The organism is Sphingomonas arabinosi (assembly GCF_036663715.1).
Lineage (GTDB): Bacteria > Pseudomonadota > Alphaproteobacteria > Sphingomonadales > Sphingomonadaceae > Sphingomonas.
Window position 1 is genome coordinate 345,793 of record NZ_JAXOJN010000002.1, and the last position, 115,343, is coordinate 461,135.

108 protein-coding genes and 1 riboswitch (2 of these 109 only partly in view) are annotated in these 115,343 nt (G+C 65.4%); of the genes, 68 read left to right on the forward strand and 40 right to left on the reverse strand.

The features are described 5' to 3' along the window. Positions 1-472: the 5' end (the start) of an MFS transporter gene (locus U1708_RS04465; protein ID WP_332743154.1), read on the reverse strand. Its footprint begins 734 nt before the window's first position; only the first 472 of its 1,206 coding nucleotides appear in the window; its start codon is at positions 470-472; its stop codon lies beyond the left edge, outside the window. 100 nt (positions 473-572) lie between these two features. Between U1708_RS04465 and U1708_RS04470 the strand changes: the two genes are divergently transcribed. Beyond that, the gene (locus tag U1708_RS04470; protein ID WP_332743156.1) at positions 573-1,481 is read left to right on the forward strand and encodes a LysR family transcriptional regulator; all 909 of its coding nucleotides are present in this window, start codon (positions 573-575) and stop codon (positions 1,479-1,481) included. A 44-nt stretch (positions 1,482-1,525) separates the two neighbouring features. Here the strand turns inward: U1708_RS04470 and U1708_RS04475 are convergent, their stop codons facing one another. After that, positions 1,526-1,747, reverse strand: a complete 222-nt coding sequence (locus U1708_RS04475; protein WP_332743159.1) for a hypothetical protein — start codon at positions 1,745-1,747, stop codon at positions 1,526-1,528. A 232-nt stretch (positions 1,748-1,979) separates the two neighbouring features. Here U1708_RS04475 and U1708_RS04480 point away from each other — a divergent pair, with 232 nt between their 5' ends. Then, the gene (locus U1708_RS04480; protein ID WP_332743161.1) at positions 1,980-2,477 is read left to right on the forward strand and encodes a DUF2141 domain-containing protein; all 498 of its coding nucleotides are present in this window, start codon (positions 1,980-1,982) and stop codon (positions 2,475-2,477) included. Positions 2,478-2,520: 43 nt separating this feature from the next. Here U1708_RS04480 and U1708_RS04485 read toward each other — a convergent pair whose 3' ends face one another. Further along, positions 2,521-3,324 carry a SirB1 family protein gene (locus U1708_RS04485; protein WP_332743163.1) on the reverse strand — a complete coding sequence of 268 codons (804 nt, stop codon included), beginning with the start codon at positions 3,322-3,324 and terminating at the stop codon, positions 2,521-2,523. A 140-nt stretch (positions 3,325-3,464) separates the two neighbouring features. Between U1708_RS04485 and U1708_RS04490 the strand changes: the two genes are divergently transcribed. The 3 genes from U1708_RS04490 (at position 3,465) to U1708_RS04500 (ending at position 7,185) form a co-directional block, all read left to right on the forward strand. Continuing rightward, the gene (locus U1708_RS04490; protein ID WP_332743165.1) at positions 3,465-4,049 is read left to right on the forward strand and encodes a glutathione S-transferase family protein; all 585 of its coding nucleotides are present in this window, start codon (positions 3,465-3,467) and stop codon (positions 4,047-4,049) included. 108 nt (positions 4,050-4,157) lie between these two features. Beyond that, complete coding sequence (locus U1708_RS04495; RefSeq protein ID WP_332743167.1) at positions 4,158-4,985, forward strand: aldo/keto reductase; 828 nt, start codon at positions 4,158-4,160, stop codon at positions 4,983-4,985. Positions 4,986-5,211: 226 nt separating this feature from the next. Further along, positions 5,212-7,185 carry a putative bifunctional diguanylate cyclase/phosphodiesterase gene (locus U1708_RS04500; RefSeq protein WP_332743169.1) on the forward strand — a complete coding sequence of 658 codons (1,974 nt, stop codon included), beginning with the start codon at positions 5,212-5,214 and terminating at the stop codon, positions 7,183-7,185. 7 nt (positions 7,186-7,192) lie between these two features. Here the strand turns inward: U1708_RS04500 and U1708_RS04505 are convergent, their stop codons facing one another. Together U1708_RS04505 and U1708_RS04510 are read right to left on the reverse strand one after the other, a co-directional pair. Beyond that, positions 7,193-8,104: a crotonase/enoyl-CoA hydratase family protein gene (locus tag U1708_RS04505; RefSeq protein ID WP_332743171.1), complete on the reverse strand. Its 912-nt coding sequence runs from the start codon at positions 8,102-8,104 to the stop codon at positions 7,193-7,195. A gap of 80 nt (positions 8,105-8,184) precedes the next feature. Continuing rightward, positions 8,185-8,505 carry a hypothetical protein gene (locus U1708_RS04510; RefSeq protein WP_332743173.1) on the reverse strand — a complete coding sequence of 107 codons (321 nt, stop codon included), beginning with the start codon at positions 8,503-8,505 and terminating at the stop codon, positions 8,185-8,187. Positions 8,506-8,743: 238 nt separating this feature from the next. On the opposite strand from U1708_RS04510, the gene U1708_RS04515 reads away from it, so the two are divergent. From U1708_RS04515 to U1708_RS04530, 4 genes are all read left to right on the forward strand, one after another. Beyond that, positions 8,744-10,726: a glycoside hydrolase family 84 protein gene (locus tag U1708_RS04515; RefSeq protein ID WP_332743175.1), complete on the forward strand. Its 1,983-nt coding sequence runs from the start codon at positions 8,744-8,746 to the stop codon at positions 10,724-10,726. 96 nt (positions 10,727-10,822) lie between these two features. Beyond that, positions 10,823-11,104 carry a GCN5-related N-acetyltransferase gene (locus tag U1708_RS04520; protein ID WP_332743177.1) on the forward strand — a complete coding sequence of 94 codons (282 nt, stop codon included), beginning with the start codon at positions 10,823-10,825 and terminating at the stop codon, positions 11,102-11,104. Between the two features lie 11 nt (positions 11,105-11,115). After that, the gene (locus U1708_RS04525) at positions 11,116-11,460 is read left to right on the forward strand and encodes an MmcQ/YjbR family DNA-binding protein (protein WP_332743178.1); all 345 of its coding nucleotides are present in this window, start codon (positions 11,116-11,118) and stop codon (positions 11,458-11,460) included. Positions 11,461-11,663: 203 nt separating this feature from the next. Further along, complete coding sequence (locus U1708_RS04530) at positions 11,664-13,100, forward strand: NAD-dependent succinate-semialdehyde dehydrogenase (RefSeq protein WP_332743179.1); 1,437 nt, start codon at positions 11,664-11,666, stop codon at positions 13,098-13,100. A gap of 65 nt (positions 13,101-13,165) precedes the next feature. On the opposite strand, the gene U1708_RS04535 is transcribed toward U1708_RS04530, so the two are convergent. Genes U1708_RS04535 through U1708_RS04550 form a run of 4 tightly spaced genes read right to left on the reverse strand, consistent with a single transcriptional unit; the run spans position 13,166 to position 17,032 of the window. Further along, entirely contained in the window at positions 13,166-13,468 is a 303-nt protein-coding gene (locus tag U1708_RS04535) for a cytochrome o ubiquinol oxidase subunit IV (protein WP_332743180.1), read from the reverse strand. Further along, on the reverse strand, positions 13,465-14,091 hold the full coding sequence (locus U1708_RS04540; protein ID WP_332743181.1) for a cytochrome c oxidase subunit 3: 627 nt from the start codon (positions 14,089-14,091) through the stop codon (positions 13,465-13,467). Before U1708_RS04540 ends, U1708_RS04535 begins: the two co-directional genes overlap by 4 nt. Beyond that, positions 14,088-16,187 (reverse strand): cbb3-type cytochrome c oxidase subunit I, encoded by a 2,100-nt coding sequence (locus tag U1708_RS04545; RefSeq protein ID WP_332743183.1) that lies wholly within the window; start codon positions 16,185-16,187, stop codon positions 14,088-14,090. Before U1708_RS04545 ends, U1708_RS04540 begins: the two co-directional genes overlap by 4 nt. Further along, entirely contained in the window at positions 16,184-17,032 is an 849-nt protein-coding gene (locus U1708_RS04550; RefSeq protein ID WP_332743185.1) for a cytochrome ubiquinol oxidase subunit II family protein, read from the reverse strand. Before U1708_RS04550 ends, U1708_RS04545 begins: the two co-directional genes overlap by 4 nt. Positions 17,033-17,245: 213 nt before the next feature. On the opposite strand from U1708_RS04550, the gene U1708_RS04555 reads away from it, so the two are divergent. From U1708_RS04555 to U1708_RS04575, 5 genes are all read left to right on the forward strand, one after another. Next, a complete protein-coding gene (locus tag U1708_RS04555; RefSeq protein WP_332743186.1) occupies positions 17,246-18,214 on the forward strand; it encodes an SDR family oxidoreductase in 969 nt (322 codons plus the stop codon). 106 nt (positions 18,215-18,320) lie between these two features. After that, entirely contained in the window at positions 18,321-18,638 is a 318-nt protein-coding gene (locus tag U1708_RS04560) for a hypothetical protein (RefSeq protein WP_332743187.1), read from the forward strand. A 167-nt stretch (positions 18,639-18,805) separates the two neighbouring features. Then, complete coding sequence (locus U1708_RS04565; RefSeq protein ID WP_332743188.1) at positions 18,806-19,339, forward strand: sterol desaturase family protein; 534 nt, start codon at positions 18,806-18,808, stop codon at positions 19,337-19,339. After that, positions 19,336-20,112 (forward strand): fatty acid desaturase, encoded by a 777-nt coding sequence (locus U1708_RS04570; protein ID WP_332743189.1) that lies wholly within the window; start codon positions 19,336-19,338, stop codon positions 20,110-20,112. The genes U1708_RS04565 and U1708_RS04570 overlap by 4 nt, the downstream gene beginning before the upstream one ends. A 42-nt stretch (positions 20,113-20,154) precedes the next feature. After that, entirely contained in the window at positions 20,155-21,501 is a 1,347-nt protein-coding gene (locus U1708_RS04575) for a glycosyltransferase (protein WP_332743190.1), read from the forward strand. Here the strand turns inward: U1708_RS04575 and U1708_RS04580 are convergent. Both U1708_RS04580 and U1708_RS04585 read right to left on the reverse strand, forming a co-directional pair. Next, the gene (locus U1708_RS04580) at positions 21,473-22,312 is read right to left on the reverse strand and encodes a phosphatase PAP2 family protein (protein ID WP_332743191.1); all 840 of its coding nucleotides are present in this window, start codon (positions 22,310-22,312) and stop codon (positions 21,473-21,475) included. The two genes, U1708_RS04575 and U1708_RS04580, sit on opposite strands and share 29 nt — an antisense overlap. 193 nt (positions 22,313-22,505) lie before the next feature. Then, positions 22,506-23,513, reverse strand: coding sequence for a zinc-dependent alcohol dehydrogenase family protein (locus tag U1708_RS04585; protein WP_332743577.1), 1,008 nt, complete (start codon positions 23,511-23,513; stop codon positions 22,506-22,508). A gap of 176 nt (positions 23,514-23,689) precedes the next feature. Here U1708_RS04585 and U1708_RS04590 point away from each other — a divergent pair, with 176 nt between their 5' ends. Then, positions 23,690-23,947, forward strand: coding sequence for a hypothetical protein (locus U1708_RS04590; RefSeq protein ID WP_307085319.1), 258 nt, complete (start codon positions 23,690-23,692; stop codon positions 23,945-23,947). 113 nt (positions 23,948-24,060) lie between these two features. After that, complete coding sequence (locus tag U1708_RS04595) at positions 24,061-24,426, forward strand: DUF4440 domain-containing protein (protein ID WP_332743192.1); 366 nt, start codon at positions 24,061-24,063, stop codon at positions 24,424-24,426. A 63-nt stretch (positions 24,427-24,489) separates the two neighbouring features. Here the strand turns inward: U1708_RS04595 and U1708_RS04600 are convergent, their stop codons facing one another. Together U1708_RS04600 and U1708_RS04605 are read right to left on the reverse strand one after the other, a co-directional pair. Then, the gene (locus U1708_RS04600) at positions 24,490-24,750 is read right to left on the reverse strand and encodes a DUF3253 domain-containing protein (RefSeq protein ID WP_332743193.1); all 261 of its coding nucleotides are present in this window, start codon (positions 24,748-24,750) and stop codon (positions 24,490-24,492) included. Positions 24,751-24,761: 11 nt separating this feature from the next. After that, on the reverse strand, positions 24,762-25,802 hold the full coding sequence (locus tag U1708_RS04605) for an NAD-dependent epimerase/dehydratase family protein (RefSeq protein WP_332743194.1): 1,041 nt from the start codon (positions 25,800-25,802) through the stop codon (positions 24,762-24,764). Between the two features lie 90 nt (positions 25,803-25,892). Here U1708_RS04605 and U1708_RS04610 point away from each other — a divergent pair, with 90 nt between their 5' ends. From U1708_RS04610 to U1708_RS04755, 30 genes are all read left to right on the forward strand, one after another. Next, positions 25,893-26,777 (forward strand): LysR family transcriptional regulator, encoded by an 885-nt coding sequence (locus U1708_RS04610; RefSeq protein ID WP_332743195.1) that lies wholly within the window; start codon positions 25,893-25,895, stop codon positions 26,775-26,777. Between the two features lie 82 nt (positions 26,778-26,859). After that, on the forward strand, positions 26,860-28,347 hold the full coding sequence (glpK, locus tag U1708_RS04615) for a glycerol kinase GlpK (protein ID WP_332743197.1): 1,488 nt from the start codon (positions 26,860-26,862) through the stop codon (positions 28,345-28,347). Further along, a complete protein-coding gene (gene glpD, locus U1708_RS04620; protein ID WP_332743199.1) occupies positions 28,344-29,837 on the forward strand; it encodes a glycerol-3-phosphate dehydrogenase in 1,494 nt (497 codons plus the stop codon). The genes glpK and glpD overlap by 4 nt, the downstream gene beginning before the upstream one ends. Before the next feature lie 54 nt (positions 29,838-29,891). Beyond that, positions 29,892-30,470: an ANTAR domain-containing response regulator gene (locus tag U1708_RS04625; protein ID WP_332743201.1), complete on the forward strand. Its 579-nt coding sequence runs from the start codon at positions 29,892-29,894 to the stop codon at positions 30,468-30,470. After that, positions 30,470-31,684, forward strand: a complete 1,215-nt coding sequence (locus U1708_RS04630; RefSeq protein ID WP_332743203.1) for a CmpA/NrtA family ABC transporter substrate-binding protein — start codon at positions 30,470-30,472, stop codon at positions 31,682-31,684. The genes U1708_RS04625 and U1708_RS04630 overlap by 1 nt, the downstream gene beginning before the upstream one ends. A 380-nt stretch (positions 31,685-32,064) precedes the next feature. Then, entirely contained in the window at positions 32,065-33,447 is a 1,383-nt protein-coding gene (locus tag U1708_RS04635) for an MFS transporter (RefSeq protein WP_332743205.1), read from the forward strand. A 37-nt stretch (positions 33,448-33,484) separates the two neighbouring features. After that, positions 33,485-35,971 (forward strand): nitrite reductase large subunit NirB, encoded by a 2,487-nt coding sequence (gene nirB, locus U1708_RS04640; protein ID WP_332743207.1) that lies wholly within the window; start codon positions 33,485-33,487, stop codon positions 35,969-35,971. After that, entirely contained in the window at positions 35,968-36,306 is a 339-nt protein-coding gene (nirD, locus tag U1708_RS04645) for a nitrite reductase small subunit NirD (protein ID WP_332743209.1), read from the forward strand. The genes nirB and nirD overlap by 4 nt, the downstream gene beginning before the upstream one ends. 115 nt (positions 36,307-36,421) lie before the next feature. Next, positions 36,422-39,016: a molybdopterin-dependent oxidoreductase gene (locus tag U1708_RS04650; protein WP_332743211.1), complete on the forward strand. Its 2,595-nt coding sequence runs from the start codon at positions 36,422-36,424 to the stop codon at positions 39,014-39,016. Next, the gene (gene cobA, locus U1708_RS04655) at positions 39,006-39,911 is read left to right on the forward strand and encodes a uroporphyrinogen-III C-methyltransferase (protein WP_332743213.1); all 906 of its coding nucleotides are present in this window, start codon (positions 39,006-39,008) and stop codon (positions 39,909-39,911) included. Before U1708_RS04650 ends, cobA begins: the two co-directional genes overlap by 11 nt. A 61-nt stretch (positions 39,912-39,972) precedes the next feature. Then, a complete protein-coding gene (locus U1708_RS04660; protein ID WP_332743215.1) occupies positions 39,973-40,365 on the forward strand; it encodes a barstar family protein in 393 nt (130 codons plus the stop codon). A 45-nt stretch (positions 40,366-40,410) separates the two neighbouring features. Next, on the forward strand, positions 40,411-40,923 hold the full coding sequence (locus tag U1708_RS04665; RefSeq protein ID WP_332743217.1) for a DUF6438 domain-containing protein: 513 nt from the start codon (positions 40,411-40,413) through the stop codon (positions 40,921-40,923). A 138-nt stretch (positions 40,924-41,061) separates the two neighbouring features. After that, positions 41,062-41,352 carry an I78 family peptidase inhibitor gene (locus U1708_RS04670; RefSeq protein ID WP_307085349.1) on the forward strand — a complete coding sequence of 97 codons (291 nt, stop codon included), beginning with the start codon at positions 41,062-41,064 and terminating at the stop codon, positions 41,350-41,352. After that, entirely contained in the window at positions 41,345-41,749 is a 405-nt protein-coding gene (locus tag U1708_RS04675) for a hypothetical protein (protein WP_332743221.1), read from the forward strand. Before U1708_RS04670 ends, U1708_RS04675 begins: the two co-directional genes overlap by 8 nt. A gap of 108 nt (positions 41,750-41,857) precedes the next feature. After that, positions 41,858-42,907, forward strand: a complete 1,050-nt coding sequence (locus U1708_RS04680; protein ID WP_332743223.1) for an FUSC family protein — start codon at positions 41,858-41,860, stop codon at positions 42,905-42,907. Positions 42,908-43,029: 122 nt separating this feature from the next. Continuing rightward, positions 43,030-44,034, forward strand: coding sequence for a sterol desaturase family protein (locus U1708_RS04685; RefSeq protein WP_332743225.1), 1,005 nt, complete (start codon positions 43,030-43,032; stop codon positions 44,032-44,034). Continuing rightward, positions 44,031-44,711, forward strand: coding sequence for a hypothetical protein (locus U1708_RS04690; protein ID WP_332743227.1), 681 nt, complete (start codon positions 44,031-44,033; stop codon positions 44,709-44,711). The genes U1708_RS04685 and U1708_RS04690 overlap by 4 nt, the downstream gene beginning before the upstream one ends. Positions 44,712-44,744: 33 nt before the next feature. After that, positions 44,745-45,752: a LysR family transcriptional regulator gene (locus tag U1708_RS04695; protein WP_443029941.1), complete on the forward strand. Its 1,008-nt coding sequence runs from the start codon at positions 44,745-44,747 to the stop codon at positions 45,750-45,752. A gap of 160 nt (positions 45,753-45,912) precedes the next feature. Beyond that, positions 45,913-47,007: a putative urea ABC transporter substrate-binding protein gene (locus tag U1708_RS04700; RefSeq protein ID WP_332743229.1), complete on the forward strand. Its 1,095-nt coding sequence runs from the start codon at positions 45,913-45,915 to the stop codon at positions 47,005-47,007. 166 nt (positions 47,008-47,173) lie between these two features. Beyond that, on the forward strand, positions 47,174-47,992 hold the full coding sequence (locus U1708_RS04705; protein WP_332743231.1) for an ABC transporter permease: 819 nt from the start codon (positions 47,174-47,176) through the stop codon (positions 47,990-47,992). Continuing rightward, positions 47,989-48,795 carry an ABC transporter ATP-binding protein gene (locus U1708_RS04710; RefSeq protein ID WP_332743233.1) on the forward strand — a complete coding sequence of 269 codons (807 nt, stop codon included), beginning with the start codon at positions 47,989-47,991 and terminating at the stop codon, positions 48,793-48,795. The genes U1708_RS04705 and U1708_RS04710 overlap by 4 nt, the downstream gene beginning before the upstream one ends. Beyond that, positions 48,792-49,601, forward strand: a complete 810-nt coding sequence (locus U1708_RS04715; protein WP_332743236.1) for an urea amidolyase associated protein UAAP1 — start codon at positions 48,792-48,794, stop codon at positions 49,599-49,601. The genes U1708_RS04710 and U1708_RS04715 overlap by 4 nt, the downstream gene beginning before the upstream one ends. A 9-nt stretch (positions 49,602-49,610) precedes the next feature. Beyond that, positions 49,611-50,234 (forward strand): urea amidolyase associated protein UAAP2, encoded by a 624-nt coding sequence (locus U1708_RS04720; protein WP_332743238.1) that lies wholly within the window; start codon positions 49,611-49,613, stop codon positions 50,232-50,234. Then, entirely contained in the window at positions 50,231-53,842 is a 3,612-nt protein-coding gene (gene uca / locus U1708_RS04725) for an urea carboxylase (RefSeq protein WP_332743239.1), read from the forward strand. The genes U1708_RS04720 and uca overlap by 4 nt, the downstream gene beginning before the upstream one ends. Then, positions 53,842-55,629 (forward strand): allophanate hydrolase, encoded by a 1,788-nt coding sequence (gene atzF, locus U1708_RS04730; RefSeq protein ID WP_332743580.1) that lies wholly within the window; start codon positions 53,842-53,844, stop codon positions 55,627-55,629. Before uca ends, atzF begins: the two co-directional genes overlap by 1 nt. Then, complete coding sequence (locus tag U1708_RS04735) at positions 55,626-57,053, forward strand: ATP-binding response regulator (RefSeq protein WP_332743240.1); 1,428 nt, start codon at positions 55,626-55,628, stop codon at positions 57,051-57,053. Before atzF ends, U1708_RS04735 begins: the two co-directional genes overlap by 4 nt. Then, entirely contained in the window at positions 57,040-57,969 is a 930-nt protein-coding gene (locus tag U1708_RS04740; protein WP_332743241.1) for a response regulator, read from the forward strand. The genes U1708_RS04735 and U1708_RS04740 overlap by 14 nt, the downstream gene beginning before the upstream one ends. Before the next feature lie 11 nt (positions 57,970-57,980). Continuing rightward, a complete protein-coding gene (locus U1708_RS04745) occupies positions 57,981-59,549 on the forward strand; it encodes a tetratricopeptide repeat-containing sulfotransferase family protein (RefSeq protein ID WP_332743243.1) in 1,569 nt (522 codons plus the stop codon). A 104-nt stretch (positions 59,550-59,653) separates the two neighbouring features. After that, positions 59,654-60,538: a sterol desaturase family protein gene (locus U1708_RS04750; RefSeq protein WP_332743245.1), complete on the forward strand. Its 885-nt coding sequence runs from the start codon at positions 59,654-59,656 to the stop codon at positions 60,536-60,538. Positions 60,539-60,611: 73 nt separating this feature from the next. Then, positions 60,612-61,514, forward strand: coding sequence for a Vgb family protein (locus U1708_RS04755; RefSeq protein WP_332743582.1), 903 nt, complete (start codon positions 60,612-60,614; stop codon positions 61,512-61,514). A gap of 31 nt (positions 61,515-61,545) precedes the next feature. On the opposite strand, the gene U1708_RS04760 is transcribed toward U1708_RS04755, so the two are convergent. The 3 genes from U1708_RS04760 to U1708_RS04770 form a co-directional block, all read right to left on the reverse strand. After that, the gene (locus tag U1708_RS04760) at positions 61,546-62,448 is read right to left on the reverse strand and encodes an MBL fold metallo-hydrolase (protein WP_332743247.1); all 903 of its coding nucleotides are present in this window, start codon (positions 62,446-62,448) and stop codon (positions 61,546-61,548) included. Positions 62,449-62,558: 110 nt separating this feature from the next. Then, complete coding sequence (locus U1708_RS04765; RefSeq protein ID WP_332743249.1) at positions 62,559-62,888, reverse strand: UrcA family protein; 330 nt, start codon at positions 62,886-62,888, stop codon at positions 62,559-62,561. Positions 62,889-62,991: 103 nt separating this feature from the next. Further along, entirely contained in the window at positions 62,992-63,222 is a 231-nt protein-coding gene (locus U1708_RS04770; RefSeq protein WP_332743251.1) for a hypothetical protein, read from the reverse strand. A gap of 389 nt (positions 63,223-63,611) precedes the next feature. Here U1708_RS04770 and U1708_RS04775 point away from each other — a divergent pair, with 389 nt between their 5' ends. The 9 genes from U1708_RS04775 (at position 63,612) to ahpF (ending at position 74,574) form a co-directional block, all read left to right on the forward strand. Then, the gene (locus tag U1708_RS04775; protein WP_332743253.1) at positions 63,612-66,077 is read left to right on the forward strand and encodes a TonB-dependent receptor; all 2,466 of its coding nucleotides are present in this window, start codon (positions 63,612-63,614) and stop codon (positions 66,075-66,077) included. A gap of 281 nt (positions 66,078-66,358) precedes the next feature. Next, on the forward strand, positions 66,359-66,676 hold the full coding sequence (locus tag U1708_RS04780; protein WP_332743254.1) for a 2Fe-2S iron-sulfur cluster-binding protein: 318 nt from the start codon (positions 66,359-66,361) through the stop codon (positions 66,674-66,676). A 110-nt stretch (positions 66,677-66,786) separates the two neighbouring features. Continuing rightward, positions 66,787-66,987 carry a 30S ribosomal protein S21 gene (gene rpsU, locus U1708_RS04785; RefSeq protein WP_031393196.1) on the forward strand — a complete coding sequence of 67 codons (201 nt, stop codon included), beginning with the start codon at positions 66,787-66,789 and terminating at the stop codon, positions 66,985-66,987. A gap of 819 nt (positions 66,988-67,806) precedes the next feature. Continuing rightward, positions 67,807-68,340, forward strand: a complete 534-nt coding sequence (locus tag U1708_RS04790) for a hypothetical protein (protein ID WP_332743256.1) — start codon at positions 67,807-67,809, stop codon at positions 68,338-68,340. A gap of 25 nt (positions 68,341-68,365) precedes the next feature. Continuing rightward, complete coding sequence (locus U1708_RS04795) at positions 68,366-68,860, forward strand: hypothetical protein (protein WP_332743258.1); 495 nt, start codon at positions 68,366-68,368, stop codon at positions 68,858-68,860. Positions 68,861-68,873: 13 nt separating this feature from the next. Next, the gene (locus tag U1708_RS04800) at positions 68,874-71,402 is read left to right on the forward strand and encodes a TcfC E-set like domain-containing protein (protein ID WP_332743260.1); all 2,529 of its coding nucleotides are present in this window, start codon (positions 68,874-68,876) and stop codon (positions 71,400-71,402) included. A gap of 20 nt (positions 71,403-71,422) precedes the next feature. After that, entirely contained in the window at positions 71,423-72,127 is a 705-nt protein-coding gene (locus U1708_RS04805) for a fimbrial biogenesis chaperone (protein WP_332743262.1), read from the forward strand. 172 nt (positions 72,128-72,299) lie between these two features. After that, complete coding sequence (gene ahpC, locus U1708_RS04810; protein WP_307085404.1) at positions 72,300-72,863, forward strand: alkyl hydroperoxide reductase subunit C; 564 nt, start codon at positions 72,300-72,302, stop codon at positions 72,861-72,863. Positions 72,864-72,987: 124 nt separating this feature from the next. Further along, positions 72,988-74,574: an alkyl hydroperoxide reductase subunit F gene (gene ahpF / locus U1708_RS04815; RefSeq protein WP_332743266.1), complete on the forward strand. Its 1,587-nt coding sequence runs from the start codon at positions 72,988-72,990 to the stop codon at positions 74,572-74,574. Positions 74,575-75,095: 521 nt separating this feature from the next. Here the strand turns inward: ahpF and U1708_RS04820 are convergent. Genes U1708_RS04820 through hisI form a run of 4 tightly spaced genes read right to left on the reverse strand, consistent with a single transcriptional unit; the run spans position 75,096 to position 78,231 of the window. After that, positions 75,096-76,898: an acyl-CoA dehydrogenase C-terminal domain-containing protein gene (locus tag U1708_RS04820; protein WP_332743268.1), complete on the reverse strand. Its 1,803-nt coding sequence runs from the start codon at positions 76,896-76,898 to the stop codon at positions 75,096-75,098. Between the two features lie 3 nt (positions 76,899-76,901). Further along, entirely contained in the window at positions 76,902-77,354 is a 453-nt protein-coding gene (locus tag U1708_RS04825; protein WP_332743270.1) for a MerR family transcriptional regulator, read from the reverse strand. A gap of 32 nt (positions 77,355-77,386) precedes the next feature. Beyond that, positions 77,387-77,809: a hypothetical protein gene (locus tag U1708_RS04830; protein ID WP_332743272.1), complete on the reverse strand. Its 423-nt coding sequence runs from the start codon at positions 77,807-77,809 to the stop codon at positions 77,387-77,389. Between the two features lie 59 nt (positions 77,810-77,868). Continuing rightward, positions 77,869-78,231: a phosphoribosyl-AMP cyclohydrolase gene (gene hisI / locus U1708_RS04835; RefSeq protein ID WP_332743274.1), complete on the reverse strand. Its 363-nt coding sequence runs from the start codon at positions 78,229-78,231 to the stop codon at positions 77,869-77,871. Between the two features lie 120 nt (positions 78,232-78,351). On the opposite strand from hisI, the gene purF reads away from it, so the two are divergent. Together purF and U1708_RS04845 are read left to right on the forward strand one after the other, a co-directional pair. Further along, positions 78,352-79,809, forward strand: coding sequence for an amidophosphoribosyltransferase (gene purF / locus U1708_RS04840; protein WP_307085415.1), 1,458 nt, complete (start codon positions 78,352-78,354; stop codon positions 79,807-79,809). Between the two features lie 16 nt (positions 79,810-79,825). Beyond that, positions 79,826-80,536: an SDR family NAD(P)-dependent oxidoreductase gene (locus U1708_RS04845; RefSeq protein WP_332743278.1), complete on the forward strand. Its 711-nt coding sequence runs from the start codon at positions 79,826-79,828 to the stop codon at positions 80,534-80,536. A gap of 124 nt (positions 80,537-80,660) precedes the next feature. Here U1708_RS04845 and U1708_RS04850 read toward each other — a convergent pair whose 3' ends face one another. From U1708_RS04850 to U1708_RS04860, 3 genes are all read right to left on the reverse strand, one after another. Beyond that, positions 80,661-81,905 carry a class I SAM-dependent methyltransferase gene (locus tag U1708_RS04850; protein ID WP_332743280.1) on the reverse strand — a complete coding sequence of 415 codons (1,245 nt, stop codon included), beginning with the start codon at positions 81,903-81,905 and terminating at the stop codon, positions 80,661-80,663. Positions 81,906-82,117: 212 nt separating this feature from the next. Continuing rightward, positions 82,118-83,476, reverse strand: coding sequence for a cryptochrome/photolyase family protein (locus tag U1708_RS04855; protein ID WP_332743282.1), 1,359 nt, complete (start codon positions 83,474-83,476; stop codon positions 82,118-82,120). Continuing rightward, the gene (locus U1708_RS04860) at positions 83,473-84,414 is read right to left on the reverse strand and encodes a histone deacetylase family protein (RefSeq protein WP_332743284.1); all 942 of its coding nucleotides are present in this window, start codon (positions 84,412-84,414) and stop codon (positions 83,473-83,475) included. The genes U1708_RS04855 and U1708_RS04860 overlap by 4 nt, the downstream gene beginning before the upstream one ends. A gap of 74 nt (positions 84,415-84,488) precedes the next feature. Here U1708_RS04860 and U1708_RS04865 point away from each other — a divergent pair, with 74 nt between their 5' ends. From U1708_RS04865 to U1708_RS04885, 5 genes are all read left to right on the forward strand, one after another. Further along, entirely contained in the window at positions 84,489-84,983 is a 495-nt protein-coding gene (locus U1708_RS04865; protein ID WP_332743286.1) for an RNA pyrophosphohydrolase, read from the forward strand. 39 nt (positions 84,984-85,022) lie between these two features. Then, entirely contained in the window at positions 85,023-85,925 is a 903-nt protein-coding gene (locus U1708_RS04870) for a DUF481 domain-containing protein (RefSeq protein ID WP_307085430.1), read from the forward strand. A gap of 40 nt (positions 85,926-85,965) precedes the next feature. After that, positions 85,966-87,171: a hydrolase gene (locus U1708_RS04875; RefSeq protein WP_332743289.1), complete on the forward strand. Its 1,206-nt coding sequence runs from the start codon at positions 85,966-85,968 to the stop codon at positions 87,169-87,171. Then, positions 87,168-88,184: an arginine N-succinyltransferase gene (locus U1708_RS04880; protein ID WP_332743291.1), complete on the forward strand. Its 1,017-nt coding sequence runs from the start codon at positions 87,168-87,170 to the stop codon at positions 88,182-88,184. Before U1708_RS04875 ends, U1708_RS04880 begins: the two co-directional genes overlap by 4 nt. 110 nt (positions 88,185-88,294) lie before the next feature. Then, positions 88,295-88,513: a hypothetical protein gene (locus U1708_RS04885; RefSeq protein WP_332743293.1), complete on the forward strand. Its 219-nt coding sequence runs from the start codon at positions 88,295-88,297 to the stop codon at positions 88,511-88,513. A gap of 9 nt (positions 88,514-88,522) precedes the next feature. Here U1708_RS04885 and U1708_RS04890 read toward each other — a convergent pair whose 3' ends face one another. Continuing rightward, complete coding sequence (locus tag U1708_RS04890) at positions 88,523-89,260, reverse strand: Crp/Fnr family transcriptional regulator (RefSeq protein WP_332743295.1); 738 nt, start codon at positions 89,258-89,260, stop codon at positions 88,523-88,525. 323 nt (positions 89,261-89,583) lie between these two features. After that, positions 89,584-90,153, reverse strand: a complete 570-nt coding sequence (cobU, locus tag U1708_RS04895) for a bifunctional adenosylcobinamide kinase/adenosylcobinamide-phosphate guanylyltransferase (RefSeq protein ID WP_332743297.1) — start codon at positions 90,151-90,153, stop codon at positions 89,584-89,586. Positions 90,154-90,247: 94 nt separating this feature from the next. Here cobU and U1708_RS04900 point away from each other — a divergent pair, with 94 nt between their 5' ends. The 3 genes from U1708_RS04900 to U1708_RS04910 are packed head-to-tail and all read left to right on the forward strand — an operon-like array spanning position 90,248 to position 93,610. After that, entirely contained in the window at positions 90,248-91,222 is a 975-nt protein-coding gene (locus tag U1708_RS04900; RefSeq protein WP_332743299.1) for a threonine-phosphate decarboxylase, read from the forward strand. Next, positions 91,173-92,153, forward strand: coding sequence for an adenosylcobinamide-phosphate synthase CbiB (gene cbiB, locus U1708_RS04905; protein WP_332743301.1), 981 nt, complete (start codon positions 91,173-91,175; stop codon positions 92,151-92,153). The genes U1708_RS04900 and cbiB overlap by 50 nt, the downstream gene beginning before the upstream one ends. Continuing rightward, the gene (locus tag U1708_RS04910) at positions 92,141-93,610 is read left to right on the forward strand and encodes a cobyric acid synthase (protein ID WP_332743303.1); all 1,470 of its coding nucleotides are present in this window, start codon (positions 92,141-92,143) and stop codon (positions 93,608-93,610) included. The genes cbiB and U1708_RS04910 overlap by 13 nt, the downstream gene beginning before the upstream one ends. Here U1708_RS04910 and cobS read toward each other — a convergent pair. The 5 genes from cobS to cobO all read right to left on the reverse strand — a co-directional run bounded on the left by cobS (position 93,575) and on the right by cobO (position 97,442). Further along, positions 93,575-94,288 (reverse strand): adenosylcobinamide-GDP ribazoletransferase, encoded by a 714-nt coding sequence (gene cobS, locus U1708_RS04915; protein WP_332743305.1) that lies wholly within the window; start codon positions 94,286-94,288, stop codon positions 93,575-93,577. The two genes, U1708_RS04910 and cobS, sit on opposite strands and share 36 nt — an antisense overlap. Then, positions 94,285-94,854: a histidine phosphatase family protein gene (locus U1708_RS04920; protein WP_332743307.1), complete on the reverse strand. Its 570-nt coding sequence runs from the start codon at positions 94,852-94,854 to the stop codon at positions 94,285-94,287. Before U1708_RS04920 ends, cobS begins: the two co-directional genes overlap by 4 nt. Next, the gene (cobT, locus tag U1708_RS04925; RefSeq protein WP_332743309.1) at positions 94,851-95,864 is read right to left on the reverse strand and encodes a nicotinate-nucleotide--dimethylbenzimidazole phosphoribosyltransferase; all 1,014 of its coding nucleotides are present in this window, start codon (positions 95,862-95,864) and stop codon (positions 94,851-94,853) included. Before cobT ends, U1708_RS04920 begins: the two co-directional genes overlap by 4 nt. Then, positions 95,861-96,268, reverse strand: coding sequence for a DUF1636 domain-containing protein (locus U1708_RS04930; RefSeq protein ID WP_332743311.1), 408 nt, complete (start codon positions 96,266-96,268; stop codon positions 95,861-95,863). Before U1708_RS04930 ends, cobT begins: the two co-directional genes overlap by 4 nt. 172 nt (positions 96,269-96,440) lie before the next feature. Next, positions 96,441-96,636, reverse strand: a riboswitch (cobalamin riboswitch). A 206-nt stretch (positions 96,637-96,842) separates the two neighbouring features. Beyond that, positions 96,843-97,442, reverse strand: coding sequence for a cob(I)yrinic acid a,c-diamide adenosyltransferase (cobO, locus tag U1708_RS04935; RefSeq protein WP_332743313.1), 600 nt, complete (start codon positions 97,440-97,442; stop codon positions 96,843-96,845). Positions 97,443-97,501: 59 nt separating this feature from the next. On the opposite strand from cobO, the gene U1708_RS04940 reads away from it, so the two are divergent. Further along, positions 97,502-99,124, forward strand: coding sequence for an NAD(P)/FAD-dependent oxidoreductase (locus U1708_RS04940; RefSeq protein ID WP_332743315.1), 1,623 nt, complete (start codon positions 97,502-97,504; stop codon positions 99,122-99,124). A gap of 367 nt (positions 99,125-99,491) precedes the next feature. Here U1708_RS04940 and U1708_RS04945 read toward each other — a convergent pair whose 3' ends face one another. The 8 genes from U1708_RS04945 to U1708_RS04980 form a co-directional block, all read right to left on the reverse strand. After that, entirely contained in the window at positions 99,492-100,181 is a 690-nt protein-coding gene (locus U1708_RS04945; protein ID WP_332743317.1) for a peptidylprolyl isomerase, read from the reverse strand. A 345-nt stretch (positions 100,182-100,526) separates the two neighbouring features. Then, positions 100,527-100,829 carry a UBP-type zinc finger domain-containing protein gene (locus U1708_RS04950; protein ID WP_332743319.1) on the reverse strand — a complete coding sequence of 101 codons (303 nt, stop codon included), beginning with the start codon at positions 100,827-100,829 and terminating at the stop codon, positions 100,527-100,529. Then, complete coding sequence (locus U1708_RS04955; protein WP_332743321.1) at positions 100,826-102,484, reverse strand: FAD-dependent oxidoreductase; 1,659 nt, start codon at positions 102,482-102,484, stop codon at positions 100,826-100,828. The genes U1708_RS04950 and U1708_RS04955 overlap by 4 nt, the downstream gene beginning before the upstream one ends. Then, a complete protein-coding gene (locus tag U1708_RS04960; RefSeq protein ID WP_332743584.1) occupies positions 102,481-103,863 on the reverse strand; it encodes an FAD-containing oxidoreductase in 1,383 nt (460 codons plus the stop codon). The genes U1708_RS04955 and U1708_RS04960 overlap by 4 nt, the downstream gene beginning before the upstream one ends. After that, a complete protein-coding gene (locus tag U1708_RS04965; RefSeq protein WP_332743586.1) occupies positions 103,860-104,339 on the reverse strand; it encodes a DUF4126 domain-containing protein in 480 nt (159 codons plus the stop codon). Before U1708_RS04965 ends, U1708_RS04960 begins: the two co-directional genes overlap by 4 nt. Positions 104,340-104,506: 167 nt before the next feature. Continuing rightward, positions 104,507-105,034, reverse strand: coding sequence for a RidA family protein (locus tag U1708_RS04970; RefSeq protein ID WP_332743323.1), 528 nt, complete (start codon positions 105,032-105,034; stop codon positions 104,507-104,509). A 67-nt stretch (positions 105,035-105,101) separates the two neighbouring features. Next, complete coding sequence (locus U1708_RS04975) at positions 105,102-107,672, reverse strand: TonB-dependent receptor plug domain-containing protein (RefSeq protein ID WP_332743325.1); 2,571 nt, start codon at positions 107,670-107,672, stop codon at positions 105,102-105,104. A 257-nt stretch (positions 107,673-107,929) separates the two neighbouring features. Beyond that, entirely contained in the window at positions 107,930-109,519 is a 1,590-nt protein-coding gene (locus U1708_RS04980) for a flavin monoamine oxidase family protein (protein WP_332743327.1), read from the reverse strand. A 419-nt stretch (positions 109,520-109,938) separates the two neighbouring features. Here U1708_RS04980 and htpG point away from each other — a divergent pair, with 419 nt between their 5' ends. Beyond that, positions 109,939-111,843 carry a molecular chaperone HtpG gene (htpG, locus tag U1708_RS04985; RefSeq protein WP_332743329.1) on the forward strand — a complete coding sequence of 635 codons (1,905 nt, stop codon included), beginning with the start codon at positions 109,939-109,941 and terminating at the stop codon, positions 111,841-111,843. A gap of 79 nt (positions 111,844-111,922) precedes the next feature. Further along, positions 111,923-114,160, forward strand: a complete 2,238-nt coding sequence (locus U1708_RS04990) for a glycoside hydrolase family 3 N-terminal domain-containing protein (protein WP_332743331.1) — start codon at positions 111,923-111,925, stop codon at positions 114,158-114,160. A 61-nt stretch (positions 114,161-114,221) separates the two neighbouring features. On the opposite strand, the gene U1708_RS04995 is transcribed toward U1708_RS04990, so the two are convergent. Next, on the reverse strand, positions 114,222-114,821 hold the full coding sequence (locus U1708_RS04995; protein ID WP_332743333.1) for an ATP-binding cassette domain-containing protein: 600 nt from the start codon (positions 114,819-114,821) through the stop codon (positions 114,222-114,224). Continuing rightward, a protein-coding gene (gene modB, locus U1708_RS05000; protein ID WP_332743334.1) for a molybdate ABC transporter permease subunit crosses the window boundary here: on the reverse strand, positions 114,811-115,343 show its 3' portion. 157 nt of this gene lie beyond the right edge of the window; only the last 533 of its 690 coding nucleotides appear in the window; its start codon lies beyond the right edge, outside the window; it ends in the stop codon at positions 114,811-114,813. Before modB ends, U1708_RS04995 begins: the two co-directional genes overlap by 11 nt.

Consider the following 115,343-nt stretch of genomic DNA (forward strand, 5'->3'; position numbering starts at 1 on the left):
CGCCGGAAATGCCGAGATAGACGTTGGCGACGGCCTTGCCCGCCTTCTCGGGACCGGCAAGTTCACCCGCGGTTTCGCTCGCCGTGCCCCAGAACACCGGGAGCGCGAGAGCCGGGAGGAAGCGTGCGAGACCCAGCACCCAGATATCGGGCGCCGCCGCGGCGAGTGCGTTCGCGCCCGCGAAGATCACGAGGATTACGACGAACAGCCGCTTGCGCTCAAAGTGCGACAGCATCGCGGTGAGGAACGGTCCTGCGAGCATCACGGTGAAAGCAAACAGCGTCACGAGCTGCCCGGCGACGGTGATAGAGATCCCGAGGTCGCGCGACAGGCTCGGGAGCAGGCCGACGATGATGAACTCGGTCGTGACGATCACGAAGGCTGAGATAGCCAGCAGCAGCACGGCCAGGCCATGCCCTGCGGACTTGGCGCTGGGTGGCGCGGCACTAAGAGGACGAACGGGGGACGACATTGGCAAACTCCTGTAGCTGCCGTCTCTACGCGCGACGAAAAGCGACGTCCTGCGGCATGTTTTCCCGTATGGCGGGACAATAATTCCAGAATGGACTCGCATGATCCCCTCCGAACGCCTCAAGGGCATCGAAGCTTTTGTCTGTACCGCCGACGCCGGAAGCTTCACCGCGGCCGGTGTACGGCTGAACCTGACCAACTCCGCGGTCAGCAAGAGCGTCGCGCGGCTGGAGGCTCGGCTCGGTAGCCGGTTGTTCGAACGTACCACCCGCCGGCTGACGCTGACCGACGTCGGCGCTGCCTTCTACGAGACGTGCGTCCGAGTGCTCGAAGACCTGGCCGACGCCGAAGCGGTGCTGGCGGCGCACCGGTCGGAGATCGTCGGGCGGCTGAAGGTCGACGTGCCGATCGCGTTCGGACGGATGCAGGCGATGCCGCTGCTGCTCGCCTTTGCCGAACGCCACCCCAATGTACGCCCGAGCATCACCTTCACCGATCGCAAGATCGACCTCGTCGAGGACGGCATCGACGTCGCAATCCGGATCGGCGCGTCGGAGCCATGGCCGGACAATCTCGGCCACCGCTACCTCGGCAGGGAGCGCGTCATAATCTGCGCCGCCCCCGCTTACCTGGAACGGCGTGGGATACCGGCATCGGCGGACGATCTCGCGCAGTTCGACTGCATTCTCTACGGGCGCGGTGACGGCAGCACGATCAAGTGGCGCTTTCCCGACGGGGCCAGCGGTATCGAAGAGCGCGCCATGGATGGCCGCATCGTCCTCGGCAGCGCGGAGGCCCAGGTCGGTGCGGTCAAGGCCGGATTCGGTATTGCGCAACTCGCGACTTGGCTGATCGAAGATGAGCTCGCGCGTGGCGACCTGATCGAGGTCCTTCCCGAACTGGCGACGGCAGGGTTGCCGCTGCATCTGGTCTGGCCTCGACGGCGACAGCTGAGCCCAAAGGTCGATGCGCTTCTCGACGCGCTGACCAACGGACTGCGGATTGCATGACGGAGACGCGGCGGACGGTACACCGTCCACCACGTCTCCGGTTTTCAGCCATGCGCGCGAACGGCCGCTTTCTGTGCGCGAGCCTGCTTGGCATAGTGGTGATGGGCGGCGACGCAACCAATGGCGGCGCCGGCGACCGCGTGTCCTTTACCCACGAAATGCCCACCGACCCCGCCGGCGGCCGCGCCCCGGATGCAACCCTTGGCCAATACGGGGGAGGCCGTCACCGCGAGGAACGGGAGAGCGACGAGGGGAATAAAGCGCATGTCGGCATCCTTGAAAGCGGTAGAGGAACACCTGAAATACAATCCGGGCGGCGCCCATGTTCCGTGAGAAATTCGTCATGAACGAAGGTGCGGGGCGGCTCAGGAACCGTGGCAACCGCATACCGTAAGATATTGAGTCTGCACCGATACCATAAGAACCGGCAAGTTCGCCGATGCCAGCGACGCGCGCTTACGTTGTATCCCAATCCGCAAAAGTCGAAAGCCATCAACCATGATTGCCCTGTATCTCGCGGCGTTGTCGATCACGCCCAACGTCACCTCGAAACCGATCGGTCCCGACGCGGCGCAATGCATGGCGGGCAGTACCCATCCGGCCATGCTGGTCGTGGTCGAAGGGTTCAAGGCACGGACCGGAACCGTGCGTGTCCGTACCTTCGGGGGCTCACCATCGACCTATTTCGACAAGAAAACGACGCTGTTGCGCACCGAAATTCCGACCCCGCGCGAAGGTCGGGTCGCGATCTGCATGCCGGTCGATCGGCCGGGCATCTATGCTGTCGACGTCCGCCACGATCTCAACGGGAACAACAAGACAGATCGAAGCGATGGCGGCGGGGCATCAGGCAACCCGCACGTGACGCTGTTTGACATGCTGTTCTCCCGCAAGCCGGATCCGAAGACCGTCCAGGTCCGTGTCGGCGCCGGCACCACCGTCGTTCCCGTCACCCTGACCTATCTCCAGGGCGGTTCGCTCAAGCCGATCGGTTAAGCGGTCGGCCGTTACGTCGGCGGCCCGTTACGTCGATGGCCCGCTATGTCGCCGGCAACGCCTTGAGCGTATCCGTCACGCGCCGCCGAAGGTCCGGATCCCGTGTAATTTCGAGCATGGCGCTTAGGCTTCCGCGCGCGGCGATTACGTCGCCGTCGACGAGTTCCAGCCGCGCTCGCTCCCACCAGGCATGCCCATAGTCGGGCGCCATCAACGTCATTCGCGTATAGAGTTCGAGCGCGCGCCTGCCCTGCCCATTATGCTCCGCGCGCGTCGCCTGGTTCAGCAACAGCCGGACGAGGATGGCGCGGTTCGGCATTGCTGCGATGTGACTGACGGCGGCGGCGGGCCCCGAGGTGGATGCCAGCAGGAGCGCGGCCAGCGCTTCGCGGTCTACCCGCCTCCCTTCGCGGAAAGGATCGACGATGACCGGCGCAGCTTCCGCGCCGACCATGACCAGCACATGCCCGGGGACGTCGAGTGCGTCCGCCTCCCAGCCGATCCGACGCGCCGCGCCGACATAGAGGATGGACAGGCTCACCGGCAGCCCCCGGCGGCGATCGACGACACGGATCAAGTCGGCGTTTGCGGGATCGTCATACGTGTCCCGGTCGCCGACAAAGCCGAATTCCTCATGAAGGACTTGCGACAATGCATCGGCACGATCGCTCGCGCCGCTCGCGTTCCGGCCGACTGCATCGAGACGGGTAGCCACTTCGTCGAGGAGCGTCCGGTAGGGAGTTGGATCGACGTCCGGGTGATCGAGCAGCGCCAGCGACAGCGCCGCCTCGTCCAGGATGATGTCGCCCTCGTCGAGAAGGCCGAGACGGATCAGGTTTTCGTTCATGGAACGGAGATGGGAGCGCCAGACGACGCTGCAATGCAGTCGCTCCGATTTCGACCAAGGCCCGTTGCCGGGAACCGCAAGCGCCGACCGCAGCTATTGACAGCCTTGCGCGTTGAAGGGGATCAATGTGGAGAAGACGGATGAAGCTGTATTATTCCCCCGGCGCGTGCAGCCTTGCAGATCACATCGCGCTGCATGAGGCGGGTCTTTCGTTCGAACACGAGAAGGTCGACCTCAAGTCCAAGCGCACCGAGAGCGGCATCGACTACACGACGATCAACCCGAAGGGATACGTCCCTGCCCTGACGCTGGATTCTGGTGAAACGGTGACGGAGAACATCGCGATCCTCGACTGGATCGCGCATCAGGATACGGCGCTGAAGCCGAACGGTACGATGGGGCATACGCATCTGCTGGTGGCGCTCGCCTTCATCTCGACCGAAATCCACAAGAGTTTCAAACCGTTCTTCGCCGGTGGCAGCGCGGAGGATAAAGCAAAAGCAGCCGAGGTGATCGTGAAACGGTTTGGATACCTCGCCGATACCATCGAGGGCGATTATCTGTTCGGCGACAAGGTCAGCGTCGCGGACTGCTACCTGTTCGTGATGCTGCTGTGGGCGGACAAGAACCAGATCGAAGTACCTGCGAAGCTTTCAGACTTTGCGCAACGAATGAAAGCGCGTCCCGCCGTCCGGAAGGCCATGGAGCATGAGAAACTGATCTGATCCTGCCGGCGTTTCACAGACCCGTTCGCGTATAGCCGCCGGTTTCGTGCGACGCCGCCGATCGCCTTCCGATTAGAACCGAGCCATGCCTCCTACGCGAGATCGACGATGAAAACCGTGATGCTGCCAAGTGGCGAGACGGTACCCGCCCTGGGACAGGGAACCTGGATGATGGGCGAACGCGCCGACCAGCGCGACGCGGAGATCGCCGCGCTGCGGGCTGGCGTCGAATGCGGGATGACACTGATCGACACCGCGGAGATGTACGGCGACGGCGCATCCGAAACGCTGGTAGCCGAGGCGCTATCCGACGTTCGCGACCGGATCTTCCTGGTAAGCAAGGCTTACCCGCAGAACGCATCGCGCAAACGCCTTCATCTTGCGTGCGAGGCCAGCCTGAAGCGGCTGAACACCGACCGGCTGGATCTGTATCTCCTGCACTGGCGTGGATCGGTTCCGCTTGCGGAGACGGTCGAGGCGATGGAAGCATTGAAAGCGGACGGCAAGATACGCCATTGGGGTGTAAGCAACCTCGATACCGACGACATGGACGAGTTGGTCGCAGCCGGTGGATCCGCCTGCGCCACCGACCAAATCCTGTTCAACCTCTCACGGCGCGGCCCCGAACACGACCTTCTCCCGTGGCTTCGGCGCGCGGAGATGCCTGCGATGGCGTATAGTCCGGTCGAACAAGGTAGACTGGTTTCCGACCCGACGCTGGTACGGATCGCCGCCAAGATCGGTGCGACTGCGGCACAGCTTGCCCTTGCCTGGGCCCTGAACCGTGAAGGCGTGATCGTCATCCCCAAGGCCGGCACCGTCGCTCATGTTCACGAGAACCGGCGTGCTGCCGACATCGCTCTATCGACCGAGGACCTCGCCACGCTCGATACGGCGTTTCCACGACCGAAACCGGGTCCGTTGGAAATGCTTTGAGCGCCGTGTTTGCCAGCGTCGGCTCCACGTGTGACGCGAAATTGGTCCTCGGAACAATCTCGACGGATACATCGACATCCCAAAACTGCTGTTTGGCCCGTCGAAGGATTATCCTTGAACCTTACCGGTCACGCCGTTGTCTTTGCCCGAGAAAATGCGACCGACGACGGCCATTAATCTACTTTTTTTCGTTTCTTTTATATCCCCGCCGTCCATGGACAGTCGTATGAGTGGCTTAATTTCCCGCCTCAGGCAGCTCCGGCATTCCGATCAGGCGATCGCGGCTTCGGTTCGCGCTACCCTGCTCGAGTCGCTCTATGCGTCTCCGCAATCGCTGGTGATCGGTGCGATCACCAGCAGCGGCATCATGGCGATCGTCGCTTTCGTCAGTGGCAACCGGTCGATGATCGCCTGCGCCTCGGCGATAGCGCTGGTTGCGGGATTTCGGGTGGTCGACGCTCTCAGGCGCCGGCGGGACGTTCCGAAAATCGAACGCGCCAAAGGTCGCTGGGCGAAGCGGCAGGAGCTCCTCTATCGCGCCGGCGCACTGGGGTATTCCGCGCTGCTCGGTACGTTCGGGCTGCTCACACTCGTACACAGCAACGACGGTGTCCTGCAACTGCTCGCGGTAACGACGACGATCGGATACGCGGCCGGCATCGCCGGGCGCAACGCCGGCCGCCCGTGGATCGCCTTGTCGCAGCTGTGTTTTGCTTCCCTACCGCTGACGGTCGGGCTAGTCGTATCGCTCCAGCCCCTCAAGATCGTGCTCGCGACCGTGATCGTGCTGTTCGTCGTTGCGATGATGGATATCACGTTGCAGACCTATGGCGTCATCCTGAAGGCAACGCTCGTCTCGCGCGAAAAGGCGGCGCTGGCCGAGCATCACGCCGCAGTCGCCCGTCGAGACGACCTGACGGGCGTGGCCAACCGCACTGCGTTTCGGGAGCAGTTCGAGGCCCGCTTGCAGGCGATCGACAACGGTCACCAGCAACTGGCCGTATACTGGATCGATCTGGACCGGTTCAAAGAGATCAACGATTCATACGGGCATCTGGCCGGCAACGCTCTGCTCGCGGGGGTGGCGCAGCGACTGGACGAGGCCTTCGGTGCGGCCGGTATCGTCGCGCGTCTGGGTGGCGACGAGTTCGCGGTGATTTGCGAACTCGTCGGACACCCCGACGCTGACGCTGACGCTGCGGCCACCGGCGAGCGGATCATCCATCTGGTTGAGCAACCCGTGCATCACGATGGGCGAACACTCCATGTCGGGGCGTCGCTCGGTATCGCGATCGCTCCTACCGACGGCACCGACGCGGACACGCTGTTGAAGAATGCGGACCTCGCCTTGTACCGAGCCAAGGACAGCGGCCGCGGCCAGATGCGGTTCTACGAACCGTTGATGGACGAGAAGATCGAGCGCACGCGTGATCTTGGCGCCGAAATGCAAAGTGCGCTGGAACGCGGCGAGTTCCACCTGGTCTTCCAACCGATCTTCGATCTGACGGGCGAGCAGGTGCTGTCGTGCGAAACATTGCTGCGCTGGACCAATCGCCGTTACGGCGCGATCTCGCCGGCCGAGTTCATTCCGATCGCCGAAGACAATGGACTGATCGTGGCGATCGGCGGCTGGGTTATCCGCGAGGCGTGCCGCATCGCCAGCGGGTGGCCGACCGACGTGACGATCGCGGTGAACCTATCCCCGATCCAGTTGCGGTCGGCGAACCTGCCGACGACGATCATGGGCGCGCTGGCCGCGAGCGGCTTTGCCGCGGACCGCCTCGAGCTCGAGGTGACCGAGTCCGTCCTGCTCGAAGACATCGAAGCATCGCTCGCGGCCTTGAACGCGATCAACCGTCTCAAGGTACGGACGACGCTGGACGATTTTGGGACGGGGTATTCGTCGCTGAGCTACCTGACCAAATTCCCCTTCCAGACGTTGAAGATCGATCGATCCTTCATCGCCGATTTCGAGCAGAGCCCCGCATCGGTGGCGATCGTCCAGACCGTGATCGAGCTGGCGGCGAAGCTGGGAATGCGGACGGTGGCCGAAGGGGTCGAGACGCAGGCGCAACTCGACCAGCTGCGGCGCATCCGCTGCGACGCGGTACAGGGGTTTCTGCTGGCGCATCCCATGCCGGCAAACATGGTGTCGACCATGCTTGCCGGCGCGGGGGTCAAAGCAATGCGGCGTTCCTGAACAGAACCTAGGCGGCCTTGTCCATCAACCGCGTCTGTGCCCCGACGAGACGACGCATCAGCTTCAGGTCGGCGTCGCTCAGTCGAAGAGCGGCATCCGCCCAGAGATCGACGACCGCTTCGAGTTCGCTCAGCGGCAGCGGATTCACCGAGCGCGATGCCTCATAGATCGCGCAGTGCCCGCTGTGCCGCCGCCGGTTCTGGCGGATATAGCGTTCGACTTCGGCACGGCCCTCCCCGGGATCGGCGAGGGCGTGGACGATACCCAGATCGTAGAGTTCTTCGGCGCTATAGGATCGCCCGCTGAGTATCATCTGCTCGGCGCGTGCCGCTCCGAGCCGACGCGACAGGAAGCAGTGCGCGCCCATCCCGGGAAACAGGCCGAAATTGGTTTCCGGGAGCCCGAAATGCGTTCCGCGTTCGGCGATCACGACGTTGAACGACAGCAACGCCTCGAACCCGCCGCCCAGGGCATCGCCTTCGACCAGACCGATCGTGATGATTGGTTGGTCGAGGCTCAGCATGTTGCGGTGAAGAATATGGACGCACGCACGTCCGTATCGGACAAGGGCATCGCGGTCCTGGTTGCGGATATGTGCCGCGAACAGATCCAGGTCGCCACCGAGCGAGAAAACGCCCGGAAAGCGCGACCCGAGCACCAGATACCGGACCGGCATCGCGCCCGACGATCGTGCCGCGACGATGTCGGTCTGCCACTGCGCAAATTCGCCGAGCAATTTGGGATTGAAGCTCGGTCGTGTCCGTTGCCGCATGTACGTCCACAACGTCTCCAACCCGGGATCGAACTGCGTTTCGAGGTCGACGAAATCGAAGGGGTGCCGTGGGGGAGTTTTGTCGATGGTGTGGATCGAGACCGCATCAGGCCGACGATCGCTGTCAGGAGAGAATTCCAAAGTCATTGCGACGTCCTTTTCAGGCAGCGGATTGCTGCGGGAAAAGTTTACGTCCGTTTTGCCGCGTAAGGCGCAGATTCTGGGTACTATATGTCGCTCTGGCATCGGTATGAATACGTGCCTGCGACGGTGTCGCTATCTCTCCTGGTTTTGGCGCGGCCGACATTCCTGGCCGTGGCGTGGTACAATCGTAGAACCGCCACCACGACGACCAGCACTACCGACACCGGCAAGACAATATAGAAAAGCGGGCAAAGCCAGGCAGATCGAACCTTTGCGACTGCGCCGACAAGCCGACCGTCAGCACTGAAATCGTAGACCGCGACGCGTTTGGCACGCTGCACGACCGCTACGGGAATCGGCGGTTCGGCAGCACTGTCATACTGTGAGATCGCCAGTGCCGACATGATCGTCTCCCCTCGCTAGAACCGCTTCGATACTCCTGTTTGGCGACTCCTTCGTGACGTCGCCGAGATGCCGCTGGACCGACGATCGCTGGTCGAGCCGGGGCAGTTTGACTGGGGTGGAACACGGATGGTTTGTGCGGTTGGGCTTGCATTACCATGCTTCCGTAGCGCTTGCTTGCCGTATTCGGACAGCTGCGGTATCCCGCTGGATAATACCATTATGATACCGGAGACGAGCATGACCCGACATATTGGCAAGTTCGGCGTAGCGCCCTCGCTGATGGTTGCCGCCAGTTTGGTGGGTCTGGCATCGGGATCGGCCTCGGCTGGTCCGGTCACGATGCCTGCGGTGTTCCCGGCACCGACCTCGATCGAACTCGGGACCGGGATGATCGCGCTGGGGCGTTCGGTATCGCTGATCGCAGCACCGGGCGTCGATCCCGACACGATCGCGCTGGTCCGCAGCATCCTGACGGCGTCGGGCGTGGAGACGATCACGACCGCACGGCGCCTGCCTTCGGTCATCGACGGGACGTATGTCGTGCTCGGAACCGGGACCGCGCCGATCGTTCGCGATGCGCTCGCCCGCAGTCGCGCGGCGGCCGACAGTCATGCAGAAGGCTACACGATCGCGAGCCTGGCCTCGGCATCGGGCGGTGTCGTCACTTTGGCCGGTAACGACGCGGACGGCCTGTTCCATGCCGTACAGACGTTTCGCCAGCTTGCCCGGCGGTCGGCGATCCCAGCCATGGTGATCCAGGATCATCCGGCGATGCCGATCCGGGGCACGATCGAGGGGTTCTACGGCGCGCCGTGGTCGATGGCGGACCGCACCAAGCACCTCGACTTCCTCGCCACGGTGAAGGCGAACACCTATGTCTACAGTCCGAAGGACGATCCGTATGCGCGCGATCGGTGGCGGGAGGCTTACCCGGCCGCAACGCTGAAGGCGCTGGGGACGCTCGCGACCGCCGCGCGGCGGAACCATGTCGACTTCGTCTATGCCGTATCGCCAGGTCCGTCGGTATGCTTCTCCGATCCGGCGGACGTGCAGGCGCTGGAGCGCAAGTTCGACGCGATGCGATCGATCGGCGTCGGCAGCTTCTACGTCGCGCTGGACGACATCGAATATACCAAGTGGAACTGCGAGAAGGACAAGGCGGCGTTCGGTCCGTCCGGCGCCGAGGCAGCGGGCGTCGCGCAGTCGCAATTGCTGAACGCGGTGCAGGAGAATCTAGCAGCCAAGGACCCTGCGGCACGCGCGCTGATCATGGTGCCGACCGAATATTACGACGCGAAGGAAACGCCGTACAAGGCGGCGTTGCGCAAGCATCTCGACCCGCGGATCGTCGTGCAGTGGACCGGTACCGATGTCGTACCGCCGGCGATCTCGATCCCCGACGCAAAGGCGGCGACCAAGGCGTTCGGCCGCAAGACGCTGTTGTGGGACAATTATCCGGTCAACGATTATGCGCAGACGACGGGTCGGCTACTGATGGCACCCTATGCGCGGCGCGAAGCTGGGCTGTCGGGCGAGCTGACCGGCATCCTCTCGAACCCGATGAACCAAGAAGCGCCGAGCCGCCCGGCGGTGACCGGCGTCGCCGCGTTCGGCTGGAACGACAAGGCGTACGACGCGGAGCGGACGTGGCATTTTTCCGCACGAGAACTGGCAGGTGGCGACGAGCGGGCAACCGCCGCGTTGCTGACGTTCTTCGACACGCAGCACATGGCGCCGACGTTCGGCAGCCAGCCGTGGCAGGAGCAGGCACCCCGATTGAAGGCGGTCTTGGACGGCGTGCGCGAGGCGATTGCCGGCGGCGACGAGGCGGCACGACATCGGGCTATCGCCGACCTGACCAAACACGCGGACGAGATCGCAAACGCGCCCGACATCATCCGGTCCGGGACGATCGAGCCGGGCTTCGCTGCGCAGTCGCGACCGTGGCTGGACGCGATGCAGCTTTGGGGGCGTGCACTCCAGTTGACGGCTGCCGGGCTCGACGCCGCCGACCACGGCAGCAGCGCGGCGGGACGATATTTCGCGGACGCGAAGCGGCTGGCGGCCGAAGCGGCGGCGATCCAGAGCATTCCTGGCGCCACCCGGTTCGACGGGCCGATGAAGATCGCCGATGGGGTGCTCGACCGGTTCGTCGCGGATGCGCCGACGCTGATCGCGTTCGATCGTCCCGCGGGAGCACCTCCCATCGCGGCGCGGTAACTGTCCGGTCCGGCAGCGGACGGCGCGACCTTCTCGGGTTTCAATCGTTCCTGCCGGATGGATGCAGACGACCGTTCCACTGCCGAAGCCCGGTGGTTGACTCTGACCCGCGACACCTTGCCGGGGATGGCCCGCACCCGCCGCTGGCCGGTCGAGGAGGACCATTGCTTCCAGCGCATCTTCCTCGACAATGCGTGCGACGGCGTGTGGTATGACCGCATAGCGGGCCGCCCCGCCTACGCGCATGCCGAACGCGCGGTACTGGACCGCGCTATCGACCTGGCCGAGGCAGCGATTGCAGGTGAGGTAGAGCTGAGCGTGCTGAACCAGCGCTCGCTGGCTTGGCGGAGGAAACGGAAGTCGGAAAGCAGAACATAGAAGGGACCAGGATGAAGGACTGGGACGCGGTCGTCGGGGTCGGGCTTGCGCTGCCGGGTGTCGAACTGGGAACGACGTACGGCAAACCCGCGCTGAAGGTTCGCGGCAAGATGATCGCTGCGACGACCGCGCCGGAACCGGGCAGCTTCGTCCTTCACGTCCCTATGGAGGACAAGGCCGTCCTGATCGAAACCGATCCCACAACGTTCTGGGAGACCGATCACTATCATGGCTGGCCTGCCATACTCGTCCGATATGGAACGCTCGAGACCGACCGCATCGCCGTCCTGCTTGCGCGCGCATGGTGGGACCGTTCCACGATCGGCGCACGTGCAGCCTATGGTGACCGCCCCTGATGCGCGCGGCGTAAAGCGGGTATCCGGGTTGAAGCGCTGACGCATAAGCATGACATAGTCGGAGCACCCTGCCCACGATCACGTAGTACCACGTGATCGCTCGACCTATGGCAGCACCCTGGTACGGTCTGGTCCTTGCGCCAGTCCTGCGAAGCGGACGCTCGACGTGATGCTTTCTTACCCGCCATCGACGGAGACGATCAATGACTACCGGCTATGACACGAAACTCGGGCTTTATATCGCCGGCGAATGGCTCGACGGCACTGGCCGCGACACGCGCGACGTGCTCAATCCGGCGACCGGCACCGGCCAGGCCGCGCTGCCACTGGCCAACGCCGCGGACCTGGATCGCGCACTCGAGGCTACGCAACGCGGGTTCATCGCATGGCGTGCCACCCCGCCGGAAAAGCGCGCCGCGATCCTGACGCGGACTGCGCAACTGCTTCGAGAGCGGGGCGACCATATCGCGCGGATCGCGACGCTCGAACAGGGCAAGATCCAGGCCGAGGCGAAAGGCGAGGTCGCGTTCGCGGCCGCGCTGCTCGATTTCCATGCCGCCGAGGCGCAGCGCATCTACGGTCGCGTCCTGCCCCGCCCGTCGGGGACTCGCGGCATGGTCCTGCATCAGCCGGTCGGCCCGGTCGCGGCATTCTGCGCGTGGAACTTCCCGATCATGAACGTCGTGCGCAAGATCGCCCCGGCGCTGGCGGCAGGCTGCTCGATCATCATCAAGCCGTCTGAGGAAACCGCCGGTAGCGCGGTTGAAGTGCTGCGGTGCTTCCAGGACGCGGGACTTCCGGGCGACGTTGCGCAGTGCGTGTTCGGGGTGCCGGACATGGTATCGCGGCAGCTCCTTGCGTCTCCCATCACGCGCAAACTGAGCTTCACCGGTTCGGTGCCGGTCGGGAAAGCCCTGATGAAGCTCGCGGCCGACACCATGATGCGGACGACGATGGAGCTTGGCGGGCACGGGCCGGTGCTGGTGTTCGACGACTGCGACCTGGAGAAAACGCTCGACACGCTGGTCGCGCACAAGTTTCGCAACGCGGGCCAGGTCTGTGTCGCGCCGACCCGCTTCCAGGTGCAGGACGGCATCTACGACCGCTTCGCCGCCGGCTTTGCGGAACGCACTCGTTCGCTGAAGATCGGCGACGGCATGGATTCGGCGAGCCAGATGGGACCGATGGCCAACGCCCGCCGACCGGACGCGATCGCCGAACTGGTCGGCGATGCGACGGGTCACGGTGCCAAGCTGCTCGCGGGTGGCGACTACGGTGGCGCAGGTGGGTTCTTCTTCCAGCCGACCGTGCTGTCGGACGTGCCGCTGTCGGCTCGGGCGATGAACGAGGAGCCGTTCGGCCCGGTGGCATTGCTGAGCCGCTTCGAGACCGACGAAGACGCGATCGCCGAGGCGAACCGCCTGCCGTTCGGGCTTGCCGCCTATTGCTTCACCGAGAATGGCCGACGCCAGAACATGCTGGGCGATGCGATCGAGGCGGGGATGATCGCGATCAACAACGTCCGGCTCAGCTATCCCGACAGCCCGTTCGGCGGCGTGAAGGACAGTGGGCATGGTTCCGAAGACGGCCCGGAAGGCGTTGCCGCGCATCTGATCACCAAGGCGGTTCACATCAACTGACGCGATGCACGGCGTTTGCTCGGCGGCGGGGGGGCACCGCCGTCGTCGGGCAACGCTTGATCGTGTCACATCATCCGGTCGCGCAGGTTGAACAGGATCACCAGCGTTCCCGACACCATCAGCGCGATGATGAGCGTGGAGAACAGGATCAGTTGCAGGTCGTGCCGTGACGAGCGCTTGAGGCTGATGTGGAGGAAGCAGCGGAACTGCACCGCCATCTGCACGAGGCCCAGCGCGAGCACGATCCCGAAGATCGCGCGTGCGCCGAAGGACGGCCAGCGGACCATCGCAAACGCCGCCGCGGTCAGCACGAGCGACAGGACATAGCCGATTGCATAGGTTCGCAGTTCGCGTGTGCGGTCGCTCATCCGATGTTCCCTTGCAGGCATACGACCGAAAAGATCGCGATCCAGACGATGTCGAGCAGATGCCAGAACAGCCCCAGCCGCAACAGGTTGATCCGCACGCGCGCATCGAGGCCATGGGCGCAGATCTGGCCGATCATCACGACCAGCCAGAAGCACGCGACCGCGACGTGCAGCCCGTGCAGCCCGACCAGCACGAAGAACGACGACAGGAAGCCGCTGCGCATCGGATAGGCCCCGTGCGCGAACATCGTCGCGAAGTCGTTCGCTTCGAGCGCGAGGAAGACGAGGCCGAGCCCCAGCGTCGCACCGAGCCAGCCGAACAGCACGCGGCGCGGTTCATCGTACTTCATGGCGATCGTCGCGCGGCCGAACGTCGCGCTGCTCGTCAACAGCAACAGCGTCTCGACGAACGCGGGCAGCAGCTTGAACTCGGACGCAGGCGTCGGGCCACCGACGGTGCTGGCGATCATCGTGCCGTAGGTGGCGAACAGCAGCGCGAAGATCACCGCGTCGCTCATCAGGAATATCCAGAAGCCGAAGATCGCGTTCTCCGCCTGATCCTGCGTCAGCGCGCCGGTGTCGCTGTGGTTGAGGCCCGCATGCGCCAGTTCGGGTTCGCTCACGCCACGATCTCCGCAAGGCCGCGATTGACGGCGGCGGTCTCCAACTGGCGCGGGATCGCCGGTGTCGCTCGGACGCGGGCGAGCCATGCCTCATGCTCTTGCGCGACCTCGGCGGCGGAGATGGTCCGGTGCTGGTCGCGACCGAAGCTCCGCGCCACGACCGCCGCGACGACGATCTGGAGCGCGACGATGGCCAGCCCCCATATCTCCCATATCAGGCCGAACGCGGCGACCGCGGCGGCGAGACCGATCACGACGCTGGTCGCGCTGCCCCGTGGCACGACGATGTCCTCGTACGAAGACGGTGAAGCGTACGGGTCGGGTTGGCCTTCGTCATGCTTGTGATCGTAGAACGGGTTGCGCCCGTCGATCAGCGGCAGGACCGCAAAGTTATACTCGGGCGGCGGTGCGCAGACCGACCATTCGAGTCCGCGGCCATCCCACGGATCGCCTGCCTCCACGCGGGTCGAGGCGCGGTCGCGGATGCTGACCCACAACTGGATGCCTAGCGACGTCAGCGCGGCCAGCAGGATGAACGCGCCGACACAGGCGACGTACAGCCAGGGCCGGAACGACGGTTCGAAGATCGCCTGCGTCCGCCGCGCCATCCCGCTCGCGCCAAGCACGTACAGCGGGAAGAAGGCGAGGTAGAAGCCGACCACCCAGCACCCAAACGCGATCCGCCCCCAGCGCTCGTCAAGGCGGAAGCCGAACGCCTTGGGAAACCAGTAATGATAGCCCGCGAGCATCCCGTAGAGCAGCCCCGGGATCAGCATGTTGTGGAAATGCGCGACCAGAAACAGCGTGTTGTGGACGAGGTAATCGAGCGGCGGCATCGCCAGGATGATACCGGTGAAGCCGCCCAGCACGAACGTCATCATGAACGCGAGCGCATACAGCATCGGCACGGTGAAGCGCACCTCGCCGCGAAACATCGTCCAGATCCAGTCGTAGATCTTGACCCCCGTCGGCACGCCGATTGTCATCGTCGCGATCCCGAACGCCGCATTGACGTTGGCCGACTGCCCCATCGTGAAGAAATGATGGACCCACACGGTGAAGCTCAGCACCGCGATCGCCATCGTCGCGATCACCAGCGACGTGTAGCCGTACAAATCCTTGGTCGAGAAGGTCGACACGACCTCCGAATACACGCCGAACGCAGGCAGGATCAGGATGTACACCTCGGGATGACCGAACAGCCAGAACATGTTGGCGTAGTTCATCATGTTGCCGCCAAGGTCGTTGGTGAAGAAATGGAACCCCAGATACCGGTCGAGCGCGAGCAGCAGCGTCGCGACGGTAAGCGGCGGCATCGCGAAGATCATCAGGATCGCCGTGCACAGGCTGGTCCACGAAAACATCTGCATCCGCATGAACCGCATCCCCGGCGCACGCAGCTTATAGACGGTGCAGGCGATATTGATCCCCGCCATCGTCGAGCCGATCGACCCCAATGTCACCGCCCAGATCCAGTAGTCGACACCGACGCCGGGACTGAACGCGCGCTCGGTATAGGGCGGGTAGCCGCTCCATCCGCCGGTCGAGAATTCGCCGACCACCAGGCTCGCCATCATCAGGCCCGCGGCACCGATGGTAAGCCACAACGCGATCGAATTCGCCCAGGGAAACGCCATGTCGCGCGCGCCGAGCTGTAGCGGCAGGACATAGTTGATCATCCCCGTCAGGAACGGCATCGCCATGAAGAAGATCATGATCGAGCCATGCGTCGAGAACAGCTGGCCGAAATGATCGGGCGAGAGGAAGCCGGGGTTTTCGATCGCCACCGCCTGCTGCATCCGCATCAGCACCGCCTCGACCAGCGCGCGCGACAGCATCACGAACGCGACGACGATATACATGATGCCGATCTTCTTGTGGTCGAGGCTGGTGAGCCACTCGGTCCACAGATACCGCCACTTGCCGTACCGCGTCAGCAACGCCGCCAACACGACCGCGCCGACCACCACCAGCGCGCCCGCAAACGCACCGATGAGCTCGCTGATAGTCGGGTTCTCCCACGCGCGCACGAACGGCAGGTCCTGCCAGCCGAACCGGCCGAACACCGCGGGCCAGAGGGGAACAGAAACGGTCATCGAGCGGCTTTCGGCAAAGAATGGGTCATGCCGCCGGTCGCGGCCAGCACGTGCTCGAACAGGTTCGGCGCGACGTGGGCGAACTCGACAGGGTGCATGATGATCGAACGCGCGGACAGCCGCCGCCAGGTCTGCGCATTCAAGGTGCGGTCACCGCGGCGTGCAGCCGCCGCCCAACGATCATAGTCAGCTGGCGACACGGCAACGACGTCGAACTTCTGATGCTGGAACCCGGCGCCGTTATACTGCGTGTTCTCACCGCGGAAGCGCCCTGCCCGGTGCGCCTGGATGTTGAGCTCGGTCGTCATGCCGCCCATCGCATAGATCTGGCCCGCGAGCTGTGGGATCAGCATCGACTGCATCACGGTGCCGCTGGTCAGCCGGAGATGCACCGGGCGCCCGGCGGGAATGACGAGCCGGTCGACCGCAGCAACGTCGAGGTCGGGATAGACGAACACCCATTTCCAATCGAGCGCGATCGCCTGCACTTCGATCGGCGCGGCACCCGGCAATCGCCGATACGGATCGTCGATCTGCGTCCAGTGCCACAGCAATATGGCGAGCCCGATCACGATGCCGGCCGGCGGAATCCAGATCAGCGCCTCGACCCACCAAGAGAAATTCCACTTCGGGCGGTACGCGTCGCCGCGGTTGGACAGCCGGTAATGCCATGCGAACAGCGGCGTCAGCAGCAACACGGGCCCCGCGACGAACAGCAGCACGATCGACACCGTGACGAACAGGTCGCGCTCATGCCCCGCAACTGGCCCCTGCGGATTGAGGAAGCCGTGCGACAGCGCGGTGCAGCCAGCGAGCCCGAGCATCAGGAACGAAGCCGAGGTCACACGCCGCAACCGTCGAAAGCATCCTACAAACACGAACGTCCCTTACCGCGCCGAGGAAACCCGCCTTCACTCGGTATAGCACCGACTCGTTTACTCGCAGATTTCCCAAGCATTCTCTACCCGGCATGCGAACCACGAGACAGCGCGGAGGCCAGCCATGGAACGCGCTTTCGTCCCATTCGTCCGGACGGGACGGGACGAGAGGAAAGCATCATGGCCAGGCACGACGGATTGCGCGTCATCATCACCGGCGCATCGAGCGGCATCGGTGCCGCGACCGCCATCGCATTCGCTAAAAAGGGAGCTAGACTGATGCTCGCAGCACGCGGCGAGGCCGGGCTTCGGGACATTGCCGAACGGTGTCGCAGGGTCGGTGCCTCCGCCGAAGTCCGCGTCGTCGACGTGACCGACGCCGCCGCAGTCGCGGCCTTCGCGTCCGAGGCCAATACGGCACTGGGTGGGATCGATCTGTGGTTCAGTTGCGTCGGCGTTGGCGTCGTCGGCAAGTATCACGATGTACCGATGCCGGATCATGCGCGCGTGATCGAGGCGAACCTGGTCTCGCATATGAACGAGGCGCACGCAGTCCTGCCAATTTTCCTGGCGCAGGACCACGGGACCTGGGTCAACATGATCTCGGTTGGCGGCTTCGTGGCGACGCCGTATGCCGCGGCCTATGCGGCGAGCAAGTTCGGCCTGCGCGGTTTCAGCGAAGCACTTCGCGGCGAGGTATCGAAGCATCCGCGGATCCACGTCTGCGACGTCTACCCGACCTTCGTCGACACGCCGGGCATCGATCATGCCGGCAACTATACCGGCGCGCGCCTCTCGTTGCCGCCGGGTGCGCTAGCGCCCCAGACCGTGGCGAAGGCAGTGGTGAGCCTTGCCCGCCGCCCGCGCAACACCGTGGTCGTCGGTGCACCGGCCATCGCGCTCAAGCTTGGCCAGTTCGCGGCACCCAATCTGATGGCGGCTATGATGAACGGCTTCATGGACGTGTGGTCCGCGAAGGCCGAGCCGGGAGAGGACACGCGCGGAGCGGTCTTCGACCCGCCTGCCCAGCCGAGCGGCCCCGATGGTGGTCGCCGTGATCCAAAGCGACGACGCAAGACCGCGATCGTCGGCACGGCAGCACTCGGTGTCGTCGGTCTTGGCGCCTGGCTATGGCAGCGGCGGCGGTGACCCGAGTCGGAGATAAACCTCGGCATCGGAGCGTGGGCAACCACGAGGACGACGAATCGTTCACGGAACCGCGCGACGGGCGCGAGAACGCTAGCAGGAAGTTCGTATGACCGACACGTTCAAGCCCACGGCCAAGATGGCGGCGAATGCGGAGAAGGGCCTCAAACTGCGCAAGGAATTCGGCCGTGGCGGCACGGACGTGGGCGTCAAACGTGCCGAACAGCTTGCTGCGCAGAAGTCGCTGTCCGCCGAAGACGTGAAGTCGATGCACAGTTATTTCGCACGTCACGAGGTCGACAAGAAGGGCAAGTCCCATGAATGGGGATCGGACAGCGACCCATCCGCCGGATACATCGCCTGGCTCCTCTGGGGCGGCGACGAAGGCAAGGACTGGGCTGACGGAAAAGCTGACACGCTGGATTGAACTCTACACTCCCCCGCACGATCTCCAACCCCGACGGCCCGGAACGGCGTCGACCGAGCGAAGCCCGAGGTGTCGCTATGGCTCGCGTCACGGCGTCAGAGGGCGTATAGAGGCATCATGTTGAGATCATTGTATCTGTCGACCTTGCGCTATCGGAGCGCCCGCTGATGGCATGGTTCGAAAAGCTCGCCATCGTCGTGTTCATGGTCCTGTTCATGGAATGCTTCGCGTGGGCGGCGCACAAATACATCATGCACGGCTGGGGCTGGGGCTGGCACAAGTCGCACCACGAGGAGCACGGCGGCTTGTTCGAGAAAAACGACCTGTATGCGGTCGTCTTCGCTGTCGTGCCGATCGTCCTGTTCGTCGTCGGTTTGCGGTGGGAGCCATTGTGGTGGGCTGCGCTCGGCATCACCGTCTATGGTGGCATCTACGCCTTCGTCCACGACATGCTCGTCCATCAGCGCGGCGGGTTTCGCTGGGTCCCCAAACAGGGGTATTTCAAGCAGTTGTTGCAAGCGCATCGTCTGCACCACGCCGTCGAGGGCAAGGACGGCACGGTCAGCCACGGCTTCCTGTTCGCCCGCAAGCCCGCAGTGCTGAAGGCGCAGTTGCGGGCGAACGCCGATCCGCAGCGGCGTGGTCCGCGACGGGACCAGCCGACCGCCGTTTCCGACATTTCGGCGCCGGCAGACCGTTGAGCACCGCGTCGCTCCCTCGAGCCGTTGCCGATCGACGGCAAGCGCATATCGGCCTGTCGCTAGCCGCGGCGATCGTCGTCGCTTGGCTGGCGATCCACGTCACCGGCATTTTCTTCTGGCGGTGGAGCGTCGGCACGGTTCCGATCGCGGTCGCGATGGTCCTCGTCCAGACCTGGCTCAGCACGGGGTTGTTCATCGTCGCGCACGACTCGATGCACGGCGCATTGGCCCCGGGTTATCCGCGACTGAACCGCGCGGCGGGCGCAACGTGCCTCGCGCTTTACGCTTGCTTGTCCTATGCGACGCTGCTGCCACAGCATCACCTCCATCATCGTCATGCCGGGTCCGAAGGCGATCCCGATTTTCATGGCGGCGATCCCCGCCTGATCGGATGGTTCGGCCAGTTCTTTCGGTCGTATTATTCGCACGGACAAATCGTTCGCATCACGCTGGTCGCGCTGGTCTACACGCTGCTGCTGGGCGCACCGCTTGGCAATATCGTCGTCTTCTGGGCGGTGCCCGCGTTGGGCGCGGTGGGGCAGTTGTTCGTGTTCGGTACGTGGCTGCCACACCGTGAGAGCGATGAGCCTTTCCCCGACACGCATCGCGCGCGGAGCGCACGGATCCCGCAGATTGTGTCGCTGCTCACATGCTTCCATTTCGGCGGCTACCATCATGAGCATCATCTTTCACCGGGGACCCCCTGGTGGGGGCTCCCTGCCCGCCGCCGTGCGCTTACCGACAGTCGGCAGGCGGACGTCCGCGGTTCGTAATACCCTCAATAGCTGACGCGTTTGCGGTAACAGTTGCTGGCGATGACGGCTATCGTCTTGCGTGACGCGTCTCCGACCGGCACGCGTCATGCTCCGGACAGTGCGATACCCCCTATGATACGCCCGAACGGCCATATCGCCGTTATTACCTCTCCCGTGCCCGGACATCTCAATCCGCTGCAGGTCCTCGGCGCGGAACTCGACGCGTTGGGCTGGCGCGTGACGATCGTCCATGTCCGCGGGACCGAGCGGTTCATCACGAACGACAGCATCGCTTTCGTCCCCCTGCCGGAACAGCTGGGGCGGGAACGCCTGGATTTATATAGAGAAAAGCTTGCCCGGCCGACGGGGCCGATTGGGCTTCGGCGGATGATCCGCGCGACTGCGGACATTACGGGCGCGCTGCTCGCCGACGCACCCGACGTTCTTCGACGGATCGGCGCGGATGCGGTGATCGCGGATGCGGTGGAGCCGGCCGGTCCGCTAATCGCCCAACACCTCGGCCTTCCCTATGTCATTGCCGCGACCGGGCTGCCGCTGATCCGCGAGGAGGGTGTTCCCCCGCCCTTCCTCGGCTGGCGTTTTCGGCCCGGCGCGCTGGGTCGGTTCCGCAATCGCGGCGGCTATGCGGTGTCAGACAGGCTGATGCGGCCGATCACAACCGTTCTGGATGCTGCACGCCTGGACTGGGGGATCGGCCCGGACGAACGCCCCCCGCTGGTGCAGGTCGCGCAATGTCCGAGAGAACTGGATTATCCGCGCGACCATCTGCCTGCCAATTTTCTGTACGGATCGCCGTGGCGGGAAGCCCGAGCAGAAGCTATGACGTTACCGGACGACGGACGACCTCTGGTTTTTTGCTCGCTCGGCACGTTGCAGGGGTCGAGGCGAGCCCTGTTCACGGTGATGGCGCAAGCTTGCGCGGCCCTCGGCGCCAGGGCGGTGATCGGGCATGGCGGCGGCCTGACGGCTGCCGAAGAGGCAATGTTGCCGGGCGATCCGCTCGTACGTGCCTTCTGGCCGCAGGAAGCCGTTTTGCGCCATTGTGCGGCGGCGGTGCTGCACGGCGGGTTCAACACCGTGCTCGACGCGCTGGCAGCAGGGGTCCCGATCGTGGCCCTGCCGATCGCCTTCGAACAGCCCGCGACCGCCGCGAGGCTCGCGAGGGTTGGTGCAGGGCGGGTAGTCTCGGCGCGATCGTTGACCGTACGCACCTTAGCAAATGCGCTCCACGAGGTGATGACCCATCCAACCTATCGTTCGGCCGCTCGCCGTATCGCGACTGCTATCGAGGCGGACGGTGGCGCCGCCCAGGCCGCAGCGGCGATCCACTCGGTTCTGGAACCGAGTACCCGACGGCTTACGGTGTCGTCGACCGCCTACGAGTAAGCGTGGGCGCAACCGCGATTCCCCCCACCGCCAAGCCGATCCCAGCCAGTACGTCCACCCCGTAGTGCCCGCCGAATACCGGCGTCGCCAGGATCGTCACCACGGCCCAGACCGGTGCGATGATACGCAGCCGTGTAACGTCGCGCTGCGCCCAGGCGAGAATGATCGGCAGCGTGGCGTGGTAGCTCGGGAAGGTCACGATCCCCATGAGCTGCGTGAGATCCAGCTTTCGGATCGATCCGTCGCGTAGTCCGGTGATGAGGTCGTGCTCCAACCACGCGACGGAGGGCCAGAGCGCGTGATAGCCCGCCGGATCGAAGACGTTGCCCATCGCTGGGACCGCTCCCGAAATCAGGATCGTAAGGATACCGCTCGAGACCGCTGCGGCCACCATCATGCGAAGCCTGTCGTTCCGACCAGTGGCGCTGAGCGCGACGATGCACACCACCATCTGCAGCGTAAGACTGTGATACGCGATCCCACCGATCCATATCGCGATCGGAACGGTGTCGAGCGTCCGGTATAGCACGGCCCAATCGAAGCCGAGATAGCGGTCCGCCGCGGCCAGCTCTCGATCCAAAAGCGGTCCGGCCTGTGCTGCCAACACATAGGCGAGGACGACGCCATTGACGGTGAACAAGGTCATCTGGAGGAATGCCGTCGCCCCCGCCGTCAAGCGTGGCTGCTGCCGCGCCCGGCCGAAAACGATCGCGCCGGACAGGATCGCCAACGCCGCGCACACCGGCAGCGCGCGCCAAGCATCGACCACGAAGCCGTTTGCATACCCCAACACGATACAGCCGACGGTCATGACGGCTACGAGGATCCACGACGCGGTATCGGCATGGCGTCCGCGATGCTCGATCTCCGATCGGGTTTGGAATGGTTGGTGCCGGGGCCGTCGATCGGTCGTCGACGCAGTCCGGTCCTTTAACACCGTCGTAATCGCCGCGACCTCTACCTGCTCGAATCCAGGCGGCCGCGACCGACGATTACGACGCCAGTCACCATTCGATGCCGATCTTGCCGAAGTGCCCGGCGCCCATCTCGTATCGGAACGCGTCGGCGAGTTCCTCCAACGGGAAGCGGCGATCGATGACCGGTCGGATCGCTCCGCCGTCTAGGGCGCGGACGAAGTCCTGCTGCTCGCGTCGGCTGCCGACGATCAGGCCCTGGAGCCGCGCCTGCTTCGCCATCAGGGCCGCTGTCGGCACGTCGCCGCTGGCACCGGTCAGCACGCCAATCAGCGAGATATGCCCGCCAACGCGCACCGCCTCGATCGACTGCGCGAGCGTGCCAGGCCCGCCGACTTCGACCACGTGATCGACGCCGCGGCCGCCGGTCCAGTCACGGACGGCCCTGCCCCACGCGTCCTGCTCGCGGTAGTTGACCGTGAAATCGGCACCAAGCGAGCGCGCGCGATCGAGCTTTTCGTCCGACGACGAGGTGATCGCGACGGTCGCACCCATCAGCTTGGCGATCTGGAGCGCCCAGATCGACACGCCGCCCGTGCCGAGCAGAAGCACGCTGTCGCCCGGCTTGAGGTTTCCGTCGACGACCAACGCACGCCATGCCGTCAGGCCCGCGGTCGTAATGGTCGCCGCCTCGACCGCATCGAAACCCTTGGGCGCGTGCGTGAAGGCAGTTGCCGGAAGGACGACATAGTCCTGGGCGAAACCGTCGATGCCGTCCCCAGGCGTACGGTCGAAGTCGCCGACGGTCGGCGCTCCGTCTAGCCAATCGGGGAAGAAGCACGATACGACCATGTCGCCGGGTACGAATTCGGTGACGCCCTCGCCGACCGCCTCGACCGTGCCTGCGCCATCGGCGAGCGGTACGCGCCCGTCGGCGGTTGGCATACGCCCCGTTGCCACGCCGAGATCGTGAAAGTTGAGCGAACTGCCATGCAACGCGACGCGGATCGCACCGGGACCGGGCGCGCCAGGATCGGGACGATCCTCCATTCTCAGGCTGTCCAACCCGATGGGGGACCGCAATGTCATCGCCTTCATGCCGAACTCCAGATACTGTGGCATGCCGAACGCACCAGCGGCGGTTCGGGCTCCGGATCTGTTTTCGCGGGGCCGAAATGGGCCTCGCCAGTGCGCCGCCCAGAAGTAACGCGTGCAGGTTGCCCCGCCGATCGATTCCGTAGAGGGAAGTCGACCGTTCCTGAGGGAGGTATTGGATGTCCGACGAGTACGCGCATGGTCGGCGGGACGGCCTCCGGCTAGCGCTTGCGATCCTTGCGGCGGAAGAGGCCAAATGGGCGGCACTGCTCGGCGAAAGCCCGTCGTGGCGGACCAACGCCACCCGGGAAGTCCGTCACAAGACGCTTCAGGTCGCGCAACAACGCGTGCGGACCACGCTGAACCGCCTAACGCCGAAGGACGGAGATGCTGGAAGCGCGGAATTGTCCGCGGCGCTCGATAAGATCGGACTCTGACAAGCAATCCGACGCGATCAACCGTCGTACCGCCTTGCGAACGCAGCTTTATTCCAACAGCCGCGGAACGTTCATCCCGGCCCCGCGCTCCACACCCGGATAGGAGATGCATGATGGACGACAACCGGATTTGGGAATTTGAGGAAAGCCTCTGGACCGGCGACGCCGAGCATTACCGGGCGCTGATAGACGACGAATGCGTCATGGTGCTGCCCGAAAGCCCGTTCGTGATGACGGGCGCGCAGGCCATCGAAGCGGTCGCCGATACGCCGCGCTGGTCGAATGTGGCGTTCAGCGAACAGCAGGTCATGCGGCCGCAGGAAGGGCTGATCACGATCGCGTACAAAGCCGAAGCGAGCCGCGACGGATCTAGCGGTTACGTTGCATACTGCACCACGACGATGCGGCGCTTGAGCCATGAGGAATGGCGCGTGGTGCAGCATCAGCAGACGCTCGCGCCGGTGGCCGGCGGGGCGTAATACCAGAGCGGGGCTCGCTGCTCCGTTACACCCTTGGGCTGGCGATTCACCGCTCTACCCGCGCTAAACCCGACCGATCCGATAAGGTCCGGACCGTGTCGGGAGCGCCTGCCCCTTCCAGCTCAATCGTACGTGGCCGTCGATCACCAACCGATCGACGGCCGCATGGACCACTGGCATCAAATCGCGCCACGACACTGCCGCTGCCTTTGGAACGGCGGCGTTGGCAAGCACTCGTGCGACTTCGCTGGGGCAAACCGTTGCGGTTGACGCACGGCTCGCGAGGAGTGCCAGCGTGGCCTCTTGCGCATTCGTGGCGGTCATCGAACCTCCTTCTACTGTGTCACAACGCTCGCCGCATCGATCGGAAGCGGTACCGGCACGACGTATGACGGCACGGCTTCCCGACGACGACACACGGGGGCAGCATCGAGGCACCCCATCGCCATGAGCGTTTCACGAACGGCAACGTCCAGCCGCGTGTGCGGTTCTGTCCCCAGCTTGGCCGTCAGACGGTCGTTCGACAACCTGACGGGCTGCTCCCACAAGTATTTCATCTCCATCACTTCGCGCAGGGTCGGCACGAAGGGCGAAACCAGCCGCATCATCCACCACGGCGTTCGCCGGACCGCGACTGCCGGGTCGCCGAGCACCCGACAAAGCGCATCGATCATTCGCGTGCCGTCGGCATCCCATACGCCCTGCATGTGAAAGGTCGCGAAGGCGTCGAGGCCATCGGCTTCGATCAGGCGCACCATCGTCTCGGCGACGTCGGGGAGATACGCCCATTGATGCCCGACCCCGCGTCGGCCGGGATAGGTGATTGCGGTTGGTCGTTTGCCCGCCGGCACGATCTGGCTGAACCACGTACTCGCCGCAGCCGCACCGAAAAAGTCCCCGGCGCGCACGATCAGCACGATCCCCGCCCCGCTTTCCGCAAACGCGCGCAGCCGACGTTCCATCTCGACCCGAATGGCGCCCTTGCGCGTCTGCGGGTGTTGGGGACTGTCTTCCGCTATGTCGGGGAACGCGTCGGGGCCGTAGTTATAGACCGTTCCCGGCAACAATATCCGGGCACCGCTGGCACGCGCCGCAGCGATGCTGTTGTCGATCATCGGCAGCACCAGCTTCCCCCAGTTGCGATAGCCGGGCGGGTTCACGGCGTGAACGATCAAGGAAACGCCCTCGGCAGCGGTGGCGACATCGCTGGCGACCATCGCGTCCCCCTTGCGCCAATCGAAGCCGTGCTTCGCAACCACGCTGTCCGGATCCCGGTGCAGTGCCCGCACCTGCCAGCCGCGCTGCTCCATCAGTCGCGCGACCGCGCCACCGATCCCGCCGGTTGCACCCAATACCAAAGCGATCTTGCGTTCCATGTCTCGTCTCCATTGCATCTGAGCGAGAAATGCGGCTTTCGACACTAAAACGAAATTGCCGAATGTCGTGGATCATCTATACGAAAATGCATGAACGGATCGCCGAGCTGGGATCTCTACCGCACGTTCGAAGCGGTGTTGCGCACTGGGTCCCTGTCGGGTGCGGCCCGCGCGCTCGGGCTGACGCAGCCCAGCGTCTCGCGGCATATCGACGCGCTCGAGCAGGCCATCGGTCGTGAGCTGTTCGTGCGATCGCAGCGCGGCCTCACTCCGACCGAGGCGGCCGTCGAACTGAAACCCTATGCCGATGCGATCGCCTCCACCTCCGCCGCATTGCTGCGTACAGCCGCGGGCAGCGCCGGTGCGATCGCCGGGACGGTTCGGATCAGCGCGAGCGAGGTGGTCAGTGCGGAACACCTGCCGACGATGTTGGCGCGACTGCGGCAACGCCACTCCGCGCTCTCGTTCGAGATCTCCGCGTCGAACACGGTCGACGACCTGCTCCAGCGGCAGGCGGACATCGCGGTGCGCATGACCCAGCCCGTCCAGCAGTCGCTAATCGCCAGGAAAATGCCGTCGATCCCGATCGGCCTTCACGCCCATGCCGACTATCTAGCGCGCTGCGGCACCCCGTCTAAACTGTCCGATATCGCCGACCATGACATCATCGGCTTCGATACCGAGACGCCAGCGATCCGCGCTTTCGTCGAGAGTTTTCCGGACATCAGGCGGAGCGCCTTCGCGTTGCGGATCGACAGCGACGTCGCGCAACTCGCCGCGATCCGCGCCGGGTTCGGGATCGGTATCTGCCAGGTCCCGATCGCCAAGCGGCACCCGCAACTCTTCCGCGTGCTGCCGGATGCCTTCGCGATCGACCTTCCCGTGTGGATCGTGATGCACGAGGATTTGCGCAACAGCCCGCGCTGTCGCACCGTATTCGACGCGTTGGTGAGCGGGTTCGCGTCGCTATCCTAGATCGGCCGGCTACAGTTCCGCGAAGGCGGACCGTCGCGTGGGCAAGCGAGTTCATCCCCGTACCGACCAAGGAGTGCAAGGCGTGACCGACACCATCATCCTGGCGATCGACCAGGGCACGACCTCAACCCGCAGCATGACGTTCGGCACCGACGGCGTTCCCCGCCAGACTGTACGCCGCGAATTCCCACAGTATTATCCGCAGTCCGGCTGGGTCGAGCATGATGCCGAAGACATCTGGCGCGACACGGTCGAAACGCTGAAGGAGGCCGCGGAGGCGGACGGCGGCAAGATCGCCGCGATCGGCATCACCAACCAGCGCGAGACGGTGGTCGTGTGGGACCGCGAGACCGGCAAGCCCGTCCACAACGCGATCGTCTGGCAGGATCGCCGTACCGCGACGCTATGCGCGCAATTGAAGGCGGACGGCAACGAACCGCTGGTTCGCGAGCGGACCGGGCTGATCCTCGACCCCTATTTCTCGGGGACGAAGCTCAAATGGATCCTCGACACCGTCGATGGCGTCCGTACCCGCGCCGACCGGGGCGAATTGGCGTTCGGGACGATCGACAGCTTCCTGCTCTGGCGGCTGACCGGCGGCAAGGTCCACGCGACCGACGCATCGAATGCCTCGCGCACGCTGCTGTTCGACATCCACAAGGGCGCGTGGGATCCGGACATGCTGCGAATGCTCGACATCCCCGAAAGCCTGCTACCCGAGGTCAAGAACAACAGCGCGATCTTCGGCGAAACGACATCCGACCTGCTCGGAAAGTCGGTCCCGATCGGGGGGATGGCCGGCGACCAGCAGTCGGCCGTGGTCGGCCAGGCCTGTTTCCAGCCCGGCGATGCCAAGTCGACCTATGGCACCGGCTGCTTCGTGCTGCTCAACACTGGCAAGCAGGCGGTGACCAGCAAGAACGGCATGCTGACGACGATTGCCTATCAGCTCGACGGCGAGATTACCTATGCGCTGGAGGGATCGATCTTCGTTGCGGGCGCGGCGGTGAAGTGGCTGCGCGACGGCCTCGGCCTGATCAACCACGCGGCGGATACGAACGACATGGCAACCAAGCTCGACGGCAACGACGGCGTCTACATGGTGCCGGCGTTCGTCGGCCTCGGCGCGCCGCATTGGGATCCCGAAGCGCGTGCAAGCATTACCGGGCTCACATTCGCCGCGACCGGATCGCACATCGCTCGTGCCGCGCTGGAGTCGGTAGCCTATCAGACGACCGACCTGATGAACGCGATGGTTGCCGACGGCGCGCGCGATGCCCGCCAGATTCGGGTCGACGGCGGGATGGCCGCGAACGACTGGTTCTGCCAGTTTCTCGCGGACATGCTCGATACCGACGTGGTTCGCCCCGCCAATATCGAGACGACAGCGGCCGGTGCCGCGTTCCTCGCGGGCATGGCGGTCGGCATCTGGAACGGTCCCGACGACATCTCCGGAGCCTGGAGGGAGGATCGGACGTTTCATCCGGTGATGAAGACGGACGAGCGAACGGCCCTGATGGCGGGGTGGCAGGAGGCCGTCGATCGAACGCGTTCGAGGACCAGGGCATGACGACCAGTACCAAGTCCAGCGATGTCGACCTTCTCGTCATCGGTGGCGGGGTGAACGGCACCGGCATCGCCCGTGACGCCGCCGGCCGAGGATTGAAGGTGATGCTGGTCGAGCAGGACGATCTGGCCGCGCATACGTCGTCCGCGAGTTCGAAGCTGATCCATGGTGGCCTGCGCTATCTCGAGATGTACGAGTTCCGGCTGGTGCGCGAGGCCCTGGAAGAACGCGAGAAGCTCCTCGACATCGCGCCGCACCTGATCCGCGGCATGCGTTTCGTCATGCCGCTGGCGGACGGCATGCGACCGGCCTGGCTGATCCGGATCGGGCTGTTCCTGTACGATCATATCGGCGGCCGCAGCCGGCTGCCCAAGTCGGTCGGCGTACGGCTCGACCACACGGCATGGGGCAAGGGGCTAAAGCCGGTCAAACGCGGCTTCGTCTATTCGGACGGCTGGGTCGACGATGCACGACTGGTAGTGCTCAACGCGCTCGACGCGGCGGAACGCGGTGCCGATATCCGCACCCACGTGAAGTTCGAAGGTGCGACGCGCGAAGCGGACCGTTGGGTCGCTAGGCTCGGCGACGGCAGCATTGTGCACGCGCGCGCCATCGCGAACACGTCCGGTCCCTGGGTCGGCAAGGTCCTGGACGACATGCCGGCGGCGCATTACGAGCCCCCGCCACGGCTGGTCAAGGGCAGTCATATCGTCGTGCCCCGCCTGTTCGACGGCGACCATGCCTTCATCCTCCAGAACGACGACAAGCGCGTGATCTTCGCGATTCCGTATCAGGGCGACCTCACCTTGGTCGGTACGACGGACAAGCCGTTCGACGGCGATCCGTCCGCACCGACGATCGATCCCGACGAGACCGAGTATCTCTGCGCCAGCGTGAACCGGTATTTCACGCGCCAGACGGCGCCGGCCGACGTCGTGACCAGTTACTCGGGAGTCCGCCCGCTGTTCGACGACGGCAACGCGAACGCATCCAAGGTCACGCGTGATTATGTCCTGAAGCTTGGTACCGCCGATGCGCCCCAGATATTGTCCGCGTTCGGGGGCAAGATCACGACCTATCGCCGCCTGTCCGAACATGCGCTGGAGGAACTCGCGCCGTTCCTTCCACCGATGACCGAGGCGTGGACCGACGACGCGCCGCTTCCCGGTGGCGACCTGCCCCCGGGCGGGATCGCGGCGTTCGTGGAGACGGTAGGCAAACGCTGGCCGTTCCTGGATGCCGCGACCGCGTTTAGGATGGCGCATGCGTATGGCACGCGGATCGACGCCGTGCTGGGCGACGCGACCAGCATCGTCGACCTAGGCCACGGCCTTTCCACGCGCGAAGTCGACTATCTCGTCGACAGGGAATGGGCGCGCTCGGTGGAAGACATCCTGTGGCGGCGGACGAAGCTAGGCATCCACGGAGGTGTCGCGTTGCGCGATGCCGTTTCCGAATATCTGACCGCGAAGGGGTTGGCGACGTCTGCGTAAGCGGATCCCGCAACTACGCTCGCCATTCGGTGCGGCGCAGCATAGGATCGCGGCATGCGGATCGCGATCATCGACACGAGCACGACGCGAGCCGCGATCATCTCGGACGGTCTGCGCGAGGCGGGGCTCGACGATATCGTGGTGATCGACGGCACTTTGGGGATGGTCGCTGCGCTTGAGAAGGCAGCGCCCGAAGTGGTGCTAATCAACCTCGAAAATCCGAGCCGCGACGTGCTCGAGGAGTTCTTTGCGGTGTCGCGCGCGCTAGCGCGGCCGATCGCGATGTTCGTCGACCAGAGCGATGCGGAGTCTACGAACGCGGCGGTCGATGCGGGGGTGTCGGCGTATATCGTCGACGGGCTCGCCAAGCAGCGGATCAAACCCGTCATCGACTTGGCGATCCGGCGGTTCCAGGCGTTCGCGCGGTTGCAGGCGGAGTTGCACGAGGCGCGCAGCGCGCTCGCGGATCGCAATACCGTCGACCGTGCGAAGGCGATCCTGATGAAACGCCGCGGTATCGACGAGCCGACCGCCTACGGCCTGCTCCGCGGGCAGGCGATGCGATCCAACCGCCGGATCGCCGAGATCGCCGACGCGATCATCACCAGCGACGCGCTCATGGGAGATTTGTGATGGCGCTCGACCGGGTCCGTATCGGCTTCCTGCCGCTGGTCGATGCCGCGCTGCCGATCCTCGCGCGCGAACGCGGGTTCGCCGAGGCGGAGAGGCTGGAGATCGAGCTGGTCCGCGACATGACCTGGGCAACGGTGCGCGACCGGCTGCTCTACGGTCATACCGATGCCGCGCACATGGTCGCTCCGCTGGCGATCGCGACGGCGCTGGGGCGCGGACGGCCGGCGGTGCCGATGGCGGTACCGTTCGTGCTGGGGCTCAACGGCAATGCGATCACGCTGTCACTGCCGTTGGCCGCGGAGGTGCTCGACGGGGACGCGCTGGGCGATCCGGTGGTGCTCGGCGCGCGGTTGAAGGCGGTGGCGATCGCGCGCGCCGCGGCGGGGCGGCGGCTGCGGTTCGGCGTGGTGCATCGCTATTCGAGCCACAATTACATGCTGCGCTATTGGCTGGCGCAGGTGGGCATCCGCCCCGACACCGACGTCGAGATCGTCACGACCAGCCCAACCTTCGCGGCCGACGCGCTGGCGGCGGGCGAGGTCGACGGCATCTGCGTCGGCGAGCCGTGGAACGGCGTCGCAGTCGATCGTGGGGTCGGACGGATCGCGCTGGTCACGGCGCAGGTCTGGCGGCGTGGCGTCGAGAAGGTGCTGGCTATGCGCGACGCCACGCTGGCCGAGCGAGGCGACGTCGTTCACCGGCTCATCCGCGCGCTCCACGCTGCGGCTGCGCAGTTCGTCGATCCGGATACGCTTGAGGCGAATGCGGCGATACTTGCTCGTCCGGAGTATCTTGATGCGCCGGTCGATGCGGTGTCGCGGGCGATCGGCGACCGGGTGCGGCTGGTGAAGGATGCGGCGCCGATCCACGTTCCGGACTTCATGTTCCAATACCGCGAGGCGGCGAACTTTCCGTGGCGCAGTCAGGCGGCGTGGCTGTATTCGCAGATGGTGCGGTGGGACGGCACGCCGTTCTCGGCGGAGGAGGCGGATGTCGCACAAGGCGTGTTCCGGCCGGACATTTACCGCGCGGCACTCGCCGGGTCAGACGCGCCGCTTCCCAATGCTAGCTCGAAACTGGAGGGAGCGATCGGCGCGGACAGCATCGGTGCGGGGTCTACGCAGGGCCGGTTGATCCTCGGGCGCGATGCATTCTTCGACCGGCGCGCGTTCGATCCCGACGATATCGAAGGGTATCTTGCCGGGTTGCCCTGAATTTTAGCTTCTCCCCTCCCTGGAAGGGAGGGGTTGGGGGTGGGTTGGCCGGCTTGAGCCACTTAGGCTCGACAGGCGGAAGCCGACCCACCCCCAACCCCTCCCTTTCAGGGAAGGGAGTTTTATCGCTCGATCACCCCTAAACCCCAAATCTGCTGCATCTGCGAAATGACGCTTGCGCGATAAGGCCACTTCGGTCATCTTCACATCGTCCGGCAAGGGAGTCGGGCACGAAATCATCGCGAGACCGGTTCCAACGACGGGACCTGACCGCGTAGGACGATCCACCGATCGTCCATAGGCAACGAAGCCGCTCCGATGCGTCCGCAAGGTCGCCGTCGGGGCGGCTTTTTCTTTGTCCGTCGCAGATGGGGGAAATCATGTTGTTCGCATCACCGGGAATCGACACCGCCGCGCCGAAAGCCACACGGATCGATCTGTTCAGTGCCGCCACGCCGCAGATGCGCGCGTTCCATGTCACGTGGCTCGCGTTCTTCGTGTGCTTCTTCGCGTGGTTCGCCGCCGCGCCGTTGATGCCGCTGATCAAGACCGAGTTCGGCCTCAGCAAGGATCAGATCGCCAACATCAACATCGCCGCGGTCGCTGTGACGATCCTGGTGCGGCTGGTGGTCGGACCGCTCTGCGACCGGTTCGGCCCGCGGCGCACCTATACGTGGCTGCTGCTGATCGGTGCGATCCCGGTATTCGGGCTGGCCTTTGCACAGACCTACGAAACGTTCCTGTTCTTCCGCCTCGCGATCGGCGCGATCGGCGCGTCGTTCGTCATCACGCAATATCACACGAGCGTGATGTTCGCGCCCAACGTCGTCGGCACCGCCAACGCGACCGTCGGCGGCTGGGGCAATGCGGGTGGCGGCGCGGCGCAGAGCCTGATGCCGCTGGTCGTCGCGGCGCTGATCGGTCTCGGTGTCGAGCATGCTTGGGGCTGGCGCGCCGCGATGTTCGTGCCGGGCGTCGCGATGGTCGCGATGGCGTTCGTCTATGCGCGCTACACGCAGGACACGCCGCAGGGCGATATCTTCGACCTCCGCGCGGCGGGGATCGAGCTCGATGGCGGCAAGGCGACCGGCATGGCGATCTTCCGCCGCGCGGCCGCCAATTACCGGACCTGGATGCTCGCGGCCACGTACGGCGCATGCTTCGGCGTCGAGATCTTCATCCACAACATCGCGGCCAGCTATTACGTCGACCGGTTCGGGCTTTCGCTGACCAACGCCGGGCTCGCCGCGGGGATCTTCGGTGGCCTTGCGCTGTTCGCCCGAGCGCTCGGCGGGATCGCCAGTGACCGGATCGCGCTGGTCAAGGGCCTCGACGGCCGCGCGCTGCTGCTGTTCGCGCTGATGCTCGGCGAAGGCGTCGGACTGGTGCTGTTCGGCAATGCCGGCAGCGTCACGCTTGCGATCCTGGCGATGACGATGTTCGGGCTGTTCACGCACATGGCGTGCGGCGCGACCTATGCGCTGGTGCCGTTCATCGACCGCAAGGCGCTGGGCGGTGTCGCCGGGCTGATCGGCGCGGGCGGCAACATCGGCGCGGTCGCGGCGGGGTTCCTCAACAAGGCATCGGCCACGCCGCAGCAATGCCTGATCATCCTTGGCTACGTCGTCGCCGGCACTGCGGTCTGTGCGCTCGCCGTCCGCTTCTCTGCCACGCACAAATCGGACGAGCGCGCGCTGCTTGACGCCGCCCTGGACGCGCGCCGCACGAGCGACCGCTCCGTGAACAGCGCGGTCCCCGCGTGACCCCCCTTCCCCGGCTCCAACGCGACTGGACGATCTGATGGAACACCAAAACATTAACCCCGACACCCGCCAGCATCTCGTCGTGATCGGCAACGGCATGGCCGGCTGTCGCGCGGTCGAGGAGCTGATCGCGCGCGACCCGACCCGCTACCGCGTGACGATCTTCGGCGCCGAGCCGCATGTGAACTACAACCGCATCATGCTGTCGCCGGTGCTGGCAGGCGAGAAGACGTTCGAGCAGATCATCATCAACGATCATGCCTGGTACGCGACCAACACGATCGAGCTGGTGACGAGCGATCCGGTGCAGGCGATCGACCGCGCCGCTAAGACCGTCACCACGCGGTCGGGGCTGACGGTGTCGTACGACAAACTGCTGATCGCGACCGGCTCCGATCCGTTCATCATTCCCGTCCCCGGCAAGGATCTACCCGGCGTCATCTCGTTCCGCGACATGGCGGACGTGGATCATATGCTGGAGGCTGCCGGAAAAGGCGGCGCGGCGGTGGTGATCGGCGGCGGGCTGCTCGGGCTTGAGGCGGCGCACGGGCTCACGTTGCGCGGCATGAAGGTGACGGTGATCCACCTGATGCCGACGCTGATGGAACGCCAGCTCGACGAGGCAGCGGGTTGGTTGCTGAAGTCGGCGCTGGAAGCCCGCGGGCAAGTCATCCTCACCGAAGCGAACACCGCCGAGATCGTCGGCGATACCCATGTCGAGGGCGTGCTGCTCAAGGACGGTACGTTGATCCCCGCGAGCCTCGTCGTCATGGCGGTCGGCATCCGTCCCTCGGTGGCGCTCGCGCGCGACGCCGGGCTAGAGATCGGCCGCGGGATCAAGGTCGACGACCACATGGTGACCAGCGACCCGTCGATCCTCGCGGTCGGCGAATGCGTCGAGCATGACGGCAACGTCTACGGCCTCGTCGCGCCGCTGTGGGACATGTGTCGCGCGCTCGCCGACGGGCTGACCGACAGTCACAGCGGCTATCGCGGATCGGTGACCTCGACCAAGCTGAAGGTCGCCGGGCTCGACGTGTTCTCGGCGGGCGACTTCTCGGGCGGTGCCGGCGCGGAGGACATCGTCCTGCGCGATGCGTCGCGCGGCATCTACAAGCGCGTCGTGGTCAAGGACGACCGGATCGTCGGCGCGGTGCTGTACGGCGACACGACCGACGGCGGCTGGTATTTCGACCTGCTCAAGCGGGCGGAAGACATCGCCCCCATCCGCGACATGCTGATCTTCGGCCAGTCCTTCGCCTCGGGAGGGGCGCAGGCGGACCCTAAGGCGGCCGTTGCGGCGCTCTCCGACGATGCGGAGATCTGCGGCTGCAATGGCGTCACCAAGGGCAAGGTCGTGGCGTGCATCGGCGCCGGCAACGCGACGCTCGACGCGGTCCGCGCGACCTGCAAGGCGTCGGCATCGTGCGGGTCGTGCACCGGCCTCGTCGAGACGCTGCTCGCGGTCACGCTCGGCGACGAGTATTCGGGCGAACGTGCGGTGAAGACGGTGTGCAAATGCACCAGCTTCGGCCACGACGACGTCCGCCGCGAGATCGTCGCGCAGGGCATGCGCTCAATCCCCGAAGTCATGCAGAAGATGAGCTGGTCGACGCCCGACGGGTGTTCGTCGTGCCGCCCTGCGCTCAATTACTATCTGCTCTGCGCGCTGCCGGGCGAGTACAAGGACGACCAGCAGAGCCGGTTCGTCAACGAACGGCTGCACGCCAACATCCAGAAGGACGGCACCTATTCGGTCGTGCCGCGGATGTGGGGCGGGCTCACCAACCCGCGCGAGTTGCGCGCGATCGCCGATGTCGTCGAGAAATACGACGCGCCGATGGTCAAGGTAACGGGCGGCCAGCGGCTCGACATCTTTGGCATCAAGAAGGAGGACCTGCCCGCGGTGTGGGCCGATCTCAACGCCGCCGGGATGGTCAGCGGGCACGCGTATGGCAAGTCGCTGCGGACCGTGAAGACCTGCGTCGGCTCCGACTGGTGCCGGTTCGGGACGCAGGATTCGACCGGGCTCGGCGTCAAGGTCGAGCGGATGACCTGGGGCAGTTGGATGCCGCACAAGTTCAAGATCGCGGTCAGCGGCTGTCCGCGCAATTGTGCCGAAGCCACAATCAAGGATTTCGGCGTGGTCTGCGTCGACAGCGGCTACGAGCTGTCGGTCGGCGGCAATGGCGGGATCAAGGTCCGCGCGACCGACTTCCTGTGCAAGGTCGCGACCGAGGAGGAGGCGATGCACTATTGCGCCGCGTTCATCCAATTATACCGCGAGGAAGCCCGCTATCTGGAGCGCACCGCGCCGTGGATCGAGCGGATCGGCGTGGCCTATATCCGCCAACGCATCGCCGAGGATCCCGAGGGTCGCGATGCGCTGGCGGCGCGGTTCCTGTTCTCGCAGCAGTTCACGCAGGACGATCCCTGGGCGGCACGCGCGGCGGGCGAGCACCGCGAACAGCATGCGCCGATGGCGCGCTTCACCCCCATCGACGCAACCAGGGAAATGGCATGATCGGCGAATGGCTCGATATCGGCTGGGTCGACGAGATCCCGGTCCGCGGCAGCCGCACGGTGCAGGTCACTGGTGGCGACGACATCGCGGTCTTCCGCACCGGCGACGGCAAGGTCTTCGCGCTCGCCGATCGCTGTCCGCACAAGGGCGGGCGACTGTCGCAGGGGATCGTGCACGGCGGCGCGGTGGCGTGCCCGCTGCATAACTGGCGGATCGCGTTGGATACGGGCGAGGCGCTGGGCGAGGACAAGGGGTGTACGCCGGTGATCCCGGTGAAGGTGAGCGGTGGCCGGGTGCTGCTGTGCCGCACATCGACGATGAGAGCCGCCGCATGATTGCGCCACTGCTCCCTCTCCCCTTCGGGGAGAGGGCCGGGGTGAGGGGTTGGGGCGCGTGCCGTTCGTCCCAACTCCCCCTCACCCAACCCTCTCCCCGAAGGGGAGAGGGCTAATGGCGGCCGTTCGCACGACGTGCGCCTATTGCGGGGTCGGCTGCGGCATTCTCGCCAAACCGACCGGCGAGCGAACCGTCACGATCACGGGCGACCCCGACCACCCCGCCAACACCGGCAAGCTCTGCTCAAAGGGCACGCATCTCGGCGAAACCGTCAGCCTCGAAGGCCGCCTCCTCACACCGATGATCGGCCAGCGCCGCGTATCCTGGGACAAGGCGCTCGACCTCGTCGCCAAACGCTTCCGCGACACGATCGCGCAGCACGGGCCGAACAGCGTCGCGTTCTACGTCTCCGGGCAATTGCTGACCGAGGATTATTACGTCGCCAACAAGCTGATGAAGGGCTTCATCGGCTCGGCGAACATCGACACCAATTCGCGGCTCTGCATGGCCAGCGCGGTCGCTGGGCACAATCGCGCGTTCGGCGAGGATATCGTGCCGGCGAGCTACGACGATCTCGACGCCGCCGACCTGATCGTGCTGGTCGGATCGAACACCGGCTGGTGCCACCCGATCGTCTATCAACGTATCCGTGCACGATGCGATGCCGGCGCGAAACTGGTCGTCATCGACCCGCGCCGGACCGAGACCGCAGACGAGGCCGACCTGCACCTCGCGATCAGGCCAGGCACCGACGTCGCGCTGTTGAACGGGTTGCTGACGTGGTGCCGCGACGCGGGCGTGATCGATCACGACTATCTTGCCGCGCATGTCGCAACGCCCGACGCGTTCTGGGACCAGCTTGGCGAGGGCAGCGACCTTTGGTCCGTCGCCCGTATCTGCGACGTGCCGCCTCAAGACCTCAGGCGCTTCTACGAACTGTTCGCCGCGACGCCGAAGACCGTCACCATGTTCAGCCAGGGCGTGAACCAGTCGCTGTCGGGCACCGATCAGGTCAACGCGATCACCAACCTGCACCTCGCGACCGGGCGGATCGGCAAGCCGGGTGCGGCCCCCTTCTCGATCACCGGCCAGCCCAACGCGATGGGCGGGCGCGAAGTCGGCGGGCTCGCATCGTCGCTTGCCGCGCATATGGACTTCGCACCCGAAAATGTTGCTCGCGTCGCCCGGTTCTGGGCCGCGCCGAACACGGCGACCAAGCCAGGGCTGAAGGCGGTCGACCTGTTCCGCGAACTCGGCAACGGCCGGATCAAGGCGCTGTGGGTGATGGCGACCAACCCCGCGGTGTCGATGCCCGACGCCGGCCGAGTCCGCGAGGCGTTGGCGGATTGCCCGTTCGTCGTCGTGTCCGACGTGATCGAGACGACCGACACCTCGCTCCACGCGCATGTCCGCCTGCCCGCCGCGGCGTGGGGCGAGAAGGACGGCACCGTCACCAATTCCGACCGCACGATCAGCCGCCAGCGCGCGTTTCTGGCGGCGCCCGGCGAGGCGAAGTCCGATTGGTGGATCGTCTCGCAGGTCGCGCGGCGGATGGGGTGGAAGACGGCGTTTCCCTATGATCGCCCGGCCGAGATCTGGCGCGAGCATTGCCGGTTGTCGGCGTATGAGAATGACGGCGCGCGGCTGTTCGCCCTCCCCGGTCATGCGGCAAAGGGCAATGCGGAGTATGACGCGATGACTCCGTTTCGCTGGGGTGGGACACCTTTCGCGGATGGGCGTTTCCCGACGCCCGACGGCCGCGCGCGGCTGGTGCAGGTCGTGCAGAAGCCGGTCGCCGCCCCGCTCGCGAATTGGCCGATGACGCTCAACACCGGGCGTTACCGCGACCAGTGGCACACGATGACTCGCACCGGCTTGTCGCCCAAGCTGGCTCGGCACCGCGAGGAACCGCTGGTCGAGATCCACCCCGACGACGCGACACGGCTGGGGATCGTCGAAGGCGGCCTCGCGCGCGTGACGACGCCGCAGGGCGACAGCGTCTTCCGCGCGAGCGTCGCCCCGACGCAGCGGATCGGCGAGCTGTTCGTGCCGATCCACTGGACCGACCGCACCGCGACCGGCGGGCGGACCGGCCTGCTCCCCCGCCCGCTCGCCGATCCGATCTCGGGCCAGCCGGGCTTCAAATCGACCCCCGTGCGGATCGAGCCGGTTGCGACCGAGTGGCGCGGCTTCGTCGTCGTTCGCGGTGAACTGGTAAGCCGACCGGACTGCCTGTGGGCGACGCGTGTCGCGGTACCGGGTGGAACGGCGTGGGACATGGCGGGCAATGGCGACGCCGACGCACTCGACGCGCTGCTGCCCAAAGGCGAGCGGATTGAGGCGATCGACTCTGCCCGCGGGAGCCGCCGGATTGCTATCCTTCAGGGCGGCAGGCTCGCTGCCGTCGTGTTCGTGACGCGTGACGGCACACTCCCGCCCCGCGACTGGCTCGTGGCACAACTGAGCGAGGACGTTGCCGCCCCGACGTTGCTCGCCGGCCGAGCACCGGGCGTGCAGGTCGACCGCGGGCCGATCGTCTGTGCGTGCTTCGACGTCGGGCTGAAGACCATCCTCGCTGCGATCGCCGAGCAGCATCTCGCCGACGTCCCCGCGATCGGCGCGGCCTTGAAAGCCGGCACCAATTGCGGATCGTGCCGCCCTGCCCTCGCCAAACTCCTCGTCACGCAAGGATCAGCCCATGTCGCATGATTTTCCGCCCGGTTCGGTCTGGCTGGTCGGTGCCGGCCCCGGCGATCCCGACCTGCTGACGTGCAAGGCCGAACGGCTGATCGCGGCGGCGGATATCGTCTTCTACGACGCGCTGGTCGGGACTGGCGTCCTCGCACTAATTACGGCCGGCACCGAGATAGTGAGCGTCGGAAAAAGGTCCGGCCGCCATTCGAAGGACCAGGCATCAATTAACGTGCTGATCGCCACCGCCGCGCTCGCCGGCAAGCGCGTCGTCCGTCTCAAGGGTGGTGACCCGTCGATCTTCGGCCGCTCGACCGAGGAGATCGACCACCTCGCCGCCCACGGCATACCGGTCCGCATCTGCCCCGGCATCACCGCCGCCAGCGCCGCCGCCGCATCGGCCGGCGCCTCGCTGACGCTACGCGGCCTCGCGCGCAAACTCACCTTCGTCACCGCGCACGCCCGCGCTGGTGAAGCGCTCGATCTCGACTGGACCGCGCTCGCCGCACCCGATGCGACGCTCGCCGTCTACATGGGCCGCGCCGCCGCCGGCGAAGTCGCTTGCAACCTGATCACCGCGGGCCGCGCACCCGACACGCCGGTGATGGTCGCGGTCAACGTCTCGCTCCCGACCGAACGCATCCTCCGCGGCCGCCTGTCGGCGCTCGCCTTCCTGGTCGAGACGATCAGCGACGACGATCCGTCACTATTGCTGATCGGCGAAGCAATCAAACCATCGCCGGTCGGCGCTGCGGATACGCATACGCAGTACAGGGACTTTGCCGCCAGCCGAACGAAGCGTATCGGACGATACGTGATGACCGTCGCCATGCCCCCGAGCGCTGCGGATGCGCTGCCGCACAGTTGCGCAGGTCAATTTGACGCAATGGTCGACGTCGCGGAGAAGTCTTGATGGTATCCTACAGGCTGAAACAGCGCATTCGAACTCCAACGTGAGCAAGGCTTGCCCTCCGATGGTAAAAACGTTGACGATTATCGGGCAGAATATCCACGACATTCCACGCTTCTACGCCGAGATAAATCGCGTTTTCATGGCCGACGAGGACTGGAAGCTGGCGAACAGCCTCGATGCGTTGAACGACCTGCTGTATGGCGGGTACGGCGCGATCAAGGGGCGAGAGCCGATCCGGCTCGTCTGGCAGGACATGGCAAATAGCGCGTCGACGCTCGGCATGGAGACGACCCGCGAGTTCCTCGAAGAAAAGCTGCAACGACCCGATGTTTTCAATATCGGCGTTATCGCGCAGCAACTCGACGCACTCGAACGCGGCGTCGGGCAAACCTATTTCGACATCGTCCTCGAAATAATCGCCGATCATCCGAACATCGAGCTTGTGGCCGCGTGACGACATGAGTCTAGGTCGACGACAGTGATATTGAAGGAATTGACGATGCGGGCGATGCGATCGATGGGATGGATGACGGCAGCAGCGCTTGCGTTGAGCGGATGTGCCACGACCGGGCGTGAGAATGGGCCGCAAACAGCCGCGACCGCCGCACCACAGATCGATCGGGTGACCTATGCCACGACGCCATGCCACGGAACGTGCCCCGTCTATACCGTGACCATCGGTCTCGACGGCGCGGGCGTCTTCACCGGCGTCCGTCACACCGCCGCCATAGGCGAACGCCGCTTCACGGCGACGCAGCAGCAGGTCGCCGAGTTCTTCGGCCGGCTCCAGCCCTATCTGCCCGTCGGCGAACTACGGCTGACTGGCCCGGACTCTTGCAAGACATATGCGTCCGACCTGCCCTCGGCCGACGTGACGTGGACCGGCCCGAATAGCGCGGGTCACCTGGTATATGACTATGGTTGCGATCGCGACGCGCACCGCACGCTCGCCGAGGCCTTGCGCAGCGCCCCGCAAGCGCTGCCGATCGCCGCGTTTATCGGCGAGCGTTGACATTCTCAGACACGCGAACCGTCGAGGCCATGGGGAACGTATGAACAGTAAACCAAGGCTTTGCGCTGACGGCAACGTCTATCGTTCAGCTTCGGCCTGTTACCCCGCAGGTCGTTCTGACATGACGGAGGTACGACGATGAAGACCAATATGATGGGCACGGTTGCGGTGATGTTGGGACTGATCGGTCTCGGTGCCTGCGCCTCTACGGGTACGATCGCCAGCGCTGAACCGGCGACCTGCAACGTGGAGGCCGCCAAGGCGCTGGTCGGACTGGCGGCGCCCGACGATGCGAGCATCTTGCGTCGGACCGGAAGCACGATACTCAGGCGGATTGCCCCTGGGGACAGCACGACGAAGGACTATCGGCAGGAACGCATCACCGTGACGGTGGCGGAAGGCCGGGTGGTTTCCGCCTATTGTGGCTAAGCGTTTGTCGGCGATGTCCGAACCGGTGAAGACGACCGTTCTCGCGGTAGCTGTATCGATCCTTGCCGGCTGTACCGCTGCCGGCCCGATCGAGGGACCGGTCCGCCTGGGCCAGATCGCGTCCGTCGACGGGCCGAGGGTGCGCCCCGAGCGCGTCATCGAAGACAGCCGCTGTCCAACCGACGTGCAATGCGTCTGGGCCGGCCGCCTGGTGGTGCGCGTGACGGTATTGGGCGGCGGATGGACGCGGCAGCTCGACCTCACGCTCGGTAAACCCGTCGACGTCGCCGACGGCAGCTTGACCTTGGTGACGGCGACGCCACCCCGGTCGACAGCCGAGCATCATCGGACATCGCCGCCGTACCGCTTCACATTCGCTTTTCAGGGCGGGCGATGACACTGCATAGGTGCGTACATTAGGTCGAAGGAGGACGCGCTGACACTCGAGTTCCAGCCTCGCGCCGTCATCACGGCGAACGCGGACAGCCTGCGTCAGACGGTCCGCGTGATCGCCGCGACGGCGGCGGCGTTCGCGGCGTACAAGACGCTTGGCTTGCACGAGGGGTATTGGGCGGTCTTCACGGTGCTGATCGTGATGCAGGCATCGATCGGGGGGACGCTCGGCGCGGCGACGGATCGCCTCTTGGGAACTTTGTTGGGCGCGGTCCTTGGCGGCATCGGCGCCGCACTCGGTCGGACCGACACGGTGGAACTCGGGCTGGTGCTTGTGACGGTCACCGGCATCGCCGCACTGGTCGCGTCGATCCGGCCGCGATTACGGATCGCGCCGGTAACGGCCGCGATCATGTTGCTCAGCGCTCCACCCGGTGCGCCGGTGGAACTGTTCGTCCGCGATCGGATCATCGAGATCGGCCTTGGCGGTGTGATCGGCGTGCTCGCGGCGATGCTGATCCTGCCGGCACGGTCGCACGGCGTCGTGATCGCACGCACGTTGGCGGTCCTCAGCCATATCGAAGCGATGCTGCGTGCTCAGGGGGATGCGCTGACGGCCGGGCTGGCGCTCCCCTCGTCCCCTCAACATGGCGCGCTCCGGCAGGCGCTGGCCGCGGTCGAGCTTGCGATGAAGGATGCCGACAGGGAACGCGCATCGCGGCTCGCCGATCACGGCATTCCTGCGTCCGTACCGCGCACGCTCTGGCGGATCCGCAACGATCTGGTGCTGAGCGGTCGCGCACTGGACGAACCCCTTCCGCAGGCGGCGTTGGCTGCGCTGGCACGACCGTCCGCGGCGATGCTGACGGCTCACGCGGCACTCGCAGCACGGTGCTCCGCAGCGCTTCGCAACGGCGGGACGGTCGATCGAGGCGATGTCGAGACCTGTTATCGCACGTTCGGCACCGCACTGGATGTGTTCCGCCGAAGTGATGCCGCGGCGACCCTGGATTTCGAAGCATCGGGACGCGTATTCGGCCTCGCCTTTGCCGCCGGACGACTGCACCGCGACCTGCTGGACCTCGCCGGACGCGTCGACGAGATCGCGCCGAAGAAAGGGCCGGCCGCCGACCGGGCGCCGCCGCGCAGCGTCGATCGATAACGTAGCGCTCCCAAGCCTCCAAACCGCCACCCAAACTCCGTCGATATACGTCCGATGACGTATGACGCCCCCGCGCAATCTGGGGCATCTTCCTCGTAGAAACTTGGCATCGCGGGGATACTATGAGCGGAGTTCGCGTCGGCAAGAGAGTGATCGGGGCACAGGCACCCGTCATCGTGGGCTGGGAGAATATCCCGAAGGTACAGGGCGGCCCGGCAAAGCAGTTCTTCTTCACCTGGTTCCAGCCGACGATGCTGTTCGCGCTGATAGCGTTCTGGTTCTACGCGCCCAATTCGATCGCCAAGGCATCGACCGCGATCGGCATCGGTATCGGTTTCAAAATGCTGCTGCTTGGCCTCGAATGGCTGACGCCGCGGCATGAAAGCTGGCGACTGACGTGGAAGGAACTGACCACCGACCTGTTCTACGTCGGCCTCGGCTACACCGTCCTGCGCATGATCGACGGCTATATCGGCGACGGTCCGATGATCGAGGCGATCCAGCACTCGTTCGACTGGGAAAAGTTCGCTTGGTTCACCGGCCTGCCGCTGCTGGTGCAGGCACTGATGATCTCGCTCGTGTTCGATTTCGGGCAATATTGGATGCACCGCGGCATGCACAACTGGCATCCGCTGTGGCTGGCACATGCGCCGCATCACTACATCACCCAGCTCAACATCAACAAGGGTGCCGTCGGTAATCCGGTCGAGCTGTTCCTGATCGGTCTCGGCGTCGGTGGGTTCTTCGATTTCGTACCGCGGGCCGCGCTGCTCGCTGGGTCCTTCGGGCTGGCGGTCGGGACCTACCAGCACATCAACGTCCGCTTCAATTCGCCGCGCTGGTGGCGCTTCCTGTTCAACACGACCGAGCATCACAGCGTGCATCATTCGCAGGATTACGAGGCGAGCCGGAGCAATTATTCCAACACCTGGGTCATCATCGACCGCGTGTTCGGGACCTGCGTCGACGGCGAAGCCGAATTGCTTGGCATGGAAGGCGGACGCCCAATGTCGGTCCGCGAGACGATGACCTACACCTTCACCGAAGGGTGGAAGTCGATCAAGGAACGGTTCGGGCGGCGGTCGATTGGGTCGATGGCGCCCGCTCCGATGGTGCCGGCAGAATGACCGGAGCCGCTCCGACTGCAGACCGGGCTACGGCATTCGATGCGACGGCACCACGCGCATCTCTGGGATACTCGGTGTATCGGCGCTTTATCGACGGAATCTGGCACGTGGAGGGAAGCCTCCCACTCGCGCCGGGGCAGTCCGTCGACGACGCGTTCGAACGGCTCGACCCACTCTTCCGCCAGACCGGGACGACCCGCGAACGAACAGGTGACACGCTGTCGTTCCGCAAGGAAATCCAGGCCGCACAGGACAAGATGGCGGTGTTCGACGGCGGCGTTCTACGGATCGAACAGGACGCACCCGGCCTGATGTTGCGATACCGCCTGGCCAGCCGCGCGCTGCTGTTCTGCTTCCTCGCGCCGCTGTTGTTTCTCGCCTTCGCCCAGGCGACGATCGTCCTCGGCAAGTTCGAAAAGGCGAGGACCGAGGCCAAGGGCAAGAAGCCCGAGGTCAAGAAGCCGCCAGTGGTCCTGAACCCGATCGACAAGGCGCTGGGCGCTCCCGAGCCTGACCCGCCCAAAAAGAAGGGCAAGAAGGACGAGGACGACAAGAAGCCGTCGCCTACACCGGGCTATGTCTTCGCAGGCATTTTCGCCGCGCTGTATGCCGTCGGCCGCATTCTCGAAGATCGCCGGATCAAGGCGCTGTTCCGAAAGAGCCTGCTGGGCACCTAGCGGATTGGACCCGCATCGCAACGCGGACGGCGCATGCCGCACGCGTTGCGCAAGAACGACACGCAGCTAAAGGTGCGCCCGGACAATCCGGGAGCCGAGTGTTTGGACGATAACGCGATCCTGCCTGACAAGACCTTCGCGAGCCGGGTCGACTGGAACCTGTTGCGCACCTTCGTCGAGATCGTTCGGGCGGGCGGGATCGGCGCAGCCGCGCGCAAATTGAACAAGCAGCAACCGAGCATCAGCGCAGCGCTGAAACGGCTGGAGGACCAGGTCGGCGTCGAGTTGCTCAAGCGATCATCGTCCGGCGTCGAGATGACGGCAGCCGGCACGGCGCTTCTCGGGCTGTGCGAGGAGATGCTCGAAGCGGCGCGGATGGTTCCGCATCAGGTCGCGCAGGCCACCAAGCGCGTCGAGGGCATCGTCCGTATCCAGCTTATCTCGGCGGTGACCTCGACCGAATTCGACGAGGCGATCGTCAGCTTCCACCGCCGCAACCCCAACATCCATATCGAGATTCGCGTCTCGCCTTGGCGCGCCGTTCTCAACGCGCTGGAGCAAGGCGATGCCGAGATCGGCGTCGGCTACGACAGCAACCCAAGAAGCAGCCTCGTCTACGAACCGCTATTCGTCGAACGCCAGCAACTCTATTGCGCGCGCAGCCACCCTCTTTTCGGACACCGGGTCGACCGACTGGGCGAACTGAAGGACGAGGGGTTCGTGCTCACCGGCGACGACGAACTCGACACCATCACCCGCCTGCGTCGTCGCTATCGTCTCGGCACCAAGGCGACGGGTCACGCCGAGGACATCAACGAGGCGGCACGGCTGATTACCCTGGGCGTCGGCATCGGTTTCTTGCCCGTACTCGCCGCGGCGGATGCGGTCGCCAAGGGCCGGCTATGGCCACTGCTCCACGCCGACGCCGAGCCCGCCTACGACATCTTCCTGCTCGCGCGAGCCGATCCGTCACGCGATACCGCAACCCAATTGTTTCTCGACGAAGTGACCCGACGCCATCGTGCACAACGCAGGGCATAGATGCAGCCTATGCCTTTCATCAGCATTTTACCTCTTCATTGATGATCCCCGGCGGGCCAACGTTACCCAAGGATGATGCCCGCATCCGCCGTTCCTGTTCCCTCTCCTGAAAGAGGGCAGCGGCGCGCTGGGATCATCAGGTGGCTAAGGGGTTTGCTTGATGGTGTCTCGACCGTGGCTGAATGGCGTTGCCGCCGTCGCTGTGCTGCTCGCGCTAGGCGGTTGCGGCAGCAAGCCGTCGGGATCCGCGACCGGCGCCGGTGTCGTGAAGAAGGACTTCGCGATCGGCTGGTCGATCTACACCGGGTGGATGCCCTGGGCTTATGCGCAACAGTCCGGGATCGTAAAGAAATGGGCCGATAAATACGGCATCCAGATCCGGCTGGTCCAGGTCAACGACTATGTCGAATCCGTCAACCAATACGCCGCGGGCAAGTTAGACGGCGTGGTCTGCACGACGATGGATGCGCTGACCATTCCGGCGGCGGGGGGCAAGGATACCACCGTGCTGCTGATCGGCGATTATTCCGACGGCAATGACGGCGTGGTGCTCAAGAACGGCCGGACGATGGCGGACATCAAGAGGCGCTCGGTCAAGCTCGTCGAACTGTCCGTGTCGCATTTCCTGCTCGCGCGCGGTCTGGAACTGAGCGGCATGAAGCTCGCGGACGTAAAGACGGTGAACACCGGCGACGCCGACATCGTCGGTGCGTTCGCCTCCCCGAGCGTGAATGCGGTCGTAACCTGGAATCCGCAGCTGTCGACGATCCGCGCGACGCCGGGCGCGACGCAGGTCTTCGACAGCTCGAAGATCCCCAACGAAATTCTCGACACGCTCAACGTCAGCACCGCGACGCTCAAGGCCAACCCGAACCTCGGCAAGGCGCTCGCCGGCATCTGGTACGAGACGATGGCGATCATGACCCGCAACGACGCCGCAGGCCGCGCCGCGCGCGCCACCATGGCGAAGGCCGCGGGCACGACCGAGGCGAGTTTCGACGAACAGCTCAAGACAACGCACCTGTACGCGAAGCCGCAGGACGCGGTCGCCTATGCGGAGAACCCGGACCTGATCACGGTGACCGACCGGGTCCGTCAGTTCAGCTTCGCGCACGGCCTGTTCGGTCCGAGCGCGAAGTCCGTCGATACGATCGGCATCACCTTCGCCGGCGGCAAGACGCTCGGCGATACCAAGAACGTGAAGCTGCGGTTCGACCCGAGCTACATGAAGCTGGCGGCGGACGGGAAGCTCTAGCCTCGCGCTGACAGGATGAACAGGCAACGTCGGAACAGCCGTTTCGACGAACGGAGCAGCGTGCCACCCGCATGCGCGAATTTGGGGATGAGATGAGCGTGCTGCCAAACCATTCCAACAGTCCTCGCGATCGGTGCGACCGGAGCGTTGCGACAGGGCATCTGCGTTGACCCGGCTCGTCGACATTCGCCTCGGACGCGGGGCAAGATTGCTGCTCGGCGCGCTGCCGATCGTGGCGCTGCTGTTCGTCTATCTGCTCGCCTCCGAGGCGCGCCACCTCGACAATCCCGCCGACAAGGTGTTGCCGACCTTCGAGGCGATGGCGCAGGCCATTCGCAGCTTCACCACTGATCGCGACGCGTCGACCGATCGCATCATCCTCGTCGCCGACACGCTGGCGAGCCTGTATCGCCTCGGTATCGGCCTAGCCATCGCGACCGCGAGCGCGCTGGTCCTGGGCCTGCTGCTCGGCGTCATGTCGCTCGCGCGCGCCATTCTCGGTCCAACGGTCGCGGTGATCGCGGTCATTCCGCCGGTCGCGGTACTGCCGATCCTGTTCATCGTACTCGGGCTCGACGAAGCGTCGAAGATCGCGTTGATCGCGATCGGCATCGCGCCATTCATGACGCGCGACCTGACGAGCTTCGTCGCGACCCTGCCGGTCGAGCAATCGGTCAAGGCGCAGACGCTTGGCGCCAACAGCTGGCAATTGGCGATCCGCGTTGCACTGCCGCAGTTGATGCCGCGCCTGATCGAGGCGCTGCGGCTGTCGATGGGGCCCGCCTGGGTGTTCCTGATCGCGTCGGAAGCGGTCGCTTCCGATGTCGGGCTCGGCTACCGGATCTTCCTGGTTCGACGCTATTTCGCGATGGACATCATTCTTCCGTACGTCGCCTGGATCTCGCTGCTCGCGATCGCGGCCGACGCGCTGCTGCTGTTCGTCAGCCGCCGCGGCTTCCCCTGGGCCCACGGAGCCGGCCGGTGAGCCCGCTTCTAGAAATGCGCAACATCTGGGTCGAATATGGCGATAAGATCGTCCTCGAACGCGTCTCGCTCGAGATCGCCGAGCGCAGCTTCGTCGCGGTGGTAGGCCCGTCGGGTGCCGGCAAGAGCACCTTCCTCCGCCTGATCCTCGGCCAGGAGGCGCCGAGCCGCGGCCAGGTTCTGCTCGACGGCCAACCGATGCGCGCCGAATGCGGCCCCGATCGCGGCGTCGTGTTCCAGCGCTATTCGGTGTTCCCGCATCTCACGGCCTTACGCAACGTGATGTTCGGGATCGAATGCGCGCAGGCCCCCTTTGCCGCGCGCCTGTTCGGTGCACAGCGCCGCGCCGCACGCGAAACCGCGGTCGAGATGCTCGCCGCGGTCGGTCTCGAACACAGCCTGGATGTCTACCCCGCGCAAATGTCGGGCGGCATGCAGCAGCGGCTGGCGATTGCCCAAGCGCTCGTCAAGCATCCCCGCATCCTGCTGCTCGACGAGCCGTTCGGCGCGCTCGATCCGGGCATCCGCCTCGACATGCACGCGCTCATCACCCGCCTCTGGCAGGAACGCGGGCTCACCATCGTGATGGTGACGCACGACATCGGCGAGGCGTTCAAGCTCGGCACGCGCGTGCTCGCCTTCGACAAGCGTCGCCACGATCCGCACGCGCCGCACCGCTTCGGCGCCACTACCACCTACGACCTGCCGCTCGATCGCAAGACGCTGCCACCGCAAGCGCTGGTCGACGCGATCGGCAGCACAGACCTTCCACGGCCCGATCTTCTACGGAGACCCATCGCATGACGACTACCACCGCCGATCCGTACGGCGCCCGCGATCACGCTCGCGCGATGACGGGGACCCGGGTGGAGGCCATGCCCACCCTCCCCGCCGCCGCCCTCGACGCGCCCGGAGAAACCGTGTGGGAAGAGACGATCGCGCCTGCGGGCTATACGTCGCGCCGGATCGCCCGCGGCACACGCCTGCGGTTGATCGACGTCGCCGGCGACGCCTGCGCCTCGATGCTGGTCTTCAACGCCGAGACGCCGACCGAGCGGCTGAACGTCGCCGATACGCTCAAGGTGCAGTGGAACGGCTATCTCGGTGCGGGCCGGCTGCTGCTGTCGGACATGGGCCGCGTGATGATGACCATCCTGCAGGATGACGCCGGCACGCATGACGCATTTTGCGGCGCCTCGAACGAGGCATCCAACGCGCGCGCTTATGGCGACGGGAAGAATTACGGCGAGCATCCGAACGCGCGCGACCGCTTCATGCTGGGTGTCGCCAGGCACGGGCTCGGTCGCAAGGACGTCCACCCCTGCATCAACTGGTTCAAGGGCGTCCGGATCGCGGAGGACGGCGCCACCCTGCCCGAGACCGGCCCCTTTCCGCCCGGCCGGACGCTCGTCCTGCGCGCGGAAATGGAGCTGATCGTCGTGCTCGCCAACTGCCCGCATGTGCTCGACACCCGCACCGACTTCAGTGTGACGCCACTGCGCGCGACGGCGTGGCGTGGCGAGCCGGCCGCCGAGGACGACCCTGTACGCACCGCGACGCCGGAAGGGCTCCGCGCCTTCCTCAACACCGAAGATCTTTACGCGCGCTGAAGGACCGACATGACCACTTCCCCCCTCCCCGGTACCATCCGCCACGACGAGATCGTCCCCGCCCGCGCACCCTGGATGCACCGCATCGCCGCCGGTGAAACGCTGCGCATCGTCGATCTCGAAGGCAATCAGGCGGTCGATTTCCTGATGTACGCTGCCGCTGACGACGCCGAACGCTACAGCGCGCAGGACACGATCGCGGCGCAGCGCAACCTGTTCCTTCGCGAAGGCGCGTTGCTACTCTCGAACGAAGGTCGGCCGATGATGACGATCACCGGCACCAGCGTCGCCTATCACGACACGATCGGTGGCGCCTGCTCGTGCGAGTCCAACACGCTGCGCTACGGCCATCACACGAAGGCCCAGCATAGCTGCGTCGACAATTTCCTCGACGCCAATATCCGCGCGGGCCGCGGCAAGCGCGACATGGTCTCGAACATCAACTTCTTCATGAACGTGCCGGTCGAGGCGGACGGCACGCTCGGCATCGTCGACGGCATCTCCGCGCCCGGACTGACCGTCGACCTGCGCGCGGAGATGGACGTGATCGTGGTCGTGTCCAATTGCCCGCAGGTCAACAACCCTTGCAACGGCTTCAACCCCACGCCGGTGCGCATGCTGGTGTCGGCATGATGTTCAAAAAGGTCCTGATCGCCAATCGCGGCGCGATAGCCTGCCGTATCATCCGCACGCTGAAGACGATGGGCGTGGGCTCCGTCGCGGTGTTCAGCGACGCCGATGCCGGCTCCGCGCATGTCGCCCAGGCGGACGAAGCGATCCGGATCGGCCCCGCACCGGCCGCGGAAAGCTATCTGAACGTCGAGGCGATCCTGGCCGCCGCGGAGGCAACTGGCGCCGAGGCGATCCACCCCGGCTACGGCTTCCTCTCGGAAAACACCGCCTTCGCCGAGGCCTGCGCCGCGCGCGGCATCGCGTTCATCGGTCCGACCCCCGACAACATCCGCGCCTTCGGGCTGAAGCACACCGCGCGCGATCTCGCCGCCGCGCAGGGCGTGCCGCTCGCGCCCGGCACCGACCTGCTCCAGGACGAAGCCGCCGCGGTCGAGGCGGCAGCGCGGATCGGCTATCCCGTGATCCTGAAGGCAACCGCTGGCGGCGGCGGCATCGGGATGAAGGTCTGCGCCGACGAAGCCGACATCCGCGAAGGGTTCGCGACCGTAGCCCGCCTCGGCGCAGGCAATTTCGGCGACGGCGGCGTATTCCTCGAACGCTACGTCGCCCGTGCACGGCATATCGAAGTGCAGGTGTTCGGCGACGGCGCAGGTCACGTCGTAGCGCTCGGCGAACGCGATTGCTCGCTCCAACGCCGCAACCAGAAGGTCGTCGAGGAAACCCCCGCCCCGCTGCTCCCCGCCGCCACGCGCCAGGCGCTGATCGACGCCGCGGTCCGGCTCACCGCCGCCGCCGCTTACCGCTCGGCAGGCACGGTAGAATTCCTCTACGACGCCGAACGCGACGACTTCTTCTTCCTAGAGGTCAACACGCGGCTCCAGGTCGAGCACGGCGTCACCGAACAGGTTACCGGCGTCGATCTCGTCGAATGGATGGTGCGCGGCGCGGCCGACGACTTCGCCTTCCTCGACGGTTTCGAGGCGAAGCCGGTCGGCGCATCGATCCAGGTCCGCCTCTATGCCGAGGATCCCGCGCAGGATTACCGGCCCAGCTCGGGCCGGCTGGTCGGCGTATCGTTCCCCGAAGGTCCTCGCGTCGACAGCTGGATCGCCGCTGGCACCGAGGTATCGAGCTGGTACGATCCGATGCTCGCCAAGCTGATCGTCACCGCCCCGACCCGCGACGCCGCGGTGCAGGCGATGCAGGACGCGCTCGACGCCACGTCGATCGCCGGGATCGAGACCAACCTCGACTGGCTACGCACCGTCGTACGCTCGCCCGTGTTCACCAGCGGAGAGGTCTCGACCCGCGCGCTCGCCGACATCGCCTATACGCCACGGTCGATCCGCGTGCTGGCAGGCGGTGCCTCTACCACGGTCCAGGATTACCCCGGCCGGCTCGGCCTGTGGGACGTCGGCGTACCACCTTCAGGCCCGATGGACGCACTCGCCTTCCGCCTCGGCAACCGACTGCTCGGCAACGCGGAAGACACGGCGGGACTGGAGATCACCGCTGCCGGGCCGACATTGCTCTTCAACGTCGCCACCCGAATCTGCCTGACCGGCGCCGATTTCGGTGCAGTCGTCGATGGCACGTCAGTGTCCTGCTACGAACCGATCGACATTGTGGCGGGCCAGATCCTAAAGATCGGGCGCGTCACCGGTGGCGGTATGCGCGGCTATATCGCGATCGCCGGCGGACTCGACGTGCCGCTATTCCTCGGCAGCCGCAGCGCGTTCACGCTGGGCGAGTTCGGCGGCCATGCCGGGCGCGCGGTGATGACCGGCGACACGCTGCATCTGGCCCGAACCGATCCCGCCCGCGCGCCGGCGGCAACGCTCGCGCTAGCCGACCGCCCCGCGATCACCCGCGAATGGACGCTCGCCGTCCTCTACGGGCCGCACGGCGCACCCGATTTCTTCACGGCCAACGACATCGCGATGCTGCGCAGCACGGCGTGGAAGGTTCACTACAACTCCAACCGCACAGGCATACGCCTGCTCGGCCCCAAGCCGCATTGGGCGCGCAAGGACGGCGGCGAGGCGGGGCTGCACCCGTCTAACATCCACGACAATGCCTATGCGATCGGCGCGGTCGACTTCACCGGCGACATGCCGATCATCCTCGGCCCGGACGGTCCCTCGCTCGGCGGCTTCGTCTGTCCGTTCGTGGTCGCGCAGGCGGACCTATGGAAGGTCGGCCAGCTCGCGCCGGGCGACAGCGTGCGCTTCGCGCCGATCGACAATGCGACGGCGGTGGCGGCCGAGCAGGCGCAGGACCGGCTCGTCGCCACGCTCGCCACGCCGCTCCCACCGGTGGAGACAGGCGACCATCTCGGCTCGCCGATCCTGCGATCGATCGAAGCGCAGGGCGTACGTCCGGCGGTCACCTATCGCCAGCAGGGCGATCGCAACCTGCTGGTCGAATACGGCCCGATCATGCTCGATCTCGAACTCCGGCTCCGTGTTCACGCACTGATGCTCGAAGTCGAAAAGGCCGCGCTCGCCGGTATCATTGACGTGACCCCGGGCATCCGCTCCCTCCAGATCCACTACGACAGCCGACAACTATCCCTGGCTGCGCTGCTCGATGCGCTTGCCGAGGCCGAGGAGCGGCTCGGTGGCCTCGACGATTTCGAGATCCCCTCGCGCGTCGTCTATCTGCCGTTGTCGTGGAAAGACCCGGCGATCTACCAGACGATCGACAAATACATGGAATCGGTGCGCGACGATGCACCGTGGTGTCCCGACAATATCGAGTTCATCCGCCGCGTGAACGGGCTCGACAGCATCGACGACGTGCAGCGGATCGTGTTCGATGCCGAGTACCTCGTCATGGGCCTCGGCGACGTCTATCTCGGCGCACCGGTGGCGACCCCGATCGACCCGCGGCACCGCCTCGTCACCACCAAATATAACCCAGCGCGCACATGGACTCCGCCCAACGTCGTCGGCATCGGCGGCGCGTATATGTGCATCTACGGCATGGAGGGGCCCGGCGGATACCAGCTGTTCGGCCGCACCATCCAGGTGTGGAACGCCTGGCGCCAGACCGATGCGTTTCGTGACGGCAAGCCCTGGCTGTTGCGCTTCTTCGACCGCATCCGCTTCTTCCCGGTCAGCCACGACGAACTGACCGAATGGCGCCGCGATTTCCCGCTCGGCCGACGCGCGATCCGGATCGAGGAAGAGGTGTTCCGCCTCTCCGAATACCGCGCCTTCCTAACCGAAAACGCGCCATCGATCACCGCATTCCAGGCACAGCGCCAGGCGGCATTCGACGAGGAGCGTGCCGACTGGGAGCGCAACGGCGAATTCGACCGTGTCGCAGCGTTGACCGAGGAAGCGGACGCTGGTGCCGGCACCGCCGAGATCGACCTGCCCGAAGGCTGCGAATTGGTGGAGGCCCCGTTCGGCGGCAGCCTGTGGAAACTACTGGTCGCCGTAGGGGCCGAAGTGACGGAGGGCGACACGATCGGCATCATCGAGGCGATGAAGATGGAATCGCCCGTGATCAGCCCCGTTACCGGTACGATACGCCGCATCTACGTCCAGGAACGGCAACCGCTCTCACCCGGCGGTGCAATGCTCGCGGTGGAGGTGGCATGATGGACGAACCGTTCGAAGTCGGTGCCATCGCCGCCGCCGTCGCCTCCGGGCGCACCGATGCGGTCAGCGTCGCCCAAGCCGCGCTCGCCCGCATCGATGCCTACGCCGCGATCCAGCCCGCGGTGTGGATCACCCGCATCGCCGACGCCGATGTCCTGGAATACGCAAGCCGCGTCGACGCACGGATCGCCGCGGGCGAGGTACTGCCGCTCGCCGGCGTGCCGTTCGCGATCAAGGACAATATCGATCTCGCCGGCGTGCCGACCACCGCGGCTTGCCCCAACTTCGCCTATAGGCCGACCGTGTCGGCGGAGGTGGTCGAACGCCTGATCGCCGCCGGCGCGATCCCGATGGGCAAGACCAACCTTGACCAGTTCGCGACCGGGCTCAACGGCACCCGCAGCCCCTACGGCGCGCCCGCCTGCGTGTTCAATCGTGCCTATGTAAGCGGCGGATCCAGTTCCGGCTCGGCAGTCGCGGTCGCGGCCGGACTGGTGGCGTTCGCGCTCGGCACCGACACCGCAGGCTCAGGCCGCGTCCCCGCCGCGTTCAACGGTTTGGTCGGCATGAAACCGACCAAGGGCCGCTGGAGCACCACCGGCCTGGTACCGGCATGCCGCACGATCGACTGCATCACCGTGCTAGCGCACTCGACAGCGGCCGCGCGCGCGATCGACACGGTGCTGGCCGGCTTCGATTCCGCAGATCCCTATTCGCGCCCGCTTGAGGACCGCCGCGTCGCCACCCGTCGGATCGGCGTACCCGCGCCGGACCAACGCATCTTCCTCGGCGATGCCACCGCCGCCCGCCTGTACGAACAGGCACTGGCGACGCTGGCCGCGGGCGATGCCGAACTGGTCGAAGTGGACATGGCGCCGCTGCGCGAGGCGGCGATGCTGCTCTACGGCGGCCCCTGGGTGGCGGAACGCACCGCTGCAGCCCAACCGCTGCTCGATACGCACCCCGAGGCGATCGACCCTACCGTGCGCTCGATCATGGAATCCGGACGTTCCGTCAGCGGCGTAGACGTGTTCGAGGGCCAGTATCGGCTCGCCGCGCTTCAGCGGATCGCGGACGCGATGTGGCAGGACATCGACCTGCTAGCGCTGCCGACCACGCCGACGATCTACCGCATCGCCGAGATGCGCGCGGCACCGATCGCGCTCAACAGCAACCTCGGGCTCTACACCAACTTCGTCAACCTGCTCGACATGGCCGCGCTCGCCCTTCCCGCGGGTTGGCGCGACAACGGGACCGGCTTCGGGATCACGCTGATCGCCCCCGCCTGGACCGACCAGGGCCTGCTCGACGCGGGCGAGGCCTATCTCGCCGCCGCCGCACTTCCCCCACCCCCACCCCTAAACATCGAGGATAGTATGGAAACCGTGAAACTCGCCGTCGTCGGCGCCCACCTCGAAGGCATGCCGCTCCACTGGCAGCTAACATCCCGCGAGGCGCGGCTGGTCAGTGCCACCACCACCGCACCGGCCTACCGCCTGTACGCAATGGCCAACTCCACGCCGCCCAAGCCTGCGCTGATTCATGTCGGCGAAGACGACGGCGCCGCGATCGCGGTGGAAGTCTATGAACTAGACGTCGCGGCATTCGGCAGCTTCGTTGTCGAGGTCCCGGCACCTCTTGCGATCGGCTCGGTGACGCTCGCCGACGGATCGGTCGTCAAGGGCTTCGTCGCCGAGCCGCGCGCGATCGTCGGTGCCGAGGACATCACCGCGCTGGGCGGCTGGCGCGCCTATATCGACACGCTCTCACGTCCAAGCGGGTCATGACCCCGGCGAACGCTTCCCATGCGGCGACCCTGGCCGAGCTTCAGCGCGCCAAGGTCTCGGCCGAGGCCGCCAACGAGGCGAAGACCCGTTACCTCGTCGCGGTCAGCCATGAGATCCGTTCGCCCCTCAACGTCATCTACGGCTATGCACAGCTGCTGGAACGCGACGACACGTTGTCGGGCGCGGAAGTCGGGACGATCATCCGTCGCTCCGCCGAACACGTCACCAATCTCGTCGAAGGGCTGCTCGAAATCTCGCGGATCGAGAGCGGCGTCCTGACGATCCGCTCGGACCTGATCGACATCCGCCCGCTGTTCGACCACATCGTCGACATGTTCCGGATGCAGGCCGCCGCCAAGGGCCTGGCGCTGACGCTCGAAATCGACGACCGGCTGCCCGCGCAGGTGAAGACGGACGAAAAGCGCCTGCGCCAAATCCTCATCAACCTCGTCTCCAACGCGATCAAATACACCCAGTCGGGCAGCGTCGCCGTCAAGGTCCGCTATCGCAGCCAGGTCGCCGATATCGAGGTCCGCGATACCGGCATCGGCATCGCCGCGGGCGACCTCGACCGCGTGTTCGAACCGTTCGAGCGCGGCAACTCCGCGGAGGCGCAAAGTCAGCCGGGCATCGGGCTTGGGCTGGCCATCACACGCGTGCTTGCCAGCGTACTGGGCGGCGACATCGCCGTGGAAAGCAAGCCGGGAGTCGGAAGCAGTTTTCGCTTCCGCATCATGCTGCCCGCCCCGATGGTCCCGTCGCGCGCGACCGTACAGGGTGCGAGGATCACCGGCTATGCGGGACCCCCGCGGACCGTGCTCGTGATCGACGACGATCCCGCCCAGCGCGCCATCCTCCAGGCGCTGCTCGCCGCGCTGGGTTTCGTCGTGCATACCGCGGCGAATGGAACGGAGGGGCTCCTGCTGGCCGAACGCATCCCCGCCGATATCGTGCTGCTCGACATCCAGATGCCCGGGATGAGCGGATGGGAAGTCGCGGCCCGGCTGCGCGCGACGCACGGCGCGGCGCTGCGGATCGTAATGGTGTCCGCCGACGTGCATGAACTGCACATCGGGGGCGAGAGCCGAAGCAACCATAATGCGTTCGTGACGAAGCCGGTCGAACTCGACGCGCTGATCACGCTGATCGGCACGCAGCTTGACTTGCGCTGGGACGAGGCAGCGGTCCCCGACATACCCGAGACGCCCGCGGAATCCGCCCCCCTGCCCACGGCGGCCCTGCCCTTCCTCGATCGCTTGCGGGACCTTGCGAAGATCGGTCACCTCCGCGGGTTGGAAAGCGCACTCGATATGTTCGAGCAGACGATACCGACCGCTGCCCCCTTGGTCGCGGTGCTCCGGCGCCAGTCGAGCGACCTCGATCTCGCCTCGCTACAGAAGACGCTCGACGATGCAGCGCGTTGAACCCGGAAACGCAACACGGCCGGTCATCCTGGTCGTCGACGACACGCCCGAGGCGTTGCGGTTCCTGACCACGACCATCGAGAGCGCCGGGATGACCGTCCTGATCGCGATCGACGGGCTCGCCGCGCTCGCGCTGTTGAAGAACATCACACCCGACCTGATCCTGATGGACGCGGTGATGCCCAATCTCGACGGGTTCGAGACGACCCTGCGGATCAAGGCCATTCCGGCGTTCCAGCATCTGCCGATCATCTTCATGACCGGGCTGACCGAGACCGAGCACGTCGTCCGCGGGCTCAACGCTGGCGGCATCGACTTCGTCAGCAAGCCGATCGTGATCGAGGAGCTTCTCGCGCGCATCCGGGTTCATCTGGCCACCGCGCGCGTCGCGCATGGCAGCCAGCTCGCACTCGACATGAGTGGCCGGCCCGCGCTGGCGGTCGACGGGAGCGGCGAGCCCCAATGGCTAACCCCGGCCGCGAGCGCGATGCTCGAACGGCTGTTTCCCGGCTGGTCCTGCGCGTCCGGCGGGCTGCCCGAGCCCTTCCTCGCGGCGCTCCGCGTATTGCAGGCGCGCCCGCCGATGCCGGGCGCCTTCATCACGGTCGATGCCGGCGATCGCACGCTGGAAGCAGGCCTGCTGCGCAACACCGCCGCGGACCAGTGGGTGTTTCGCCTGACCGAGCGCCACGAAGGCGAGGAACAGGCGATGCTGGCCGCCCAGCACGGCCTCACCTCGCGCGAGGCGGAAGTCCTGCTCTGGATCAGCCGCGGCAAGCAGAACCGCGAGGTCAGCGAGATCCTCGAGATCAGTCCCCGCACCGTGAACAAGCATCTCGAACAGATCTTCGAGAAGATGGGCGTGGAGAACCGTGCGTCGGCGACGGCGATCGCCGTCACCACGCTGACGCGATAGGTCGAGGGAGCATGGAGGCCACCCGCGCAACAGCTATCCGAGCGGCACTCGCGCGGGGCGACAATGAGGGCGCGCTTGCCGCCGCGACCCGCTGGCGCACGGAAGTGCCAGACGCAGCCGAAGCGCATTTCCTCGCCGGGATCAGCGCGGCCGAACTCGACAAGATACGCATCGCGATCGACCTGATCGAGACAGCGGTCGCGCTCGACGGGCACGGCGAATACCAAGCCCAACTCGCACGACTCTACACGCTCGTCCGGCGTGACGCGGACGCTGCATCGGCGCTGGCCGCGGCAGAGCGATCGCCGCCGACGGACGCGCTAGGGCGCGACACGATGGGCTGCGTGTACGCACGGCTGGGCGATCATGCCGCCTCGCTTCCCCACTTCAGCGAAGCCGTGCGACGAGCGCCCGCCAACACCGCGTTCCGCTACAACCAAGCCGCAGCGCTGAGCTTCCTCGGGCGACAGGACGAGGCGGAGCAGGCGTTGGAAGACCTGCTCGCCTTGAACCCGACCGATGCCCGCGCGCACCATCTGCTGGCCGGATTGCGCCGCCAGACACCCGACCGCAACCATGTCGACCGCCTCTCGGCAGTCCGCAAGACGACGCGGTCACCGCATGATCGCCTGCTGCTGGGCTATGCGCTCGCCAAGGAGATCGACGACCTCGACGATCCGCACGGCGCGTTCGCCATCCTCGCCGAGACCAACGCCGAGCACCGCACCACGCTGCCGTATCGCTTCGCCGACGATGCCGCCAATTTCGACGAGGTCGAGGCCTGCTGGCCGACCATCGCTAGCGCGCAGGTGTCCGATCCACCCCAAGCGTCCCCCATCTTCATCGTCGGCATGCCACGCACGGGCACCACGCTGGTCGACCGCATCCTGTCATCCCACCCCGAGGTCGAGAGCGCCGGCGAACTTCAGGCCATGCCGCTCGCCGTAAAAGCCGCGGCAGGAACACGCAGCCGAACCGTGCTCGATCCCGAGACGATCCGTGCCGCCGCCAGCGCAGACCTCGGCGCGATCGGCCGCGACTATCTCGCGCGCGCCGCATCCCACGTCTCAGGTACGAAACCGCGCGTCGTCGACAAATTCCCCGGTAACTTCTTTTACGTCGGCATGATCGCCCGCGCCCTGCCCAACGCGACGATCGTCTGTCTTCGCCGCAACCCGATGGACACGATCACTGCCAACTTCCGCAACCTGTTCGCGATCGGCTCGCGCTATTACGACTATAGCTACGACCTGCTCGACATCGCCGCCTATTATCAACGCTTCGACCGCATGATGGCGATGTGGCGCGAGGTGTTGCCCGGCCGCGTGCTCGAACTCCAGTATGAGACGCTCGTCGACAACCAACGGGAAGAAACCGCCCGCCTGCTCGCGCATTGCGGACTGGAATGGTCGGACGCCTGTCTCGATTTCCATACCAACACTGCGCCGGTCTCGACACCTAGCGCCGCGCAGGTCCGCCGGCCGCTCTACCGGGACTCGATCGATCGCTGGCGTCTCCACGCCGACGCGCTGGGGCCCGCGCGCGACTTCCTGGAGCGCCACGGGATCATCGTCGAATAGCCGCCCGCGTACGTCATTCGCACACCTGCGACGCAAGCCGTCCCACTCTATCGTCATGGCGCACGGCGGTCGCATTCACCGCCAACCCAATCAGGTGCGATCCGATGCAGAAAGTGTTTCTGAGCTACGTGCAGCCCGTGATGGTCGCGGCCATCATCCTGTCCTGGGCATTCGGCCCCGCGGACTGGATCCAGAACCCTTGGTCGATCGTGGTCGCGACCCTGACGACGACCGCGCTGATCCAGGCGCTCGAATGGGTCAAGGAGCGGCATTCGAGCTGGCGCCTGACCCGGCAGGAGTTCTTCACCGACGTCTTCTACGTCGTGCTCAGCTACACCGTGATCGCCTGGGCAACGAAGACCTTCGCCGACGAGCCGATGATGGCCGCCAAACGTGCGCTCGGCATCGCGACGCCTTGGGCGATGCACCTGCCGTTCGTGGTGCAGGTCGCGCTGGTCGTCGTCCTGATTGAGTTCGGGCAATATTGGCTGCACCGCCTGATGCACAACCAGTCGTTCTTCTGGTCGACGCATGCGCCGCATCATCACCTGACTCAGCTCAACGCGATGAAGGGTGCGGTCGGCAATCCGCTCGAACTGTTCCTGATCAGCCTCAGCGTAATCGCGTTGCTCGACCTGCCGCAGGCCGCGATCTTCTGCGCGCTCAACATCCTCGCGGTGGTCTCCACATTTGCGCATGCCAATACGCGGTTCGATCCGCCACGCTGGTACGCGTTCGTCTTCACCACGATCCAGAACCACAGCCTCCACCACTCGGTGGCCTATGAGGATACGCGCTGCAATTACGGCAATTCGCTGATCCTGCTCGATCGCATCTTCGGCACGTACCGCAGCGGCGAAGCCGAACTAGTGGGCCAGGACGAACGCCGACGGCTGTCGATCCCGGAACAGTTCCTGTTTCCCGCACGCCCGCTGATCGACCGCGTCAAGCCGCGGCAGTCCAATGCCGATGCAGAGGTCCCTGCGTGATCGACGATACTGACTACATACGGGGGCAAGACAAAGAGTGAATAAGACAGTTGCAACGACATGGGCCGCCGCGATGTTCGGCATCGCCGCGGCCGTAACGCCCGCATCGGCAGCCGACCCGCGCGAACAGGTCATCCCCGTGCCCGGCTTCGCGGACTTCCTCGCCGTCGATGGCAAGACGGTGTGGGCCACCAACAGCGGTCGCGTCGAGCGCTGGTCGCGCAAGGGAAAGCGTGCGGAAGTCCCGATGGCGCATCCGTGCGGCGCGATGACGATTGCGTTCAAGTCGCTGTGGGTCGCGGACTGCAAGGACTTCACGCTCACCCGGATCGACCTGAAGACCGCGAAGATCATTGCCGTCATTCCGACCGGGATCGCCAATCCGAAGGGTGAACTGAACGTCGTCGCCGGCGCCGGATCGATCTGGGTGGCAAGCGACGCCAAGGGCGTGATCGCGCGCGTCGATCCCGCCACCAACGCCGTCACCGCGTCGATCCCCACCAATCCCGACAGCTATTATTTGACCTTCGGCATGGGATCGCTCTGGGCCGTCAGCGGCACGCAGCAGAGCGTGCAGAAGATCGACCCGGCCACCAATACGGTCGTCGCGACGACTCGGTTGGGCCGCGAACCCGGCTTCCTGGCGGCGGGCGAAGGATCGGTATGGGTCCAGGAACAAGGTGACGGCACCGTCGCACGGATCGATCCGGCAACCGCCGCGGTGTCGGGCCGCGTCAAGGTGGACGAGACGCTGAAATACGGCGACATCGACACCGGCGGGGGCAAGGTGTGGCTGCGCACCACCGCCGGACAGACCTTCGTGGTGATCGACCCTACGTCGCTTGCCATCACCGCACGCATGGGTGCCCCCGCCGGCAGCGGTGCGCTCCGCTATACGAGCGCGGGCGTTTGGACGACGGCGCATGACGCGCACACGATGTCGTGGTGGCGCAAACCCGAGACGATCGGGAACTGAGCGACCGCAATATGTTGCGCTCAACCGGCCTTCAGACCGGCTTGGGCGCGACCGGATAGATGATGAAATCGGCATGGCGATCGATCTGCGGCGGTGACTTTGCCCCAGCCGTAGCCTTCTCCAATTCCTCGATCGCCGACGGCGGCAGTGCAAGGCCGTGTTCCAACGGATGGGCGGCCGCTTCCATCGGATAATCCTGCCCGGGCGTCGTCGTCATCTCGATATGCGCGCCAAGCAACGCGCGGACCGGATGGCTCCTGGCAAAACCCGCCAGCCGAACCGCACTCGCACGAAACACGTCGAACCGATCGCGCGGGACGTAGAGCCGACCAGGATACAGCATGTCACCCGAGAACATCAGCCGCGTACGCGCGTCATAGATCATGATGTGCGCGGGCTCATGCCCCGGGGTCGGCACGATATCGAGAACGCGGTGCCCCAGATCGTACCGGCCAACCCCGTTCGGCCAGTCGCGGATGCCGAAAAAGGCCGCAACCTGCTGCGGCTGGAGCCCGACCACTTCGGTATCCGGCCGGTCGAGAAACTCGTCGTCGCCACCATGATGATCGCCATGCGAGTGCGAATGCGCGACGATCAGCCGGACCGGCCGCCCCTGATGGCGCGCACGCCAGTCGGAGATCACCCGGTCCACCGTCGGCCGGATCTTCAGCCCGCCTGCGCCGCTGTCGATCAGCAGCGCGCGATCGGTACCGAACAGCAGATAAAGAAAGGGCGCCTCGAAATTGGTCCTGACGGACTGGCGGACGACGAATGTATCGGCGTCGACCCACTGCACCTGAGTCTCGGGCTCGGTCGATCCCGTGCCATCGATCCAGTGCGCGAAACGCGGCACGGGGTTCGGCGGCGCGGCACCAACCAACAGCGCAGCAAAGGCTGCCAGGATCCCGGCACGCAGTAGGTTTGCTCGCTTCATGCGTAAACCGTAGGCGCCGCAATCCCGGCGACCATACGCCATTTAACGGAGCAGCAACCGGGCCGCACATCGCCCCGGTTGCAGTCCATTCAAACGGTCGGTTCAATCCGTCAGCGCGAAGCCAGCTGGGTGCCAGCCGCCATATTACGCGATGCCGTGGCCGTAGCAATCCGCGTCCGCATGTCGGCGATCACGTCCGCCCGACACCCACGCGCCTGCGCGCCAAGCGTCAGATGAATCGAGCTCAATCCCTCGCCGCAGACCTTGTTCGCCACGTTATCCATGCGGATCGCAAGACGTTGCTGCCCATCGACACTCGCGAGATCGATCCCGCTGAGGTTGAGTACGGCACTGTCGGCCGAAAAGGGATTTCCGCCGGGTGCGGCGATGGCAGGCGTCGCCATCAGAATTGCGGCACATGCCGTCAGGCCAATCTTCATCATCATCTCCTGCGTTCGCGGGCCTATCGCTCTCCGGCGATCAGGTGACGATGATGTAAGACTGCCGCGGCACGATCACAAGCGTGCGGCAATTACGCCAACCTCAGCGGGCGCTGACGATCAATGAGGCGATTTCGCTGCGGGATCCCAGCGACCCCGGCGGCAGCATCACCGTCTCAACCCGCTCCGTCCCCGCATCGGGATCGACGAAGGCAACGCGCAGCGCGTAGTTCCGGGCGATCGGCCATGCGCGCGCGACACCCAGCGGGACCGTAGCCTGCCACGCACGGTCGCCCTCGACGTTTAGATCGTGCTCTCCGATCCTGACGACCATGGCCGCCCGCGCTCGATATCCCGACAGCCGCAAGCAACTGTTCTCACCACAGGGGACCAGTCGAGCCCGCGTTTGCCGCTCCGCCTGCGCCGGCGCGATGATCGTCAGAGCGCAAGAAAGGCCGACCGCCAACCGTATCGCGCGAGAAGTAGCGTGACGAACCATGACGACCAGATACCGCCCCACGCCCGCGCGAGGCATGCGCCGTTTGACGTAGGTCGTCGCAGCGCCACGGTCCGGATGCGCGACCGGCTTACGTCAAACGCCCCATGTTGGTCCGCCGATAATATCCACACTCTACTCATAAGCGATTGGCCCCGAGCGAGGCGCCGACGCCGACAGGAAGAACATGGAGAGGCGATAGCGTTTTACGTACCAAGGGGGCTTAAATGGCAGGACGATTCTCGCGCGCGGGTTTATTGTGCGCGACTGCGCTGGCAAGCGCGGCTAGCGTTCCGGCGCTTGCGCAGGATGCTCCACAGGCGCCGCCCGTGTCCGCCGCAGGACAAACTCCCACCGCGGCACAAACCGCAGAGTCCGAATCCAACGAGATCATCGTGACCGGCAGCCGTCGGCGAACCACGCTGCAGGACGCGCCGATCAATATCAGCGCGGTGTCAGCGGAAACGATCCAGTCGCAGCGGCTCGACGATGTCCGCTCGCTCGCCTCCTTCATTCCCGGCGTCACCGTGGCTGATACCGGACCGGCATCGACCGGCGGCATCATCCTGCGCGGGATCGCGTCGGGGGATACCAGCGTGTTCGGCGCCAACAGCGGCAACTCGGTCGGCGTGTATCTCGGCGAAGTCCCGCTCTACCTCGATTTCAAGCTGATAGACGTCAACCGGGTCGAGGTTCTGCAAGGACCGCAGGGCACGCTCTACGGCCTCGGCACCCTCGCCGGAGCAGTCCGCTACATTCCCAACCGTCCCGAGACCGATCGCCTCTCGATCGACGTCCATGGCCGTGGCTATGCGCAGTCGCATTCCGACGATTTCGGCGGGGTCGGCGACGTCGCGATCAACGTGCCGATCATCGCCGATCACGTCGCCTTCCGCACGTCGACCGGCTATTACGACAATGCCGGCTTCATCGATTACAATTACATCCTGCAGCAGCCGGGCGTCTCCGACCCGCAGCCCGGCCGCGCGACGGCCACCTCGACCGGTTCGCTCGGCACCACGGCCGATTACGCCGCGAACTTCAAGCGCAAGGAGGATGTGAACTACGAACACACCTTCACCACGCGCAACCAGCTGCTGCTCGAATACAACCCCAATATCAAAGCGTACCTGACCTACGCGCATCAGACGACCAAGACCGGCGGCCGCCAGGCGAATGGCGCCGGCGTGCTGGGTACCGGCAAGTACGAGGCGCCGTTCCGGTATCTCGAGCCGGTCGATCGCAGCGCCGACCTGTTCTCCGCCGAGTTCAATATCAACCTGGGCAGCATCGCCCAGCTGGTGAGCACCACCGCCTATACCAAGCAGGATATCAGCAGCGTCGACGACAATACCGATCTGCTGCTCGATCTCGATTATGGTTACGAGGCGTTTCCCGCCTTCTCGTCCTTTGCCAACAACGAACGCAAATATAAGCAGCTCAACCAGGAAGTGCGTCTCGTCTCCACGCACGGCGGCCCGCTGAGCTGGGTGATCGGCGGCTTCTACAACCGTCAGAAATACGCGAGCGACCGGCACGAATATACGCCGGGCTTCTCGGACTTCGCCGGCGCCGGGCGGCCCGACGACCTGGAATATGTCTCGAAGCTCAACAGCAAGAACGTCGAAAAGGCGCTCTACGGTGAGGCGTCGCTTCACCTGACCGACGCGTGGCAGGTGACGGGTGGCATCCGATACTTCAAGTACGACGCGACCATCGTCGGCGGGTCGGCACTGCCACTGATCGGCGTGGGTATCGGCGATTTTCCGTCCACGACGATCAACGCGGACCGGTTCAAGCCCGGCTCGACCGGCAAGGACGGCATCGTCTGGAAGGCCAATACCTCGTACAAGTTCAGCGACAATTTGCTCGCCTATGCCACCTATTCGACGGGCTACCGCGTCGGCGGCGTGAACCAGGTCATCGCCTGCACGCCCGAGGATCTGGCCAGAGCCGCAGCCGGTGGGCAGGTGCTGTGCGCGCTACCGAACGAAGTGGGCTACGGCCCCGACCGCACACGCAACATAGAACTGGGCGTCCGCGCCAGCCTGTTCGACAAGCGGCTCCTGCTCACGGTCGACGGCTACCATGTCAAATGGTCGGGCGTGCAGGTGCCGAGCCAGACGGTCAACGGCGCGATCGGGATCACTGTGAACGGTGCCCAGGCGGTGTCGCAGGGGTTCGACTTCCAGGGCACGGTCAAGATCACCCCCAACCTCGCGCTGACGGGCACCTATTCCTATGTCGACGCGCATCTGACCGAGGACGTCGTCGGGCTGGTGGTGAGCCAGGGCGTGCGCGACAACGCCTTCTCCGGCGACCGGTTGCCGGGCTCGGCCAAGAACTCAGGCAGCGCACGGCTCATCTACAGCTATCCGCTCGGCGACGGCGGGAAGATCGAGGCGACCTGGGCGACGATCTACCGCGGCGAGATCTATTCGCGGGTCGGCCTGCGCGGCAATGGCGAAGCGATCCCGGGCTATGTGACGCACAGCGCCTCGCTCAACTACGTCACCAAGCCGTTCGAGGTCGGGCTGTTCGCCGACAACATCTTCGACAAATATGCGGTGACGGCGATCAGCAACGATCGGTCCTCGTTCAACCAGGTGCGCAGCGACGTAGTCGAACGCTATTACTCGCGCGGCGTACTGACACCCCGCCGAGTCGGCGTCGAGTTCAGGTTCCACTATTGAACCAGGACGATTGAGCGGGACGATCGAACCCGGTCGATGACGTCCAATGATATTCGGTGCGCCTGCATGCCGTTGCTACTTGGAACGGATGCCATTTGGTCGACATAGCTTCCGTCCCCCCGGTCGAACCCGGCGGGGCGGACTATTTCGTAGGGCGTGACCGGATGAGGCATGCAAACGAGATGCACCGGCGCCACCGACGCCAGTTCCCCAAGACCAGAAATTCTTCCCGTCGCGGTGTTCCAGGACACCGCGATGATACCCTACCCGCAGGATAAGACATGGCAGATTTGATCGTAACGACGCGCGACGGCAATATTCGGACGTTGGCAGGCAAACCGGGATTTTCGGTGATGGAAGTCATCCGCGATGGCGGAGTGGACGAGTTGCTCGCGCTTTGCGGCGGCTCTCTGTCCTGCGCGACATGCCATATCATCGTCGATCCGGCGCAAGCCGCGCTGCTTCCTTCAGTCGCCGACGACGAAGAGGATCTGCTCGACGGTCTCGATAATCGCGCCCCTACTTCGCGTCTTTCGTGCCAGATTCCGTTCGCCGATACGTTGGACGGATTGCGTGTGACGATAGCGTCCGAGACCTGAGAATAACGTCGCTGCGACAGGGGCGAACATTTCCACCTTGGCTTTTCAGCCCGTCAGCCATAAAGCGGCCTGTCCGCTAGACCACCACGATAGCCGAGAGCCTCATTCGAATGCAGATCATCGTCCGTGACAACAATGTTGACCAAGCCCTCCGCGCTTTAAAAAAGAAGCTGCAACGCGAAGGCGTGTATCGCGAGATGAAGCTTCGTCGGCATTACGAGAAGCCTTCGGAAAAGCGTGCACGTGAGCATGCTGCCGCGGTGAGCCGTGCTCGCAAGGCCGACCGCAAGCGCGCCGAACGCGATAATTGATATCTGCTGATCGGTCGCGCGTAGCGATCGATCACGGTAAAACGGCTACCCGACAGCCGCTCACCGAGACCGTCATCCGACAGTCTCGGTGAGCGGCTGTCGGCGTTCGTCTTGGTTTCATTCTTCGAGCTGGAGAGTATTTCGAACCCGATTTCCGCGATCGACTCGGTATAGCACTGGCCAATGCCATAGCTCCCGTAATCGCGCCGCTTCCATAGCAAGCCGCGGGCGGGCTAGTCGCCAGCATCACCACGGTTCGGCGCTTTTGTGATGACCCAATTCCGATAGCCTCGGATCGGCATTCTCAAAACCAAGTCCTTCGGACGATGAAGGCGAGCTCCCCAACGCCCGCGCCCCGAGCGTTGGCGGCGATGCGAAACGGTTCGCACACCTACACTTACTCCCGATCGCTTCTTCCGACTGCACCGCCTCGGATTGCAAGGTCTCGGCGGGCACTCGATCAGTCCAACCGCCGACGGGCAACGCTTCGACGTCGAAGAGGCTCGCCCCCGCTCCCCGTCACACTACAGTCTCGCAGCAACGATCGAGCGATCTGACCAACCGCAGCCGGTGTAGTTCTTTATAGACCAGTTTTGGTTTCGATAGTTTGGTTCCCGCGATATAGCGACGGTTCGAAATAAACATATCGTTAATCTCTAAATGAGAAGAGCCTGACTCAGGTTGATCGCGCTGCAAATCGGTAGCGTCATCAGGCTATGCTGCGGGTCAGCCTTCGGCAGCATAACCATCTTGCTCAATCAGGGAATGACGATGCTTCCGATGATCAACACAACCACTTCGAATGTACTTTGCACCCCGATGGGGCGTTTCGCTCTGTTGGTCACTGCCTCGATGCTCGCCGCGGCACCTGCGCACGCCTCGACCCAGGGAACGCTTGGCGCCACGTCGCAGGGCTCCGTGCAGATCACCGTCTCGGTCCCCAGCCGCGTACAGATCTCCAACCTGACAGACGTCGATCTGACCAATTCCGAGCTGGGCAGCGCGGCGTCGCGTCCACAAAACCCGTGCGTGTGGACCAACACGGCGACGAGGAGCTATACGATCACCGCCTCGGGAAGCGGTACCGGCAATGCGTTCACGCTCGCGTCCGGCCAACTCGCGCCGATCTCCTACGCTGTGCAATGGGCTGGGACGACGGGGCAGACGACGGGCACCGCACTGACGCCGGCCGCCGCGTCGAGCAGCTTCGTCTCGACCGCATCGCTACCGGGCTGCACCCTAGCCGGATCGAGCGCCAGCCTGATCGTGACGGTCGCCGATGGACAGCTGGCTACGATGGCGTCGGAGACGCCTTACACGGGCACGCTGACGCTGCTGGTCAACCCTATCTGATCGGGCGGCGGCGGGGCGCGGAGGAATGAAAAGCCTGCGCCCCGCCCTCGCCGTCCGTTGCGCATGCATCGCATTGCTACTGGGCCTGTTCGTCGGCGGTCCGGCTGAAGCACAGCGCGTGCGGATCGACCGTCTCGCGGACTTCAGCTTCGGTCTGTTGACGACCACGACGAGTGACATTCGGCAGAGCGGCAACGTCTGCATTTCTACGACGGGTCTCGGCGGGTATAACGTGCGCGCCAGCGGCAGCGGCAGCGGCGGGCTTTTCACGCTTGCGGGCGTCGGCGCGCCGCTGGCATACGAAGTGCAGTGGAACGGCACTGTCGGCCAGCAGTCCGGGACCGCACTGGTTCCCGGCCAGACGCTCGGTGGCCTGACCACCGCAGCGCTCGGCCTGAACCTCAATTGCCTGCTGAGCAACACGGCCAGTCTTATCATAGTGCTGCGCGCGGCGGAGTTGAGCAAGGCGACGGCTGGCGCCTATTCCGGCACCCTGACCCTTGTCATCGCGCCGGAATAGTGGCGGCCCGAGGATGCGCGTACGTACTTCCGCGGGGGCCTGGTGCGGTACGCTCGCCGCGTTTGTGCTGTGCGATCCAACCGCGGTATCCGCCCAAACGCCCGCCGACGCCACGCGGATCAGCGGCGGAACGCCCGCCGGGTTCGATGCGCTGCTGACGCCGCAAGAGGCGGTGGTGGACGTCTATATCGGGGGCCGCGCGATCGGCAAGACGCGGGTACGCTATGCCGCGGGCAAGATCACGTTCCTCGATATCGACACCGTCCTTGCGCGGATCCCCGACCTGATCGACCCCGCGGCGGTGCGCGCTGCGCTGGCCGCGCCCGATCTCGATACGAACGCCGACCTGATCTGCGCACCCGAAGCCGACGCGGGGACCTGTGGCGTGCTGAAACCTCCCGTCGCCGGCGTGATCTTCGACGAAGCGCGGTTTCGCGTGGACCTGTTCATCGACGCACGGCAACTCGCTGTCCAAACGGCCGCGCAGCGCGAATATTTGCCGACGCCCGATGCCGGCCTGTCGCTCGTCGACCAGTTGGGTGGCACGATCGCGGGGAGCGGCGGGGATGCCGATTACACCATCCAGAACCGCGCGATCCTCGGCTATCGCAACGGACGCCTGCGCGGCGAACTGTCCTACTCCTCGCGCTATGGGCTCATCGCCGACACGCTGGTCGCCGAGGTCGACAAGCCCGGCCTTCGCTATGCGGCCGGTGCGATGTGGGCGCCCGGCATCGACCTGACGGGCCGTCGCAAGTTCGTCGGCGTCGGCATGCAAAGCCAGATCGACACGCGGTTGGACCGCACGTCGATCGCCGGCACCCCGCTGGTCGTCGCGCTGGCGTTGCGCTCGCGCGTCGACATCCTGCGCGACGGACGGCTGCTGACCTCGCGCATCTATGACGCCGGCAATCAGGCGCTCGATACATCCGGACTGCCGGACGGCGCGTACGAGGTCGTCCTGCACGTGCAGGAGGCCGGCGGTGCCAGCCGCGACGAACGGCGGTTCTTCACGAAGAACGCTGCGATCGCCGCGGTCGGCGAGCCGATCGTCTTCGCATATGCAGGCCTGCTAGCGAATGATCGGTACGGCTCGCTGATCGCGGTGTCGCGCAAGCCCTTCTACGAAGCCGGCGTCGCACGGCGGCTCACCCCGCATTTGGCGCTCGACGCGACGGTGATGGGGACCGACCGCACGGCGCTGGTCGAGGTCGGCGGCTATTGGTTGACCACCGCGGCGCAGATCCGCGCGGCCGCAGTCGCCTCGGTTCGCGGCCAGCTAGGCGTACTGTTCCAGACCTATTCGTCGGGGACCGCCGCGCTCAGCTATGCTCTCGACCTGAGACGCGTCTGGAGCGCGGGCGACCGCCCCCTGATCCCTGTCGGCGAACAGCGCGGCTACGACGTCGTCACGATCGATCGCGCCGCGCAATTGTCCGCCGGCAGCTTCACCCAGGCCAATGCGACGCTCGGCTACACGCTACGCCCGGGGCAGATCGGCATCAGCGGCTTCTACCGCAGCGACTCGCGTGCCGCCCGCAGTTACGGCATCGGCCCCACCGCCTATTTTCCCCTGATCGAACGCGCGGGCATGCAAGTGATGCTCCGCGGCGACATGACGCTCTCGAACCGCGGCACCTCGGCGTTCCTCGGCCTCAGCTTTCAGCGACTGCGCGGCACCTCGTCGCTCACCGCCAGCCTCGGCGGACGGTCGACTTCGGGCAGCAGCATTGGCAGCGGCGCGGCGCTGGTCGGCGACATCGGCGGATCGTGGCAGAAGACAGGCGTGCTGGGCGGTAACCTGGCGCTTTCCGGCGGACTGGAACGCGAGGTTGCGGGGTCCCTCGCGCGCGGTCATGCCGATCTGCGTGCCAAGAGCGCGACGATCTACGCGGACGTGGCGCAGCCGATCACCGGCAGCAACGGCGCGACCCAATATGGCCTGAGCTTCCAAACCACCGCTGCACTCACCGGGAAAACCGTCGTTTTCCAAGGCCTCGAACGCAGCGATAGCGCCATCCTGGTGTCGGTCGATCGAGACCCCGACGGTGCGCCGCTCGGCGCTCCGTTTGAAGTGCTGGTCGACAATACGACACGCGGTGTCGTTCGCGCCGGCCGTTCGCTGTCGGTGCCCGTCGCATCCTATCGCAGCTACGCGGTGCGCTTGCGCTCCGTCGGCGACGCATTGATGCGGGTCGATGGCGTCGCCCGCCAGGTCAGCGTCTATCCGGGCACGGTGGCGCGGGTCCGCTGGTCGGCGCAGCGTGTCGTGGCGATGTTCGGCCGGATCGTCTGGGCCGATGGCACCCCTGTCGCCAACGCCGCGGTCCACGCGTCCGACGCGATCGGAAACACCGACGACAACGGCTATTTCCAGATCGAGGCAGGCTCTCGATCGGTGTTGAAAGTCCAGGCGATCGACGGGCGGCAGTGCCGGCTACAGGTCTCCGCAACCCCCTCGACCGAAAGCTACGCAGCGCTCGGGACTCTCAGATGCGGTCACCGGCGTCCCGGTCCCGAGATGGCGGACCCGACTCCATGACGATACGAAAGGATACCAAAATGACGAGCGTGCACAGACGAACGGCGATCGCGGGTGTAGCGGCGGCGATTGCGATAGCCGGAACCGGGGCAACCCCGGCCTACGCCGACCTGGTACTCAGCCAGGTCGTCGTCGACATGCTGCCGAATGCCGCCCCGCGCGTCGACGTCGAGGCATCGAACACCGGCAAGGAACGCATGTACGTCGTTGCCGAACCATCGGAAATCGTGGACCCCGGCAAGCCGGAAGAGCGGCGACAGGCCAGCCCGGATCCCGCGGTCACCGGTTTGCTGGTAACGCCGCAGAAGATGATCCTGGAGCCGGGCGAGCGCAAGTTGCTGCGGATCGCCGCAGTCGCTCCCCGCCGCGCCCGCGACCGGATCTACCGCGTGACCGTAAAACCCGTCACCGGTGAAATCACGGCGGCCGGCTCGGCGCTGAAGGTGCTGGTCGGGTACGACATGCTGGTGATCGTCCGGCCGACCGCCCTTTCCGGCACGGTCACCGGCCAGCGCAACGGCGCAAGCCTCGCACTGACGAATACCGGCAGTACGAACGTCGAGATATACGAAGGCCGACAGTGCGATGCCAACGGCAAGGACTGCCGCGCGCTGCCGCCTAAACGCCTCTATGCCGGGGCAAGCTGGACGCAAACCATCGATCCTGCCCGCCGCGTCGACTATAAAATCAAGACGAGCACGATCGTCGAAAACAAAAGCTTCTAGGTCGATCGTGGGTCGGACCGCGACACGGGACGACGCCGGTGGCTGATCGCCCTCCCCATCGGTAGGTCCGGCAGTGATCGACTCAGGCGATCACTTAGCTCAACCAGATCAATTTTGCACTGCAGCATAAAGCTCCTACATCCGGTCCGAAGCAATCAACCGGAGACGACGCATGGCCCTTATCGGCAGCAAGATTAAGCCGTTCACCACCCAGGCGTACAAGGAAGGCAAGTTCGTATCGGTCAGCGACACGGACGTGCTCGGCAAGTGGGCGGTGTTCTTCTTCTACCCGGCGGACTTCACGTTCGTGTGCCCGACCGAGCTCGAGGATCTGGCCGACGTGTACCCGACGCTGCAGAAGATGGGCGTCGAAGTGTTCAGCGTCTCGACCGACACGCATTTCAGCCACAAGGCATGGCATGACACCTCGCCGGCAATCGGCAAGATCAACTATTACATGCTGGGCGACCAGAACCACAGCATCAGCCTCAACTTCGACGTCCTGCGCGAAGGCCAGGGCCTCGCGGATCGCGGCACGTTCGTGGTCGATCCGGACGGTGTCATCCAGTTGATGGAGATCACGTCGGAGGGGGTCGGCCGCAACGCCGCCGAGCTGCTCCGCAAGATCAAGGCCGCACAGTACATCGCAGCCCATCCGGGCGAAGTGTGCCCTGCCAAGTGGGAAGAGGGCGAAGACACGCTCGCCCCGAGCCTGGATCTCGTCGGCAAGATCTAAACTTTCTCGGCTCCCTTGCGGAACTGAGTGAAGGCGGCCCGGGACGAGCACATCCTCCCGGGCCGTTCGCGTTCTAGACATAGAAAAACGACCCAGAACCATTGGGAATATCGGAGTTTACCTCATGCTCGACGCCAATCTGACGCAGCAGCTGAAGGCCTATCTGGTCAACATCCGCCAGCCCATCGAACTGGTCGCCAGCCTGGGCGACGACGCCAAATCCCGACAGATGGGCGAGCTGATCGACGAGATCGCCGTCCTGTCGGACCAGATCACGGTGGTTACCGCTGACGACAAGCGCAAGCCGAGCTTCATGATCCGCCGCGCCGGCACCGATATCGGCGTGCGCTTCGCGGGCATGCCGATGGGCCATGAGTTCACCAGCCTCGTGCTGGCGCTGCTTCAGGTCGGTGGCCATCCGTCCAAGGCCGCGCAGGATCTGATCGCGCAGGTCCAGGCGCTCGACGGCAAATTCCACTTCGAGACCTATTTCTCGCTGTCGTGCCAGAACTGCCCCGACGTGGTGCAGGCGCTGAACCTGATGGCGGTCCTCAATCCCGGCGTGACGCACACCGCGATCGATGGTGCGCTGTTCCAGGACGAAGTCACCGAGCGCAAGATCATGGCGGTGCCGACGATCTTCCTCAACGGCGAGCCGTTCGGCCAGGGCCGGATGGAGCTGGAGCAGATCGTTGCCAAGCTCGACACCGGCGCGACCGCCCGCGTCGCCGAGAAGATCTCGCAGAAGGATGCGTTCGACGTGCTCGTCATCGGTGGCGGACCCGCCGGCGGCGCTGCGGCGATCTACACCGCGCGCAAGGGCATCCGCACCGGCATCGCCGCCGAGCGCTTCGGCGGACAGGTGCTCGACACGATGGCGATCGAGAACTTCATCTCCGTCCCGCATACCGAAGGCCCGAAGCTCGCCGCGGAGCTGGAGCGCCATGTCCGCGACTATGACGTCGACATCATGAACCTGCAGCGTGCCGACAAGCTGATCCCGGCGGCCAGCGAAGGCGGCCTGCATGAGGTCGTGTTCGAGAGTGGCGCATCGTTGAAGGCCCGCACCATCATCCTGTCGACCGGTGCCCGCTGGCGCCAGATGAACGTGCCGGGCGAGGACACGTACAAGAACAAGGGCGTGGCCTATTGCCCGCACTGCGATGGTCCTTTGTACAAGGGCAAGCGCGTCGCGGTCATCGGTGGCGGCAATTCGGGCGTCGAGGCGGCGATCGATCTTGCGGGTATCGTCGCGCACGTCACGCTGGTCGAATATGACAGCGACCTGCGCGCGGACGCAGTGCTTCAGCGCAAGCTGGCGAGCCTGTCCAACGTCCGCATCATAACGTCGGCGCTGACCACCGAAGTCCACGGCGACGGTGATCGCGTGACCGGGCTATCGTACCGCGACCGCAATCACGACACGATGCATCAGGTCGAACTGGAGGGCATCTTCGTACAGATCGGCTTGGTCCCGAACACGGAATGGCTGCGCGATGCGATCGCCCTCACCCCGCGCGGCGAGATCGAGATCGATCACCGCGGCCACACGTCGCAGCCCGGTATCTTTGCTGCAGGCGACGCCACGACCGTGCCGTTCAAGCAGATCGTGATCGCGATGGGCGAAGGGTCGAAAGCAGGGTTGTCGGCGTTCGACTACCTGATCCGCATGCCCGCGGAAGAGACGAGAGACTGGGAAGAAGCCGCCTGACACCCCACGGCCGCTGGATACATCCAGCGGCCGACTGGACAACGCGTATCTCACCTAGGCGGCTGCCAACGAGTGGTCTTCGGTACCAGTGGTACGCTCAGTAAAATGCCGTTCGGATCGGCGGCCGGGCGGTAGCGCCTCGGTACAGTCCGATGCGCTTGGCTTCTCTCTACGTCGTTCACGCGCGAAGCACCGAACTACCCACGCGGTAACGTCACTTCCCCCCTCCCTGAAAGGAGGGGCGGGGGTGGGTAGGTTTCCCCAAGCCCGTCCGCCGGTGGCTAGCGCATCGCGATACCGCATCGACAACCGACTTCGGCCGCTGGCAGGATGTTCCGCCGCGTGTCCACGTCCTCGAAAGCGCACGTCAAGTAACCGTGGAACCCTAGCTAAAAAGCGGACCTGGCAGCCACGCTAAAGCTCGACCGCTACAGTTCGACTGCGACCCAACACGAAGATAGAGCTTCGTCCGGCGCAATCGAAACAAGTCGGGCGGACCAACGAAGGTCCGCCCGCCCCGATCAAGCCGCCATGAACATCTCAGGCGGCAGCGCCATCAGCGACTCCGCGCCACCCTCGATCTTGCGACGCAGTGCACCCGCATCCGGCAGGATCCGCTCGGCATAGAAGCGCGCCGTGACCAGCTTGGCGTCGAGAAACGCAGTCTCGCCCTCGCCCGCCGCCTTCAGCTTGGTCGCGGCGACGGCCATCCGCAGCCACATCACGCCGACCGCCACGATCCCCATCAGGTGCATATAGCTTACCGCGCCCGCACCGACGTTCTCCGGGTTCTTCATGCCGTTCGCCATGAACCACATCGTCGCCGCCTGAAGCTGGCCGTTCGCCTTCTCCAGCGCCTCGGCGAACACCGCCGTTGCCGGATTGGCCTTCGCCGCGGCGATGTCGTCCGCTACCAGCTTGAAGAACGCCTGGATCCCGCGCCCACCATTCTGCGCGAGCTTGCGCCCGACCAGATCCATCGCCTGGACGCCGTTGGTGCCCTCGTAGATCATCGCGATCCGCGCATCGCGGACATACTGCTCCATGCCCCATTCGGCGATGTAGCCGTGCCCGCCGTAAACCTGCTGCGCGTTGGTCGCGATCGCATAGCCCATGTCGGTGCCATAGCCCTTGATGACCGGGGTCAGCAGGCTGATGATGTCACCCGCCAGTTGGCGCTCTTCCTCCGTATCGGCATGATGCTCGAGATCGGCCTGGAGCGCGGTCCACAGGATCAGCGCGCGCAGGCCCTCGGTCAGCGACTTGCCCTCCATCAGCATGCGGCGGATGTCGGGATGGACGAACAGCGTGTCGGCCTTCTCCTGCGGCTCCTTCGGCCCGGTCAGCGCGCGGCCCTGGCGTCGGTCCTGCGCGTACTGGACGGCGTTCTGATACGCGACTTCGGCCACGCCGAGCCCCTGCAAGCCCACGCCAAGACGTGCGGCGTTCATCATGATGAACATCGCAGCGAGACCCTTCATCTCCTCGCCGACGAGCCAGCCGGTCGCCGAATCATAGTTCATCACGCAGGTCGAGTTCGCGTGGATGCCCATCTTGTGCTCGATCGAACCGCAGTTGACGCCGTTGCGCGCACCCAGCGACCCATCCTCGTTCACCATGACCTTCGGCACCACGAACAGCGAAATGCCCTTCGAGCTGTCCGGCGCACCCGGCGTCTTGGCCAGTACGAGATGAATGATGTTCTCGGTCAGGTCATGCTCGCCGCTCGAGATGAAGATCTTGGTGCCGGTGATCGCATACGAGCCATCCGCCTGCGGCTCGGCCTTGGTGCGGATCAGGCCCAGATCGGTGCCGCACTGCGGCTCCGTCAGGTTCATCGTCCCGCCCCATTCGCCCGACACCATCTTCGGCACGTACATCGCCTTCTGCGCGTCCGAACCCTTGGCGATCAGCGCGGCGATCGCGCCGTGCGTCAGGCCGGGATACATCGCGAACGCCATGTTCGACGAGATCATGTATTCTTGAAACGCGGTCGACACGACGTGCGGCATGCCCTGCCCGCCATACTCCGGCTGGTTGCCGAGCGTCGCCCAGCCGCTCTCGACATACTGCTTGTACGCTTCCTTGAAGCCGTCCGGCGTTGTCACCGAGCCGTCCTCATGGCGCGTGCAACCCTGCTGGTCGCCCGACAGGTTCAGCGGGAACAACACTTCGGCGACGAACTTGCCGCCCTCCTCCAGCACCGCGTCGACGACGTCGGGCGAGGCCGCATCGAAGCCGGGGAGATTGGAATAGCGTGGCAGGCCGACGACATGCTCGAGGACGAAACGCGTGTCGCGGACGGGGGGCGTATACTGGGGCATGGTTTATCCTTGCGGGGTGTCTTGGGCGCGGCTCACTTCGAGAAGGGCCACGAAACTGGTGAGTTCGTCGATGGCGAGATCGATGTCGCGCTTCTGTGCGGTCAGCAGCGCGATCCGCGCCTGGCTGCGCTCGATCACCACCTGCCGCTGCGCACGCCGGCCGTCACCGAGATCGTAGAGATCGATCATCTCGCGGATTTCGCCAAGACTGAACCCGACGCGCTTGCCGCGTAGGATCCAGGCGAGCCGCGCGCGATCACGGTGCGAATAGATGCGCTGCGTACCACGACGCTCGGGCGCGATCAGCCCCTCGTCCTCGTAGAACCGGAGCGCGCGCGCGGTCACGTCGAACTCGGCGGAGAGGTCGGAGATCGTGAAGCTCTCCCGGTCGTGCCGCGGTTCGATCACCGCGTAGGACTCGGGAGAAACCGGATAAAGAGAAGCTCGTGTCGCCATCTTCGAAGAGATAACTCTCGTTTACGTCAACGTCAATTAGCGCAGAGCAACTTCCCGGCAGATGATCGCAGCGTTGAAGCCTCCGATCGCGATTCGCTGATCCGGTCCACCGTCACAGCGGCCAGCGAAGCGCGGCCGGTACACAGCGATTCGCAGGCCTCGGGCATCTCGGCCGGAAAGACGATCCGGTCGCCATCGAACTTAGCGTCGAACTTGCAAGTGCCGAATCCGACCTTAAGGGCATCACCCGACCGCTCGACCATTCCCGATGCGGTACAGCCCTGGGCCTCGCCATAATCGACGCTGACCCCGATCCGGGCGGTCTTCTCGGTGCCGACGACGCAGACCCGGTCGGTATCGCGCGCCCAGGATCCTTGCAGCGGCGCGTTCGGATCCGGCACGATCCCCGCCGTCTCGGCCGCCGCCTCCAGCCGAGCCCCCGCACTGTCCGCCACCGCAGACTTCGGTTCCTGTCCACAACCGCCCAACACTAAAGCAAGCAGCAGCACCCGCCTCATTCGGCCGGCACCAGTCTGCCCCCCTCGATCCGCCGGAAGAAGCACGTCCGCTCGCCGGTGTGGCACGCCGGCCCCGCGGCATCGGCGATCACCCACACCGCATCCTGATCGCAATCGATCCGCAGTTCGGCGACGCGCAACACGTTCCCCGACGTCTCGCCCTTCTTCCAAAGCTTTTCCCGACTGCGCGACCAGAAATGCGCCTCGCCGGTCGTCTGCGTCTGGGCCAGCGCCTCCGCATTCATATGCGCGACCATCAGCACGTCGCCCGATACGCGATCGGTGACGACCGCGGTCAAAAGCCCGGCGGAATCGAATTTCGGATCGAGCGTCAGGCCCGTGTCGCGGCTGTGTGTCATGCCACGGATATACCCGAAACCCTCCCTGATGCGACCAGCAGCACGCAATGTTATTACAAACAGGCGACAAGCCCGCCAACCGCTCGTATAGGGCAGCTTCCGCACGACGTGAGATCCGGCATGCAGACGACCAATCCTTTCGATGACGACAAACTCCGCGAAGAATGCGGGGTGTTCGGCGTCTCCGCCACCGATGGCGCGGCCGCGCTCGTAGCCCTGGGGCTGCACGCGCTGCAGCACCGCGGGCAGGAAGCCGCCGGCATCACGACCTTCGATGGGGCCAATTTCCACACGCACCGCGCGATGGGGCATGTCGCGGGCAATTTCGACCGCGACGACGTGATCCGCGCCCTCCCTGGCACCGTCGCGTGCGGTCATGTCCGTTATTCGACGACCGGCGAGACGGCCTTGCGCAACGTCCAGCCGCTCTACGCCGAGCTGTCGACCGGCGGCTTCGCGATCGCGCATAACGGCAATATTTCCAATGCGATGCGGCTGCGGCGTGAGCTCGTCCGGCGCGGCTCGATCTTCCAGTCGACCAGCGATACCGAGACGATCATCCATCTCGTCGCGACGTCGAACTATCGCACGCTGCTCGATCGCTTCATCGATGCGCTGAAGCAGATCGAAGGCGCGTATTCGCTGATCGTGATGACGCCGGAGGGCATGATCGCCTGCCGCGATCCGTTGGGTATCCGCCCGCTCGTCATGGGCAAGCTCGGCGACGCGGTGATCTTCGCCTCAGAGACGGTCGCGCTCGACGTGGTCGGCGCCACCTTCGTCCGCGCGATCGAGCCCGGCGAACTGGTCATCGTCCAAGGCTCGGAAATACGCTCGATCCGCCCGTTCGCGCCGATGGCGGCACGGCCGTGCATCTTCGAATGGGTGTATTTCTCGCGCCCCGATTCGATCGTCGACGATCACTCGATCTATTCGGTCCGCAAGGCGATCGGCGCGCAGCTCGCGATCGAATCGCCGGTCGATGCCGATCTCGTCATCCCCGTCCCCGATTCGGGCACGCCGGCGGCGATCGGCTATGCGCAGCAGTCGGGCATCCCATTCGAGCTCGGGATCATCCGCTCGCATTATGTCGGCCGCACGTTCATCTCGCCGGGCGACAAGGTCCGTCACCTCGGCGTGAAGCTAAAGCACAACGCCAACCGCGCCCTCATCAAGGGCAAGCGCGTGATCTTGGTCGACGACTCGATCGTCCGCGGCACCACCTCCCTGAAGATCGTCGAGATGATGCGCGAAGCCGGCGCCGCCGAAGTCCATATGCGGATCGCCAGCCCGCCGACGCGGCATTCCTGCTTCTACGGCGTCGACACGCCCGAGCGCGAGAAGCTGCTCGCAGCCAAGCTCGATCTCGGCGGAATGACCGGCTTCATCCACGCCGATAGCCTCGCCTTCATCTCGATCGACGGCCTCTACAAGGCGCTCGGCGAGGCGAAGCGCGCGGATGTCCGGCCGAAATATTGCGATGCGTGCTTCACCGGCGACTATCCGACCACGCTGACCGACCATGACGAAGGTTCGGAAGTCGATCAGTTCGCGATGCTCGCCGAACGCGTCATCTGATATCCCCGGAGCGATTATGACGGACAAGCCTCTCGAAGGCCGACTGGCCTTGGTAACCGGTGCCAGCCGCGGCATCGGCGCTGCGACCGCGATCGCGCTGGCGGCAAAGGGCGCACACGTCGTCCTGACGGCGCGCACTCCTGGCGGCCTCGAAGAGGTCGAGGCGACGATCCACGCAGCCGGCGGCTCCGCAACGATCGCTCCGCTCGATCTGGCCGAGAGCGAAGCCATCGCACGGCTCGCGACGGCGATCGGCGACCGCTGGGACGCGCTCGACATTCTGGTACTTAACGCCGGCATGCTCGGCTCGCTGTCGTCCGTCCCGGCGATCGATCCGAAGGAAATGGCGCAGCTCCTGACGCTCAACGTCAGCGCGCAGGCCGCCCTGATCGCGGCATTCGATCCGATGCTGAAGAAGGCGAAGTCGGCCCGCGTGATCGGCGTGACCTCCAGCGTCGGCCGCAAACCCCGCGCCTATTGGGGCCTTTACGGTGCCTCGAAGGCCGCGTTCGAAACCCTCCTCGGCGCATATGGCGACGAGATGGCCGAGATCAGCGCCATCCGCACCGCGATCGTCGATCCGGGTGCGACGCGCACGAAAATGCGCGCACGGGCGTACCCGGGCGAAGATCCGAACTCGGTGAAAGAGCCGACAATAGTGGCCGACCGCATCGTAGCGCTGGCGATCGAAGGCTTCGAACCCGGCCATCTCGAGCGGGTCGGTTAAGCCACTACCCCGTCATTCCCGCGGAGGCGGGAACCCAGACTGGCTGGCCAAGCGACTCAATCAACGATGTTCGCCAATATGGATCCCCGCCTGCGCGGGAATGACGGATTGGGAATGGCAGGCGCTACCGCTTCACTAGAGTAACCTGCGCCACATCGATCCCGCCGCCTAGAAACCCACCCTCGCAATACATCAGGTAATACCGCCACAACGCCACGAACCGCGCATCGAACCGCGCCGGCAACCGCCCCTTGGCCACCGCAGCATCGAACGCCACCCGCCAGCGCCGCAACGTCTCGGCATAGTGCAACCCGAACCCGCGCCGATCCTCCCACACGAGCCCCCGCGCCTCCGCCAGCGCGCGAAACCGCGGCTCGGACAACAGCATCCCACCCGGAAACACGTAGCGCTGGATAAAATCGACACTCCGCGAATAGGAGTCGAAAATCGCATCGTCGATCGAGATATACTGCAACGCCGCGCGCCCACCCGGCTTCAGCGCACGCGCGATCGCGTCGAGATACACCGGCCAATATTCCTCGCCGACCGCCTCGACCATCTCGATGCTCGCCACCGCGTCATAGGTCCCGGTGACGTCACGGTAATCGGTCAGCGCCACGCGCACGCCGTCGAGCCCCGCCGCCGCGATCCGCTCGTCGACCTGCCGCTTCTGCTCGGTCGACAGCGTCAAGGCATGCACACCAACGCCCGCGCGCGCCGCCATCTCCGCGAACGATCCCCAGCCGCAGCCGATCTCCAGGATCGTATCGCCCGCCCCCGCCCCGGTCCGGTCGAGGATTGCACGCAGCTTGGTCGCCTGCGCCGCCTCATGCGGTTCGGCATCATCGAACGGCTCAACAAAGATCGCGCTGGAATAGGTCAGGCTCGGATCGAGCCACGTTTCGTAGAAATCGTTGCCGAGGTCGTAATGCGCCGCGATGTTCTTCCGCGAGCCAGTCGGGTCGTTCCGCCGCATCCGGTGCCACGCCCGCGCCGCCAGCCGCACCACGCCCCCCGATCGCGCCGCGCCCCCCAGCGACCGCCGGTTGCGCATGAACAGGTCGAACAGCGGCACCGGATCGGGGCTAGACCAGTCGCCCGCCGCCCAGCCCTCGTACCAGCCGACCGACCCCGCCGTCGCAAGCCGCACCAGCGCGCGCCAACGATGCACGGTCACGACAGGCAAAGGCCCCGGCGCACGTCCGCCGATCAGCCGCCGCGTGCCGTCCGGTAGCCGTGCATCGATCCCGCCGCTCTCAAGCCCCGCGTCGATCCGGTCGAGCAGTCGGTGGAAAACCGGCGCGACGAGACGCGCAACCGGGGAAACCTGCGCGGCGGGCACATCATCGAAAGCGGGAACGGCAGTCATCGCGGCGCTCCATGCAACAGGGGCCGCAGCGAGGAAAGAGCCGACGGCGCGGAAACGGCTAGAACGCGATCACCCAGCCAACACCGCAACGCGCTCCCCTCCCTGAAAGGGAGGGGTTGGGGGTGGGTAGGCCTGTTCGAGCCACTATCGTTCGACCAAGCGGAGCCCAACTTACCCCCAGCCCCCCTTCCATGGAGAGGAGCAGACGCACCCTACCGCGCGTGCCGCCCCGCCTCGAGCGCCCGCTCCCGCCCTTCCCGATGCCCCACGATCTTCGCCGGATAATCGCGCGGCCGACAACCGGATTCCTCCGGATCGTGGACAGCCCCCCCCGACACCTTCGCCAGTTCCGGCACCCACTTCCGAATATAGTCCCCCGCGTCGAACTTCTCCGACTGCGACAACGGCGCCATGATCCGCCCGAACATGTTCGAATCCACGCCCGTCCCGGCTACCCACTGCCAGTTCACCGAATTATTCCCGTAATCCGCATCGACCAGGCAGTCCCAGAACCAGCGCTCCCCCTCGCGCCAGTCGATCAGCAGATGCTTCACCAGGAAGCTCGCCGTGATCATCCGCACGCGATTGTGCATCCACCCGGTCGCCCAGAGCTGGCGCATCCCGGCATCGACGATCGGATATCCGGTCCTGCCCTCCTGCCACGCCTTCAGGTCCGCATCGACGTCCTTGCCCGACCGCCAGGGCAGCTTGTCGAACTTGGGCCGTCCGTTCGTATCGCCGTAATCCGGCATCGTCAGCACGACGCCATCGGTGAAGTCCCGCCACGCGAGTTCCTTGCGAAACGTTGTCGCGTCGCCGTGCCCCTCGACCGCATGCCACACCGCACGCGGCGATATCTCCCCGAAATGCAGATGCGGCGACAGGCGCGACGTGCCGTCGATCGACGGCATGTTGCGATCAACGTCATACGCCTCAACGATCGGCGCCATCGCCTTCGCATTCTCCAACGCCTGAGGCTCGCCCGGCGTCCAGTCCTTGAACCCCGTCGACCAATCTGGCTTGGTCGGCAGGAGATCCCAGTCCGCCAGTTTCTGGCTCTTCGGCCACTTCGACGGCGCCGGGATCGTCCTCGGTACAGGCTCGGGCTCGCCCGGCGGCATCATCTGGTTGAGCGCCTTCCAGAACGAGGAATATACCTTGAACTGCCCGCCCGCCCCCGTCTTCACATCCTCGACGCGCGCGAGATGGTTGCCGTCGTGCAGGCACAGATCGCCAAGCGCTCCCTCGGCCTTGCGCCACCACGGCTCGTAATGCCGGATCGCATGCACCTGCCCGGCGCCGGTTTCCTCCATCAGCGCCGTCAGCACCTCGACCGCATCCCCGCGCCGCAGGATGAGCCTCGATCCCTTGTCGGCCAGCGATTTGCCGAACGCGTCGAGCGTATGATGCAGCCACCAGCGCTGCGCCCCGCCCATCTTCCATTTCCCCGGCGCATCGTCGTCGAGCACATAGACCGGGATCACCGGCCCCGCATGCGCGGCCGCGATCAGCGCGGGTTGATCATGAAGGCGAAGGTCCTGGCGCAGCCAGAGCAGGGAAGGTGTCGTCATCGCGCGTTCAATGCTTCAACCCGCAGTCCGGCGTCACCCGCTACCGCAAAAGTTTGGCCGAGTGTCAGAATCGCGGCGACGTGCCGTTCGGCGATCGCCAGCGCATCCTCGCCGTACCCGCCGCCGACCGTACTCGCGAGCGGCAAACCCCGCGCGATCGCGAGGCCCGCGACCAGCCGCTCCCGCCGCGCCAGACCATCCAGGGTCAGCGACAACCGCCCCAGCCGATCGCCATCGAACGGATCCACCCCCGCCTGATACAGGATCAGCTCCGGCCGAAACTCGTCGAGCAACGGCACCAGCGTCGCTTCCAGGGTCGCCAGATAAACCTCGTCGCCCACCTTGTCCGGCAGCGCCACGTCGACCGTCGACCGCGCCTTCCGCACCGGAAAATTCTTCTCCGCGTGGATCGAATAGGTCGCGATCTCCGGCCGTCCCGCGAGCAGCGCGGCGGTCCCGTCACCCTGATGCACGTCGCAATCGACGACGAGAACACGCGCCACGCGGCGTTCGTCGATCAACCGCGCAGCCGCGACCGCCAGGTCGTTGAAAACACAGAACCCCGCCCCCGTGTTCGCCAGCGCATGATGGCTCCCCCCCGCCGTATTCGCAGCAAACCCGTGCTCCAAAGCGAGGCACGCGGCCAGCCAAGTCCCGTGCGGCACGATCGCCGCGCGCGACGCCACCGCCTCCGTCACCGGGAACCCGATCCGCCGCTCCTTCTCCTTCGGCACGTCCGCGCGAAGCACTTCGGCGACGTAATCCTCGTCATGCACGGCCTCCAGCCACGCGGTCGGCGTCGTCTCGGCGCGGTGCCAAGCGACCGCATCGCCCTCTTCAAGCAGCAGGTCGCGGATCAGCCCGTTCTTGTTCCAGCGATAGGTCGAGCGCGCGGGCGCCGGCGTGACATAGTCGGGATGGTGGACGACATGGATCATGCTCCGTAGGTAGGAGCGCGCTGGCCGAGACCCAAGCTGCCCGAGCCTCAAGCCCCTGCGTTGCGGAGACTATTTTGACCGACGTTTCGACCCTCCCCTACCGTCCCTGCGCCGGGATCATGCTGATCAACGCCGAGGGCAAGGTCTTTGTCGGCCAGCGCAACGATTCGCCGCTGGAGGCGTGGCAGATGCCGCAGGGCGGGATCGACCCCGGCGAGGACGCCGAAGCCGCCGCACTCCGCGAACTCGGCGAGGAAACCGGCGTCATGCCCGACAAGGTCGAGCTGATCGCCGAAGCGCCCGGCGAGTTCGTCTACGACCTCCCCCCCGAACTGCTCGGCAAGGTCTGGAAAGGCAAATGGCGCGGCCAGACGCAGCGCTGGTTCCTGTACCGCTTCCACGGCACCGACGCCGACGTGAACATCGCCACCGAGCACGAGGAATTCCGTGCGTGGCGCTGGAGCGATCCCGCCGACCTGCCGCGGCTGATCGTCCCGTTCAAGAAGACGCTCTACGAACAGGTACTCGCCGCCTTCGCGCCACATCTCGGCGCAACCTCGGCACGCTGAGCAGTTCCCAATCCGCTACGCTGCCGTTACGGAACGGCTGTGCGCCGCTTATCCCCTCTTCTGTTCGCCCCGTTCCTCTTGGCGAACGCGCCCGATCCGCAATCGGTGATGATCCCCGAGACGATCCGCGCGATGCTCGATGCGGCGCTGGAGGCGGGCAACGAGGCGGACGTCAACACGATCGCCAAATACGCCCGCGCCGCCGATCCGCTCAGCGGCGACGCGGTGCTGGCGATCGCCGAGAAGTGGAAGGCCGACCGCGCCGCCCAGCGTACGCAGGTCATCCGCCAGGCGAGCTTCCTCGACCTCTGGAGCGGCAAGGCGGAGGTCGGCGGTTACCTCACGACCGGCAATTCAGACACGGCCGGCGGCACCGCGGTACTCGACCTCAACCGCGAAGGCCTGCGCTGGCGCCACAAGTTCCACGCCCAGGCCGACTATCAGTCGAACCTCAACATCACGACGCGCGAGCATTACCTCGCCTCGTACGAGCCCAACTACAAGATCGACGACCGCGCGTACGTCTACGGCGTCGGCCAGTATGAAGGCGACCGGTTCCTCGGCTATTACAACCGCTATTCGACGTCGATCGGCGCTGGCTACAGCGTCATCAAGACCGCGGGTACCAAGCTCGATCTCGAACTCGGACCAGCCTATCGTCACACCGAATTTACCGACGATACCGTGCAGAGCAGCCTCGCCGCGCGTGGCACTGCGAACTTCAGCATCCGCATCCTCAGCGGGCTGTCGGTCAGCCAGGTCGCGTCCGCCTATGTCCAGCGCTTCAACAGCACGCTCAGCGGCACGACCTCGATCAACGCCAAGCTGATCGGCCCCCTGTCCGCCGCGCTGTCCTACAGCGTCCAGTATGAGAGCGAACCGCCGATCGGCTCGGTCTCGACCGACACCACCAGCCGCGCGTCGCTGGTCTACAGCTTCTGACGCTGTTCCCACACGCGCCCGGCCTCGCTAGGATCGCGTGATGAGGGGACTTTCGACGATAGAGCGCGATGCCGTCGACACGGCGGGCGCAGCATCGATGCTGGCGCAGGTCGAGTCATGGGCGGCCGTCAACAGCGGCACGCGCAACCTCGCGGGCGTCGCGACGATGGCCGGCTTGCTGCGCGACGCATTCGCGGTCCTGCCTGGCGAGATCACGCTAGTAGAGCCGACGCCGGTTGACAGCATCGGCGCGGACGGCGTGGTTTCGGCGATCCAGCACGGCAAACACCTACACCTCGTCGTCCGCCCTGACGCGCCGGTCCGCATGCTTTTCACCGGACACATGGACACGGTCTACCCGGTCGATCACGCGTTCCAGTCCCTGCAATGGCTGGACGACGGCCGGCTGAACGGTCCTGGCGTCGCGGATATGAAGGGCGGGCTGTCGGTCATGCTCGCCGCGCTCAAAGCGGTCGAAGCCAGCCCCCTCGCCGCCCGCATAGGCTATGAAATCGTCATAAACTCCGACGAGGAAACCGGCTCCTTCTCCTCCGCCGCGCTTTTAGAACGCGCGGCTCACGGCAAGGTCGCCGCGCTGACCTACGAACCCGCGCTCGCCGACGGTACGCTCGCAGGGGCGCGTGGCGGCACGGGAAACTTCTCGATCATCGTCCACGGCCGCAGCGCGCACGCCGGCCGCAACCCGGAGGACGGCCGCAACGCACTCGTCGCAGCCGCCGACATCGCGGTGCGCCTGTCGAAGGTGCGCGGCCCCCGCCTCGCGGTGAACCCGGCAAGGATCGAGGGCGGCGGCCCCAACAACGTCGTCCCCGACCTCGCCATCCTCCGCATCAACTTCCGCCCCGCGACACTCGACGACATCGCCCGCGCGAGGTCGCACATCGATTCCGTGGTCGCGATGGTCGCTGCCGAGCACGACGTCCGCATCGAGGTTCATGGCAGCTTCAATCGCCCCCCAAAACCGATCGACGCGAGCGCCGCGCGCCTGTTCGATCTGGTCAAGAGTTCCGGTGCCGACCTCGGCCTCGACATCGCCTGGAAAGCCACAGGCGGCGTCTGCGACGGCAACAACATCGCCGCCGCCGGCGTGCCGGTCGTCGACACGATGGGTGTCCGCGGTGGCGCGATCCATTCGACCGACGAGTTCATGATCCCCGACAGCCTCGCCGAGCGCGCGGCGCTGTCGGCGGTCACCATATTGCGCATCGCGGAGGGCCGTTTGTGAGCTTCAGGATCCGTGCCGCGGTCGACGACGATCTCCAGCACCTCTACGAAATGGCCAAGCTCACCGGCGGTGGCTTCACCAACCTGCCGCCCGATCGTCGCGCGCTGACCGCCAAGCTGGAGCGCAGCCACGCCGCCTTCGCGCGCACGGACGGCCCGGTCCAGGACGAGTTGTTCGTGCTGATCCTCGAAAATATCGAGACGAAGGAAGTCCGCGGTACTTGCCAGATCTTCACGCAGGTCGGCCAGAGCTACCCGTTCTACAGCTACCGGATCGGCCAGCTCACCCAGCATAGCCGCGAGTTGAACCGCACCTTCCGCGCCGACATGCTGTCACTCGCAACCGACCTCGAAGGCGCGAGCGAAGTCGGCGGGCTCTTCCTTCATCCCGGCGAACGCGCAGGTGGCCTCGGCCTGCTGCTCGCCCGCAGCCGCTATCTGTTCATCAAGATGCACCGCGCACGCTTCGCCGACCGCATCCTCGCCGAACTGCGCGGCGTCATCGACGAGGCCGGCGGTTCGCCGTTCTGGGACGGCCTTGCGGGTCGCTTCTTCGGGATGAATTTCCAGGACGCGGATCAGTTCAATGCGATCAACGGCCATCAGTTCATCGCCGACCTCATGCCCAAGCACCCGATCTACACCGCGATGCTCACCGAGACCGCGCGCGCCGCGATCGGCCTTCCCCACCCCTCGGGCCGCGCTGCGATGCGGATGCTGGAGAACGAAGGCTTCGCATTCGAAAACTATGTCGACATCTTCGACGGCGGCCCGACGATGACCGCGCGCACCGACCAGGTCCGCTCGATCGCCGACGCACGCGACAGCAAATTGGTCGCGATCGGCGACGACGGCGGTAAGGAGGCCCTCGTCGCGACCGGCCACCTCGCAAACTTTCGCGCCGCATTCGGCAAGGTCCGCGAGACCGAGGAAGGCGTCGTGCTGGCGGAAGATTGCGCACGCGCTTTGGATGTCCGCGAGACCGACCACGTTACACACGTCGCTCGCCTATGACTGCCCAGCCCGGGCGCCTCAATGTCGGGTTAATTTACAGTTAACCACGTCAATGCCCGCAGAAATGGCGGATATCGACCACTGTTACGTATCTTGCTAATCCGCTCGCCATGTGGACCCGATTTGCGCGCCTCTTCATCATCAAGACCAAGTTCGAGGCCTTCCTCGTCATCTACGGCCTAGGGCTCGGTGCCGTCGAACGCGGGATGCACTATCTCCAGCAATATCCCGGATATGGCGGCTGGCTGCTATTCGCCGCCTGCCCGATCGCCGTATTCATGGCAGGCGGGCGGATCATCGATTCGGTCGACCAAGCCCGCGACCGATAGATCGACCGATCAACTCGTCTGCTGCGTGAGATGCAGGTACCGGCTCGAAAAGTCGGCCAGTTCGCGCAGCGCATCCCATCGCGGAAAGCTGATGCGCCGACGGTTGCGTCCGATCAGCCCATCGGACTCCAACGACTTGATCGTTCGGTTGACATGCACCGCGGTCAAGCCGAGCGCGTCGCCGAGCTGCTCCTGGCTCATCGGCAACTCGTAGCCGTCCGGTCCGGTCAGCCCTTGTCGATCGAGACGGATCGCGAATTCGCACAGGAAATGAGCCAGCCGCGATCGTGCGTCGCGCCGACCGATGTTGAGGATCCATTCGCGAAAGATCGATCCCTCGACCAGCGTGTTGACGAAGATCGCGTTACCGATCGCCGCACGTGTCCGGGCCAGTTCGCGGAGCGCTGACCTCGGGATCGTAGCGACATCGGCCCGGGTCAGCGTCTGCACGTTGTGATCCGCCACATCCAGAAACAGATGCTGAAAGTCGAGCGGTTCGCCGGGGATATGGAGCGACACGATCTGTCGCATGCCGGCTCCGGTCAGCTTTTGGCGATACGCGAAGCCCGACAACAGCACCGCGCATTGATCGGGCGCATCGCCTTCGCGCACGAGATAGGACGACGGCTCGAACGTCCGCAGCGTGTACGGCAGAGCGAGCAGAGCCGTGCGGTCGTCGTCGTCCAGCACCGCGTGCGTTTCCAACTTCCGAACCATCAGCGCCAGGGGGCTGGGCGTCGTAGCCATGAGTGTAATCCCGCAGAGATCGGGGCGGGAGCACATGCATCTCTCGGTCGTCAGGGCCCAAAAATCGGCTGGCGATAATGTCTTTTAACATAACCTGAGTGGAATGTTTTAATTAATGTTTGAGCTACCCGATTTGCTCCAATCAATTCCCCAATTATCCAAACAAAATTAAAATTACCGGTTTCGGGGTTCGCCGATGACGACGCTGAAATTTGGCCGCTCTAAGCGAGATCAGGTTTTTTAAGCGAACAAATGTTTAGTTTTATTCACGACGAATACTTGATCGGCGAAATTTCATCGGTTTGATACTCATTTCATGACGCTCAATGACTGTGCGGCGTCTTCCAGCGCTGAACCAACCCGGCCATGACCATGTCGACCGAATCGACCTGCGCGGCGATCCGCTGGTGCAGCAGGCCCGCCGCATCCCTGAAACGCCGCGCCAGCAAATTATCCGGGACGATCCCCAACCCGACTTCGTTCGAGACGAGGATGACGCGGCCTTCCAACCGCGCGATCGTCTCGACCAGCTCGTCCACGCGCGCCACGATGGCCTCGTCGGCAAGCAGCAGGTTCGACATCCACAGCGTCAGGCAATCGACCAGCATCACCGTTTCCGTACCGTCTTCGCGTCGCAACGCTTCGCCGAGCGCGAGCGGAGCCTCGACGGTCCGCCACCGATCGTCACGGTCGGCGCGGTGACGCGCGATCCGGTCCTCCATCTCGCCGTCGAACGCCTGCGCGGTCGCGATATAGACTAGCCGCGTTGCGCGATCCCCCGCTGCCGCTGACGCCGCTGCTTCCGCTACGGCCTGCGCATGTCGGCTCTTCCCCGACCGTGCGCCGCCAAGCACGAACAGGCTTTTCCCGAACGGTGTTCCGATCGATTGCATCCCACCGTCTCCTTCGCGCTTGCTCGACGGGCCCGGAATGACGATGACGCGCGGAAGATCAAGCGAAAGCCCGCGGGTCCGAGTGAAAGATGGTATGAACGCGCTGCGCATTCACGGTGGACGGATCGATCTCGCCGCAATGCTCTACCCGGATGCGCCGCGCCCCTGGCTCGACTTGTCGACCGGCATCAACCCTTGCGCCTGGCCGACCGGGACCGTGCCGATCGTCGATCTGCACAGCCTCCCCTCGCCCGCCGCCATCGCCGATCTGGAAACCGCCGCTGCTGCCGTATTCGGCACGACCGCCGACCGGATCGTCGCACTGCCCGGCAGCGAACTCGGCCTGCGAACGCTCGCCACGCTGGACCTGCCGGGCCCCGTCCGGTTCGTCGCACCGAGCTACGCCACGCATGCCGAAGCGATCGACGGCGCCGTTCCGATATCGCGAGACGCGATCGATACGGTTGAGGACGGCACGCTGCTGTTGGCCAATCCCAACAATCCGGACGGTCACTGCGACACGCCGCAGCGCCTGCTCACGATCGGGCGGGGGGGTGCCTGGCTTGTCGTCGACGAAGCGTTTGCCGATGCGACGCCTGAATCGAGCATCGTTCCCCTGCTCCGCCCCGATGACCGAGCGATCGTCTTCCGGTCATTCGGCAAGTTCTTCGGCCTGCCCGGCGTGCGGCTCGGGTTCATGATAGCCCCGCCGGAACACGTCGCAGCGATGCGGGAGCGGCTCGGCAGCTGGCCCATATCCGCCCACGCCGTGGCCTATGGCACGGCCGCCTACCAGGATACCGACTGGATCGCGGCTGCACGTCTCTCGATCGTCGACCGAGCGGCAAGGCTCGACGCCTTGCTGTTACGCCACGACCTGCGTGCGCACGGCGACTGCGGCTCGTTCCGGTTGGTCGAGACGGATGCGGCGCCCGCATTGTTCGAACGGCTCGCGCACGCCGGCATCCTGACCCGCACCTTCGATCACGCACCGCATTGGCTACGCATGGGCGTTCCCGGTGACGACGCCGCGTTTGCGCGGCTCGAACGAGCGCTCGGCAGTGGCTGAGCCGGTTGCCGCACTGGCTATCGTCGTCGACGCGGCAATCGGCTGGCCTGCCCCGCTCTACGCGCGGATCGGTCACCCGGTCGGTGGCTTCGCTCGCCTGATCGGCTTGGCGGAGACCCGCTGGAACAGACCTGAATGGTCGGCTGCCACCCGTCGCGCTACCGGCGTCGTCACGATCGTAGCAGTCGTCGCTATCGCGTCCGGCGTGGCGCTTGCCGCTACTGCGCTTGCCCGCCTCGTGCTCGGCCCGACCGCTTGGCTTGCGATCGGCCTGATGGCCGCGCCGGGCCTCGCAATCCGCAGCCTGTACGATCACGTCGTGCCGGTCGCTCGCGCGCTCGAAGCCGGCGATCTGGAGAGCGCCCGCGCGCGCGTCGCGATGATCGTGGGGCGGGACGTCGCTTCGCTCGACGAAGCGGGCGTGGCGCGGGCTGCGATCGAGAGCCTTGCCGAGAGCGTATGCGACGGCGTCGTCGCGCCGCTGTTCTGGTTGCTCGTCGCCGGGTTGCCGGGGCTTTGGGCGTACAAGGCGATCAATACCGCGGACAGTCTGATCGGGCACCGCGAGGAGCGATGGCGCGCATTCGGCTGGGCGGCGGCGCGGACCGACGATGTCGCGAACCTGATCCCCGCGCGGCTCAGCGGCGTGCTGCTCTGCATCGCCGGGCACGGCGGGTGGCGGACGATGTGGCGCGATGCTGGCAATCATGCCTCGCCCAATGCCGGCTGGCCCGAGGCGGCGATGGCCGGTGCGCTTGGTCTGCGCCTTGCCGGACCGATCGCCTATGACGGGGTGCGTGTCGCCAAGCCGTATATCGGCGATGGCCGTGTGGACGCCACCGCATCGGATCTTCGCGCCGCGCTCGGTATCTATCGCCGGGCGTGCGTGCTGCTACTCGCCATTACCGGAGGAATCGCATGGGCGCTTTGATGCTCCAGGGGACCGGCTCGGACGTCGGCAAGTCTGTGCTCGTCGCCGGACTATGCCGCGCTTTCGCCAATCGCGGGCTTTCGGTCCGCCCCTTCAAGCCTCAGAACATGTCGAACAACGCCGCGGTCACCGCGGATGGCGGCGAGATCGGCCGTGCGCAGGCGACGCAGGCGATCGCCTGCCGCGTGGAGCCCAGCGTCGACATGAACCCGGTACTGCTCAAGCCGCAGGGCGACCGCACCTCGCAGCTGATCGTCCGCGGCCAGGTGCGCGGCACGCTCGCCGCGGCGCGCTGGCGCGAGGGGCGCGAAGGGTTGCTGGTCGACGTGCTCGACAGCTTCGAACGGCTATCGACAGGCCGCGATCTCGTCGTCGTCGAAGGTGCGGGCAGCCCAGCGGAGATCAACCTGCGCGCCGGCGACATCGCCAACATGGGCTTCGCCCGCGCCGCCGAAGTTCCCGTTATACTTGTCGGCGACATAGACCGAGGCGGCGTAATCGCCGCGATCGTCGGCACGCGCGCGGTGATCGATCCGACCGACGCGGCGATGATCCACGGGTTCCTGATCAACAAGTTCCGCGGCGACCCGGCGCTGTTCGACGACGGCTATCGCGCGATCGAAGCGCGGAGCGGCTGGCGCGGGTACGGTGTCGTGCCGTGGCTTGCAGACGCAGTACGGTTGCCGAGTGAGGATGCGGTGATCCTCGAACGCCCGGTCGCCAGTACGCAGCGCTGCGTCACGATCGCCTGCCCGATCACGCCGCGGATCGCCAATTTCGACGACCTCGATCCGCTCCGGCTGGAGCCCGGCGTCGCGCTGGTCATGGTACCGCCGGGCACACCGATCCCGGACGTCGACATGATCGTGCTCGCGGGATCGAAGGCGACGATCCCCGATCTCGCCTTCGTCCGCGCGCAAGGCTGGGACATCGATATCCGCGCGCATCATCGCCGCGGCAAGCCGGTGCTTGGGCTCTGCGGCGGCTATCAGATGCTCGGTCGCAGCATCGCCGACCCCGACGGGATCGAGGGGCCGGGGGGGCGTGTCGACGGGCTCGGGTTGCTCGACATCGACACGGTCCTCACCGGCCGCAAGACGCTGGAGCGGGTGCGCGGCCGGGCGCAGGGCGCGGCGTTCGAAGGCTATGAAATGCACATGGGCGCGACCACCGGCCCCGCGACCGCGCGCCCGGTCGGCCACCGCGCTGATGGCAGCCCCGAAGGCGCGACGAGTGCGGACGGGCTGGTGTCGGGCAGCTACGTCCACGGCCTGCTGGGGCTCACGGAGCAACGCGCGGCGTGGCTTGCGCGGCTCGGCGTCGCGGCCAGCGGACCTGATCATGGTGCGTCGATCGATGCCGCGCTCGATGCGATCGCCGCGACGCTCGAACGTCACGTCGACCTCGATGCGCTGCTCGCACTAAGCGAGCGCGCCGGCCACCGCGAGCGCGACTAGCAGCCCGGTCTCGACGATCTCGATGCCGGCGCCATGCGCGTCGCCGGTCACGCCGTCGAGCGTCCGCCGCAACCATGTCGCGACGCCGAGCACGAGCAGCGGGAAGGCGATGAGCGCCGGCACCCCAACCGCGGTGAGCGCGAGCAGCAGACCCCATCCCAGCAGGTCGCGCGCGCGGACCGCGCCGGCAACCGCCGCGCCAAGCCCGCCGGGCCGCAGAGGCGGCAACAGTCTCGCCCATGCCAGCGGCCCCATCCTCGCCGCGAACGGCACAAGGACCAGCCCCCAATCCACCCCTACGGCATGCAGCAGCATGAGCTTGGCGAGCATCTGGCAGACGATCGCGACGACGCCGAAGCTCCCGATATGAGGATCGGCCATGACCGCGAGCAGGCGCGTCCGATCGCCATGCGCTGCGCCCAGCCCGTCGGCGAGGTCGGCAAGCCCGTCGAGATGCAGCGCCCCCGTCACCGCGATCCAGGTCAGCAGGGCAGCACAGGCCCCCATCCACGGATCGACCAGCGCACCCAGCCATCCGGCCGCCGCGACGATCAGGCCGATCACGAGACCTACGATAGGGTAGAACCGGATCGCGGCGGCGAAATCGGCCGAGGTCACCTCGACGCGGGGCATCGGCAGGCGCGTCAGAAAGCCGAACGCAACGATCAGCCGTTTCACGTCGCCAGCCCGACGATCTGCACGGTCCGCGTAGGCCCCGGCCAGATCCGCAGCGATACCAGCGCGGCATAGGGCAGATCGAACGCCCAGATCTGCCGCCGATCGAATCCGCACAACTCCGCGAGCGCCGCCCGGATCACACCGCCATGCGTCACGACCAATGTCGATACCGGAGGCATCCCTGCCAATGCACGCGCGACACGATCCCGCAACGCGGACCAGGGTTCGCCATCGGGCGGTGGCGAGGCATCGGGATCGTTGTAGAACGCCGCCAACTCGGCGGGGTCTATCTCACCTGGGCACAAACCGTCCCAGGCGCCGAAGTCGAGTTCCCGCCAGCGTGGATCGACCTCGACCGAAACGCCGCGCGGCCCACCGATCTCATCCGCACAGGCACGCGCGCGGATCAGATCGGATGCTCTGATCCGTTCCAACGCGATGCCCTTCGCTCGTGCGACGCAGGCGGCGACCCCCGCCTCAATCGCCGGGGCGTCGGTCCGCCCCAGCATTCGCCCCGCCACCGCAGGAGCACCATGCCGCATCAGATACAGCATGTGCGCGCTCACGCCGCCGAAACGCCCGCCTCGGCGAACGTCGCCATCTCCGCATGCACGGCCAGCGCGGCTCGAACCAGCAATGTCGCGGTCGCAGCACCGCTGCCCTCGCCCAGCCGCATCCCAAGCGACAGCAATGGTTCGATGCCCATTCGCTCAAGCAGAAGACGGTGCCCCGGCTCGGCCGAGACATGCCCGGCAATGCAATGCGCGAGGATGTCGGGGCTCGCAGCAGCCAACGGTGCCACAGCCGAACAGCAGATGAAGCCATCGAGCATCACCGGCACGCCCGCCAGTCGCGTCGCGACCACCGCGCCCGCGATCGCCGCCAACTCGCGCCCACCGAGCCGCCGCAAGATTTCGAACGGGGTGGTAACCGCCTCCCCGTGGAGCGCAATCCCAGCCTCGATAACAGCCATCTTCCGCGCGATGCCTTCGCCATCGACGCCGGTACCCGGCCCGACCCAGTCGCTCACCGACCCGCCGAAGCTCGCCAGACACAGCGCCGCGGCGGTCGTCGAATTGCCGATTCCCATCTCGCCGAGCACCATTAAGTCCGGCGCGTCCGCAACAGCCGCCGCCCCTGCGTTGATCGCGGCGAGGCATTCCCCCTCCGACATCGCCGACGCTCGCGTGAAATCCGCAGTCGGCCTGTCGAGGTCCAGGGATACGATCTTGAGCTCAAGGCCCGCCGCCCGCGACAGCGCGTTGATCGCCGCGCCGCCATGCTCGAAATTGGCGACCATCTGCGCGGTGACCGAGGCCGGAAACGCACTCACCCCGCGCGCGACGATGCCGTGATTGCCTGCAAACACGACCGCACTGCCACGATCGAGCCGAGGCAGCGGGTTGCCCTGCCAGCCCGCCATGAAGACCGCGATGTCCTCCAGCTGCCCGAGCGAGCCCGGCGGCTTGGTCAGTTCGCCCTGCCGGGCGATCGCCGCGGATCGCGCCGCCGCGTCTGCCTGCGGCAAGCCGCGCAAGGCCGCCAAAAACGCGGCGGGCGTCGCGAACGCGGTCATTCGACGACGAACCCGGCGGGCGGCGTACGAGTGATGAAATGCCCCTTCACGCCCTGCGGCCATTGCTTGAACGGCACCTGTCCGAACGCGCTCTCGCCGTAGAGCCGCGCGTAATCGAGGATCGCGCGCGCGGCATCCTCGGTCGGCTCGAACCGGCCGAGCACATAGCCGACCTTGGCGGGTGCGCGCAAGTGGATCGTGCAGAAATCTTGGCAGGCAAACAGGCACGGCATCTCCTGCACCGCGACGTCGGCATAGGTCGGGTCGCTCGCCTGCACCGCCTTCAGCGCGCTGACCAGCCGTGCGCCGCCGCGAACGCCTTCGCCGTCGTCGCGCGCCTCGGCGGAATGGCGGCACGTGTTGCACGCGACTACCGCGACGCCATCTTCGGCGCGCTTCAGCATGTCCGTTCCCCGACGATCGCAACTTGATGTGAACCTGGCATAGTTACCCCTTCGGACAGTCGATCCCGCACCGCGCGAGGGGCGAAAGGCGCAGGCCTCCACCCTCCGCGCGACGCGAAGCGATGTCGTCGCTCGGGGTGTTACCCGTCCGTTCGGCGCACCCTGGCCGGACGAAAGACGACCGCGACGGGCAGGTCTCCTGGCTCGCGGGTCAACGCCGTCCGCGCCGCCTTCTCGGGAGTATCCCAATGGCATGTGGCACGATGGCTCGCCGCGTACAGTTGCAGGGGCAGCCGGGTGTTTCCCGTTCCCATTTTCATTTCCCTACGCGTTGCCGCCTCGGGAAAACCTGTCGCAAGTCGAGCGATAGGCGCGGGGCTGGGGGGACGCAAGATGGCGGCGCGCCGTTGGGCGCTCGCTCCAGCAGTTCCACCAATCCGCCGTCATCCTGACGAAAGTCAGGACCCAGGGTAACGGGCGGTAGCCTTCGTGGCTCTGGGTCCTGACTTTCGTCAGGATGACGTAGCATTTTTGGCTAGCGCCCTGACCGGCAGAACCTTCGCGTGAAATCGCCTTAGAACTCCACGCCCGCTTGAGCCTTCACCCCCGACCGGAACGGATGCTTCACCTGCGTCATCTCGGTTACCAGATCCGCCACCTCGATCAGTGCATCCGGCGCGTTCCGCCCCGTCACCACGACATGCGTCATCTCGGGCTTGACCGACAGCACCGCCAGCACCTCGTCGACCGGCAGATACTCATACCGCAACACGATGTTCAGTTCGTCCGCCACCACCATCGCATAGGACGGATCCGCGATCATCCGCTTGACCTCGTCCCACGCCTCCCGCGCCACCGCGATGTCGCGCGCGCGGTCCTGCGTATCCCAGGTGAACCCCTCGCCCATCGGCTTGAATTCGCACAGCTCCGGAAAGGCGTCGAAGATCGCCTTCTCGCCGGTCGCCATCGCACCCTTGACGAACTGCACCACGCCCACCTTGCGGCCATGCCCGATCATACGCACCGTCATGCCGAACGCGGCGGTCGACTTGCCCTTGCCCTTGCCGGTGTGGACGATGATCAACCCCTTCTCGATCGTCTTGCTCGCCACGATCCGGTCGTGGACCTCCTTGCGCTTCGCACTCTTGGCATTCTGCTCGTCGTCGGTCCGCATGTCATGTCCTCTCCTGCTCCCGATGGCGGATCGCGGCGCACAGCGCTAGAGGACCGAGCATGCTCCGCATCACCGAACTCAAGCTCCCGCTCAACCACGCCGACGAAGCGCTCCCCGCCGCGATCCGCGATCGCCTGCGCGTCACCCCGCGCGACCTGATCCGCTACACGATCGCGAGGCGCGCGCACGATGCGCGCGACAAGATGGACATCCAGCTCGTCTATTCGGTCGACGTGACGCTGAAGAACGAGGACACGGTGCTCCAGCGCTTCCGCAAGGATCGCCACGTCCAGCGCACGCCGGATACAGGGTACCGCTTCGTCACCAAGGGCGGCCCGAGCTATACCGGCCCCCGCCCCGTGGTCGTCGGCGCGGGCCCATGCGGCCTGTTCGCCGGCCTGATCCTCGCGCAGACGGGCTTCCGCCCGATCATCCTCGACCGCGGCAAAGTCGTCCGCGAGCGCACCAAGGATACCTGGGGCCTCTGGCGCAAGAGCGTCCTCAACCCTGAATCCAACGTCCAGTTCGGCGAGGGCGGCGCCGGCACCTTTTCCGACGGCAAGCTCTGGAGCCAGATCAAGGACCCGCGCCATCTCGGCCGGAAAGTCCTGACCGAGTTCGTCAAGGCCGGCGCGCCACCCGAGATCCTGACCGAGGCACACCCGCATATCGGCACCTTCCGCCTCGTCACGATGGTCGAGAGCATGCGCGCGACGATCGAGGCGCTCGGCGGCGAGTATCGCTTCTCGACCCGCGTCGACGGTCTCGACATTGTCGAGAAGGCCGGCACTCGCCAATTACGCGGGCTCCATCTCAGCACCGGCGACTATCTCGAAGCCAACCACGTCGTCTTCGCGGTCGGCCACAGCGCCCGCGACACGTTCGAGATGCTCCACGCGAAGGGCGTCCACGTCGAGGCGAAACCCTTCTCGATCGGCGTGCGCATCGAGCACCCGCAATCGTGGATCGACGAAGCGCGCTTCGGCCCGTGCGCGGGCCACCCCGATCTCGGTGCGGCGGCGTACAGCCTGTCGCATCACTGCAAGAACGGGCGGACGGTCTACAGTTTCTGCATGTGCCCCGGCGGTACCGTCGTCGCCGCGACCTCCGAAGAGGGTCGCGTCGCCACCAACGGCATGAGCCAATATTCGCGCAACGAACGCAACGCGAACTCGGGGATCGTGATCGGTATCGACCCCGAGCGCGACTATCCCGGCCATCCGCTTGCGGGGATCGAGTTGCAACGCCACTGGGAATCGCGCGCCTATGTCGCCGGCGGCTCGAACTACAAGGCGCCCGCGCAACGTATCGGCGACCTGCTCGCGGGGCGCGCGTCGACCGCGCTCGGCTCGGTGATCCCGTCGTACAAGCCAGGCGTGCACATGACCGACCTGTCCGAATGCCTGCCGGAGTTCGCGATCACCGCTTTGCGGGAAGCATTACCTGCGTTTGGGCGTGAAATTCCCGGCTACGATCATCCTGACGCGGTGCTGACGGGGGTGGAGACGCGGACCTCGTCGCCCGTCAGGATCACGCGGGGCGATGATTTCGTGAGCCTCAACACCGCAGGGCTGTTCCCGGCGGGCGAAGGCGCCGGCTATGCGGGGGGCATCCTGTCCGCGGCAGTCGATGGCATCAAGGTCGCGGAAGCGGTTGCGCTTAGCCTGGTGGCGCGACCCTGAAGCTCCTTATTCCCCCGCGCAGGCGGGGGCCCAGGAATCACAGGTGCTAGCGGTCGTCATCCTGGACTCCCTCCTTCGCGGGAGCACACGGAGGGCTTTGGCAGCTGTTCCAGGTACTGATTGCCAGGACCAATGCATCTAGCCCCCCCCCCCGGCGAAGGCCGGGGTCCAATTGGGAGACGCCGCTAACTAAGCCAGAGCACCGTTACTCTGACCTTTCCAATTGGACCCCGGCCTTCACCGGGGCGGTGCGGAAGTCGTTGACGGCCACGGTGCGACAGAAGCGTGCGAGCGGTCGATGCTCCGCCGACGAAACAAGAAACACAAGGCGTAGTATTATTGGAGGTGCAGGCCGCGACCCCGCCACTCACTTTCGCCGCCGCGGCCCCGTCTCGATCAACCATGCCCTCGGCAACCCCGTCGGCTTCGCCACCCCGTCGAGCCGCCGAGCACTCACCAGCGCCACCCGCTTCAGGATCATCTGGTCCTTGAACGCGTCCATCCCGCCGCCGGTCGGCTTGGCGAGGATGCGTTTCACCACGTCCATCCCCCCGACGACGTGGCCGAACACCGCATAGCCTGGATAGCCTGCGCGCGCGTCCATCGCCGGCGCCGGCCCGATCGTGATGAAGAAATTGCCGCCAGCGGACGCCGGCGTCATCCCCCGCGCCATCGAGATTGTCGCGTTGAGATGCTCGATCCCGGTCATCGCCGTGGTCTCGAGGGGAAACGGCGGCAGGATCCGCCGCGCATCGGTGCGGATACCGGCCTGGATGAAACCAAGCTTCGGCGCGGACTTCTGGCGGCTGGCGCGATAGAAGTCGGTCCCGTCGAACCGCCCGTCATCGACATAGGCGAGGAAGTTCGCCGTCGTCTTCGGCGCATGCCGGGCGTCGAGCGCGAGCAGGATCGGGCCCTCCGACGTGACGAGGCGGACGCGGACCATGCCCGGCTTCGGTCCTGGTTCGGCGCGCTGTACCGACCGCTTTGCCGGCTGCGCCGTTCCCGCGGACGCGAAGGCCGCAATGGCTACGAAGCCAATCATCAAACGTCGCATTTCGATCACTCACGCCTTTACCGATGGCGTCGGCTAGCGGTCCATCTGCGGTGAGGCAAGCGTGGGGGGTATGGTGATTGGCGCTGCCCCGTAGCGGCTTAGTTTGGGAACGTGCCTAGGCCAGCTAGCTTGCACCTTTGATCGATGCGTTTAACGCTCTCCAGTTAACCACCTCCCCGACGAAGGCCGGGGCCTAGTTGGGAAACGTCTGGGTCATATCAACTGGGCCCCAGCCTTCGCCGGGGAGGTATGGTCGTTGGATGACCTGCCCTTATTTCTCCTCAGCACGCAACAGTCGGTGAGTCAGGCACCGCCGCTGCGGCAGGATTCTCTCCCCGCAGCGCTTTAAACATACCGCGGGATCGGCCCGACCTGCGGCGTCTGGTCCGGCAAATCCACCATGGTCTCGTCCACGAAGCACCAGCCCCAACCCTCCGGCGGGTCGCCCTCAATGATCGGATGCCGCGTCGTGCGGAAGTGTGCGGTCGCGTGGCGGTGCGGGGAATCGTCGCAGCAGCCGACATGGCCGCACGCCCGGCACAACCGCAGATGCACCCACTCACTGCCGATCCGGAGACACTCCTCGCACCCCTTCGCGCTCGGCGTTACGTCGCGGATCGTATCCATGTGGGTGCAGCCGTAGTTCATTCCGCGTGCCTTTCCGCCATGTCGGCCAAAACCGTATGTATCTGCGCGACCACCGCCGCGCCCTCGCCGACCGCAGCCGCGACGCGCTTGGTCGAGCCCGCGCGCACGTCGCCAATTGCGAAAACGCCGGTGCGGCTCGTCTGCAACGGCAGCGTCGCGCCGCCGGTGACGATGAACCCCTTCTCGTCCGTGTCGACGCAACCCTGCAACCAGCCCGCATTGGGATCGGCACCGATGAAAAGGAACAGATGTCGCATCGCGCAGCGCGTTTCGGTACCGTCGCTGCGCTGGCGGAAGATAGCTGCGGTCAGCCCGGTCGCGCGCTCACCCTCCAGTCCGACGATCTCGGTGCCGACGCGGATCGTTACGTTGGGCAGCGCGGCAATCCGGTCGATCAGGTATTTCGACATCGTCGCGGCCAACGGGCGGCGCACGATCAGGTGCAGGTGTTTCACGCGAGGTGCGAGGAACGCCACGGCCTGCCCGGCCGAGTTGCCGCCGCCGACCAGCGCAACCTCCTCGCCCTCGCACAGCCGCGCTTCGATCGGCGATGCCCAGTAGGACACGCCGGCGCCCTCGAACTCCGCCAGGTCCGGAATGTCGAGCCGGCGATAGCGTGCGCCGGACGCAACGATCACCGTCCGTGACTGAACGCGTCGATCGCCCGGCAATTCAAGCACGAGCGGGACGCCCGCGGGCCGATCCTCGTCGCAATCGAGGTGCTCGACCGTCAGCGGGATCGCGATCTCCGCGCCGAATTTCAGCGCCTGGTTGAACGCGCGGCCAGCCAGCGCCTGCCCCGAAATGCCGGTCGGGAAGCCCAGATAATTCTCGATCCGCGCCGATGCCCCTGCCTGCCCGCCGATCGCACGCTCGTCGAGCACGATCACCGACAGCCCCTCGGACGCCGCATACACCGCCGCCGCCAGCCCCGCCGGCCCCGCGCCTACGATCGCGACGTCATACACCGTGTCCGGATCTAGATCGGGTGTGATCCCGAGACACGCCGCAACCTCGATATCGGACGGCCGTTTCAGCACCGTACCGTTCGGGCAAACGACCAGCGGCAAATCGCTCGACGCGACGCCGGTCCGCTCGACCAAGGCACGCCCTTCGTCGTCCGACGCCGCATCGAGGACGATGTTCGGATAGCCCGATCGCGTGAGAAACCCCTGTAGCCGGACGACGTCGGGACTGTCCGGCAGGCCGACGATCACCGTTCCGCCGCTGCCCTGCTCGATCAATCCGAAGCGGCGCAGGATCAGCGCGCGCATCACGATCTCGCCGACGTCCGCCGAGCCGACCATCAGCGCACGGAGATGTGCCGGGTCGAACGGCAGCGCGGTGCATCCTCCGGCCCCTGCGGTGCCACCCGCAATCGTCGGCCGACCGGCGAGCTGGTTGACCTCGCCGGTCAACTGCCCCGGACCGTGCGTCGTGATCGGCGCCTCGTGGCTCAGCCCGTCGCGGCGGACGACGTCGATCGTTCCTTCGAGCACCAGCCAAGCGGCGACGCCGTGCTCGCCGATCGCATAGACCTGCTCGCCGGCTGCGAACACACGCGCCGGACCGCTTGCAAAGCGCTTCGCCGTCTCAAGCTGCTCGGCGTTGAGCACCGGGAACATCTGGTGGTCGCGTGCGCCGAGATCGCTCATGTGCTCGCCACCGGTTCGAACGCGAGCAGCAGCGTCGGGACCAGTTCGGACACGGTCGGGTGGATCGGCACCGCCCAGCGCAGCGCGGACATCGGCTGGTCGGCGTTCATCATGTCGAGGATGCCATGGATCGCCTCGTCACCGCCCGTGCCGAGGATCGCCGCCCCAAGGATCCGCTGCGTTTCCGCGTCCGCCACGATCTTCATGAAACCCTTCGTCTCGCCCTTTTCGACGGCGCGCCCGACGCGGGTCATCGGCCGCTTAGAGACCAGGATCGGCCGCCCCGTCTTCTCCGCCTGCGCCTGCGTCATCCCGACCCGGCCGAGCGGCGGATCGGTATAGAGCGCGTAGCCGACCAGCCGCTGGCTCAGCGTCCGGTCGTCGTGATCGAGCAGGTTCGTCGCGACGATCTCGAAGTCGTTATACGCGGTATGCGTGAACGCGCCGCGCCCGTTGCAGTCGCCTAGCGCCCATATGCCCGGCACGTTGGTCTGGAGCAGGTCGTCGACGATGACATAGCCCTTCGCATCCGTCGAGATCCCGGCGAGATCGAGACCGAGGTCGTCGGTATTTGGGCGCCGGCCGACCGCGAGCAGCACATGGCTACCGATCACCTCGGGATCGCCTGCTTGGCAATCGACCGATACCGCGACGCCGTCCGCATGGCGCGCGAACGCGATACAGTTCGCGCCGGTTCGCACTGCGATCCCTTCGTCCTCCAGGATCGCCCGCACCGCATCGGACACATCGATGTCCTCGTGCCCGATCAGGTGTTCGCCACGCTCCACGACGGTCACCGCAGCGCCGAACCTCCGGTACATCTGCGCGAACTCGAGACCGACATAGCTTCCGCCGACGACGACAAGATGCGCGGGGATCTGTTCAAGCGCGACCATGTCGGTGTTGTCGAGATGCGGCACGTCGCCGACGCCGGGCATGTCCGGTACGCTCGCGCGGCCGCCGACGTTGAGGAAGATGCGCGGCGCGGTCAGCTCCTCGCCGTCGACCGCGATCGTCCGCGGTCCGGTGAAGCGCGCATGGCCGCGCAGGAAGGTGAGGCCTGCCATGCCCTCCAGCCAGCGCTCGTTGCTCGAGCGCGCATCCAGCACAACATTCCGCGCACGTGCTGCGACCGCAGGCATGTCGACCGTGACGTCGCCGGTCGAGATCCCGAAATCCGCCGCTCGCCTCGCGAGGTGCGCGGCATAGGCGCTCGCCACGAGCGTTTTGGTCGGCATGCAGCCGGTATTGACGCAGGTCCCGCCGACCAGCTTGCGCTCGATCAGCGCGACCGTCATGCCCGCGGCGGTAAGGCGGCCTGCCAACGGTGGTCCGGCCTGCCCGGCGCCGACGATGATCGCGTCGAAATTCCGCATCAGATCGACAGCACCACCAGCACGGCCAGGAGGATCGCGAGCGCATCCTCGATCAGCGCAGCGGGTCGATCGTTGCCGAACGCTGCCGCCAGCCGCGCGCGCAGAGCCGCGCCGCCATAAATGCCGACGACCGCACCGACCGCGCCGAGAACGATCCCCGGCAACGGCGCACCGATGCCATACCCCACGGCCGCACCCGAGAGCCCGCCGGTGAGCAGGCGTACGGCGAACTGCGGCGGCACCTTTCGGCTCGGCGTCGATGGCAGCTGATCGGTGACGAGTTCGGTTGCCACGAGCAGCGTGAATATCCACGGCGTGAACCGGTAGCCAAGGAATGCGAGCCAAGTTCCCTGCAACGGCAGCGTACCCTTGCTCGCCGTCCAGGCGATCGCAGCCGGTGCCATCATCGCGCGCAACCCCGCGACGATGCCGATGACGAACGCCAGGATCAGTCCGTTTACGAGCGGGGGGACGAGCATGGCAGTCTCCGATCCGGTGTCCAACATCGTCCCACGCGTCGCCACGAGCGTCAATTCGTTACGTATCCGATCTGGCGTCGTTGTAGTCGCTCACCCCTCCAGAGTACCGCTCGATCGGACCAAGCGCCTGATATCGAAAGCGAACACGGATCGCCCCCCGCGCGAATTTATTTCGCCGCAGTCGCCTCGATCTCGACCAGGAACGCCGGCCCTGCGAGTGCCGCAACCTGCACGGTCGATCGCGCGACGGTGTTGGGATTCTCCGCCGTCCCGAAATACATCTTGAACGCCTCGTTCATGCCGGCAAAGTCCATCTTGCCGCCGAGCTTCGGGTCGCCCGCGACGAACACGGTAAGCTTGATGATGTCACTCATCGCATAGCCCTGCGCCGCCAGAATCGATTTTATCTTGGTGAAAACACTGATCGTCTGCGTCTTGGTGTCGCCGAAATCCGCGATCGTCAGTTGCGCCGGCAGCGTCTTGCTGGCCGGATCGATCGGCGCCGCCAGCTGCCCGCTCAGATACAGCATATTCGCACCCGCCGACACGGTGACGCCCTGGAGGATCAGCCCGGGTGGCGTGTTGGCGTGCCGGACGATCGCCGCCTTGCCATCCGCGGCCATTGCTACCGCCGGCAGTGCGAGCATCGCGCAGATCGCTGCGGCCAAGCCGATGGTCTTCGTCGTAATCGTCATATGTCTCTCTCCCAGTTACCCATGCGAATGGTTCGGGCGCGGCGGATCTTGCGCCGCGCCCGATCTCTCAGAAGCTGACGTTCATGCGCGCATAATAATAGCCGCCGTTGATCCCGTAGGGGCTGAACGTCAGCGGCGCATCGAGCTGGTTGCCCCCCCCGACCAGCGTTGCGTTGGTCGTGCCCGGCACCAGGCCGAGCGTCGGCGACTTCTTGTTGAAGACGTTGTTCGCACCGATCGACAGCTCCAGATCGTCGGTCGCCTTGAAGTTCAGCTCGATGTCGCCGATGAATGCGGTGCCGATCGTCTGCTTGTAGAAGGTGCCGCCGTCTGGGCTGTATCTGGCCGAGCTCTTTCCGTAGACCGTACCGCGCAACGTCATTGAGAACTTGTCGATCGAATAGAAGGTCGAGCCGATGACCTTTACCCGCGGCGATGCGGTTTCGATATTGGCTCGGGCGCCCTCGTCGAATAGCGGCACCGTGATCGTCTGCCCCAGGACATTGACCAGCGGCGGTGCGGACATGACCTTGGTGATCTTGGTCTGGTTGTAATTGCCCGACAGGGTCCAGGTCGCGTTGCCATATTCGCCGAAATCGCTTGCATAGCTGGCGACGATATCCACGCCGCGGGTCCGGGTATCCGCGCCGTTGGTAAAGATGTTGATGCCGGTCTGCGTCACCGTCGGATCCAGGACGTTGCCGTTCGCGCGGATCGCCGCCGTCACGACGGGGAAGTTGACGTTGACCGGGGAAGTCGCACCGCCCCCGCCGAACAGCGATCCCGTGCCGAGAATGCGATCCTCGATCTTCACCTGATACGCGTCGATCGTGATCGTCAGGCGCGGCACCGGCCGGATGACCGTACCGAGGCTGTAGTTGGTCGACTTCTCGGGCTTCAGATTGGCGAAACCGAGTAGCTCGGCTGCCGCCGAATTGGCCGGCAACTGCACGAACGCCGAGGTCGGCGAGACGTTGGTCGCGGAGTAGAACGATTCCGCCAGCGTCGGTGCGCGGAACCCCGTCGAGAAGGTGCCGCGGAGCGCGAACGCATCGGAGAAGTCGTAGCGTGTCGTTCCCTTGTAGATGAACTTGCTGCCAAAATCGGAATAATGCTCGTAGCGGCCGGCGACATCGACCTTCCAGCCCTCGACCGGCATCAGCGCGACATCGACATAACCCGCCTGTGAATTCCGACCGTTGACGCCCGCATCCGAACTACGGAAACCGGGATAGGACTGGCCGCCTTCCTTGTAAGTCGAGGCGGCATCGCCCGCGCCGATCTGATAGACGTTCTTGCGATACTCGCCACCGAAGGCAAGGTTGATAGGGGCCGCCATTCCGGCCTGGATCTCATGCGTGAAATCGGCGTTTACGGTCAGCTCGCTCGATTTGAAGAACCCGTTGTAGAAGGTGGTCGGGGTAAAGCCGGTATCCGCGTAGAGTGAAGCGTTGGCGGAATTGACGGTGTAGATCTCGTTCTTGTCCTGTCCGAACGTTGATGACAGATCGTAGTGGAACCCGCTGACGTCGCCGCGCAGACCACCCGTAAACGCCATGTCCTCCTCGCGGATCTTCTCGCGTGGTGAAAAGCCGTTGACCGGGCTGTCGCCTTCGGGATCGAAATAGGTCGTCACGCCGCCCACGGTGCGCGACACACGGGTCGGCACGCGGACGTTCTCGTAGGCACTGGCGATCCGGCGCGAAAAGGTGCCGAAGCTGTAGACCTCGACGTCGCCGAAATTATAGGCAGAATTATACTGGAGGTTGATGAGGCGCGACTGTGCATCGCCGCTGATCTTGTTGACGTAGGGGAAGTCGGACATCCCCGGATACAATTGTTGCTGCAGCGGGGTGATCGACGGCGTCGTCGCGCTCGTCAGCAGTTTGCCGTTGATGTCGGTCACGCGCCGGTCGAGCCCGCCGACCTGCGTGAAGTCGTGATAGCGATAGAAGCCGGTGACGTTGATGAAACCCGCATCGCCCAGCTTCGTCGCTAGGTGCAGCGTGCCGGCATAGGTCCGACCGCCCGTGTCGTAATTTTCGCCTGCGGTCACGTAGCCGTCGCCGCCTTCCTTATCGTCCTTGAGAATGATGTTGATGACCCCGGCGATCGCATCCGAACCATATTGCGCGGCCGCACCGTCCTCCAGCACTTCGATGCGCTTGATCGCGGAGGGGGATATCAGGTCGAGATCGGCGGTCGCCGCGCCCTGATATGGTCCGCCCAGGACGGCAAGGTTCGAGGTCCCGTGACGGCGCTTGCCGTTGATCAGCACCAGCGTGTGGTTCGGGCTCAGCCCGCGCAACCGCGCCGACAGCGTAAGGTTGGCGGTGTCGCCGCCGAACGCCTGCGCGGTGAATGATGGCACGAGCTGGGTCAGCACCTGATTGAGGTTCGGCTGGCCAACATGGCTCATGAGCTCGGCGTCGAGCACCTTGATCGGCGCCGCGCTTTCCCCCGCGGTGATGCCCGTCGCACGCGTACCGGTAACGATGATGTCGTCGGGTATTTCCGATGATCCGGTCTGGGGGTCGGTCACGGTAACCGACGCGGTCTGCGCCGAGGCCGTCAGGTGTCCGGCGCTGGCGAGCGCCACGATGAGTGCGCCGCGTGAAATACTGGTGACGATCCGCATAAGGTTTCCCCCCTTATTGTTGAGCGCCTTCAGTCATCCTCTGGTTAGTTCGATGATCTAATGCCATCTTGACATAGTTATTCTTGCTACGAAACAATGTTCATAGTGGTAATTAAGGTTATACAAATTTCTAACATTGATCATGATTGGCTGCGTCGCGTCGCAAGACAACCGATTCGGTACTATATTTGATATATTTCTGAACTATTGTTCAAGGTGTCACTCAAATGCAACGTTTTGGTACGTGCTGCTTTGACTTATGCCGCGCGCTGCGCACGGTCCGAACCCGTCGCGGCCCGGCTAGCAGCCTGAGACGCCACCCGCTTCGCCAGCGCCATGACCTGACCTTGGGCAGACTGGATGCCACCTTCCTGCCATCCCGGAGTCTGGCTGAGCGCGGCGGACGCGAAATAGACGCGGCCGTCGGGTTTCTGGAGCAGGCGAAACTCGGGCGTATCGATATGTCCTTCCTGCCGCCCGTTCGCGCTGCCCGCATTCCAGTCGGGCCACGGCCCCAGGCTGTACGGAATCTTGTGCCAGTTCACGGCGATCCCGTTGACCAGGTCGCCGCCATGCCCGGGATGCAGCCGGTCGATCACCCCCCGCGAGAAAGCGATCTGCTCCGCGATCGGCCGCTTGGCGAACTCCGCGGCATTAGGTCCCGACGAATAACAACCGAGGATCATGCCGCGCTCGGAATGCAGCCCCGCCGACGGATACCAGATCAGCGTCGTCGGGCCGCCCACGAACGAGATCCCACCATAGATTTGCTCGCGTTCCCAGAAGCGCGGGCTCTCGAACGCGACCTTGTTCGAATGATCGTAGACGACGCCGGCGATCGTCTTCTTCAATGCGGGCGAGAAGTCGGTATCGATCGTCGCGAGCACCGGGAACGGGATCGTGCAGATGATGTAATCCGCCTTCACGGTGTCGACCACGTCGCTCGCCTTGTCGCGGTAGACCACGTCGACGCCTTGCGCGGTATGACGGATCTTGGTCACCTCGGCGCCGCGGATCGCCGGGCGGCGCAGGTTGCGATCGAACCCGGCATGGATCCGGTCCATACCCCCGACCGGCTCGAACATTGTCGCCTGCATGTAGAGATTGTCCTCGAACAGCGTCATCGGAAGCCGTTCGTTCGCCAGCAACTGGTCCATCGGCACCGCACTGCCCGCTGACGAGAAGGTGACACCCGCCCCCGGTGCCGTTCCGAACCCCGATCGCTCGGTGCCCTCAAAGGCATAGTCGGTGCCGAGATCGCCATACGCCTTCAGGAACGGCAGCAGTTTTTGCTTGTCCGCCACCGTCACCAACTGATCGAGCGCGCCTTGGTTGATCGCCTTCGCCAACAGTTCGGCGATGTGACCGCGCATGTCGTTGATCGCGGTCCGCATCCGGATCTTGCTGCCGTTCTCGCCCATCACATAGGCCGAGCGGCTGGAATTGACCTCTACCTCGAGCGGCACGTCGAACTTTTTCGCGTACCCGATCAGTCCCTGGTGAAAGCTCGGGATACGCGCCGGTCCCGCGTTGAAGTAGATCCCGTCGGAGAACTTCGCGGTCTGCGTCTGTTCCCCAATCATCTCGATCTTGTCGCCGTCGCGCACCGTCCAAGCGCGCCCACCGACCCGCTCGCGTGCTTCGAGCAACGTAACCTGGAAGCCCGCCTGTTCGAGCTCGTAGGCGGCCGTCAGCCCGGCGATCCCGGCCCCGAGCACGACGACGTGCGTACCCTTGCCCAAAGTCGGCGTCAGCGTTGCGAGCGCTTCGGCATGCGACGTCCCAATCAGTCCTTCAGTCAGTCCCAGCGCCTGCATAGCACCGAGTGTAGCGCTCAGCCCTCCCATCAAGCCAAGTCGTCGCAATATCGTCCTGCGTGTAATCGCGGTGTTCGTAATCATCGAGGCCCCCCGAAGCGGCAAGCCTTCCCAGAGCTTGCCGGACGTCAGAAACACCGACGGGTCGACCCCGTCAGCGGCCTCGCAGGATCATCATCCCCGATCAGTCCCGATGGACGTCAGACTATAAACAGAAAAGAACACATCGTTCCTTTCTGCGGCCTAGTTCGACACGTTGCATCTTTTGACTGAACGATTCGGATTGAACATTGCTTTGGATTGTAACGCAAATGAAATCTTCCTTGACCGGGAACTAAACCGCCGTCCTCAATCCACGTCATTACCAGCGGACCTACAGGCCTTGAATTCCGCTCGACCTCCGGCCAATTCTCGGACTGATCCTTTCACTAAGAGACCTGCCTCATCCTATGACCACCGAAACCGCTCCAGCTCCCGACACGTCCGCTCCCGAAACCCACGCCTTCGAGGCCGATGTCGCACGTTTGCTCCACATGATGGTGCATTCGGTTTATTCGGATAAGACCGTATTCTTACGCGAACTGGTCTCGAACGCTGCGGATGCGTGCGAAAAGCTGCGGTACGAGGCGTTGAGCGCGCCCGATCTGCTCGGCGACGAGACCCGGCTGGCGATTGGGATAACGCTTGATCCCGAGGCGCGCACGCTGACGATCGAGGACAACGGCATCGGCATGACCGCCGAGGACATGGGTGAAGCGCTCGGCACGATCGCGCGCTCGGGCACCAAGGCCTTCATGGACCGGATCGCTGCATCCAGCGGCTCAGACGGCGCGCAGCTGATCGGCCAGTTCGGCGTCGGCTTCTATTCCGCGTTCATGGTCGCATCGAAGGTCGACGTGATCTCGCGTCGCGCCGGCGCAGACACCGCTTCGCTCTGGTCGTCGGATGGGCTCGGCACCTACACAATCGCCGATGTCGCCGCCAGCGACGCCCCCACCCGCGGTACCCGCGTCGTACTCCACCTGCTCGAAGACGCAACGACGTACACCGACCGCTTCACCGTTGAGCGCCTGATCAAGGACCAGTCGGGCCACGTCCCCGTGCCGATCACGCTGCGCGAAAAGCCGGATGCCGATCCGGTCGATATCGCCGACGGCGCCGCGTTGTGGACCAAGCCTAAGGCGGATATCTCGGCGGAGGACTATGCCGATTTCTACCGCAGCGTATCCGGGCAGTATGACGAGCCCGCACTGACGCTCCACTACCGGGCGGAAGGACTGCACGAATATTCGGTGCTCGCCTATGTGCCGGGGGCCAAGCCGTTCGACCTGTTCGACCCCGACCGCAACGGTCGCATGAAGCTGTACGTAAAGCGCGTCTTCATCACCGACGACGCCGAAGTCCTGCCGCGCTACCTCCGCTTCATGCGAGGGTTGGTTGATTCGTCGGACCTGCCGCTGAACGTGTCGCGCGAGATGATCCAGGAAAGCCCGATGCTTTCGGCGATCCGCAAGGGGGTGACGGGTCGGGTACTCGCTGAACTCGACAAGCTCGCGACCCGCGATCCCGAGGGCTATGCAAAGATCTGGGAGAATTTCGGCGCGGTCCTGAAGGAAGGTCTGTATGAGGATTTCGAACGTCGCGAAGCGCTGCTGAAGCTCGCACGCTTCAAGACCACGACGTCCGGCGGCGCATGGCGCTCGGTATCTGATTACGTCGGGGCGATGAAGGACAACCAGACCGCGATCTACTACGCGGTCGGCACCGACCTCGACCGCCTCGAAGCCTCGCCGCAACTCGAGGGGTTCCGTGCGCGCGGGATCGAAGTGCTATTGCTGCCGGACTCGGTCGACGGGTTCTGGGTGATGGCGGGCATCGATCACGAAGGCAAGCCGTTCAAGTCGGTCACGCAGGGTGCGGCCGATCTTAGCTTGATCCCACTGGTCGACGGCGCCGAGCAGCCGACCGCCGATGCGACACCCGAGATCGCCGACTTCATCGCGTTCGTGAAGACGACGCTGGCCGACGCCGTCTCGGAGGTCCGTGCCTCCGAGCGTTTGACCGATAGCGCAGTTTGTCTGGTCGCAGCGGACAGTGGCATGGATCGCCAGCTCGAACGTATCCTTGCCATGAGCGGTCAGGCGATGCCTGCGGCCAAGCCGGTGCTGGAAATCAACCCGCGCTCGGCATTGATCGCCAAGCTGGCCGCGCTGGGCGAAGACGAGACCTCGCTCCGAGAGGATGCCGCGCATCTGTTGTTCGACGAGGCCCAAATCGCCGATGGGGAGCGTCCGATCGACGCTCGGGCGTTCTCTGCTCGCTTGACGCGCCTGTTCACGCGCGCGCTGGGCTGAGCGCCTGGACCGCGGTTCTGCAGATTTGCGGAACCGCGGTCCAACGACTACCCCCGCTCCAAAGATCAAGGAGCAGGAAATGTCGTCCATTCTAGACCGCCGCCAGATGCTCACCGGCGGCGCGGCGATTGCCGGTTTGTCTCTCGGCTCGACTACGGCGTTCGCGCAGAGCGACCGGATCGAGAGCCTGATCGCGAAGATGACGCCTGCCGAAAAAGCCGGACAGCTGAGTTGCTTCTCTGATCAGATTCGCCCGATCGGGGTCCCCTTTAACCCCGGCCTTGCCACAGGCGGTGCGGCAGAACAGATTGCGCGGATCAAGACGGGGCGGATCGGCATGCTCTTTAACGGCGTCGGCTATGCTGGGGCCAAGGCCGCGCAGGACGCCGCACTCGCGACCCGCCTTAAGATCCCGCTGATCTTCGCGGGCGACGTCATCCACGGCCTGCGCACCGCCTACCCGCTGCCGATCGCGGAGGCCTGCGCGTTCGATCCCGACCTCGCGGAACGGACCGCTCGTGCCGCTGCGCTCGAGACCACCGCGCTCGGCATCCATTGGACCTTCGCACCGATGGTCGACGTCGCGCGCGACCAGCGCTGGGGCCGCGTCGCCGAAGGGTCGGGGGAAGATCCGTATCTCGGCATTCAGTTGGCGAAAGCGCGCGTCCGGGGTTTCCAGGGCGACGACCTGCGCGACCCGACGCGCATGGCTGCGTGCGCCAAGCATTTCGCGGCCTATGGCGCCGTCTCGGGCGGGCAGGATTACAATTTCACCGAGATTTCGCCCGCCACGCTGCACGAGGTCCATCTCGCGCCGTTCAAGGCCGCGGTCGACGCCGGCGTCGCGACGTTGATGAGCGCGTTCAACGACATCGACGGCGTTCCTTCCAGCGGGAATCACTGGCTGATGACCGATCTCCTGCGCGGCGAATGGCGGTTCCGCGGCATGGTCGTCGGCGACTACACCGCGGACGAGGAACTGATCGCGCATGGCTATGCCAAGGACGGTCGCGACGCCGCGAAGAAGGCGTTCATGGCGGGCATGGACATGGCCATGCAGTCGAACCTGTTCAATCTGTGGCTGCCCGACCTCGTCGAGAAGGGCGAGGTCCCGCTCGCGCGATTGGACGAAGGCGTTCGCCGCGTCCTGCATCTGAAGGACGCGATCGGGCTGTTCGACAACCCCTATCGCTCGATCAGCCAGAAGGCGGAACGCACCAGCGTCTCGACGCCCGCAATGCTCAAGCTCAGCCGCGAGGCCGGCGCGCGTTCGATCGTGTTGCTAAAGAACGATGGCAACCTGTTGCCGTTGAAGAAGAACCCCGGCCGGATCGCGCTGATCGGTCCGTTCGCGGAGGACCGCAAGAACGTCGTCGGCACCTGGGCGTTCATGGCCGACGAGAAACTCAACGTCTCGATCGCGCAAGGCCTGCGCGCGCGTGGGCTGACCGTCACGACGGCGCCGGGGTCGGAGATCGAAGCCCCGCTGCCCGGCGGGATCGCCGCCGCCGTCGCCGCTGCGCAAAGCGCGGACATCGTCCTGCTAGCGGTCGGCGAATCGCAACTCATGTCGGGCGAGGCGCAGTCTCGCAGCGAGATCACCATCCCCGCCCCGCAGATGGCGCTTGCCGAGGCCGTCGCGGCAACGGGCAAACCGGTCGTCGTCCTGCTCCGCCACGGCCGCGCGCTGGCGCTCCACGGCGCGGTCAAGGATGCGCCTGCGATTGTCGCGACGTGGTTCCTCGGGTCCGAGAGTGGCAACGCGATCGCCGACGTGCTGTTCGGCGACGTCAATCCGTCCGCCAAGCTGTCCGCCAGTTTCCCCAACGAAAGCGGCCAGGAACCCTATTTCTACAACCACAAGAACACCGGCCGCCCGGCACCGGATACCGGCAGCCAGGAATACAAGTCGCGCTACCGCGAGACCAAGAACGAGGCGCTTTACCCGTTCGGTCACGGCCTGAGCTATACCAGTTTCGCGGTTTCCAACGTCGTCGTGCCGGCGCGGATGACCGACACGCTCGCCGTCACCGCCACCGTCACCAACACCAACACCGGTGCGCGAGCCGGCGACGAAGTGGTCCAACTCTACATCCACGACCGCGTCGCCAGCCGGACCCGCCCGGTCCGCGAACTGAAGGGCTTCGCGCGCGTCTCGCTGGCGCCCGGCGCATCGAAGCGCGTGACGTTGACCCTGAAGCGCGAAGACCTCCGCTTCTGGGGCGACGGCGATTGGGTCGTAGAGCCGGGGATGTTCGATCTCTGGGTCGCGACCAGTTCGATCGACGGAGAGAAACAAAGCTTCGAACTGGTCTGACGCCTGTGTTGCCGCGAAGGCGGGGATCCAGTCTGGGACCCGTCTTCGCGAGCAAACACCGCTACATCCGCACGACCCGGCTTCCGATCCGCTCGGCCTCCTCGGGGTCGTGGGTGACCATCAGGATCGGCAGGCGCATGACGTCGCGGACATGCTCGATCGCCAGCATGATTTCTTCGCGCCGCGCGCGATCGAGCGACGACAGCGGCTCGTCGAGCAGCAGGAAGCGCGGCCGGCTGAGTAGCGCACGGCCGATCGCCACCCGCTGCGCCTCGCCGCCCGACAGCGTACGGGGCCAGCGCTCGAGGAGATGGCCGATGCCCAGAAAGTCGATGATGTCCTCGAACCGTTCCGCCTCGCCGCGGACGCCGTAGAGCAGGTTCGCGCGGACGCGCATGTGCGGAAACAGCCGTGCCTCCTGAAACACATAGCCGGCGCGACGGCGTTCGGGAGGGACGTCGATCCCGCCGCCGAACAGCGTCTCGCCGTCGATCGCGATCCGCCCGCGATCGGGCCGCAGCAGCCCGGCGACCATGTTCAGGACGCTCGACTTGCCCACCCCCGATGGACCGAACAGCACCGTCGCGCCTTCGCCCGCGTCGAGCGTCAGCGATACCAGAGCATCGCCGAGGCGCTTTTCAATATCGATCTCAAAGGACATGGAGCCCCCGTCCAGCGCGCCGCGTCAACAGTTCCGACGCGATCAGAGCAACCAGCGACAAACCAACGGATACGCACGACAATCGCCAGACCAGCGCGTCCGCCCCCGGCTGTTGCAAAGCCGAGTAGATCGCCAGCGGCAAGGTCTGCGTCTCACCCGGGACATTGGAGACGAACGTGATCGTCGCGCCGAACTCGCCGATCGATCGCGCGAAGCCGAGCACCGCGCCCGCCAGCACGCCGGGAATGCTGAGCGGCAGCGTCAGCGTCCAGAATACGCGCCACGGCCCCGCCCCCAACGTCCGCGCGGCGTTCTCCAGCCGCCGGTCGACCGCCTCGATCGAGATCCGCATCGCCCGCACCATCAATGGCAACGCCATGACCCCCGCCGCGATCGCCGCGCCGGTCCAGCGGAACAGCACGGTGATCCCGAACCAGTCCTGCAGCCAGCCGCCGATCGGCCCATTGGGTCCGAACGCGAGCAGCAGCAGCCATCCGGTCACCACCGGCGGCACCACCAGCG

Excerpts from the sequence above, each read along its gene's own strand:
- U1708_RS04760 (WP_332743247.1), bottom strand. The coding sequence starts at position 62,448 with ATGAAGCGAGCAAACCTACTGCGTGCCGGGATCCTGGCAGCCTTTGCT.
- U1708_RS04945 (WP_332743317.1), bottom strand. The coding sequence starts at position 100,181 with ATGCGACGTTTGATGATTGGCTTCGTAGCCATTGCGGCCTTCGCGTCC.
- nirD (WP_332743209.1), top strand. The coding sequence starts at position 35,968 with ATGATCGGCGAATGGCTCGATATCGGCTGGGTCGACGAGATCCCGGTC.
- purF (WP_307085415.1), top strand. The coding sequence starts at position 78,352 with ATGCAGACGACCAATCCTTTCGATGACGACAAACTCCGCGAAGAATGC.
- uca (WP_332743239.1), top strand. The coding sequence starts at position 50,231 with ATGATGTTCAAAAAGGTCCTGATCGCCAATCGCGGCGCGATAGCCTGC.
- U1708_RS04825 (WP_332743270.1), bottom strand. The coding sequence starts at position 77,354 with ATGGCGACACGAGCTTCTCTTTATCCGGTTTCTCCCGAGTCCTACGCG.
- U1708_RS04695 (WP_443029941.1), top strand. The coding sequence starts at position 44,745 with ATGCCGCACGCGTTGCGCAAGAACGACACGCAGCTAAAGGTGCGCCCG.
- U1708_RS04670 (WP_307085349.1), top strand. The coding sequence starts at position 41,062 with ATGAAGACCAATATGATGGGCACGGTTGCGGTGATGTTGGGACTGATC.
- U1708_RS04495 (WP_332743167.1), top strand. The coding sequence starts at position 4,158 with ATGAAAACCGTGATGCTGCCAAGTGGCGAGACGGTACCCGCCCTGGGA.
- U1708_RS04565 (WP_332743188.1), top strand. The coding sequence starts at position 18,806 with ATGGCATGGTTCGAAAAGCTCGCCATCGTCGTGTTCATGGTCCTGTTC.
- cobO (WP_332743313.1), bottom strand. The coding sequence starts at position 97,442 with ATGCGGACCGACGACGAGCAGAATGCCAAGAGTGCGAAGCGCAAGGAG.
- ahpC (WP_307085404.1), top strand. The coding sequence starts at position 72,300 with ATGGCCCTTATCGGCAGCAAGATTAAGCCGTTCACCACCCAGGCGTAC.
- U1708_RS04990 (WP_332743331.1), top strand. The coding sequence starts at position 111,923 with ATGTCGTCCATTCTAGACCGCCGCCAGATGCTCACCGGCGGCGCGGCG.
- U1708_RS04715 (WP_332743236.1), top strand. The coding sequence starts at position 48,792 with ATGACGACTACCACCGCCGATCCGTACGGCGCCCGCGATCACGCTCGC.
- U1708_RS04930 (WP_332743311.1), bottom strand. The coding sequence starts at position 96,268 with ATGCTGAAGCGCGCCGAAGATGGCGTCGCGGTAGTCGCGTGCAACACG.
- U1708_RS04595 (WP_332743192.1), top strand. The coding sequence starts at position 24,061 with ATGGACGACAACCGGATTTGGGAATTTGAGGAAAGCCTCTGGACCGGC.
- U1708_RS04950 (WP_332743319.1), bottom strand. The coding sequence starts at position 100,829 with ATGAACTACGGCTGCACCCACATGGATACGATCCGCGACGTAACGCCG.
- U1708_RS04650 (WP_332743211.1), top strand. The coding sequence starts at position 36,422 with ATGGCGGCCGTTCGCACGACGTGCGCCTATTGCGGGGTCGGCTGCGGC.
- U1708_RS04745 (WP_332743243.1), top strand. The coding sequence starts at position 57,981 with ATGGAGGCCACCCGCGCAACAGCTATCCGAGCGGCACTCGCGCGGGGC.
- U1708_RS04850 (WP_332743280.1), bottom strand. The coding sequence starts at position 81,905 with ATGACTGCCGTTCCCGCTTTCGATGATGTGCCCGCCGCGCAGGTTTCC.
- U1708_RS04600 (WP_332743193.1), bottom strand. The coding sequence starts at position 24,750 with ATGACCGCCACGAATGCGCAAGAGGCCACGCTGGCACTCCTCGCGAGC.
- glpD (WP_332743199.1), top strand. The coding sequence starts at position 28,344 with ATGACGACCAGTACCAAGTCCAGCGATGTCGACCTTCTCGTCATCGGT.
- U1708_RS04505 (WP_332743171.1), bottom strand. The coding sequence starts at position 8,104 with ATGACTTTGGAATTCTCTCCTGACAGCGATCGTCGGCCTGATGCGGTC.
- U1708_RS04560 (WP_332743187.1), top strand. The coding sequence starts at position 18,321 with ATGACCGACACGTTCAAGCCCACGGCCAAGATGGCGGCGAATGCGGAG.
- U1708_RS04475 (WP_332743159.1), bottom strand. The coding sequence starts at position 1,747 with ATGCGCTTTATTCCCCTCGTCGCTCTCCCGTTCCTCGCGGTGACGGCC.
- U1708_RS04485 (WP_332743163.1), bottom strand. The coding sequence starts at position 3,324 with ATGAACGAAAACCTGATCCGTCTCGGCCTTCTCGACGAGGGCGACATC.
- U1708_RS04800 (WP_332743260.1), top strand. The coding sequence starts at position 68,874 with ATGCGCGTACGTACTTCCGCGGGGGCCTGGTGCGGTACGCTCGCCGCG.
- atzF (WP_332743580.1), top strand. The coding sequence starts at position 53,842 with ATGGACGAACCGTTCGAAGTCGGTGCCATCGCCGCCGCCGTCGCCTCC.
- U1708_RS04910 (WP_332743303.1), top strand. The coding sequence starts at position 92,141 with ATGGGCGCTTTGATGCTCCAGGGGACCGGCTCGGACGTCGGCAAGTCT.
- U1708_RS04975 (WP_332743325.1), bottom strand. The coding sequence starts at position 107,672 with ATGCGGATCGTCACCAGTATTTCACGCGGCGCACTCATCGTGGCGCTC.
- U1708_RS04965 (WP_332743586.1), bottom strand. The coding sequence starts at position 104,339 with ATGCTCGTCCCCCCGCTCGTAAACGGACTGATCCTGGCGTTCGTCATC.
- U1708_RS04805 (WP_332743262.1), top strand. The coding sequence starts at position 71,423 with ATGACGAGCGTGCACAGACGAACGGCGATCGCGGGTGTAGCGGCGGCG.
- cobU (WP_332743297.1), bottom strand. The coding sequence starts at position 90,153 with ATGCAATCGATCGGAACACCGTTCGGGAAAAGCCTGTTCGTGCTTGGC.
- cobT (WP_332743309.1), bottom strand. The coding sequence starts at position 95,864 with ATGACCGCGTTCGCGACGCCCGCCGCGTTTTTGGCGGCCTTGCGCGGC.
- U1708_RS04530 (WP_332743179.1), top strand. The coding sequence starts at position 11,664 with ATGACTACCGGCTATGACACGAAACTCGGGCTTTATATCGCCGGCGAA.
- U1708_RS04575 (WP_332743190.1), top strand. The coding sequence starts at position 20,155 with ATGACGGCTATCGTCTTGCGTGACGCGTCTCCGACCGGCACGCGTCAT.
- U1708_RS04970 (WP_332743323.1), bottom strand. The coding sequence starts at position 105,034 with ATGACGATTACGACGAAGACCATCGGCTTGGCCGCAGCGATCTGCGCG.
- cobA (WP_332743213.1), top strand. The coding sequence starts at position 39,006 with ATGTCGCATGATTTTCCGCCCGGTTCGGTCTGGCTGGTCGGTGCCGGC.
- U1708_RS04890 (WP_332743295.1), bottom strand. The coding sequence starts at position 89,260 with ATGGCTACGACGCCCAGCCCCCTGGCGCTGATGGTTCGGAAGTTGGAA.
- U1708_RS04545 (WP_332743183.1), bottom strand. The coding sequence starts at position 16,187 with ATGACCGTTTCTGTTCCCCTCTGGCCCGCGGTGTTCGGCCGGTTCGGC.
- U1708_RS04515 (WP_332743175.1), top strand. The coding sequence starts at position 8,744 with ATGACCCGACATATTGGCAAGTTCGGCGTAGCGCCCTCGCTGATGGTT.
- U1708_RS04580 (WP_332743191.1), bottom strand. The coding sequence starts at position 22,312 with ATGACCGTCGGCTGTATCGTGTTGGGGTATGCAAACGGCTTCGTGGTC.
- U1708_RS04740 (WP_332743241.1), top strand. The coding sequence starts at position 57,040 with ATGCAGCGCGTTGAACCCGGAAACGCAACACGGCCGGTCATCCTGGTC.
- U1708_RS04660 (WP_332743215.1), top strand. The coding sequence starts at position 39,973 with ATGGTAAAAACGTTGACGATTATCGGGCAGAATATCCACGACATTCCA.
- U1708_RS04610 (WP_332743195.1), top strand. The coding sequence starts at position 25,893 with ATGAACGGATCGCCGAGCTGGGATCTCTACCGCACGTTCGAAGCGGTG.
- U1708_RS04500 (WP_332743169.1), top strand. The coding sequence starts at position 5,212 with ATGAGTGGCTTAATTTCCCGCCTCAGGCAGCTCCGGCATTCCGATCAG.
- U1708_RS04490 (WP_332743165.1), top strand. The coding sequence starts at position 3,465 with ATGAAGCTGTATTATTCCCCCGGCGCGTGCAGCCTTGCAGATCACATC.
- U1708_RS04885 (WP_332743293.1), top strand. The coding sequence starts at position 88,295 with ATGTGGACCCGATTTGCGCGCCTCTTCATCATCAAGACCAAGTTCGAG.
- U1708_RS04630 (WP_332743203.1), top strand. The coding sequence starts at position 30,470 with ATGGCGCTCGACCGGGTCCGTATCGGCTTCCTGCCGCTGGTCGATGCC.
- U1708_RS04860 (WP_332743284.1), bottom strand. The coding sequence starts at position 84,414 with ATGATCCATGTCGTCCACCATCCCGACTATGTCACGCCGGCGCCCGCG.
- U1708_RS04700 (WP_332743229.1), top strand. The coding sequence starts at position 45,913 with ATGGTGTCTCGACCGTGGCTGAATGGCGTTGCCGCCGTCGCTGTGCTG.
- U1708_RS04555 (WP_332743186.1), top strand. The coding sequence starts at position 17,246 with ATGGCCAGGCACGACGGATTGCGCGTCATCATCACCGGCGCATCGAGC.
- U1708_RS04900 (WP_332743299.1), top strand. The coding sequence starts at position 90,248 with ATGAACGCGCTGCGCATTCACGGTGGACGGATCGATCTCGCCGCAATG.
- U1708_RS04750 (WP_332743245.1), top strand. The coding sequence starts at position 59,654 with ATGCAGAAAGTGTTTCTGAGCTACGTGCAGCCCGTGATGGTCGCGGCC.
- U1708_RS04955 (WP_332743321.1), bottom strand. The coding sequence starts at position 102,484 with ATGAGCGATCTCGGCGCACGCGACCACCAGATGTTCCCGGTGCTCAAC.
- U1708_RS04480 (WP_332743161.1), top strand. The coding sequence starts at position 1,980 with ATGATTGCCCTGTATCTCGCGGCGTTGTCGATCACGCCCAACGTCACC.
- U1708_RS04605 (WP_332743194.1), bottom strand. The coding sequence starts at position 25,802 with ATGGAACGCAAGATCGCTTTGGTATTGGGTGCAACCGGCGGGATCGGT.
- U1708_RS04765 (WP_332743249.1), bottom strand. The coding sequence starts at position 62,888 with ATGAAGATTGGCCTGACGGCATGTGCCGCAATTCTGATGGCGACGCCT.
- U1708_RS04845 (WP_332743278.1), top strand. The coding sequence starts at position 79,826 with ATGACGGACAAGCCTCTCGAAGGCCGACTGGCCTTGGTAACCGGTGCC.
- U1708_RS04470 (WP_332743156.1), top strand. The coding sequence starts at position 573 with ATGATCCCCTCCGAACGCCTCAAGGGCATCGAAGCTTTTGTCTGTACC.
- U1708_RS04780 (WP_332743254.1), top strand. The coding sequence starts at position 66,359 with ATGGCAGATTTGATCGTAACGACGCGCGACGGCAATATTCGGACGTTG.
- U1708_RS04590 (WP_307085319.1), top strand. The coding sequence starts at position 23,690 with ATGTCCGACGAGTACGCGCATGGTCGGCGGGACGGCCTCCGGCTAGCG.
- rpsU (WP_031393196.1), top strand. The coding sequence starts at position 66,787 with ATGCAGATCATCGTCCGTGACAACAATGTTGACCAAGCCCTCCGCGCT.
- U1708_RS04735 (WP_332743240.1), top strand. The coding sequence starts at position 55,626 with ATGACCCCGGCGAACGCTTCCCATGCGGCGACCCTGGCCGAGCTTCAG.
- U1708_RS04525 (WP_332743178.1), top strand. The coding sequence starts at position 11,116 with ATGAAGGACTGGGACGCGGTCGTCGGGGTCGGGCTTGCGCTGCCGGGT.
- U1708_RS04635 (WP_332743205.1), top strand. The coding sequence starts at position 32,065 with ATGTTGTTCGCATCACCGGGAATCGACACCGCCGCGCCGAAAGCCACA.
- U1708_RS04755 (WP_332743582.1), top strand. The coding sequence starts at position 60,612 with ATGTTCGGCATCGCCGCGGCCGTAACGCCCGCATCGGCAGCCGACCCG.
- U1708_RS04665 (WP_332743217.1), top strand. The coding sequence starts at position 40,411 with ATGCGGGCGATGCGATCGATGGGATGGATGACGGCAGCAGCGCTTGCG.
- U1708_RS04820 (WP_332743268.1), bottom strand. The coding sequence starts at position 76,898 with ATGCCCCAGTATACGCCCCCCGTCCGCGACACGCGTTTCGTCCTCGAG.
- nirB (WP_332743207.1), top strand. The coding sequence starts at position 33,485 with ATGGAACACCAAAACATTAACCCCGACACCCGCCAGCATCTCGTCGTG.
- U1708_RS04995 (WP_332743333.1), bottom strand. The coding sequence starts at position 114,821 with ATGTCCTTTGAGATCGATATTGAAAAGCGCCTCGGCGATGCTCTGGTA.
- htpG (WP_332743329.1), top strand. The coding sequence starts at position 109,939 with ATGACCACCGAAACCGCTCCAGCTCCCGACACGTCCGCTCCCGAAACC.
- U1708_RS04720 (WP_332743238.1), top strand. The coding sequence starts at position 49,611 with ATGACCACTTCCCCCCTCCCCGGTACCATCCGCCACGACGAGATCGTC.
- U1708_RS04770 (WP_332743251.1), bottom strand. The coding sequence starts at position 63,222 with ATGGTCGTCAGGATCGGAGAGCACGATCTAAACGTCGAGGGCGACCGT.
- U1708_RS04775 (WP_332743253.1), top strand. The coding sequence starts at position 63,612 with ATGGCAGGACGATTCTCGCGCGCGGGTTTATTGTGCGCGACTGCGCTG.
- ahpF (WP_332743266.1), top strand. The coding sequence starts at position 72,988 with ATGCTCGACGCCAATCTGACGCAGCAGCTGAAGGCCTATCTGGTCAAC.
- U1708_RS04795 (WP_332743258.1), top strand. The coding sequence starts at position 68,366 with ATGAAAAGCCTGCGCCCCGCCCTCGCCGTCCGTTGCGCATGCATCGCA.
- U1708_RS04625 (WP_332743201.1), top strand. The coding sequence starts at position 29,892 with ATGCGGATCGCGATCATCGACACGAGCACGACGCGAGCCGCGATCATC.
- U1708_RS04790 (WP_332743256.1), top strand. The coding sequence starts at position 67,807 with ATGGGGCGTTTCGCTCTGTTGGTCACTGCCTCGATGCTCGCCGCGGCA.
- U1708_RS04585 (WP_332743577.1), bottom strand. The coding sequence starts at position 23,513 with ATGAAGGCGATGACATTGCGGTCCCCCATCGGGTTGGACAGCCTGAGA.
- U1708_RS04940 (WP_332743315.1), top strand. The coding sequence starts at position 97,502 with ATGCTCCGCATCACCGAACTCAAGCTCCCGCTCAACCACGCCGACGAA.
- U1708_RS04535 (WP_332743180.1), bottom strand. The coding sequence starts at position 13,468 with ATGAGCGACCGCACACGCGAACTGCGAACCTATGCAATCGGCTATGTC.
- U1708_RS04690 (WP_332743227.1), top strand. The coding sequence starts at position 44,031 with ATGACCGGAGCCGCTCCGACTGCAGACCGGGCTACGGCATTCGATGCG.
- U1708_RS04685 (WP_332743225.1), top strand. The coding sequence starts at position 43,030 with ATGAGCGGAGTTCGCGTCGGCAAGAGAGTGATCGGGGCACAGGCACCC.
- U1708_RS04875 (WP_332743289.1), top strand. The coding sequence starts at position 85,966 with ATGAGGGGACTTTCGACGATAGAGCGCGATGCCGTCGACACGGCGGGC.
- U1708_RS04980 (WP_332743327.1), bottom strand. The coding sequence starts at position 109,519 with ATGGGAGGGCTGAGCGCTACACTCGGTGCTATGCAGGCGCTGGGACTG.
- hisI (WP_332743274.1), bottom strand. The coding sequence starts at position 78,231 with ATGACACACAGCCGCGACACGGGCCTGACGCTCGATCCGAAATTCGAT.
- U1708_RS04855 (WP_332743282.1), bottom strand. The coding sequence starts at position 83,476 with ATGACGACACCTTCCCTGCTCTGGCTGCGCCAGGACCTTCGCCTTCAT.
- U1708_RS04510 (WP_332743173.1), bottom strand. The coding sequence starts at position 8,505 with ATGTCGGCACTGGCGATCTCACAGTATGACAGTGCTGCCGAACCGCCG.